Annotated in this window: 100 protein-coding genes (1 of these 100 running past the window's edge); 63 read left to right on the top strand and 37 right to left on the bottom strand. The window is 35.4% G+C overall.

Annotated features, from left to right (window positions below; genetic code table 11):
* Positions 1-850 precede the first annotated feature (850 nt).
* The 3 genes from IE155_RS09810 to IE155_RS09820 form a co-directional block, all read right to left on the bottom strand.
* Positions 851-1246 (bottom strand): ExbD/TolR family protein, encoded by a 396-nt coding sequence (locus IE155_RS09810; RefSeq protein WP_189378083.1) that lies wholly within the window; start codon positions 1244-1246, stop codon positions 851-853.
* A gap of 295 nt (positions 1247-1541) precedes the next feature.
* The gene (speE, locus tag IE155_RS09815; protein ID WP_189378084.1) at positions 1542-2414 is read right to left on the bottom strand and encodes a polyamine aminopropyltransferase; all 873 of its coding nucleotides are present in this window, start codon (positions 2412-2414) and stop codon (positions 1542-1544) included.
* The gene (locus IE155_RS09820; RefSeq protein WP_189378085.1) at positions 2404-3366 is read right to left on the bottom strand and encodes an adenosylmethionine decarboxylase; all 963 of its coding nucleotides are present in this window, start codon (positions 3364-3366) and stop codon (positions 2404-2406) included. Before IE155_RS09820 ends, speE begins: the two co-directional genes overlap by 11 nt.
* A 246-nt stretch (positions 3367-3612) precedes the next feature.
* On the opposite strand from IE155_RS09820, the gene speB reads away from it, so the two are divergent.
* The 4 genes from speB (at position 3613) to IE155_RS09840 (ending at position 8533) form a co-directional block, all read left to right on the top strand.
* On the top strand, positions 3613-4557 hold the full coding sequence (gene speB / locus IE155_RS09825) for an agmatinase (RefSeq protein ID WP_229817199.1): 945 nt from the start codon (positions 3613-3615) through the stop codon (positions 4555-4557).
* Positions 4558-4624: 67 nt separating this feature from the next.
* The gene (speA, locus tag IE155_RS09830) at positions 4625-6550 is read left to right on the top strand and encodes a biosynthetic arginine decarboxylase (protein WP_189378229.1); all 1926 of its coding nucleotides are present in this window, start codon (positions 4625-4627) and stop codon (positions 6548-6550) included.
* A 187-nt stretch (positions 6551-6737) separates the two neighbouring features.
* Positions 6738-7427 carry a LysM peptidoglycan-binding domain-containing protein gene (locus IE155_RS09835; RefSeq protein WP_189378086.1) on the top strand — a complete coding sequence of 230 codons (690 nt, stop codon included), beginning with the start codon at positions 6738-6740 and terminating at the stop codon, positions 7425-7427.
* A gap of 65 nt (positions 7428-7492) precedes the next feature.
* Positions 7493-8533, top strand: a complete 1041-nt coding sequence (locus IE155_RS09840; RefSeq protein ID WP_189378087.1) for a T6SS phospholipase effector Tle1-like catalytic domain-containing protein — start codon at positions 7493-7495, stop codon at positions 8531-8533.
* Positions 8534-8898: 365 nt separating this feature from the next.
* Here IE155_RS09840 and IE155_RS09845 read toward each other — a convergent pair whose 3' ends face one another.
* From IE155_RS09845 to IE155_RS09880, 8 genes are all read right to left on the bottom strand, one after another.
* Entirely contained in the window at positions 8899-9090 is a 192-nt protein-coding gene (locus tag IE155_RS09845) for a nucleoside/nucleotide kinase family protein (protein ID WP_189378088.1), read from the bottom strand.
* 25 nt (positions 9091-9115) lie between these two features.
* Positions 9116-9991: a tetratricopeptide repeat protein gene (locus tag IE155_RS09850; RefSeq protein ID WP_189378089.1), complete on the bottom strand. Its 876-nt coding sequence runs from the start codon at positions 9989-9991 to the stop codon at positions 9116-9118.
* Between the two features lie 44 nt (positions 9992-10035).
* Positions 10036-10230 (bottom strand): hypothetical protein, encoded by a 195-nt coding sequence (locus IE155_RS09855; protein ID WP_189378090.1) that lies wholly within the window; start codon positions 10228-10230, stop codon positions 10036-10038.
* A complete protein-coding gene (locus IE155_RS09860) occupies positions 10223-10951 on the bottom strand; it encodes a M15 family metallopeptidase (protein WP_229817201.1) in 729 nt (242 codons plus the stop codon). The genes IE155_RS09855 and IE155_RS09860 overlap by 8 nt, the downstream gene beginning before the upstream one ends.
* A 19-nt stretch (positions 10952-10970) precedes the next feature.
* Complete coding sequence (gene dapE / locus IE155_RS09865; protein WP_189378091.1) at positions 10971-12119, bottom strand: succinyl-diaminopimelate desuccinylase; 1149 nt, start codon at positions 12117-12119, stop codon at positions 10971-10973.
* Positions 12119-12463: an ArsC family reductase gene (locus tag IE155_RS09870; RefSeq protein WP_189378092.1), complete on the bottom strand. Its 345-nt coding sequence runs from the start codon at positions 12461-12463 to the stop codon at positions 12119-12121. The genes dapE and IE155_RS09870 overlap by 1 nt, the downstream gene beginning before the upstream one ends.
* A gap of 575 nt (positions 12464-13038) precedes the next feature.
* Positions 13039-15150: a phosphate acetyltransferase gene (pta, locus tag IE155_RS09875; protein ID WP_189378093.1), complete on the bottom strand. Its 2112-nt coding sequence runs from the start codon at positions 15148-15150 to the stop codon at positions 13039-13041.
* Position 15151: 1 nt separating this feature from the next.
* Positions 15152-16354: an acetate kinase gene (locus IE155_RS09880; protein ID WP_189378094.1), complete on the bottom strand. Its 1203-nt coding sequence runs from the start codon at positions 16352-16354 to the stop codon at positions 15152-15154.
* Between the two features lie 176 nt (positions 16355-16530).
* On the opposite strand from IE155_RS09880, the gene yfbV reads away from it, so the two are divergent.
* The gene (gene yfbV / locus IE155_RS09885; RefSeq protein WP_268245250.1) at positions 16531-16956 is read left to right on the top strand and encodes a terminus macrodomain insulation protein YfbV; all 426 of its coding nucleotides are present in this window, start codon (positions 16531-16533) and stop codon (positions 16954-16956) included.
* Between the two features lie 56 nt (positions 16957-17012).
* On the opposite strand, the gene rlmA is transcribed toward yfbV, so the two are convergent.
* The 3 genes from rlmA to IE155_RS09900 form a co-directional block, all read right to left on the bottom strand.
* Positions 17013-17825: a 23S rRNA (guanine(745)-N(1))-methyltransferase gene (gene rlmA / locus IE155_RS09890; RefSeq protein ID WP_189378096.1), complete on the bottom strand. Its 813-nt coding sequence runs from the start codon at positions 17823-17825 to the stop codon at positions 17013-17015.
* Positions 17825-18631, bottom strand: coding sequence for an exodeoxyribonuclease III (xthA, locus tag IE155_RS09895; RefSeq protein ID WP_189378097.1), 807 nt, complete (start codon positions 18629-18631; stop codon positions 17825-17827). The genes rlmA and xthA overlap by 1 nt, the downstream gene beginning before the upstream one ends.
* 100 nt (positions 18632-18731) lie before the next feature.
* Positions 18732-21212: a CHASE domain-containing protein gene (locus tag IE155_RS09900; RefSeq protein WP_229817205.1), complete on the bottom strand. Its 2481-nt coding sequence runs from the start codon at positions 21210-21212 to the stop codon at positions 18732-18734.
* Positions 21213-21711: 499 nt separating this feature from the next.
* Between IE155_RS09900 and IE155_RS09905 the strand changes: the two genes are divergently transcribed.
* From IE155_RS09905 to IE155_RS09945, 9 genes are all read left to right on the top strand, one after another.
* Positions 21712-23340, top strand: coding sequence for a metallopeptidase TldD-related protein (locus IE155_RS09905; protein ID WP_189378099.1), 1629 nt, complete (start codon positions 21712-21714; stop codon positions 23338-23340).
* Between the two features lie 40 nt (positions 23341-23380).
* The gene (locus tag IE155_RS09910) at positions 23381-24715 is read left to right on the top strand and encodes a TldD/PmbA family protein (RefSeq protein WP_189378100.1); all 1335 of its coding nucleotides are present in this window, start codon (positions 23381-23383) and stop codon (positions 24713-24715) included.
* Positions 24716-24781: 66 nt separating this feature from the next.
* Entirely contained in the window at positions 24782-25483 is a 702-nt protein-coding gene (locus tag IE155_RS09915) for a DUF4159 domain-containing protein (protein ID WP_189378101.1), read from the top strand.
* Between the two features lie 124 nt (positions 25484-25607).
* Positions 25608-26615: an AAA family ATPase gene (locus IE155_RS09920; RefSeq protein WP_189378102.1), complete on the top strand. Its 1008-nt coding sequence runs from the start codon at positions 25608-25610 to the stop codon at positions 26613-26615.
* Between the two features lie 19 nt (positions 26616-26634).
* Positions 26635-27546 carry a DUF58 domain-containing protein gene (locus IE155_RS09925; RefSeq protein ID WP_189378103.1) on the top strand — a complete coding sequence of 304 codons (912 nt, stop codon included), beginning with the start codon at positions 26635-26637 and terminating at the stop codon, positions 27544-27546.
* Positions 27543-29066 carry a BatA domain-containing protein gene (locus IE155_RS09930; protein ID WP_189378104.1) on the top strand — a complete coding sequence of 508 codons (1524 nt, stop codon included), beginning with the start codon at positions 27543-27545 and terminating at the stop codon, positions 29064-29066. The genes IE155_RS09925 and IE155_RS09930 overlap by 4 nt, the downstream gene beginning before the upstream one ends.
* Positions 29059-31440: a hypothetical protein gene (locus IE155_RS09935; RefSeq protein ID WP_189378105.1), complete on the top strand. Its 2382-nt coding sequence runs from the start codon at positions 29059-29061 to the stop codon at positions 31438-31440. Before IE155_RS09930 ends, IE155_RS09935 begins: the two co-directional genes overlap by 8 nt.
* Complete coding sequence (locus IE155_RS09940; RefSeq protein ID WP_189378106.1) at positions 31437-33524, top strand: hypothetical protein; 2088 nt, start codon at positions 31437-31439, stop codon at positions 33522-33524. The genes IE155_RS09935 and IE155_RS09940 overlap by 4 nt, the downstream gene beginning before the upstream one ends.
* Before the next feature lie 122 nt (positions 33525-33646).
* The gene (locus IE155_RS09945; protein WP_229817206.1) at positions 33647-34159 is read left to right on the top strand and encodes a VC2046/SO_2500 family protein; all 513 of its coding nucleotides are present in this window, start codon (positions 33647-33649) and stop codon (positions 34157-34159) included.
* Here the strand turns inward: IE155_RS09945 and IE155_RS09950 are convergent.
* Positions 34095-34646: a YchJ family protein gene (locus IE155_RS09950; RefSeq protein ID WP_189378108.1), complete on the bottom strand. Its 552-nt coding sequence runs from the start codon at positions 34644-34646 to the stop codon at positions 34095-34097. The genes IE155_RS09945 and IE155_RS09950 overlap by 65 nt on opposite strands.
* A 172-nt stretch (positions 34647-34818) precedes the next feature.
* On the opposite strand from IE155_RS09950, the gene IE155_RS09955 reads away from it, so the two are divergent.
* Complete coding sequence (locus IE155_RS09955; RefSeq protein ID WP_189378109.1) at positions 34819-35493, top strand: substrate-binding periplasmic protein; 675 nt, start codon at positions 34819-34821, stop codon at positions 35491-35493.
* A 24-nt stretch (positions 35494-35517) separates the two neighbouring features.
* Here the strand turns inward: IE155_RS09955 and IE155_RS09960 are convergent, their stop codons facing one another.
* The 5 genes from IE155_RS09960 to IE155_RS09980 all read right to left on the bottom strand — a co-directional run bounded on the left by IE155_RS09960 (position 35518) and on the right by IE155_RS09980 (position 38998).
* Complete coding sequence (locus IE155_RS09960) at positions 35518-35979, bottom strand: hypothetical protein (protein WP_189378110.1); 462 nt, start codon at positions 35977-35979, stop codon at positions 35518-35520.
* 360 nt (positions 35980-36339) lie between these two features.
* Positions 36340-36759, bottom strand: coding sequence for a lysozyme inhibitor LprI family protein (locus tag IE155_RS09965; protein WP_189378111.1), 420 nt, complete (start codon positions 36757-36759; stop codon positions 36340-36342).
* Entirely contained in the window at positions 36756-37058 is a 303-nt protein-coding gene (locus IE155_RS09970) for a YciI family protein (RefSeq protein WP_189378112.1), read from the bottom strand. Before IE155_RS09970 ends, IE155_RS09965 begins: the two co-directional genes overlap by 4 nt.
* Before the next feature lie 10 nt (positions 37059-37068).
* A complete protein-coding gene (locus tag IE155_RS09975; protein WP_189378113.1) occupies positions 37069-37644 on the bottom strand; it encodes a septation protein A in 576 nt (191 codons plus the stop codon).
* Positions 37645-37777: 133 nt separating this feature from the next.
* Positions 37778-38998, bottom strand: a complete 1221-nt coding sequence (locus tag IE155_RS09980) for a M24 family metallopeptidase (RefSeq protein WP_189378114.1) — start codon at positions 38996-38998, stop codon at positions 37778-37780.
* A gap of 307 nt (positions 38999-39305) precedes the next feature.
* On the opposite strand from IE155_RS09980, the gene IE155_RS09985 reads away from it, so the two are divergent.
* A complete protein-coding gene (locus IE155_RS09985) occupies positions 39306-40640 on the top strand; it encodes a diguanylate cyclase (RefSeq protein WP_189378115.1) in 1335 nt (444 codons plus the stop codon).
* A gap of 55 nt (positions 40641-40695) precedes the next feature.
* Here the strand turns inward: IE155_RS09985 and yfaE are convergent, their stop codons facing one another.
* From yfaE to ubiG, 5 genes are all read right to left on the bottom strand, one after another.
* Positions 40696-41016, bottom strand: coding sequence for a class I ribonucleotide reductase maintenance protein YfaE (gene yfaE, locus IE155_RS09990; protein WP_229817207.1), 321 nt, complete (start codon positions 41014-41016; stop codon positions 40696-40698).
* A 33-nt stretch (positions 41017-41049) separates the two neighbouring features.
* Complete coding sequence (gene nrdB, locus IE155_RS09995; protein WP_189378116.1) at positions 41050-42180, bottom strand: class Ia ribonucleoside-diphosphate reductase subunit beta; 1131 nt, start codon at positions 42178-42180, stop codon at positions 41050-41052.
* Positions 42181-42290: 110 nt separating this feature from the next.
* Entirely contained in the window at positions 42291-44564 is a 2274-nt protein-coding gene (gene nrdA / locus IE155_RS10000) for a class 1a ribonucleoside-diphosphate reductase subunit alpha (protein ID WP_189378117.1), read from the bottom strand.
* A 406-nt stretch (positions 44565-44970) separates the two neighbouring features.
* Complete coding sequence (locus IE155_RS10005; protein WP_229817209.1) at positions 44971-45657, bottom strand: HAD family hydrolase; 687 nt, start codon at positions 45655-45657, stop codon at positions 44971-44973.
* Positions 45639-46346 carry a bifunctional 2-polyprenyl-6-hydroxyphenol methylase/3-demethylubiquinol 3-O-methyltransferase UbiG gene (gene ubiG / locus IE155_RS10010; RefSeq protein WP_189378118.1) on the bottom strand — a complete coding sequence of 236 codons (708 nt, stop codon included), beginning with the start codon at positions 46344-46346 and terminating at the stop codon, positions 45639-45641. Before ubiG ends, IE155_RS10005 begins: the two co-directional genes overlap by 19 nt.
* 471 nt (positions 46347-46817) lie before the next feature.
* Here ubiG and gyrA point away from each other — a divergent pair, with 471 nt between their 5' ends.
* The 10 genes from gyrA to IE155_RS10060 all read left to right on the top strand — a co-directional run bounded on the left by gyrA (position 46818) and on the right by IE155_RS10060 (position 57650).
* Entirely contained in the window at positions 46818-49541 is a 2724-nt protein-coding gene (gene gyrA / locus IE155_RS10015) for a DNA topoisomerase (ATP-hydrolyzing) subunit A (protein WP_189378119.1), read from the top strand.
* Between the two features lie 93 nt (positions 49542-49634).
* Complete coding sequence (serC, locus tag IE155_RS10020; protein ID WP_189378120.1) at positions 49635-50720, top strand: 3-phosphoserine/phosphohydroxythreonine transaminase; 1086 nt, start codon at positions 49635-49637, stop codon at positions 50718-50720.
* A gap of 1 nt (position 50721) precedes the next feature.
* Positions 50722-52002: a 3-phosphoshikimate 1-carboxyvinyltransferase gene (gene aroA, locus IE155_RS10025; protein WP_189378121.1), complete on the top strand. Its 1281-nt coding sequence runs from the start codon at positions 50722-50724 to the stop codon at positions 52000-52002.
* A gap of 83 nt (positions 52003-52085) precedes the next feature.
* On the top strand, positions 52086-52781 hold the full coding sequence (gene cmk, locus IE155_RS10030; RefSeq protein WP_189378122.1) for a (d)CMP kinase: 696 nt from the start codon (positions 52086-52088) through the stop codon (positions 52779-52781).
* 114 nt (positions 52782-52895) lie between these two features.
* Positions 52896-54557, top strand: a complete 1662-nt coding sequence (rpsA, locus tag IE155_RS10035; protein WP_189378123.1) for a 30S ribosomal protein S1 — start codon at positions 52896-52898, stop codon at positions 54555-54557.
* 91 nt (positions 54558-54648) lie between these two features.
* Positions 54649-54936, top strand: a complete 288-nt coding sequence (gene ihfB, locus IE155_RS10040) for an integration host factor subunit beta (RefSeq protein WP_189378124.1) — start codon at positions 54649-54651, stop codon at positions 54934-54936.
* A gap of 72 nt (positions 54937-55008) precedes the next feature.
* Entirely contained in the window at positions 55009-55245 is a 237-nt protein-coding gene (locus IE155_RS10045) for a lipopolysaccharide assembly protein LapA domain-containing protein (RefSeq protein ID WP_189378125.1), read from the top strand.
* A 15-nt stretch (positions 55246-55260) separates the two neighbouring features.
* Positions 55261-56430, top strand: coding sequence for a lipopolysaccharide assembly protein LapB (lapB, locus tag IE155_RS10050; protein WP_189378126.1), 1170 nt, complete (start codon positions 55261-55263; stop codon positions 56428-56430).
* 87 nt (positions 56431-56517) lie between these two features.
* Positions 56518-57222, top strand: coding sequence for an orotidine-5'-phosphate decarboxylase (gene pyrF / locus IE155_RS10055; RefSeq protein WP_189378127.1), 705 nt, complete (start codon positions 56518-56520; stop codon positions 57220-57222).
* A 113-nt stretch (positions 57223-57335) separates the two neighbouring features.
* Positions 57336-57650, top strand: coding sequence for a ComEA family DNA-binding protein (locus IE155_RS10060; RefSeq protein WP_189378128.1), 315 nt, complete (start codon positions 57336-57338; stop codon positions 57648-57650).
* 91 nt (positions 57651-57741) lie between these two features.
* Here IE155_RS10060 and rne read toward each other — a convergent pair whose 3' ends face one another.
* Entirely contained in the window at positions 57742-60747 is a 3006-nt protein-coding gene (gene rne, locus IE155_RS10065; RefSeq protein ID WP_189378129.1) for a ribonuclease E, read from the bottom strand.
* Positions 60748-61356: 609 nt separating this feature from the next.
* On the opposite strand from rne, the gene rluC reads away from it, so the two are divergent.
* From rluC to IE155_RS10080, 3 genes are all read left to right on the top strand, one after another.
* Positions 61357-62313, top strand: coding sequence for a 23S rRNA pseudouridine(955/2504/2580) synthase RluC (gene rluC / locus IE155_RS10070; RefSeq protein ID WP_189378130.1), 957 nt, complete (start codon positions 61357-61359; stop codon positions 62311-62313).
* Positions 62314-62328: 15 nt separating this feature from the next.
* Positions 62329-62979: an HAD-IA family hydrolase gene (locus tag IE155_RS10075; RefSeq protein ID WP_189378131.1), complete on the top strand. Its 651-nt coding sequence runs from the start codon at positions 62329-62331 to the stop codon at positions 62977-62979.
* Between the two features lie 76 nt (positions 62980-63055).
* The gene (locus IE155_RS10080; protein ID WP_189378132.1) at positions 63056-63658 is read left to right on the top strand and encodes a DNA-J related domain-containing protein; all 603 of its coding nucleotides are present in this window, start codon (positions 63056-63058) and stop codon (positions 63656-63658) included.
* A 17-nt stretch (positions 63659-63675) separates the two neighbouring features.
* Here the strand turns inward: IE155_RS10080 and IE155_RS10085 are convergent, their stop codons facing one another.
* Positions 63676-64272, bottom strand: a complete 597-nt coding sequence (locus tag IE155_RS10085; protein WP_189378133.1) for a Maf family protein — start codon at positions 64270-64272, stop codon at positions 63676-63678.
* A 119-nt stretch (positions 64273-64391) separates the two neighbouring features.
* Here IE155_RS10085 and yceD point away from each other — a divergent pair, with 119 nt between their 5' ends.
* The 9 genes from yceD to mltG all read left to right on the top strand — a co-directional run bounded on the left by yceD (position 64392) and on the right by mltG (position 71572).
* On the top strand, positions 64392-64904 hold the full coding sequence (gene yceD / locus IE155_RS10090) for a 23S rRNA accumulation protein YceD (protein WP_189378134.1): 513 nt from the start codon (positions 64392-64394) through the stop codon (positions 64902-64904).
* Between the two features lie 24 nt (positions 64905-64928).
* Positions 64929-65099: a 50S ribosomal protein L32 gene (gene rpmF / locus IE155_RS10095; RefSeq protein ID WP_189378135.1), complete on the top strand. Its 171-nt coding sequence runs from the start codon at positions 64929-64931 to the stop codon at positions 65097-65099.
* A 41-nt stretch (positions 65100-65140) separates the two neighbouring features.
* A complete protein-coding gene (plsX, locus tag IE155_RS10100) occupies positions 65141-66148 on the top strand; it encodes a phosphate acyltransferase PlsX (protein ID WP_229817218.1) in 1008 nt (335 codons plus the stop codon).
* A gap of 77 nt (positions 66149-66225) precedes the next feature.
* Entirely contained in the window at positions 66226-67164 is a 939-nt protein-coding gene (gene fabD, locus IE155_RS10105) for an ACP S-malonyltransferase (RefSeq protein WP_189378137.1), read from the top strand.
* A gap of 2 nt (positions 67165-67166) precedes the next feature.
* The gene (gene fabG, locus IE155_RS10110) at positions 67167-67901 is read left to right on the top strand and encodes a 3-oxoacyl-ACP reductase FabG (protein WP_189378138.1); all 735 of its coding nucleotides are present in this window, start codon (positions 67167-67169) and stop codon (positions 67899-67901) included.
* A 165-nt stretch (positions 67902-68066) separates the two neighbouring features.
* The gene (gene acpP / locus IE155_RS10115; RefSeq protein ID WP_189378139.1) at positions 68067-68300 is read left to right on the top strand and encodes an acyl carrier protein; all 234 of its coding nucleotides are present in this window, start codon (positions 68067-68069) and stop codon (positions 68298-68300) included.
* Positions 68301-68408: 108 nt separating this feature from the next.
* Positions 68409-69641: a beta-ketoacyl-ACP synthase II gene (fabF, locus tag IE155_RS10120; protein ID WP_189378140.1), complete on the top strand. Its 1233-nt coding sequence runs from the start codon at positions 68409-68411 to the stop codon at positions 69639-69641.
* 126 nt (positions 69642-69767) lie between these two features.
* Positions 69768-70565, top strand: coding sequence for an aminodeoxychorismate lyase (gene pabC, locus IE155_RS10125; RefSeq protein ID WP_189378141.1), 798 nt, complete (start codon positions 69768-69770; stop codon positions 70563-70565).
* Entirely contained in the window at positions 70562-71572 is a 1011-nt protein-coding gene (mltG, locus tag IE155_RS10130; protein ID WP_189378142.1) for an endolytic transglycosylase MltG, read from the top strand. The genes pabC and mltG overlap by 4 nt, the downstream gene beginning before the upstream one ends.
* On the opposite strand, the gene IE155_RS10135 is transcribed toward mltG, so the two are convergent.
* Positions 71573-72265, bottom strand: coding sequence for a substrate-binding periplasmic protein (locus IE155_RS10135; protein WP_189378143.1), 693 nt, complete (start codon positions 72263-72265; stop codon positions 71573-71575).
* 394 nt (positions 72266-72659) lie between these two features.
* On the opposite strand from IE155_RS10135, the gene tmk reads away from it, so the two are divergent.
* The 14 genes from tmk (at position 72660) to prc (ending at position 87253) form a co-directional block, all read left to right on the top strand.
* Positions 72660-73310 carry a dTMP kinase gene (tmk, locus tag IE155_RS10140; RefSeq protein ID WP_189378144.1) on the top strand — a complete coding sequence of 217 codons (651 nt, stop codon included), beginning with the start codon at positions 72660-72662 and terminating at the stop codon, positions 73308-73310.
* Between the two features lie 17 nt (positions 73311-73327).
* On the top strand, positions 73328-74299 hold the full coding sequence (locus IE155_RS10145; RefSeq protein ID WP_189378145.1) for a DNA polymerase III delta subunit-related protein: 972 nt from the start codon (positions 73328-73330) through the stop codon (positions 74297-74299).
* A 3-nt stretch (positions 74300-74302) separates the two neighbouring features.
* Positions 74303-74629 carry a PilZ domain-containing protein gene (locus IE155_RS10150; RefSeq protein WP_189378146.1) on the top strand — a complete coding sequence of 109 codons (327 nt, stop codon included), beginning with the start codon at positions 74303-74305 and terminating at the stop codon, positions 74627-74629.
* A 74-nt stretch (positions 74630-74703) separates the two neighbouring features.
* Positions 74704-75474, top strand: coding sequence for a TatD family hydrolase (locus tag IE155_RS10155; protein WP_189378147.1), 771 nt, complete (start codon positions 74704-74706; stop codon positions 75472-75474).
* Between the two features lie 501 nt (positions 75475-75975).
* Complete coding sequence (locus IE155_RS10160; RefSeq protein ID WP_189378148.1) at positions 75976-76668, top strand: GntR family transcriptional regulator; 693 nt, start codon at positions 75976-75978, stop codon at positions 76666-76668.
* 48 nt (positions 76669-76716) lie between these two features.
* On the top strand, positions 76717-77595 hold the full coding sequence (gene prpB / locus IE155_RS10165) for a methylisocitrate lyase (protein ID WP_189378233.1): 879 nt from the start codon (positions 76717-76719) through the stop codon (positions 77593-77595).
* Between the two features lie 87 nt (positions 77596-77682).
* Complete coding sequence (gene prpC, locus IE155_RS10170) at positions 77683-78807, top strand: bifunctional 2-methylcitrate synthase/citrate synthase (protein WP_189378149.1); 1125 nt, start codon at positions 77683-77685, stop codon at positions 78805-78807.
* A 132-nt stretch (positions 78808-78939) separates the two neighbouring features.
* Entirely contained in the window at positions 78940-81528 is a 2589-nt protein-coding gene (gene acnD / locus IE155_RS10175) for a Fe/S-dependent 2-methylisocitrate dehydratase AcnD (protein WP_189378150.1), read from the top strand.
* Between the two features lie 104 nt (positions 81529-81632).
* Positions 81633-82811 (top strand): 2-methylaconitate cis-trans isomerase PrpF, encoded by a 1179-nt coding sequence (gene prpF / locus IE155_RS10180; RefSeq protein ID WP_189378151.1) that lies wholly within the window; start codon positions 81633-81635, stop codon positions 82809-82811.
* A gap of 95 nt (positions 82812-82906) precedes the next feature.
* On the top strand, positions 82907-83671 hold the full coding sequence (locus IE155_RS10185; protein ID WP_189378152.1) for an SIMPL domain-containing protein: 765 nt from the start codon (positions 82907-82909) through the stop codon (positions 83669-83671).
* An 83-nt stretch (positions 83672-83754) separates the two neighbouring features.
* Entirely contained in the window at positions 83755-84228 is a 474-nt protein-coding gene (gene msrC / locus IE155_RS10190) for a free L-methionine (R)-S-oxide reductase MsrC (protein WP_189378153.1), read from the top strand.
* Positions 84229-84230: 2 nt separating this feature from the next.
* The gene (locus IE155_RS10195) at positions 84231-84512 is read left to right on the top strand and encodes a hypothetical protein (protein WP_189378154.1); all 282 of its coding nucleotides are present in this window, start codon (positions 84231-84233) and stop codon (positions 84510-84512) included.
* A gap of 23 nt (positions 84513-84535) precedes the next feature.
* Positions 84536-85192 (top strand): RNA chaperone ProQ, encoded by a 657-nt coding sequence (gene proQ, locus IE155_RS10200; RefSeq protein ID WP_189378155.1) that lies wholly within the window; start codon positions 84536-84538, stop codon positions 85190-85192.
* Positions 85193-85207: 15 nt separating this feature from the next.
* Positions 85208-87253 (top strand): carboxy terminal-processing peptidase, encoded by a 2046-nt coding sequence (gene prc, locus IE155_RS10205; protein ID WP_189378156.1) that lies wholly within the window; start codon positions 85208-85210, stop codon positions 87251-87253.
* Between the two features lie 62 nt (positions 87254-87315).
* Here the strand turns inward: prc and sbcB are convergent, their stop codons facing one another.
* From sbcB to IE155_RS10245, 8 genes are all read right to left on the bottom strand, one after another.
* Positions 87316-88758, bottom strand: a complete 1443-nt coding sequence (gene sbcB, locus IE155_RS10210) for an exodeoxyribonuclease I (protein ID WP_189378157.1) — start codon at positions 88756-88758, stop codon at positions 87316-87318.
* A gap of 490 nt (positions 88759-89248) precedes the next feature.
* Entirely contained in the window at positions 89249-89704 is a 456-nt protein-coding gene (locus IE155_RS10215) for a PaaI family thioesterase (RefSeq protein WP_189378158.1), read from the bottom strand.
* A gap of 146 nt (positions 89705-89850) precedes the next feature.
* Positions 89851-91086 (bottom strand): acetyl-CoA acetyltransferase, encoded by a 1236-nt coding sequence (locus tag IE155_RS10220; protein ID WP_189378159.1) that lies wholly within the window; start codon positions 91084-91086, stop codon positions 89851-89853.
* Positions 91087-91140: 54 nt separating this feature from the next.
* The gene (locus tag IE155_RS10225) at positions 91141-91740 is read right to left on the bottom strand and encodes a 2-hydroxychromene-2-carboxylate isomerase (protein ID WP_189378160.1); all 600 of its coding nucleotides are present in this window, start codon (positions 91738-91740) and stop codon (positions 91141-91143) included.
* Between the two features lies 1 nt (position 91741).
* A complete protein-coding gene (locus IE155_RS10230; RefSeq protein WP_189378161.1) occupies positions 91742-93436 on the bottom strand; it encodes a class I adenylate-forming enzyme family protein in 1695 nt (564 codons plus the stop codon).
* A 114-nt stretch (positions 93437-93550) separates the two neighbouring features.
* The gene (locus tag IE155_RS10235) at positions 93551-94357 is read right to left on the bottom strand and encodes an SDR family NAD(P)-dependent oxidoreductase (protein ID WP_189378162.1); all 807 of its coding nucleotides are present in this window, start codon (positions 94355-94357) and stop codon (positions 93551-93553) included.
* Positions 94358-94377: 20 nt separating this feature from the next.
* Complete coding sequence (locus IE155_RS10240) at positions 94378-95403, bottom strand: phosphotransferase (RefSeq protein WP_189378163.1); 1026 nt, start codon at positions 95401-95403, stop codon at positions 94378-94380.
* A gap of 4 nt (positions 95404-95407) precedes the next feature.
* Positions 95408-96640 (bottom strand): acyl-CoA dehydrogenase family protein, encoded by a 1233-nt coding sequence (locus tag IE155_RS10245; RefSeq protein WP_189378164.1) that lies wholly within the window; start codon positions 96638-96640, stop codon positions 95408-95410.
* Between the two features lie 116 nt (positions 96641-96756).
* Here IE155_RS10245 and IE155_RS10250 point away from each other — a divergent pair, with 116 nt between their 5' ends.
* From IE155_RS10250 to IE155_RS10295, 10 genes are all read left to right on the top strand, one after another.
* Positions 96757-97665: a LysR family transcriptional regulator gene (locus IE155_RS10250; protein WP_189378165.1), complete on the top strand. Its 909-nt coding sequence runs from the start codon at positions 96757-96759 to the stop codon at positions 97663-97665.
* Between the two features lie 266 nt (positions 97666-97931).
* Complete coding sequence (locus IE155_RS10255) at positions 97932-99077, top strand: acetyl-CoA C-acyltransferase (protein ID WP_189378166.1); 1146 nt, start codon at positions 97932-97934, stop codon at positions 99075-99077.
* A 3-nt stretch (positions 99078-99080) separates the two neighbouring features.
* A complete protein-coding gene (gene paaN, locus IE155_RS10260; RefSeq protein WP_189378167.1) occupies positions 99081-100784 on the top strand; it encodes a phenylacetic acid degradation protein PaaN in 1704 nt (567 codons plus the stop codon).
* A gap of 2 nt (positions 100785-100786) precedes the next feature.
* On the top strand, positions 100787-102007 hold the full coding sequence (locus IE155_RS10265; RefSeq protein ID WP_189378168.1) for a thiolase family protein: 1221 nt from the start codon (positions 100787-100789) through the stop codon (positions 102005-102007).
* A gap of 41 nt (positions 102008-102048) precedes the next feature.
* Positions 102049-103599, top strand: a complete 1551-nt coding sequence (locus IE155_RS10270) for a tannase/feruloyl esterase family alpha/beta hydrolase (protein ID WP_189378169.1) — start codon at positions 102049-102051, stop codon at positions 103597-103599.
* A gap of 131 nt (positions 103600-103730) precedes the next feature.
* Positions 103731-104663, top strand: coding sequence for an NAD(P)H-dependent flavin oxidoreductase (locus tag IE155_RS10275; protein WP_229817210.1), 933 nt, complete (start codon positions 103731-103733; stop codon positions 104661-104663).
* Between the two features lie 33 nt (positions 104664-104696).
* Positions 104697-105881, top strand: a complete 1185-nt coding sequence (locus IE155_RS10280) for a CaiB/BaiF CoA transferase family protein (protein WP_189378170.1) — start codon at positions 104697-104699, stop codon at positions 105879-105881.
* A 259-nt stretch (positions 105882-106140) separates the two neighbouring features.
* Positions 106141-107775: a class I adenylate-forming enzyme family protein gene (locus IE155_RS10285; protein ID WP_189378171.1), complete on the top strand. Its 1635-nt coding sequence runs from the start codon at positions 106141-106143 to the stop codon at positions 107773-107775.
* A gap of 306 nt (positions 107776-108081) precedes the next feature.
* Positions 108082-110304, top strand: coding sequence for a TonB-dependent receptor (locus IE155_RS10290; RefSeq protein ID WP_189378172.1), 2223 nt, complete (start codon positions 108082-108084; stop codon positions 110302-110304).
* Between the two features lie 97 nt (positions 110305-110401).
* A complete protein-coding gene (locus tag IE155_RS10295) occupies positions 110402-111853 on the top strand; it encodes a carotenoid oxygenase family protein (RefSeq protein WP_189378173.1) in 1452 nt (483 codons plus the stop codon).
* A gap of 91 nt (positions 111854-111944) precedes the next feature.
* Here IE155_RS10295 and IE155_RS10300 read toward each other — a convergent pair whose 3' ends face one another.
* Positions 111945-112892, bottom strand: coding sequence for a winged helix-turn-helix transcriptional regulator (locus IE155_RS10300; RefSeq protein ID WP_189378235.1), 948 nt, complete (start codon positions 112890-112892; stop codon positions 111945-111947).
* Between the two features lie 1221 nt (positions 112893-114113).
* On the opposite strand from IE155_RS10300, the gene IE155_RS10305 reads away from it, so the two are divergent.
* Positions 114114-115343, top strand: partial view of a polysaccharide lyase family 7 protein gene (locus tag IE155_RS10305; RefSeq protein ID WP_189378174.1) — the 5' portion only. 216 nt of this gene lie beyond the right edge of the window; 1230 of the gene's 1446 nt are visible here — the first part of the coding sequence; its start codon is at positions 114114-114116; the stop codon falls past the right edge of the window.

Here is a 115343-nt window from a genome sequence, read left to right on the forward strand (position 1 = left end):
CTAACTGATACTAATTGCCCGTGAGGCTTAACCATACAACACCCAAGTAGTTTTGCTACATAGTGGTTGTATGTTGTTTGACAGTCACGTACTCATTACTGAATTAGATTTAAAAGCGTATTTATATTGAAGGTCGATGAAAGCATTCATCCATGAATAACATCGACATTAGTGCATCCGTGCACGTCATGCTTTCCAAGTTGTAATTTTTTTGTCTAGCGACAATAGCACTGTGGTAAGTTCCCATGTGAGAGTAGGACANTAATAAAAAAAATAATAGCTGGCCGTTCATAGGCATCCATGCCTTCACGACATTAGCGCATCCTTGTACGTCATGGTAGTGTGACTTATGTTGCAGAAAAGCCCATGTGAGAGTAGGACATTGCTAGATTTCTATTATAAAAGCCCCCTAGTAATTAAGACTTATCTTTTTACGTTTAATAAGCATGCAATCGGTTAAGGCGATAAGTTTTTTCTAACGTGCTCAGGTATATGGACAACATTAAAGCTTTGCGAGGAGCTTAACGGTGAAAGTAGAGAGATAAGAAAGCTATACTGTAACTTTATTATAAGTAGCTTCAACTACCTCTGTTTTGAATTAATAATGATATCAAGTAATAAACCAACTGGATAATAGTTTACTTATATTGTTATATATAGAGTGTATTAAACAGTTATTGACTGAGTCGTTACGCTCAACTTTGTTGTTTTAAATTATATTAATTTGAATTTAGAGGTCTATAGATTCTTTAAAAAAGGGCGTTAAGAGCTTTGCTACAAAAAACTCGATAATAAATATCGAGTTTTTAATTGGGTATCGAAACTTTGGTTCAATACTTAATTTGAATTTTTATTTTCCAATCGATACAGTCAATTGTGGAAATTGCTTGATCTGATCGATAACAGTAACAACATTATTGTGAGCGGTTTTATCATCAGCAATCACTACGGCACTAGTTGTTTGGTTTTCAGCTAGGAAACTTTCGATACGTGCAGGTAAACGTTCAATATCAACAGTTTTATTATTGAAGCTGATCATTCCTGAATCTGAAATTTTAACAAGTATTGTTGGGTTATCATTACTCGGTGATTTGTTTGGTTTAGGCTTATTAACTAATAAACCTTCTTCTTTTACGAATGATGTGGTAACAATGAAAAATATTAATAAGATAAATACAATATCCAGCATAGGAGTCATATCTACATCAGCATCATTATTTTCTTGTAACTTTCTTTTTCTACTCATGATGTTTCCTTTATAGTTTTCGTTACTATGTACGAAAAGTTACGTAATAACAAAGAATAAATCTAAAAATTTTAAAATATAATAAAAAAGTAATTTTTAGCTCATTAAGGTTATAAGCTGGAATACTAAAATACTAGTATTTATTTTACTCAATAATATTATCTGCCAATATAATATCAAACATTACATTGCGAATAAATAATTCTTAGTTGTCAATTTAGTTAAAATTAACATTATTTATCACCTTTTTTAGATTTTTACTTAATACTTCTAGAAAAATTAGAAGCGATTTAAATTACATCTTTGAATTATTATTTTCGATTAAGCTTTTTAACTCATTTATAACAAATGAAGGTAAAGCAAATGATGAGGTATGCAAAGCCGCATTATAGTAATTAAAACTTAATTCACTAGCTTTTACTCTTTGTTTATCAAAGTCATCGATTGGATGATATTTTTTTGATGCCAAAGTGAAACACCATAAGCCACCTGGATAAGTTAAATTACTAAAGTTATATAAAAAGCACTTTGGAAAAATTCGATTAAGGACTTCAAGTAAAGATTTTTGAATATCTATTGCATACCATGATGATTCTCCTTGAGATACAACAATGCCATCATCACTTAAACAGTTATAGACATCTTGGTAAAATTCCTCCCCGAATAATGGCTGTGCAGGGCCAATAGGATCCGTGCTATCAACTATGATGACATCAAATTTCTCTGAAGTTTCTTTGACGAACTTTACTCCATCGCCAATAATTAAATTCACTTTTTTATCATTAAGAGCTAATGATGTTTGTGGTATGTATTGCTTGCAGGCATTAACTACCATTGCGTCTATTTCAACCATAGTGCACTTTTCTACGTTTGAGTGCCTTATTACTTCACGAGCTGTTCCGCCATCACCACCGCCTATAATTAAGACATTTTTAGGAGCCGGGTGTGTGAATAATGGAAGGTGTGTGATCATATCGTGATAAGCAAATTCATCGCGTTCTGTCACCATAATTAAACCATCATTGAGTAGCATTTTACCGTGACCTTTAGTTTCAACTATATCAACAGTTTGAAATTCGCTTTGCCCTGAGAATAAAATTTTTTCTACTTTGAAACGAAGACCTAAAAAATCTTTAAATTTTTCTTCTACCCATAAATCAGAGTGCATTATTTTCTCCTTCGATATGTACTTGTATAGGTTGAGTAAATTCTAATTGAGGCAAAATAAAATTCGCAAAGTTCACATGATAGCCATTAGGTAATGTTTGTTGTACTAATGATTTACTTAAGTAATTTGCTTCTTTAAATAATGTAGTTTTATTGGAAAAACTATGTTCATTAAAGCTTAATATATCGAATGACAAGGGTTTTAATATCTCTATAAAAAGTGGCGCTATTGCCATTAAGTCCATATTTGATTCAAAACTTATATAACTACTGTCTGCTTGTGGAGTGATGTGAATCGTTAAATATCTATCTGCTTTAATTGCATTCAGTGAGTAGCCGTATGGTTGAAAAACATAATCATCTATGATGAAATCAGGTAGAATCTTATTAATCGATAAAAAGTCTCTAATCGCTAATGCAGTTATACCTTTGCTGGTTAATAAATTAGAAGCTTGTTCATTTATTTGATAAGCAAGGAATTCATAAGTTTTATCTTCAGGATCAGCAATAAAGTTGTTTTCATAATGGAATAGAAAATTGTGATGTCCGTCAAGCTCACCAAATCGATAAGCATTGCCTTTAATGTACTGTGACAGTAACTTTATATCATCCCCAAAGCAGCTGGGTTGAGCATGTGAAAAGTATTCGTTTTTACGTTGATAGGTAAGTTGTTTAATTTTATCTTTACCAATTTTCTTGATAAAATATTCAATAGCATTAACAAGTTGGGTTTCACCACAGGTTAAAATTAACAGTCTATCATTCCAGACAAATAAACTTGATTCAGAGAGTAAGAAAGCTTTGCAATTTTCATTGTTTATCGATGAAATAATTTGCGCATTACAAGATGTCACCATGGCTTGCCAAAAAGTATCTTTTATATCTTTTAGTAAAGATATTTGGCCAATATTTATTTGTATTTCTGCTTTTTTTTCAGCACCTTCAAAAAACAATGGTTCGCCCCTTTAAACGATAAAAACAATGGTTATTTATATTTGATCTATAAAATTTATATGTATTAAATTTTAGTTTATTTTTCAATGGTTAACAAACTTATTCAATTATGCATTTTATTGTGATTTTTATGACATAAATAAAGTCATAAAAAAAACATCAATAATTGAAAATATTTCTATACTTTGGTGAAAAAAGTAGCATAATTGCCGCGAAATTTTTCGCGTATATATAGGTTAACTAACGTGACAATAATAAAACAACTAACAATTGAATTAGACAGTGTTGATATTCCTTTTCAACTCTCCAAAAATGCCGAAGGTATTTATGCTAATTCTATACATATTATTGGTTTTGAATATGATGGAACTGCGTGTTTTCGAAAAGGCACTAAAGCAGGTCCTAATGCATTAAGAGCGGTTGCTGACGGCATTGAAACATATTCACCATATTTTAACGCTGATCTAGGTGATGTTACGTTTTATGATTTAGGAAATTTAAAAATTCGTCCTTCACTTACTGCGCAAAGTGAAAATGATGAAGCAGAAAAGCACAGTATACTTGAGCAACAATGGCAATATGCAAGTGATGACTTTACCGATTTGTTTGCAGATATTGATTTAGTTCAAGACCAAGTGAAAATACTGACAATAGGTGGCGAGCATTCTATTTCTTATGCACCGATTAAAACTTATTTAGAACAATACCCTGATTTAGTATTGATTCATTTAGACGCTCATGCTGATTTAAGAGATGGTTATCAAGGTTTTCATTATTCACATGCGTCCATTATTCGAAGAGTGTTAGATCATTTTGGTGAGCAACATGAGTTAATACAATATGGTATTCGTTCAGGAACAAAAGAAGAATATCAATGGATGAAAGAAAATAAGACAATTAAAACGTCAAGAAAAGAATTTTTGGACGCAGTAAATAACATTGCAAATGATCGACCTATTTATTTAACGTTAGATCTTGATTATTTTGATCCAAGCTTTTTCCCTGGTACTGGTACGCCAGAGCCTGGTGGAGAAGATTTTCATTCTTTTATTAGCCTTTGTAAAATGTTGAAAGAGAAGAATTTTGTTGGGTGTGATGTCGTAGAATTAGCACCAGAGATTGATAGCACGGGTAACAGCGATGTTTTTGCTGCTAAAGTTGTTCGTGAACTTATATTTTGTTTAGCATAGTTGAGATAAAGATTTGAACAAATTGAATAACCCAAGTAGCGGTAATAAAGAATTTTCAAGCAATGAGCTGGCTTCAACAGCCCTTAATTCATCTTGGACTATTGATGATGCTGAAAAAGCATATCGCGTAAAACGTTGGGGTAATGGCTATTTTGATATTAGCGAGTGTGGTAACATTCATGTTAGCCCTCGTTATGATCAACCTGATCTTAAAATAAACTTACGTGAAGTAATAAATGAAATGGCGGAAGAGGGGATCGAATTTCCTGCTGTTATTCGTTTTCATGATATTTTACGTTCACAAGTTGAACAGCTGAATAAAACCTTTAGAGCAAAAATTGAGGAAGCTGATTACGAAGGGAAGTACTTAGGTGTATTTCCAGTAAAAGTGAATCAAATGCGTGAAGTTATTGAAGAAATTGTTGACGCAGGTAGTCGTTTTAATTACGGCTTAGAAGCTGGATCTAAACCAGAGTTAATTGCAGCACTTGCCTATAATACTAATAAAGACTCTTTAACCGTGTTGAATGGTTATAAGGATGAAGAGTACTTACGTCTAGCGTTATTGGGCTTAAAAATAAACAGAAATATTATTATTGTTATTGAAAAGTTTAGTGAATTAACAAAGCTTATCTCTTTAGCGAAAGAGCTTAATATTGCACCTGTTATTGGTCTTCGAGTTAAAATGATGGTGAAAGGACGAGGTAAATGGGAAAGCTCGAGTGGTGAACGTGCCAAGTTTGGATTAAGTATTGCTGAAATTCTTAATGCAGTAACGTTATTAGAAAATGAAGGTATGAAGGACAGTATTAAATTATTGCACTTTCATATTGGTAGCCAGCTTACTGATATTCGCGCAGTTAAAGAGGCAGTACAAGAATCATCATTGGTTTATTCAAAGCTAGTACAGTTAGGCGTACCTTTAGAATATGTTGATGTAGGTGGTGGTTTAGCAATTGATTATGATGGCTCTCAATCCACTAATGACTCATCTTGTAATTATGGTTTAGAAGAGTATGTCTCAGACATCGTTTATGGCTTTAAACAAAACTGTGATCTTGAATCTGTTCCTCATCCTAATATTGTGAGTGAAAGTGGTCGTGCAATGACGGCTCATCATTCTTGTGTGATAACAAAAGTCATCGGTGAAATTCACCCAAGTGGAACACAATATGCGACAAAAAAATCGACTAGTGAGCATATTATTGTTACCAATATGCGAGATATTGAAAATGAAATGGAGCAAGAAAACTCTCAGGAAGTTTACAATGATATTTGCCAATTAAAAGAGCAAGCTTTTCAAGCGTTTAAACTTGGTATTTTTACGTTAGATGAGCTGGCAAAAGTTGAAACTATGTATTGGCGTATTCTAAATCGTATTGAAACACAAATAAAAAATGAAGAGTTTATTCCTGAAGAATTGCGTGAAATATCAGCAATGTTGTCATCACAGTATTTAGCGAATTTTTCAGTATTTCAATCAGCAGCTGACTCATGGGCGATTGATCAGGTATTACCAATTGTACCTATTTCTCGTTTGAATGAACAACCAACAAAGCTGTGTAGTTTAGTTGATATTACCTGTGATAGTGACGGTAAAATAGATAAATTTATTGGCGAAGATACGGTCGCTAGTAATATACCATTACACCAATTGATACCAGGTGAAGATTACTTTTTAGGGATCTTTTTAACTGGTGCATATCAGGATGTTATGGGTGATATGCATAATTTATTTGGTCGATTAAATGAAGTTCATGTGTTTAGTTATGACGACGATCCCAAGGATTTTTATATTGAAGAAACTGTGAAAGGCTCTTCTGTGGAAAATGTATTATCAACGATGCAATATACACCTGTACTTATGGCTCAAGTGATTAAAAAAGACATTGATAAAGAAGTTCAACGAGGAAAGATTAAACCCCGTGAAGGTGTTAATTTAATTGACTTTTATGAAGAATGTTTAGCTGGCTACACTTATTTAAAAAGTTAGCTAGTAAGAAAATATTGCTCCACATTATTATATAGTGATGGAGCAATATTATCAGTAAAGTTTTTCTTAATTATAAAGATAAATTAATAAACACTTGATTATATCTTGTTGAAATATCATTCTATATTACTTGCTGCGCTCATTTAATAAGTGCTATTTGAATTTTATTGAAAGGTAAACCATGTTGATGCGAGTTTTATACTTACTTTTACTCATTCAAATAAATATATTTATCAATATAGCGTACGCAAAATTGAATTATGTCAGCCTTAATACCATAGAATCAGAGCTACGTGAACCTCTCTTTTTAAAGTTAAATATTGTTGGAAGTGGAAATAACTTACCGTTAAGGTTTACCCTAGTTTCGCAAAAAAATGAGACAGAAATGGCAGCTCATCGGCTTAATGCTTTCATGGTTCGTTTAGCGAGTATACGCCCAGCGATAGGTGAAAGTTTCATTCAAGTATATGAGTTTGATGGTCAAGCTTGGCAAAAAGTACAACAAGTCGATATATCGAATAAATTAGAAAGTTTTGATCCATCTTTGGCTAATAGACCAGCCCAAAAAAATATCACGTCGCCAGTAGCACCGCAGGTGACTTCAAAAGAGCCAGATACCGAATGTCAGCTAACACGTGAATCTAAAGAAACGCTGTGGAGCATTGCCAGTCGTTATAAAGATAATTGGCGAGTAGATGTATTTAGTGCAATGCTTGCTATTTTTCAGACAAATAAAAATAAATTCTCTCATCAACATATTGGTTATCTAATTGATAATGCATCATTAGCTTGTCCTTCTCGAAAAACTATTGCGATGATGGGCGAAAAAGAGGCAATGAAAGCTGAATTCTTTCGTTTGAATAAACTTCCAATCTGATTAGAAAATCAGCTATATTGTTAACTATATATCAATAATAATTATCATCAAATGGAGTTGATAACATGGTTAAACGTATAGTGATTTGTGCTGATGGTACATGGAACCGTCCTGAAAAAGATCTCGAGAAAGACTTTCCTACTAATGTGTTAAAGCTCGCTCGCGCGATTATGCCAATGGGGGACGATGGTATTCCTCAACAAGTGTTTTATGATTGGGGCGTAGGCTCTTATTATAATTCAGTCGTAGGTGGTGCCACAGGTGCAGGTATTCAAAAAAATATTAAAGATGACTACCGATATATCGTTCAGAATTATAATGAAGGAGATGAACTTTATTTCTTCGGCTTTAGCCGTGGCGCTTATACTATACGCTCGTTATGTGGGTTAATTAATAACTGCGGTATTTTAAAGCGAGATAAAGCCCATTTAATTGAACAGGCTTTTGAGCACTATAAAAATGATGGTGTTGATTACAAGCCGCGAAGTGCAATGTCTGAAATGTTTATTGCTGAGAATAGTCATCCCGATAAAGTAATAAAATTTGTTGGGGTATGGGACACTGTTGGCGCAATGGGCATACCTATTTCATTTTTGGGGTTATTCGAAGATGAAGATGAATTTTATGACACTAAAATGGGTTCAAATATTCAGGTTGCGAGACATGCCTTAGCGATAGATGAACACCGTAAGGATTTTATCCCCACAATATGGCAACGACGTACGAGTGTTGATATTAAACAAGTTTGGTTTTGTGGTGCTCATAGTAATATTGGCGGTAGTTATGCGCCTGACGAAGATAGCGGGCTATTATCAGATATCACGTTACAATGGATGATAAAAGAAGCGAAAAGCCATGCATTAAGCGTTGAATCTCATTTAACGGAACAACTAAACCCTAAAGTTACGGCCACGATTACCGAATCACGAAAGTCTTTTTATCGTGTTAAACGTAAAATGTATCGAAAACTACAACTGACCGATGAGACGTATCAATTAAAATTACACAAATCGGTGAAAGCGCGTTATTTAGCAGATAAAAGCTATCGACCTAGTAATTTAGTAAGTGAAATAAAAGCTAATGGTTGGCCTGCTCTCGAGGATTAAATTCATTATTAATTTTTTAAAGCGATTAAAAAATTAATAATGTCATTGGTTGTATTTTGAATTTAAGATGTCTCTTTAATTACGAAGTCACAATTATTTCTAACTTGGTTTGCTGTTGATTTATTAATATCTCTGCAGTGCTTTATATATCTAAATAACTCGATAGGGAATATATTGAATTGGTACTGTGGAAGTTGATATGCCTTTTTATTATACGTGCTAAACATAACTCCAAGGGAGGATCGAGTAAAATAATATGATCAATTCATAAAGATATAACATCTCTTTCTTTGCTAAACAGTTCTTCAATAAAAATCAACTGGCTATTACTCCCTATAATTAAAGACTTTAATGAATTGGCAAATTTAGGGGGGAATAAGTGATTGGTTGGCTCCATTTTTTAACCAAGCTTCCATGTTTACAGGATAAGTGTTTTCATCAATATGATCATCAAAAAGTAAAAATGGGCAATCGAATTTACTCGCTAACCTTTTTACAATTGTCGTTTTACCTGAGCCTGATACACCACTGATCGCAATTACGATGTTTTTTTTCATTTAATTTTACTTTTAGTAAAAATTGTTATTTAGTGAGTTCAAAATCTAATTTTCTCACTTTAACATTTACACCTGCATTGGTTAATTCTTTAAAGAAGTTGTAAATATTACACTCAGGGACTTGTTTACAAATAATTTCATATTTTAAAATTGCAGCTTTACTGCTTTGTAAAGACGCTTGTTTCAGCCAAAATAACGCTTTATTTAAATTTTTTGGGGTGTATAAGGCATTTATATACATTTCTGCAAGGTTGATTTGGCCCTCGACATAACCAAGCTCAGACGATTGCTGGAATAGTTCAAATGCCGTTTTAAAATTGATTTCGCTATGTTGCTCTATTAAGAATGCTTCCCCTTTGATATTTTCAGATCTACCGTAAATAAATGGACTTGCCGCAGGTTTCATTATCTCTGGACTTACTAGGTTTCCATATAACTTTTTGCGAGTAGGCCTTTTTGCTAAGTAAATAATTTCACCTTGATGCATATTTCTAATTTTTGTAAGCGGTAAATTATAGCGTTTGGTTTCAAAGTAATCTTTGTAACTTAACTGACCGTATTTGATACTGTTAATAGCTGAATGTTTTCGTTGATAATACAAACTACCATAGACTAATGTAATAATGTCTCCGGTAATATCGACAACTTTAGCAATTCTATACTTTTCAGTAGGTCTTAATTTATTGCTCAATAATCTAAAATCTAAAAAATATATATCATCTATTTTAGGTGCTGAGATGATAGCCAATGTTTGATGATTTTCTAATTGATAAGCACTATATTTTAGGTAGCCTAAATATAACCCAAGAACAAAAAGTAGTAGCGTAGGTATTTTTAATGGTATAGATAATTTAGGGAAACTTAAAATTTTTATCTGCTTCATTGCTGCTTTAACATACACTTTACTTTGTCCTTTTACTGTAAAATTAAAATTTGTTGTTAAAGTTATTTTTCCTGTTTAACACCTGAATTTGGTGGCATTTTGTGATCCGTTTTATGCGTTCGTGGGAGTGTTTCTTTTAGATCATTTAAGTTTTTTTTACGCATTGGAAGCTTAGCACTTTTATGAAAAGTATTTAAATTCCCCACAAAATACAAAGCTACAATAATTAAAATGATCCAAGCAAGCCAATTATCCATGATCTTCCTTATTTATAGCATTATTGTCGAGAAGGTGTGTATGACAAATATTCGTAATATATTGCGTAAAAATACTGGTTAAGTTAGCTAAAATAGCTTTTTTACCGGAAATTTTACTCGTTCCAATTAAATTAGCCAGTAATGGAAGGGTTAACTTATTTTCATATTGTTGCGCAAGTGGTTGAAAAGACATGTGCCATGGTTCTATTGCGATACCACCTCGATCTTGAGAGTAAGGAAAGAAAAAACCAAATTCATTAGCGTGTTGATCTAACCATTGGCTTAAAGGAAAGAAATAGCCTTGTTCTTGGTATTCCCATGGCTCAAGCTGTAGAGATTTACCATTAGGTAATAAGTTAGTGGCGTAAACATCAATATCTGTCCCCCAGTGATGTCTGCTTGCCCCTGGTAAAGCAGAATAAGTCAAAATAGCCATCACTTTATCTGTTTCGTTTAAGTGGTCTAGCTCAATAATATTATTGTGCTTATCTCTAACGGCTAGCTCGCCATTAAATTTTTTATTCCAAATGCTAAGTTGGCGATCAAAGCTACGATATCCGCTGGCGATGGATAATTCAAAGCCAGATTGTTTAGCATGACTTACCAAATCTTTCCAAGCAGATAACATATCATTATGAATAGCTAACTTTGGAGATAACCAGCTTAAGTGGTACTCATCTTGGCCAACGACTTGTGCGTTACGTATTAAGAGTTTGTTCACACGTTTATCATCCAACAACTTAAGTTTTAGGTGTTAATACGTTAACGAGTGTTTGATAATAAATATCAGCTAACAAGTTAAGGTCTTCGCAGGCGACACATTCATTCACTTGATGTATAGTTTTATTACAAGGCCCTAATTCAATAACTTGAGCTCCTGTTGGTGCAATAAAGCGTCCGTCTGAAGTACCTCCTGATGTTGAAAGTTCAGTTGTGATCCCAGTAATTGACAAGATGGCTTCTTCTACCGCGCTAACAAATAAACCTGGTTCAGTAATAAAGGGCTTACCGTTATAGGTCCATTTTATTTCATAATCAAGTTGGTGTTCGGTCATTACCGCATTAACTTTATCCACAATAGTTTGATCATCTAATTCTGTACTATAGCGAAGATTAAACCACGCGGTAAGGTGTCCAGGGACTACATTTGTTGCACCAGTGCCAGATTGGATATTCGATATTTGAAAACTGGTTTCTGGAAAATAATCATTGCCTGTATCCCAATGGCTTTGACTTAATTGAGCGAGTGCTGGCATGGCTAAATGAATAGGGTTTTTTACATGATCTGGGTATGCTACATGGCCTTGTTTTCCATGAATGTCTATTTCACCTGAAATAGAGCCACGACGACCATTTTTAATAATATCACCAACTTTATAAGTACTTGATGGCTCTCCTACAATACAATAATCTATTTTCTCGTTACGAGCTTCTAATGTATCGATTACGCGGGTAGTACCATTAATAAATGGGCCTTCTTCATCGCTCGTAATTAGAAAGGCGATAGAGCCTAGGTGATCGGGGTGATCATTAACAAATTTTTCTGTGGCGATAACCATGGCTGCTAAGCTACCTTTCATATCGGCGGCACCACGACCATAAAGCATCCCATCAATAATAGTAGGCTCAAAAGGCGGTGTCTGCCACAACTCAAGATTACCCGCAGGCACAACATCGGTATGTCCAGCGAAACAAAATACTGGTGACGTTGAACCTTTACGAGCCCATAAATTGGTCGTGTCTTCAAATACCATTGTTTCGTTATTAAAGCCTAACGGTTCAAGGATATTTAGCATTAATGCTTGGCAACCTGCGTCTTCTGGAGTTACAGAAGGGCGAGAAATTAATGCTTTGGCAAGAGATATTACGTTAGTTTCAATTGTGGCCATTAGTTAAATAACTCTTGATATTGTTGCTCCTTGAAGCCGACATGTAATGTGTTGTTGATTAATAATACGGGGCGCTTAATTAATGTGGGTTGTTCAAGCACAATATTCTTAAAGGTATTTTCGTCTAAATTTTTCTTAATGCTCTCATCTAAAGCACGAAAAGTCGTACTACGTTTGTTTAATAATAACTCCCAATCTATCAGTTGAGTAAATTTGTTAATTAATGTGGTGTTTATGCCATTGACTCTAAAATCATGAAATTCATAGTTAATGTTGTTGTTATCTAACCATTTCAGTGTTTTTTTAACGGTATCACAATTTTTAATACCATAAATTACAGTCATAAAATTCCTTTGAATTTATCTATTTAACAAGATAGTGAATTAGCCTATTTAGCAGATGTTGCTAGTGCTATTACCGACCGAAATAATTATTAATTACGGGACAACATTTGATGCTGGGTAAAGCGGTAAAAAAAGCCATTTAATTAAAGAATAACTATACCTATTTCTCAGGGTAACCACTAGAGCAAGACTGATATTTTATATATTTGGTCAATAAGTATGAAGCTTTATTACGATAATATTGTGTAAATACGTGTTTGTTTATTTATTTTTAGTAAAAGGTAGATAAAAATAAGTTTAATGATGGTTTAATTGCCTAAAAACAAAGATGATTATTTATTATTTTTAATAATACTATCCACAAAAGCTGTGGATATCATTGTGAGCAACCTTTGTTTATCTGTGTATCTTATTGTTATAGTTTAATTAATTTGGTCGTTTGTTTTTTGGCTAGCTAAAAAATAAACGACCAATGATTGAGAGTTTATAAAAACACCAACTTAAGTCAAATAAGTGATTTTTATATCAAATATGCCACTAATGTCTGTATTTTAAGCATTAAATTTACGTATTATTTAAAATTTAGCTTGAATTGCTGTTAATGCAATGGTGTAAACAATATCATCAACAAGAGCACCTCTTGATAAGTCATTTACGGGTTTACCCATTCCTTGAAGCATTGGTCCAATACTGACCAAGTCAGCAGATCGTTGTACTGCTTTATAAGTCGTATTACCGGTATTTAAATCTGGAAATATGAACACATTGGCTTTGCCTGCAACAGGACTATTTGGGGCTTTAGTTTTTGCTACGTTTTCCATAATAGCGGCATCATATTGTAATGGACCATCTATTATTAAGTCAGGTCGTTTCTCTTGGGCCAGTTTAGTTGCGAGCTTAACTTTTTCCACATCGGCGCCGTGACCAGATGTTCCTGTGCTATAGCTAATCATTGCTACTTTAGGCTCTATCCCAAATTGTATTGCTGAATCAGCAGATTGAATAGCTATATCAGCAAGTTGTTCTGCATTCGGCTCAGGGTTTATTGCACAATCCCCATATATCAATACTTGTTCGGGTAATAGCATGAAAAATATTGAAGAAACTAGAGAGCTGTTAGGAGCTGTTTTAATTAATTGTAGTGCTGGGCGAATTGTATTTGCTGTGGTGTTTACGGCACCAGAGACTAATCCATCTACTTGCCCTAGCTTTAACATTAAAGTGGCAAGCACTACATTGTCTTTTAATTCTTGCTGGGCAACCACTTCAGTCATGCCTTTATGTTTTCTTAGCTCAACTAAAGGATTAATGTAATTATCTCTAATTAATTCGGGGTCGGTAATAATTAAACCAGAGGGTAAATTAATACCTTGTTGCTCAGCTATTTTGAGAATTTGTTCTTTATTTCCTAGTAATTGGCAACGGGCAATGCCTCGTTCTGCACATATAGCCGCAGCTTTTATTGTTCTTACATCGGTACCTTCAGGTAATATAATTAATTTATTTGCTTGTTTTGCTAACTCCGTTAATTTATGCCTGAACGCTGGCGGTGACATAGGATTTAGATGAGGTGCAATTTTAGATAATTGATCAACCCATACTGGAGACAAGTTATCTGCTATATATTGTTTTACTCTTTCTTGACGTTGTATATCATCTTGAGGTAATTCTGGCGTAAAGTTCATTAGGTGACGAGATGTTTGCCAAGTATCAGATGGTACAGATAGTACAGGTAAACCAGCGGCTAAGGCGTGATCGCATAGTTCCATAATGCTTTTATTCGGTAGATAGCCATTAGTTAGTAATAAAGCGCCGACTTTTGTTCCATTTAAAGCTGATAAGCAAGTGGCAATAATTATATCGGTTCGGTCACCTGGCGTCACCACTAAACGTCCTGGTTGTATATGACTTACTAAGTTGCTTACACTTCTCGCACAAAAGCTAATACTACGAATGCGGCGATGCTCCATGTCTCCAGCATTTATCACTGTAGCGTCTAAATAATTGGCGATATCTATGACTCTTGGTGCAATTAAATCAATTTCCCAAGCGATAGTCCCTAATAAGCTAAAGTGATTATGTTTAAAAATAGATAAATTAAGCCAAGGGGTTAAATCTGGATTAACCTCAAATTCATGTTCACGAGGGAGTAAGCCAAACTCATCTTTATCAGGAGAATTTATTTTGTTGATAATGCAACCGAGTAACTTTGGGTTTTTTAAACCACCAAAAGTAGCTGCGCTGACTTCAATTCTGTCTTCAAACTCTTCTTCATTATCGCTGTCTGGAGATGCGACTAGTACTATATTACTTGAAAGTGCTTGTGCTACTTCTTTATTGATTCTTCCTGCATACGGCTGGCGTGTCGTTGGAATTAAACCTTCAATTATGACTAAATCGTATTCTTTACTAAAATTATTATAGTTGGCAACTATTTGCTCTAATACCACATCATGCTGTCCGTCACCCATTTTTTCTTCTACATAACTTAAGGTGATTGACAAGTCGTTACCAGACCAACTAATGGTTTGGTTCTTATTTGAAAGTGAGTTTCTAGAAGGTTGGCTAATCGGTTTAAAATGACCAACTTTAATGCCTTTTTGCTGACAGGCATGCATTAGCCCAAGGGTTACACTTGTAAGTCCAACACCAAAACCTACGGGTATTAACATTAAACGATTTGACATTTTACATTCCTTTATTGATAAGCAAGTGTTGTGTTTGTTCTGCGATTACCCATTCTTCATTCGTGGGTATTACCCAGCAAGGTCTACTGGTTGTATCATTTATATTTCCCTGTTTTCCAAAGCGAATTTCTTCATTTAATTGTTCATTTGCTTTAAAACCAAGGAGGGATAACTGATTAAGAATAAGACTTCTGATTGTGTTTGAGTTTTCACCAATGCCACCAGTAAAAATTAACCCATCGAGATTGTCTAAACTAGCACTAAAGCTGGCAATTTTTTTGGCAATACGATAACAGAATACATCTATGGCAAGTTTAGCGCGTTTGTTTCCGGCTAATAATTGTTCTTCAATGGTGCGGCAATCATTACTGATCCCAGAAATGCCAAGTAGCCCACTTTCTTTATTTAGCAGGGTATTGACTTGGTCTAACGAATAGCCTAATTGTTCTACAAGGTAAAAAATAATGCTGGGATCGATGTCACCACTTCGAGTTCCCATTACCACTCCTTCAAGTGGAGTAAAGCCTAAACTAGTATCAACACTCTTCCCATTAACGATAGCACTGATACTACAACCATTCCCTAAATGTGCGCTAATAAAATTGCACTGCTCTAGTGGCTTTTGTAGTAATGAGCTGGCTCGTTGTGTGACAAAGTAATGGCTGGTGCCATGAAAGCCATAGCGTCGTATGCCATGTTCTTGATATAAATTGTAAGGTAGACCATAAATATAAGCTTTTTCAGGCATAGTTTGATGAAAAGCAGTATCAAAAATAGCCACTTGCAATAAATGTGAAAATACTTTCTCGGTTGCTTCAATGCCGACTAAGTTAGCAGGATTATGCAATGGTGCTAATTTAGCTAATTTAGCTATTTCATTTTTTACTTGAGGAGTAATTAATGTTGGTTGATGATACTTTTCTCCCCCATGCACGACGCGATGACCAATAGCTGTAATTTGTTCAAATAGATTATTCTTAGTTATAAAATTAACTAGCTCAACAATAGCAGTGTTATGATCAAAAGGGGGTAGAAGTGCTAATACTTGTTTTTCTCCATTTACTTTGAAGCTAATGTTTGCATTATCTGATAAAAGGCATTGGGCGATACCATTTAAACTTTCTTCACCTGTTTTAGGGTCCATTAAAGAAAATTTTAAAGATGAACTGCCACAATTTATCACTAAAATTAAAGGTTTTTTCATAAAATGATTAACTATCTCAACATGTTGATAGTTAATCATAGCTTTTTTAAATTTAAATGTTTTGATATCACGCAATTTTATTAAATTTTTAGACAAAATTTTCATCATTTCTCTAATTTTTACTGAGAATATGCTATCTTTTTAGCAAGAGTTACGATATTTTGTTGCCTATGAATATGAGTGTAATAGAAATTTTTAAATTAGGCCGGAAGTATATGGAGTTATGGCCTAAAAAAGCAGAGCTTAACCATTATTTTGATGAGTATCGTGCGGTACAAATAGGTCGATTAGTTTATCGATATTTGCCGGCCATGGCGTTATTTGTTTTAATTATGCAGTTATATTTTGGTGGGGCTGATATTCTTGCTCAGGCGTTAGTATATTTCTTGTTTTTATTAAGTATTCCTCTACAGGCTGTTGTTATGTTAGGTGTCAAAGCTGACAAATTTTTACCGCCTGCTTTAGCTGATTGGTATAGAAGAGGGGTTGCTAAAGTTAATGAGCAAGATGGTGATATTAAACTTTCTATTAGAAGACCTCGTTATTTAGATTTAGCAACATTATTAAATGTTAGTTACGCTAATTCTCGATACCGGTTATAGTTATAGCCTTCTTTAGTTCATTTGACTAAATTATAAAGTGCTTATTTTATTAAATTTTATATCTTTTGATATAAGCGAATGATGAAGTCAGCTTGGCAATTGAAATTTCGTTGTTGCGACAAAGCACTTAAGGCCTCTTTTGAAGCTTTAAACGCAAATGGGGTCATAGATAATAAATTTAAAGCATCATCTGGTGTGTTTAATGTCATTTGGTAAGCTATTCGTTGTTCATCAATTAATTTTAACGATTGAATTACTTCCTTTTCATCATCATGCTCCTTTGCTGACTGATAGATTATTTCCTTTAATTCAAATAAGTGGCGCTTACCAGGCGTGACTGTAACTAAATAACCTTGTTCAGCTAAAACACGGGTAAATTCTTGTTCTAAAATGGGAGCATAGACTGAAATCATCCAATTAAAATAGTGATCTGCAAACGGAAGGTGAGAGAGAGTTGCCACGCTAAAATAAACCTCTTTATATTTTTTCGAGGCTTTTTTAATCGCTTCTTTTGCAATATCAACACCGTATACTTGATTAGTGGTATTAATATGTTGATGAGTATAATAACCTTCCCCACATCCTGCATCTAATATCTTAGCCTTACATAATGCGTATTCTTGTTGTAAAGCGAGGAGTTTATTGACCAAAGGTTGATAATAACCTTGTGATAAAAAGTCGCGTCTAGCATTAACCATGGCTTTGTTATCGCCTGGCTGTTTTGAATGTTTAAGTTGAACCGGCAATAGGTTCACATAGCCTTCTTTAGCTTGATCAAAACAATGATTATTGATGCAAGCATAAGTCGGCTGTTGGTAGGTTAATTCAGCTTTACATATAGGGCAAAGATACTCTGCAAGTCTTTTCATTAACTAAACGTCGACCATATTGGGGCATGATCAGAAGGTTTCTCTATTCCTCTAAGCTCATAATCAACGTCAGATTCAATACATTTTTCAGCAAGTTTTGTTGTTGCTAAAACAACATCAATTCTAAGGCCTCTATTATCATCAAAGCCTTTTGAGCGATAATCAAACCAAGAATATCGTTCTTCTCTTGTAGGATGTAGTTCTCTGTAAGTATCTTTAAATCCCCAATTTAGTAGTGTCGCTAACCATTCACGTTCTTCGGGTTGAAAACTACATTTTCCTGTTTTTAACCAACGTTTGCGATTGACTTCACCTATGCCAATATCAAGATCTGTTGGGGAAATATTAATATCACCCATTATTACAATATTTTCATCTGGGGTATGGTGTAAGTTTAAGTAATTCATCAAGTCTTTATAAAATTGGCGCTTATATGGATATTTAGTTTCATGAGCAATATTATCGCCTTGTGGGAAGTAGCCGTTTAATATTGTAACTTTTTCGTTATTTTCATTAGTTGTTTGAACCATTATCATACGTTTTTGTGATTCATCAGTATCTGTAGGAAAGCCTTTAATAACAACATCCGCTTCTTTTTTACAAAGCATAGCTACGCCATAATGCGCTTTTTGACCATGAAAATATACGTGATATCCCATGGCTTCTACATCTGCAAGTGGAAACATTTCATCATGTACTTTAATCTCTTGAAGGCCAATTATATCTGGTTGATGTTTATCAATAACTGCTTGCAATTGGTGAAGGCGGGCACGTAAGCCATTTATATTAAAAGAAATGATTTTCATTTGTTGAAGATACCTATTGATAATTAATTTTTAAGCAAGTCAATTATTATATTGGAATGTGGCACTTAATAAAATCTAAAGCGTTAAATAAACTTCATGCTTATGACTTTAATAATTGGTGCAACATTCTTATTAATTCCAGTTTTTCAATGGGCTTAGCTAGGTAACCATCAAATAATTTGTTATAAATTTCTTTTTGCTCGGCTAATACATTGGCGGTTAATGCGATAATAATTTGTTTACTATTGAATTCCTTTATAATGCTACATGCTTCAAGTCCATCCATTTTAGGCATTTGAATGTCCATAAAAATAAGATCGGGTGATAATTCTTTGCATAAATCTACTGCTTCAAGTCCGTTATTTGCAATAACAATATTCGCTTTTGTTGGCGCTAACATTGCCTTTGCAACGACTTGATTAATTTGGTTGTCTTCAGCTAATAAGATTGTGCGATCATTTAAATCTGGATAGTTGTTAATTTCTATATCAATAGTATCTGGTTTTATCTGTGATGCTTCAAGTGGCAAGGTTATAACAAATTTACTACCGAGTTCTAATTCGCTTTCAACATCAATTTTACCGCCCATTAAGCGAATTAATGATTTGGTAATTGGCAAGCCAAGCCCTGTGCCTCCGTATTCTCGGGTAGTTGATTGATCTGCTTGTTCAAAGCGTTCAAATAATCGAGGTAAGACTTCGGGTGAAATGCCAATACCAGTATCAGTAATAATAAAAGATAAGTGTTTATTCTCAGTGAGTGTTACATAAAGAGTAATGCCGCCTTTATGAGTAAACTTAATGGCGTTGGAGATAATATTTAAAAATATTTGCCTAAGTCTGACAGCATCACCAATCCAATAATTATGCTTAACAGTAGAATTGAAGGTTAAGTAAATCCCTTTTTCTTTTGCTGGAATAATCAGGTCTGAATGTAAATAATTAAGTAACTCTTGTAGTTCGAATGTTCTATTTTCTAGGGATAATTTGCCTGCCTCTATTTTAGAAAAATCTAAAATATCGTTTATAATGGTAGTGAGAGCTTTGGTTGAGTAGATTGCCTTATTTACATAATCTTTCGCTTTATCAGCAAGGGGTAACTCTTCTAATAATTGTAATGTACCAAATAAGCCATTCATTGGTGTGCGAATTTCATGGCTCATATTTGCAAGAAACTCTGATTTAGCTTGGGATGCTTTTTCGGCTTGCTTTTTAGCATCTGCAAGAGCTTTTTCATGAATGATTTGCTCGGTTAAATCATATGCTATACCTAAATAACCCACAATTTTGTCTTCGTTGTTTAAAAGAGACGTTATATTTAAGTTTACTTGAGTATGTTTTCCATCAGAGCTTACATATGTCCATTGGTTAGTGTCAGGTTGATTGAGTGAGGCTTTCAGTACAAACACATCAAAATTTGCTTTTACTTCGATATTTAGTTCTTTACTTAATTTTTTAGCTTGTTTTATTATTTCTTCTTCTAAATGGAAAATAGCCGGTGTTTTAATGCCAACAACTTGATCTGCTGGATAACCTAATAATTTTTCTGCGGCAGGATTAAATACGGTAATAATGCCTTTAATATCAGTTGCAATTACTGAATAACTTGCGCTATTTAATATACTGCGTTGTAACATGTTTATTTCTGCTAACTGGTATGTTCTAGCTTTTACTTCAGCTTCTAATTTTAAGTTAGCGGCTTCTAATGCTTTTTCATGTTTTTTTGATAATTGAATTTCCAGCTGATCTCTTTGTGCTTTGCGGTATAAGGTAATTTGAACCGATAGAATAATTAACATAATTAAGACTGTTAATATTAGGCCATTAAAAAACTCTTCAAATTTGTTTGGTAAGTTCAAACTATTAATATGAGCGTTTGTTCCATGAAGTGTAATCACCCAGGTGCGCCCCATGATAGTAATGTTATTTGTAACGGAGTAAGAGGTTATATCATTCTTATTTCCGTAGGTAAAAAATGTGATTGATGACTCTTTAGTTTCGTCGATAAGGCTTAAATAATTAGCATCAAATTTAGATAATGATTTTAATACTTCATCGATTAATAGAGGTGAATAAGTCCAACCAACCAAGTCGTCCATTCGTTGTGTTTGACTTTTGGGAGGAATTATCGAGTTATAAACGGGTAATAAAATTAAAAAGCCTTGTTGTGTTTTTTGATTTGCTTGTACTAATGTTATTGGTCCAGTTAATTGCACTTGATTGTTCTTTGCTGCATTTAGTGCCGCACTTCTTCTCATTGTTTCAGAGCCAATATCTAAACCAATTGCCTGATTATTCTTATTTTCAGGAAAAATATACTGAATTATAAATTGGTTTTTTGTATGAGGATTTAATGACTTTATATTAAATTGATTATCGTCTCTTTCTTTACGCGCGCTTTCTACAAATGTATTTAAGTTTTTAGGTTCTACATTTTTTATATAGCCAATACCATTGGCGCCGGGCAATTCTAATTGATAGTTATGGCTTTTAGAGTAGTTTGCTATTGCTTGATAATTAAGATTGCTTACCTCAAGGCTATGAATAGTGCCACGCATTGCATTGAGTGCACGATGGTACATTTCTAACCTATCGTTTATTTCTGTAATTATAACGTCAACTCTTTTATTCAATGAATCTATTATTTGTTTGTCTAAGGCGTTTAGATTTTGATGATGATTAAATAAAGTAAGTGACAGTCCAATGATAAATAATACAAATTGAACGGATACGTGCCACGATATTTTTTTTATTGTTCTACATTTTTTATTCACTTATCAGTCCTTTAAGGCATTAATAAACACTTGATGAAAGTGTTATCCACTAGTATAGCAAAATAAAATAATTCCACTTTTATATTCTATATTTATTAAAAACGTTTATTTTTTAAGAAATAGTTTGTAACTTTTTTCACGTTGAAGTGTAACTTTTTCACGTTCAGGGCAATTGAGTTTTATTGGTAATTTGATATAGACTGGTTGCATAAGTTATAACCAAAATAGTGCTAACTCTCAAAGTTAACGTTAAAGCTAAATAACTTACATCACATACAAACTACAATAATCGAACAAGGGAAAAATGATGGATAGACGTAATTTTATTAAGCTATCTGGCGTTGGTGCTGGAGCGATTGCATTACCTATGTCAGGTATTGCTGTATCAGCAGAGCAATTACTTGATAAGCCAATGGATATTAGCTACAAAAAGAAATTGGCTGATATTGCTTTAAATGCCGCTAAAGCAAAAGGTGCAACTTATGCTGATGCTCGTATTGGCCGTTATTTGAATCAATTTGTTACCACTCGGGAAGTACGTGTAGATAACATTGTTAACACTGAATCAGCAGGTATTGGTGTACGTGTTATAGCCAATGGTACATGGGGCTTTGCATCAACATCTAACATGACCCCCGATAGTGTAGCAAAAACTGCTGAAAAAGCGGTTGCTGTAGCCAAAGCAAATGCTAAATTTCAAACATCTCCTGTTGTATTAGCGCCAGTGAAAGGTGTTGGCGAAGTAAGTTGGAATACGCCGATTAAAAAAAATGCGATGGAAATCCCAGTTAAAGATAAAGTAGATTTATTGTTATCTGTTAATGATGCCGCGCTTAAAAATGGGGCTTCTTATATCACATCCGTTTTATTCCTTGTTAATGAACAAAAATACTTTGCTTCAACTGACGGTTCTTATATAGATCAAGATATACATAGATTATGGGCACCTTTCTTTGCTACTGCTGTTGGCTCAGCTGGTTTTAAACAACGTAATGGTTTAGGTAACCCTGTTGGTATGGGCTTTGAATACTTAGATGGCAGAGAAGAAGATAAAATTAGAATTTCTGGTGCAAGTGTTGGTTATAAAAATTCATACGATATGGTTGAAGATGCAGCTGCAGCAGGTAAACAACTTCAAGCAAAATTAAAAGCCAAATCGGTAGAGCCAGGAAAATATGATCTAGTATTAGACCCTGCACATTTAATGCTGACTATTCATGAGTCAGTAGGGCATCCATTAGAGCTTGACCGTGTTCTAGGCTACGAAGCAAATTATGCCGGTACCAGCTTTGCTACTTTAGATAAGTGGAAAAGTGGTAAGTTTAACTATGGTTCAGAAATTGTTAATTTGTTTGCAGATAAGACCCAACCGTATTCATTAGGTAATGTTGGTTACGATGATGAAGGTGTTCCAACAAAAGAATGGGATTTAGTTAAAGACGGAACATTAGTTAACTATCAAGCGATTCGTGATCAAGTACATATGATCGACCAGAAGGAATCTCATGGATGTTGTTACGCGCAAAGCTGGCGTGATGTTCAATTTCAACGTATGCCTAATGTATCTCTTCGCCCTAATGAAAAAGATATTTCTGCTGACGATGTTATTAAAGACGTTGAAAATGGCATTTATATTGCGGGTCGTGGTTCTTACTCTATTGATCAACAACGTTATAACTTTCAATTTGGTGGTCAATTATTTTATCAAATTAAAGACGGTAAAATTACTGAGCAAATTGAAGATGTTGCTTATCAATCAAACACACAGCAGTTTTGGAATAGCTGTACTCAATTAGCGGGTAAGTCTGATTATCGACTTGGAGGCTCTTTCTTTGATGGTAAAGGTCAACCATCACAAGTAAGTGCAGTGTCGCATGGTTGCCCAACTACGCGATTTAACAATATTAATGTTATTAACACCGCACGAAAAGTGTGATTTTGACAAGAATAATAACAAAGAAAGGAATAAATTTATCATGACTATATTTACAGAAAAACATGCTAAAGAACTGTTAACTAAAGTAATAGCTTATTCAAAAGCTGATGAAATAGAGTGTAATTTAGAAGGTGAAGTGTCGGGTAATATTCGTTACGCGAGAAACACAGTATCAACTGCTGGAGAGCAGAGTGATTTAACTCTAACTGTGCAGTCAACGTTTGGAAAACGTATCGGGACTGCTGTTATTAATGAATTTGATGATACATCACTTCAAAAAGTCGTTCGTCGTTCTGAAGAATTAGCAAAATTAGCGCCTGAAAACTCAGAGTATATGCCTAATTTTGGTAAGCAAAAATACCTTAAAGCCAATAACTTTTTTGAAAGTACGGCTAATGTTACTCCTGATGATCGTGCGCAAGCCGCTGAAAATAGTATTAAGCCTTCAAAAGCTAATGATTTAGTTTCATCAGGCTTTTTAGAAGAAAGCGTAAGAGCAATAGCTATAATGAATAGTTCAGGGGTGTTTGCATACAACAAATCAAGTAATGTTGATTTCTCTGTTACCATTCGTACTAAAGACGGCAAAGGCTCTGGCTGGGTGTCGCGTGATTATAGTGACGTTGCTTTACTTGATACTAAAAAAGCGTCACAAGTGGCTATCGATAAATCAAAAGGATCTGTTGATGCTAAAGAAATGGAACCGGGAAAGTACACAGTTATCCTTGAGCCAGCAGCAAGTGTTGGTTTATTAAATAACTTAGTACGCTCAATGGGACAGCGCGAAGCGGATGAAGGAAGAAGCTTTTTAAGTAATAAACTTAAAGAAGGAGAGAAAGGCCCTAAAAATAAACTTGGTCAAAAAATGTTTGATGAGCGAGTTCATATTTATTCAGATCCTAATGATCCCATTGTACCTGTCGCGCCTTTTGCTGGTAATGGTTATCCTAGAAAAAAAATTGATTGGGTTAAAGATGGCATCATTACTAATATGCCAAATACTCCATTTTGGGCAAAAGATACCGGCACTGAATATGTTCCTGATGGCGGACATTTTATTATGGCTGGCGGTGATGAATCGTTAGAAGATATGATTAAAAACACGCGTCGAGGAGTGTTAGTTACACGTCTTTGGTATATTAGAGGGCTAGATCCGCAAACATTACTTTATACTGGCTTAACTCGTGACGGTACTTTCTATATAGAGAACGGCAAGATTAAATATCCTATTAAAAACTTCCGTTTTAATGAAAGCCCAATTGTTATGTTAAACAATATTGAAGCTTTAGGTAAGCCTGAACGCATTGATGGTAACTTAGTACCACCAATGAAAATACGTGATTTTACCTTTAGTAGTTTGTCTGACGCCGTATAACGAGTCTTAACACCAAGTAAATAAAAGGAGGTTGAGTACTACCTATCTAGTACTCAACCTAATTTAATGAATAAACGAAAATTTTTAAAATCGCTTGCCGCATTGTCCGCTTCAGGTTGTCTGCCATTGTCTTTTACGACGAATGCAAGTGGAGATTTTGATTTTTATTTTACACGATTAAGTTATGAGTCGGGTGATTGGGAAGTCGATGAACGTATGCCGGCAAATCTTTTAAATTCTTTAATTGAATACACAAGTTTACGTGTAGATATAAAAGAGCGAATTATTCCTTTATCAGATCCTAGCATGTTAATAGCCCCTTTTTGTTATTTGTCAGGGCATCGTTTAGTGCAATTTACGCCAGAAGAAACTCAAAATTTCAAGCAATATATTGAAAATGGAGGGTTTGTTTTTGTTGATGATTGTAATCATGACATAGATGGAATGTTTGCTCGATCATTTGAGTTACAAATGAGCACTATTTTTGGTGAAGAAGCTTTACAAAAGATCCCGAATGATCATGCACTTTATTCGTCTTTTTTCGAATTTGATGGACCACCTCGTACTTCAATAGAGCTTAATGGATGGGGAGATGATTTAGTCCATGATTATCTTAAAGCCATTGAAGTAAATGGTCGAATAGGTGTGCTTTATAGTAATAAAGATTTAGGTTGTGAGTGGGATTTCGACTTTCGTAATAAACGTTTTATGAAAACAGATAATACACGTTTTGCCGTTAATATTGTGATGTATGCAATGACAGCCTAAACATAAATAGGTTATTGATCTTAGGCGTTAATAAAATGCATTAACTTGCCACGGTTTAGCGAGTTAAATATCACCAACGCTTAATTCTTAATATTTTAAATTTCTCGTAGTATTAGGTATACACATGAATGAACAAGAAGTAGAACAAACATTAGCAAAGCTTAATCAAGCCATTAATGAAGTCGGTAAAGTTATTGTCGGTCAATCTAAGGTAATTGAAGAATTGTTAATTAGCATTATGGCGGGTGGACATTGTTTATTAGAAGGTGTGCCTGGGTTGGCAAAAACTTTGATGGTGAGTTCATTATCTAAAACATTAGCGATGGATTTTAATCGTGTTCAATTTACCCCTGATTTAATGCCGAGTGACATTATTGGTACTGAAATTTTAGAAACAGATCATGACAGTGGAGATCGCTTTTTTAAATTTCAACAAGGCCCTGTATTTACCAATATTTTATTAGCCGACGAAATCAATAGAACACCACCAAAAACACAAGCGGCATTACTTGAAGCTATGCAAGAAAAGTCGGTAAGTTATGCGGGTCAAAATTATCAATTACCTCAACCATTTTTTGTTTTAGCGACTCAAAATCCTGTTGAGCAAGCCGGAACTTATTCGTTACCTGAGGCACAATTGGATCGATTTTTAATGTTTATTCGTGTGGGATACCCTAGTGCTGATGAAGAAATTGAAATTTTAAAACGCACTACGAGTAATGTTACAAGTACTTTATCTAAAGTGTTATCAGCACAAGAAATGCTAAATCTTCAATCGTTAACTCGTGATGTTGAAATATCAGATGCTCTAGTGACTTATATCACTCAATTGGTTAGAAATACTCGCCCGTCAAAAGACGGTGAACATTCATTATGTGAATCTGTTAATAAATATATTCGCTGGGGAGCCGGACCAAGAGCGGGTCAAGCCTTGGTTTTATGCGCTAAAGCAAAGGCACTTATGTCAGGTCGATACGCGGTAACCATTACCGATATTGAATTTGTCGCACCTGCTATATTACGTCATCGCATATTACTTAACTTTCAAGCAGAAGCTGAACAAATTTCAACTGATGATGTTATCACTGCATTGTTAGTGGATACTCCAAAGCCTGTTAGTCGTTTAAACTAATCGAGACTAGTAATCTACTGTGAATAATTTACTAGACGTTAAAGCTTTATCACGCAGTAAAGACTTGCCTTTTGTAGCTAAAACCTTAGCACAAGGTTTTTTGCATGGCAGCCATGCTAGTGTTCAACGTGGTGTTGGTATTGAGTTTAGTCAATATCGTGCATATGAACCTGGTGATGAATTAGCCAAGGTTGACTGGAAGTTGTTTGGCAGAACCGATAAATATTTTGTTCGTGAAGCTGAAAGGGAAAGTGATACTAATCTTTGGTTTGCCATTGATAGCAGCGCATCAATGGCACATGTTAATCAAGCATATAAAAACGAAGTTGGTGCATTAAGTAAGTTATATTTTGCTAAAATTTTATCGGCAACAATGGGATATATTGCTCAACAACAAGGTGATAATGTTGGCTGCTTGGCATTATCTTCTGTTCAACCAGTATTTCTGCCTCTTATGAGTGGCTATAAACATTGGCAAAGATTGTTATTATCATTGAATAAGATAAAAGCAGGCGAACATTTTCCTCATTATCAGCATGTATACGCCCAATTACAAACTATGCGCAGTTCAGGTATTGTTTTTCTGTTTAGTGATTTTTATCAAACTCATGATGAAATTTATCAATTAATTAAACAGCTTAATCATAAAGATCTTGAAGTTATCGCAGTACAACTTGAAGCGAATGATGAAGTTGAATTTGATTTTGATGATGTCGTACGTTTTCAAGATCTTGAAAGCCAAGATGAGTATTTACTTTCTCCTAAAGTCGCTAAGAAGTCTTATATGGAAAATAGAGGGTTGTTTAATCAACAACTACAAGTGTTTTTACAAAAGAATGGACTAACCCATTGGCGAATTAATATTGATCTACCAATCGACGAAATTCTTCACCAATTTATACAAGAACGGCAACGAGTAATAATGAAATGATGTCGTCTTTTTCTGCTTTTTCATTTATACAACCTTTGGCTTGGTTTGGCTTAGCTGCAGTCACTATCCCTATTATTATTCATTTATTGAGTAAAAGCAGAGGACGTTTAGTTAAATGGGGAACTACGAGGTTTTTACCTCAAGCTAAACCGATAAAAATGACAAAGTTTAAGTTAACTCAACGCCTACTGCTATTGTTGCGATGTTTAATCGTATTATTTTCACTAGCAATTTTAGCAAAACTATATATGACCGATGATAGTCGTACAGGTGAAACGGTGGTTTTAGTCAATAAAACATGGTTTAGCGATACCAGTGAACAGGATCGTATGCTACTTGAAGGGTATATAGAATCAAGTGAGCATCAGGTGGTTTGGTTAGATAATTTAGAAAGTGTAACGAAAGAAGATGTTATTAATTTTACAAATAATGAGAGTAATTATAACACCTTAGTATTAAATAGTTGGTATCAGTTAAGCTTAGCTGACACTCAGTTTATCAATGCAAAACAATTTATTGTTTTTAGCTCTGCAAATACTTTACAGTTTGTTGGAGAAAAAACGTTAATCTCTCGACCAATACAATGGAATATAAGGACAATTAAGCTTGAGAAAAAGATAAATGACCTTATTCAAGAGCCATTTAATGTCGTTCTCTTTGCTGATGATGGACATCAAATAGCGCTTGATTATTTAATTCCTGCACTAAATGTTATTAAACAATTTAATATTAAGCAGTTAACTTTACAGGTGATCACACAGGAAAAAGACTTAAATTTAATTAAACGACCAGACTGGTTATTTTATTTAACCAATAAACCGATAACAGAGCAATTTAATGAATGGTTGGTATTAGGTACAAATATTTTTATTGATGGCAAAAATAATGAGTCAGTTATCAAACAGGATGGTTTAATATCTAAAGGTTATGGCTTAATAAAACCAGTCAAAATTTATCAATATAATGAAAAAAATACTGGTGAAATAAAAAATACTGAACATCAAATTCTTTGGGCCGTAACTAACCATCAAGCAAGTAAAAATTTAACTATTAATAGTAAAACTAATGAAATTACACCGGTTTTAACTGTCTTTAAAAATTATAATTTAGATACAGGTATACCAAACGAAACAGCCGGTAGCTTATACCAGTATTATTCTTTACTTACACCGCAATGGTCTGAACTAGTCACTCAACCACAATTCCCGTTAGTGCTACAAACCTTACTTTTTGGAGAATTAATTACTTCACAGCAACAAGCGATTAACCAAATTTCGCCAGATAATCTTGATCAGTTAATCACGCGGTTATACGAGCAAGCCCTAACTATGCAGCAGCAAAAGGAAATGGCTAATACCTTTGATAATATCGCAAGTAGTTACAATGCTGAGGCTTATGAAAGCTATCACCAGCAAGTATTGGTGTGGTTAGGCTTTATATTAATGACTTTATTTATATTAGAACGATTACTAAGTGAATACTCAACGAGAACATCTGTAGTGGTAAGTAAAGATGACTAATAAAATCGATATTCACATTTGGTTATCACAATTTAGCTACCAGATTAAACGTAAAGTTTTGTTAGAGTTTATGATGCTCACGAGTCCAATTTGGGTATTGTTTTCTTATGTTATTTTGCATGTCTTTAACTTTTCTATTATCAGTATTGTTGGACTATTGGGCATATATTGTGTGTTTGTTTTATTACTGACACGAACACATTTTTATAGAGAAGTTAATGAAAGAAATATTTTAGAGCATTTGAATAGACAATTTCCTCAATTTGAAGAAAGTGCGCAACTATTAATTGTAGATAAGACAAAAAGCTCTCTCTTAACGAAATTACAGCAACAGAAAGTTGAGGCTTTATTTTCTCAGTTATTGAAAGATAAAGAATATAAACAAAAAGCGTTAGGTCATTATAGCTATAAATCTTATTTTATTGTTGCTCTAGTAATATTAACTAGCTTTTTTATATTAAAACCATTTACTCAATTTCATCACTGGGTTGATACAAGTGACTTTACCACGGCTAATATAGACCATGAAGATAATGTTACTCCTGTGACCTTGATGTCACAAAAAATTATGATCACGCCTCCTCAATATACCAATTTAACAAATGTTGACACAGATACTATGGATATTAACGCTATTAGTGGTAGTCAAGTTACATGGAAATTGGGTTTTTCTCAGCCAGAGTTAACTTATTCGTTAGTGTTTTCAAATGGAGATGAAATCGATCTTATACGAGAGAATAATACTTTTACTGCAAGTAAAAATATTGCTTATACCGGCTTGTATCAAATTAGAGCCGGGGATGAATTTTTGTCACAAATCTACACGATTGAAGTGATCAATGATCAACGACCTGTTATTAGGATTTTAACACCTAAACTTACGATTACGGAATTGTTAACCAATGCCCAACCTATTATTGAGACTCAAGTACAAGTGTCTGATGACTTTGGTTTATCTAAAGTAGATATTCTTGCTTCAATTGCTAAAGGCTCAGGTGAATCTGTTAAGTTTCGTGATCAAGTGTTTGAGTTTGACCGAGTAAAGAAGATACCGAGTGTTACGCAACAAAAAGCGGCATTAATTAATCTTAATGAATACCATAAAAGTTGGAATTTAGCTGATTTAGGTATGGAACCAGGGGATGAATTATATTTTACCGTTAGAGCATGGGATAACCAAAGCCCTGAAGCCCAGCAGACAAAGTCTATTACTAAAATTATACGTTGGTTGGAAGATAGTGAACAAGCGGCAATGGCGGACGGTGTATTGATTAATTTCATGCCAGAATATTTCAAAAGCCAACGACAAATTATTATTGAAACAAAGCAATTGATTGCAGATAGCGAATTACTTACTAAAGCAGAGTTTAGTGAAACGTCTGAATTATTAGGTATTGCACAAAGTGAATTGAAGCAAAAGTATGGGCAATATCTAGGTGATGAATTTGAAGGTTTCCCTAATGCAAATGCTAGTGAAGAGCCTGCTCATGAAGAAGAACACAGTGAAGGAGACGATCATGATACTCACGAAGCAGGTTCCGGTGAGGATTCCCATGAGAGTGAACATAACCACGAACATGCCCATCAAGCAGAAACTAATAATACTAATGAAGGGGTGCAGTCAGCTTATGATGCTGTGATTGCTGAATATGCACATACTCATGAAGATAGTGATATTGGCTTGATGGGAAAACAAGATCCTGTTGCGCTAATGAAACGTTCAGTCGCTAATATGTGGGAAGCAGAGCTTTATTTAATGTTATCTAAGCCAGAGCAAGCATTACCCTATGAAGAGCAAGCGTTAAAATTTTTAAAGATGGCGAAAAAAGCAGAGCGAATTTATGTTAAGCGACTAGGATTTGAGCCGCCGCCAGTTAGTGAACAACGACGTTATCAAGGTGAACTTGATGAGATTAGTTCGTTATCTCAGTCGCAATTTATTCATATTTCAACAAGCGATTATCAAAAATTAAGTCGCGCATTTATTTTTCTTAATCAAAATAGTTTAGGAAATCATGTGTCAATTGAAAGTGAACTTACAACAAATCAACGATCCTTATTGATTGATGTTAAGGAACTATTGGAGCAGCAAATAGAAGGCCGACCAGCACTCATTGAGTTTATTGCGACGATAGAAAGAATTTTGCTTGCTAATCATTTAATACTTGAAAACTGTGAAGGTTGTGTTGTTAATTTACGTAATAAAATTTGGCAAATTATGCCTATTCCTAAAGCGATTTCTTCACCTTCAATGTCACATGGCGATCCGCGTGAAACTTTAACATTAGAATATATTAATCAAATAAAGTTAAATGCTGAGCAAGCTATAAAAGTAAAGAATATACAAGGTGATGAAACCAAGGAGAAAAAATGATGTTGTTCGGCTCTAATTGGCTTTTTGCCTCTTTTAGTACGTTACACTATGTTATTTTTGCATTCAGTGTTGTTTTTCTTGTGATAACTTGCGTAAAAGTTTGGCAGCGTTACCAAGGTAAGTCAGCCTTTATTTCTAGTTTACTCTGTCTTGTTAATACATGTGCAGTTATCACTATGTTACTATTAATTTTGCCTATCTATCAGCAGAATCAAGTCAGTCAACAAGCAATTGTTATCACTAATAATTGCGATGAACAATTACTACAACAAGCAGTAGAACGTTATCGACTTGGAGATATTGAAACTTTTTTTGTTTTGGTTGATGCGCCTGAACAACGTGAGCGTTTACAGGGTTATTTTAAACAAGAAAAAATGTTACCGGATCTTGTTTGGTTAACTTCTAGTTATCAATTACAAAATTATCACCTTGGTAAAAGTCTAAGTAATCGTCAGCATTTAGAAAACAAACTTAAATTTAAAGCATTATATGTTTACGGTGATGGCTTTACCAAAGAACAATTAACACATCTTGATAGTGCAACTTCTAGTCTACGTCTTTATTATTTTCCATCTAAGCCTATGTTAGGTGTGGTTGACGTAAAATGGTCCCAAGAAGTGCTTTTAGGAGCGAATACATCGGTTTCAGGTACGCTACAATCTAGTAATATGAATAGTCTTTATCTTGTTGAATTGGTCGATGTTAATAATGATATATTAGTACAAGCCTCTCTTAGAGCAAATGAGCGTTTTTATTTTGAGTTTGTTCCTAAGGCAACTGGAATTAACAAGTACTGGTTAAACATACGTGAAAAGAGTAGTGATAAACTTTTAGTGCAAGAGACTATTCAGCTGAATGTTATACTTGGGGATAAGTTAAATATTTTGGTTCAAACGGCATCACCATCATTTGAAATTCGGCATTTAAAAAATTGGTTAGCTGAACAGGGCAGTCAACTAACACTGATCAGCCAAACAAGTAAAAATGCACATTTAACTCAAACGATAAATACCGAGCAGCAAGCGAAAACTACTATTGATTATTTATCGCTCGAAAATTTAGCTAATGTAGATCTACTTATACTTGATAGTCGTTCAGTTGTCGCTTTTTCTCAAATTCAACAGCAAGAGGTGATGTCAGCAATAAAGAAAGGACTCGCTGTATTTGTTTTTATTGATGATGCTTTGATAAAACCGCATCAACCTAATGCATTGATAAACTTTTTTCAAACATTTACCTCATTTCAAAGCGAAACCGATATAAATATTAACAAACCTACTGGTATTTATCTTCAACATAACACTGGTTCAAGTGCCAATGAGCGCGTACTTATTCCAAGTAATATTCGTTTGAACAATAAACATGGGGATAATTTAGTTATAAACGCCGAAAAACAGCCATTAGTTCTCTCTCAGGCATATGGGTTTGGTAGTGTGACTCTAAGTGCAATAAATAGTAGTTACCAATGGAAATTAAGTGGCTTAGATAATGATTATGGACAATATTGGCAATATTTATTAGGTCTACTTATTCACTCACAAGACAGCTTGAGTTGGATGTCAAAGGCGCATAAACCGATTTTATTTCCACTAGAAAGTACACGCCTCTGTTACCGCAATGAAGGTGAATCTATACGTGTCGAACAGCGTGCAGTTTTCAACTCGAATATCAATAGTGATAAAGCCTCAAATAACGCGACAACACCCGCAACACCTTTAGTTGCTAATAAACTCATTGAACGTGAGCACCATTATTGTATTGACTGGCTAATTACCACGAGTGGTTGGCATAAACTCAGCTTGATAGCTAGTGATATTACCAAAACTATGGATGCAGATATCGCCAATAGCGTTGAAACTTTTATTTATGTCAGCGAGGCTAACCAATGGCTTGCATTACAGCAAATATCAAAGCGCAGAGCTACAAAACTCAAAGCATTACCCAATCAAAGTAATGAACATACTAATGAAGATCCAACAATAAATACGTTAAATTATATTAAAGTTCCATTTAATAAATGGCCAATATGGATAGTGTTTATTAGTTGTTGTACCTTGTTATGGATCGAGAGAAAAATAGCTTAGTACGTATTGCTAAAACCATCTTTGGTTAAATAATCAACAAACAGTGCTATCAATTACATTTATTGCTAAATAAATCATGGTATTCGTCGATAACAAGATAATGTGATTTATTGAGTATTATTGTGCAAATAGAAGAATTGGATTCTCGTTTATTGATTGAAGAGCTGCAGTTAGGCGTCAAGCTTAATGAATGTGTTCATAGTCAACGACGATATGATTTTTCATTAATGTTATCAATGCTTGTTGATGATGTTTGCGTACATAGTCAATTTTCACTTCCTTTGACCGATAAAAAAGTTAATAAGGTTGATGAGGAATCATTAAGAAAAACGTTTAATGTTGGGCCGTCTACACCGTTAGCCTTAAATTCGTTAGATGAAATTAACCAGTTTCAACAAGGGCAATTAGTCGTTGATGCTCAATTAGCATCTATTCGCTTGGCTGATGCGCTTAACCCTAAAGCATTAGCATTTAGAAATGATGTTAAACATATTCCTCGTTCAGTTATGGATAACACTTCTTTATATTGCCAGCAACATAGATCAGAGCCAGCAAAGCAACGGTTACCGTTTAATGTCGATGCATGGTTGAATTCGGTACAAGAGACTGTTGTAAAAGCACCATTAATGGCTTAATAGTTTTGGCACAACACTTTTTAAATTTTTTACCGCTTGAGCAAAAACAAGTGTCATTTCGTTTTGGGTGGTTTAATTTGATATGTTCAAAAATATTACCGTCTAAATATCGCCATTGATTTTGTTCTATAACAAAGCGAGAGCATTCACTCATTTTGTATAATTGTTGTTGATGAAGATAATATGCATCAAAGATAACCGTAGGTAAAACTTGTGGATTAAAATTATCTATAGCAGTATGACTCGAATCATTAATATTAAGTTTTAACCAGTGCGTTTGTTCTGCCCATTGTAATATATCAATAATAGTGTTTTCTTTTTGTTTATAGTTGGCATAAGTTTTATATATATACTCAGCGTTTTTTACAGCATATGCACTGTAACGAGATCTCATTAGCTGTTCAGGTGTTTCAGGAATGAGTATTCCCGTGTGAAAAGGGTGGCAACAATGTGTAAAGTTTATAGTTGAACCACAATAACAAGACATAACTTAGCTATAAATAAATATTTTTAGTAATTTTAGCATATTTTATTGAATGAATCGTTTAAAATTAACGACTTAAAAGAAAAAGTAATGCTAAACTTTTAAAAGTACTACTGCAGAGCGAATAGGTGAGGAATAATTTTTCAAAATGTATTACAGAAAGCTACTTTTTTTTATGACTTTTTTTTCAGTAAGTACTTGTTTTTCTAGTGAATCGATTAAGCTTGCGGTTGAAAATAGCTGGCCGCCTTATTCAGATATCAATGGAAATGGAATTTCTAAAGACATAATTCAAAAGGCGTTTGCATCAGTTAATATAAATGTTGAGTTTATTGTTGTGCCCTACAAAAGAGCATTATTCTTGGCTGAAGTTGGAGAAGTAGTAGGTGCATTTAATGTGACTAAACAAGAAAGCACTACAAAAGTCTTCAGTTTTGGTGAAGAGGCTATATTGCAGGCTGAGGCTTCATTTTATTATGAAAACTCCAATAAATTGAATGTTAAATCAGCAAATGAAATACCTACTGGGGCCAGTATTGCCTTAATAATTGGATACGAGTATGGTAATGACTATGAAAAAAATAAACACCGATTTAATGAAATTAGAGTGTCAAATCAAAAACAAATAATACAACTTATTCGTAATAAACGTGTTGATTTAGCGATTATGTTTGATGAAGTAGCTAAGTATACATTGCGTGAAATGGGCTTAGAAAGGAATGATATCAAACAAGGGGGTATTAATCATAAAAGTGATATTTATGTCGCTTTTAATAAAAATCAAGAAACAACCCCGCTGATAAAACTCCTAGATCAAGGTCTTCGAAATATCAAAGCGGCCGAGAAGTAATTACAATTAAGTTCACACTTTACATTAATGTATTCGTCTGTTGTTTCTGATCACTATACATGACGTTTTGCTTAATTGAGCGCACTCACTTAGTTGCTCTATTTCTTTATCACTTAATAAAGGATTGCATAAAACAACGGCAGAACAGTTACCTTTACATAATGCACTTTCAATATTAGCTAGTACTATAGTTACTTTATTTGCATAGACTTTTAATATTTTTGATGTATCAATTGCTATATTTTTATTTAACTGATCAAGTGGCTGCGTGTCTGGGTTAATCATTAAAACCCATTTATTTTCTACAAAGTATTGTTGGCATATCTCTGCATATTGCTGCGATATATTAAAATCATTCTCCACATCAATAATACGCAAGTGTCCATGTTTAAACCCCTTGTTTTGATCTTTATTATTTAGGTTCTCTAAATATGATGAATTTAAGTTGTTGTTTAATATTGTATTATTTGAATTTGAGTTGAACATTATTAAATACCTATAAATTACTGTATAAACATACAGTACAGTGTATTTTTAATACGATCAACTCTTTTTTAATATTATTTTTATTAACTCTAAATGAGTACATGCGAATATCTAATGAATAATAATAGTGGACATTAAACTTAAGTGTTTAATGTCATCAACAGTGTTTTCTGCTTAACGTGATAAAAGATATGATGAGCTATTTTTAGTTTTAATTAAAATTAAATTAATAAATTAGGAGTGGTAGTTTTATTAAATAAAAATGGGATATTAAGAAAGTTAGGGATAGCTAAGCTTAATTAACTTTTAGTCACTTTTTTCAAAAAGTCATATAAAATAGTTAATTGAAAAAATGCTAGGTTAGTTATTTATTTGGCTCAATTCGTCAATACGATGCTGAGTTGTATTTATATAACATTTTTTATAAGCAGGGGCCGCTGATATATCAGGTGATAAATGTAGATATTGCCAACGACAGTTATTTTCACGGAAGGTAATGAAGTTATTTTGCGAGCGCTTGAACATATCTAAAGGTTGTTTTCTTCCCGTTTTCAATGAAAACTCTTCTAAGATAAATGTTTGATTATTTATCCAAGTTTGTAGTTCTCGATCAACAGATTCTTTTACTCTATCAAAACACATTGATAACTCTTTCGGTTCTTCGTGTTTATTCTCACAAGCTTCAACCGTTTTGACAAACCTTGACGATTGAGCCAATACATCAAAAATAGGCACAATAACAAGCAAAAAGAGTAATATTAATGGGAGAGGTTTTATCATGCAGGAAGTACTTTTTTATATGGCTTAACAATTACCTGAGAATAAACACCTGCGGCAATATACGGGTCTTCATCTGCCCATAATTGAGCATCAGTTAATGAATTAAATTCAGCAATTATTACTGAGCCTGTAAAACCAGCATTACCAGGATTTTCACTATCAATTGCAGGGCAAGGGCCCGCAACCAGCAATCGTCCTTGTGATTGTAATTCGGCTAAACGTGCGAGATGTTTATCTCTTACTGAAAGTCTTTTATCTAAGCTATTTTCTACATCTTGACTAAAAATTACATAATACATTAATGATCACTTATTCTGATTTATTGTCTGCTTTAGTAATAGACTCATTATTTTCTTCTTCTTTAGGTAAGTACTGATATATTGCCATAATTGATCCGATAGCAAAAACAAATGTTAAGCCCATTAAACCGAATACTTTGAAATTTACCCAAGTTTCTAATGAGAAATTATAAGCGATATAAATGTTGAGTACAGCACATACTAAAAAGAATAGTGCCCAAGCGTTATTAAGTCTAGCCCAAATGTTATCAGGTAAGGTTAAACCTTCTGACATCATCTCTTTTATCAGATTTTTTTTAAAAAATACTTGGCTAATAATAAGAACAGCAGCAAATAAGGCATTGATTATGGTAACTTTCCATTTTAAGAAAGCATCATCATGAAAAAATATTGTTAATCCACCGAAAACAAGAATTAAAGCAAAAAAGACTAAGTTACGTTTAGGAATTGCCTGTTTTTTATATAGGTAATAGCCAATTTGAAGTGCTGAGGTGACAATTAAAGAGCCGGTAGCCCAATAAATATCAGCAAATTTATAAAAGATAAAAAATATTACTAGCGGTAAGTATTCAAAAATGGCGTGCATAGATACTTCAAAATAGTCAGAAAATAGAGATTAATTCTATCTAAACCTTAAGAGAGATCCAAACTTTTATATAGAATAAAGTCGATTTCTTGTAAGAAAAGTCGACTTTATTCTAGTTTTTGGCTGAAAGCTGTTAGGTCTTACTGTAACCAAAGGGGTCATCAATCGAGTATGATGGTTCAGTAAACCATTTAGGGCCATTGTCAGTCATATAAAAGTGGTCTTCAAGTCGAACCCCAAACTCGTCAGGAATAACTAACATAGGTTCGTTTGAAAAACACATGCCTTTCGTAAGTATCGTGTCGTCACTCTTAACTAAATATGGCCATTCGTGGATATCTAAGCCAATTCCATGGCCTGTGCGGTGAGGGCATCCAGGTGTTTCGTATTCTGGCCCCATACCTTGTGTAGCTATATATTCTCTAGCGGCAATATCTACATTTCCGCATCTTTGGCCGAGTTGTGCTGCATTAAAGGCTGCAATTTGTGCTGCTTTTTCAACCTCCCACATAGTGCGTTGACGTTCACTTGCTTCACCAAAAACATAAGTACGGGTAATGTCTGAGTTATAGCCTTCAACTTGGCACCCTGTATCAATTAGTACAATATCATTTTCGGCTAAATTTTTAGGGTTTTTAACGCCATGTGGAAATGATGAATCTTTGCCGAAAAGGACAATACAGAAGTATGAACCGGCAGGAGCTCCTACTTTTATATGTGCTTGGTTAATAAACTGGGTAACCTCTGCTGTTGATATTCCAGCATGTAAAATTTTGGCAACGGATTTATGAACTTCTAAAGTCATGTTTTTTGCTGTTTGTAGTAAAGCAATTTCATGTTCAGATTTCTCACTTCGACAACCCGCGGTAATATTTTTAGCATTGACTAATTCTATATTTGTTGTTGCTTGTTGAATGCCATTACTAATGAAAAAAGCAGTAGCTTCATCTATTGCTAATTTACCTGATGTGATGCCCATTGTTTTTAGAACATTTGCACACAAATCATAAGGGCATTCATGTTCTTGCCAACCGTGTATTTTACCTTTAACAGTCATATATTGATTTAATGTGTTTATTTCAAAGTAAGGTGAAATGTACTCTATATCTCCTTCGGCAGGTAAGATAGCCCCAACCAAGCGCTCACTTGCGTACCAGCGAGTACCAGTAAAATAGTAAAGATTAGTGCCAGCATTTAAGTAAGTTGCAGAAATACCTTGTGCCTTCATTAGGTTCTGTGCTTTTTCTATGCGCTGTTTATATTCTTGTTCACTAATAGCGGTAACTTCACCAGTCATATTTTCTAGTTTTGCTAATTCAATTTCAGCGGTTGAACCGCCAACGCCAATAGTCATATCAACCTCGTTGTTATTCTTTATAATAAGATAATTTTAAAATAATACTTACATATTGTATACAATTTAGTGTTATTTAATGTTAATTACCTAAATTCTGTTTAATTTATGGGCATTTAATAAAATTATATGAAAAATAAGGTATGCTAATTTCATATTGAGAATATAAAAAATAGTAAGTATAAAAATACAATTACCGAGTAGGTGCTTTTAAATTGCATTCCTGTAATTGCTAATGTAAACATTATTGAATATTGACTATAATTAAAACGTTAATATTCAATTTCAGAAGATATTAAGGATAGTGGTGAGTAATAATAGTACAATTTTAGTGATTGATGATGCCAAAGATACGTTAATGTTGCTTGAGTTTGATCTCATTCAAGCGGGTTATAAAGTGATAGCTGCTAATGGAGGAGCTCAAGCACTTGAAATATTAAATAAACAGGCTGTTGATCTGGTGTTGTTAGATCTACATATGCCAAATGTTTCTGGAACCGAAGTATTAACCCATATAACTCGTACGGAGTTTTCACCACCAGTTATAATGCTATCTTCATCTGCTGATGAAAATGATGTGGTAAAAATGTTAGATATTGGCGCTGAAGATTATGTTACTAAGCCTTATATTGCGAAAGTATTGCTTGCGCGTATCCGCAATGCGTTACGTTTAAAAGAAAAAACTCAAAAATTAGAATCATTACTGAGAACTGATAGTTTAACGCATGTTAATAATCGTGTCGGGTATGAGGAATTAGCTAATAAAGCCATCAGCCATGCCAAAAGGAATAAGCATCAAACTGCTGTGGCTATGTTAGATATTGATCACTTTAAAAAAGTTAATGATACCTATGGTCATGAAGCCGGTGATCGCGTACTGGTTGAGTTTGCAGACTTACTTACTTCTTGTTTTCGCGATTATGATGTCGTGGGACGAATAGGTGGTGAGGAATTCGCTGTTTGTATGCCTAATATTAGCATTACCCATGCATTTGATGCATGTGAAAGATTTCGTAAAAGCTTATCGGAATTAGTGATTACGTTGGATGATAAATCAAATACGGAAATAACAATTACTGTCAGTATTGGATTGACGGTATCGAAAGAATCTGAATTTAGCCTTGATGATTTGATGCGTGATTCAGATAAGTTGATGTACCAGGCTAAATCGGCAGGGCGCAATAGAACCATCACTGAGTCTAACTCACCTAGTAGTGAAAAAGCTGGAGTGACTAAAAGCACAAAGGAGCATCAAAAAATGGAATATCGGCAGTTAAACAATGATGTAGAAGTCAAGTATCCAGGTATTGATATTGATATTGGGATAAATAATGTGCTTGGTGATGAGAGTTTATTTGAGGAGATTTTAGTCATGTTTTATCAAGATCATGGTCAGGATAAAGCTAAAATTGCTCAAGCAATAAGTGATAATGATATTTTAACACTTAAGTCACTCACTCATACGCTAAAGGGTGTTTCATGCTCTATAGGCGCAATGGAATTATTTAATCATACTAAAGCACTTGATTTGGCAACGAATGAGCAAAATAACCAAGAGTTTGAATACTTATATAAGCCAGTAGCCTTAGCTTTAGATAAAGTACTTACAGGGCTAGAAGCGAAACTGTCATCTAAGCTTTGAGTGAGTTGTCTCTAAGTTGAAGTGATAAATACTATCTCAAGATATTTCTTTAATACTATTCGAGTGTTATTTTAATATCTGAGGTTGGAATACAGCAGCAGGTTAGGATTTCGTTATCGCCAACGAATGCTAATGGCTCTCCGTTAGGATAGCACACTTGCCCTTTATTGAGTGTGACTCGGCACGCACCACAAAAACCATCTCGACAATGGTAATGTACATCGATATTATTTTTTTCTAAACAATTTAATAGTGTTTTATCATCAACAGAGAAAGATACTTTGTCATTATTAACCGTGACAACATGCTCAACTATAGGTATTTGATCTGTTAATTTATTATTAGCTTGCCCCATAACTAATACGGCTAAGTGCAAGGACAAACTAATAAGATAAGAAAGGACATAATGTTATAAGTCAAAACCGTCGAAGTCGTCACTTGATACTGATGAGTCTACTTGCCCAACTAAATAACTCGATATTTCTGACTCTTGTGGAGCTACTTGAACATTATCACTGACTAAATAAGCATTCATCCATGGGAGAGGGTTACTCTTTATATCAAACGGAGCATCATAACCAATAGCCGATAAGCGTTGGTTACAAATATATTCAATGTATTGATTTAAAATTTCTGCGTTTAAACCAATCATTGAACCGTCTTTAAATAGGTATTGAGCCCATTCTTTTTCTTGTTCAACCACATCAAGAAATATTTGCAATCCTTCATTACGTAATTGTAATGCGATTTCTTTCATTTCAGGATCATCTTTACCCGATAACCAATTATTTAAAATATGCTGAGTTCCGGTTAAATGTAAGGCTTCATCACGCGCAATTAATTTGATAATTTTAGCATTACCTTCAAGTAACTCACGTTCAGCGAAAGCAAATGAACATGCAAAACTTACATAAAAACGGATAGCTTCTAATGCATTGACTGAACATATAGCAAGGTATAAGCGCTCTTTTAATTTACGCTCATTTACCTCTAAAGTTTCGCCATCAACTTCATAGGTGCCTTCACCTTGTGATTGTAATAATTGAGTTGTAATAATTACCGAATCAAAATATTTTGCAATGCTAGTAGCACGTTTTAAAATAGCGGGATTAACAACAATATCATCAAAAACAGCACTAGGATCTGAGAATAAATTTCTTAAAATATGTGTATATGAACGTGAATGTATAGTTTCACTAAATGCCCATGTCTCAACCCAAGTTTCCACTTCTGGTAAAGATACTAATGGTAGTAATACTGCATTAACTGAACGAGCAGCCATACTGTCTAAGAGTGTTTGGTATTTTAAATTTGAAATGAATATATGTTGTTCAGAAGGAGTTAAGCTTTGCCAGTCAGCACGATCTTTTGATACATCAATTTCTTCAGGACGCCAGAAAAAAGAAAGTTGCTTTTCAATAAGCTTCTCAAATGCAACAAACCTCTGCTGGTCATAACGGGCAACATTAACACTATTTCCCATAAACATTGGTTCTAGCAATGCATTATTTGGGTTTTGGTTAAATGTAGTATAGGTCATTTATTACTCCTTGATTCGCCATATTTACCAATTTTTGACGAATCATAAACAGATTATTATTATTTTAAGGGAAATATCGCAAGTAGTGATACTTGCGATAATTACTATTATTAAATTTTACAAGCGCCGCCTTCGCAATCAGCATCTTCTTGCTCGATATGACTATCTGCAGCACCGTCTCGGGTGTTGTGGTAATACAAGGTTTTAATACCCAGTTTATAAGCGGTTAAAATATCTTGTAAAATTTGTTTTACAGGTACTTTACCACCATCATATTTGGCAGGGTCGTAATTGGTATTTGCTGAAATAGTTTGATCAACAAACTTTTGCATAATGCCTACAAGCTCTAAGTAACCTTCATTGCTTGGTATATTCCACAATAATTCGTAGTTACCTTTTAAGGTTTCATACTCTGGTACTACTTGTTTTAATGTTCCATCTTTACTAGCTTTTACACTAATAAGTCCTCGAGGAGGCTCTATACCGTTGGTGGCGTTTGATATTTGTGAGGATGTCTCAGAAGGCATTAATGCAGAAACTGTTGAGTTTCTTACCCCATGCTCCTTAATACTAGCTCTTAATGCTTCCCAATCAAGGTGTAAAGGCTCAGCTGTTATTTTATCTATTTCACGTTTATAGGTATCAATAGGTAAAATACCTTGTGAAAGGCGTGTTTCATTAAATTTAGGACAAGCGCCTTGTTCCTTCGCTAGCTCGTTCGACGCTTTTAGTAAATAGTATTGAATAGCTTCAAAGGTTCTATGTGTTAAGTTATTTGCACTACCATTAGAATAGAATACGCCATTTTTAGCTAAATAATAAGCGTAGTTTATAACCCCTATACCTAGAGTTCTTCGTCCCATCGTTGCATTTCGGGCTGCTGGAACTGGATAGTCTTGATAATCTAGTAAGCTGTCTAGTGCACGTATAGCAAGGTCTGCAAGTCCTTCTAATTCATCTAGGCTCTTAATTGCCCCTAAGTTGAATGCCGATAAAGTACATAACGCAATTTCACCGTTAGGATCATTTACATCATTCATTGGCTTTGTAGGTAGTGCAATTTCTAAACATAAGTTACTTTGACGAATCGGAGCCATAGTCGGAATGAACGGACTATGAGTATTACAGTGGTCAACGTTTTGTAAATAAATACGACCAGTGCTTGCTCGCTCTTGAGCAAACAATGTGAATAGTTCTATCGCTTTTATACGTTTTTTGCGAATACTATCATCAGCTTCATATTGAAGGTAAAGTTGTTCAAACTTATCTTGATCTTCAAAAAACGCATCATATAAGCCAGGTACATCGCTTGGGCTAAATAAAGTAATTGATTCACCTTTTATCAAACGCTGATACATAACTTTATTAAACTGCACGCCGTAATCTAAGTGTCGAACCCGGTTTTCTTCAACTCCTCGGTTGTTTTTCAAAACTAGCAAGCTCTCCACTTCTAAATGCCATAAAGGGTAGAAAAGGGTAGCAGCACCACCTCTAACGCCACCTTGAGAGCAACTTTTAACTGCAGTTTGAAAATGCTTGTAAAAAGGAATACAACCTGTGTGAAATGCTTCACCATTTCTAATAGTGCTTCCTAGTGCACGAATACGTCCAGCATTAATTCCAATGCCTGCACGTTGTGAAACATATTTTACAATAGAACTTGAAGTGGCGTTAATTGAATCTAAACTATCGCCACATTCAATTAATACACATGATGAAAATTGTCTTGTTGGTGTACGAACACCAGCCATTATAGGAGTTGGTAGTGATATTTTATATGTTGAAATAGCATTATAAAAACCTTCAACATAAGTTAAACGTGTTTCAGCAGAATATTTAGCGAATAGGCAGGCTGCAACTAATAAATAGAGAAATTGTGCACTTTCATAAATTTCACCAGTTACTCGATTCTGTACTAAGTATTTACCTTCTAGTTGTTTTACTGCAGCATAGCTAAATGTGAGATCACGACTATGATCTAAGAAGCACTCCATTTTTTCAAATTCAGCTTGGCTATAATCTTCTAGTAAGTGTTGATCATATTTACCTGTATTAACCATCTTTACGACATGAGAATAAAGAGTAGGCGGTTCAAATTGGCCGTAGGCTTTTTTACGTAAATGAAATATAGCTAAACGAGCAGATAAAAATTGATAATCTGGTGTGTCCTCTGAGATAAGATCAGCGGCAGACTTGATGATAGTTTCATGAATATCTTCAGTTTTAATGCCATCATAAAATTGAATGTGTGATTTTAATTCTACCTGAGACACAGATACGTTATTTAAGCCTTGAGCAGCCCATGCAATAACTTTATGAATTTTTTCTAAATCGATGAGTTCTTTTTTGCCGTTGCGCTTGGTTACAAAAAGATTGTTATTCATGAAGATCCTGTAAATCTAGTTATTATTTTAGTTATCCCGATGGATTGCTAGCACTTTGAAATACCGCATGGTTATATGAAAATCCCCAAAAACGATAAAACACTATATCTAGGGTTTTATGCAAAGTGTTATCACAAGATAATGAGGTTTAGGTTTGATTGCAAGGGGTAAAACAGTTTAAATTTTTATCAACTTTATATATCTAAAAGCGGGGTTAGTAATGACTAACTGAGTACCGCTTTTTAATTTTGATTTTATAAAAAGGCAATGCTTTTTTGATATTATTTTTAGTGAATAAAAAGCTTTAATCAATTTGGTTATAAACATATCTCAAATAAGAATATAAAATATTTTTAATTTTAAAATCAGTTGTTTATATATTTTGCTCAATAAAGGTACAGCTTGCTTATTTAATCAACGCTTTAATTTCTAATGGGGATTCACAGCTAAAATCACTCGCCCACTGAGCACATTCCTCGGGGTTTAGTATATAGCCCCATTGTGCAATTATTGTTGTCATGTTGGCCGCATTCCCTGCTTCTATATCTCGAGGAGCATCTCCAACATAGAGAGTGTGTTTAGGATCAACGTTTATTTGCTGACATGCGTGCAGTAAAGGTTCCGGATCTGGCTTTCTTTTCGATAGAGTATCACCACCAACAATAACTTGGCATTGATTAAATTCAGGAAAGCTTGGTAGTAATTTTAATGTTAAATTTTCAGGTTTATTGGTAACTATTCCCCATGCTATGTCATTAGCTTCTAAATATTGGATAAGTTCAATTACCCCAGAATAAATCTCAGTATTTTCAGCAATGTTTTGTTCGTAGTAAGTCAAAAATTCGTGACGTAGTTGGTCAAAATTATATGAGCTAAGTTTATCTTTAAAACCTAATTCTAGTAAGCCTTTAGCACCATCAGAAGCTATAGGTCTATATGATGCGCGTTTAATTATGGGTAAGTCATATTGTGTTAAAACATAGTTTAAACTTTCACCTAAATCGTTAGCTGTATCAAGTAATGTACCGTCTAAATCGAATAAAACAGCTTGTGTAGTTAGTGAACTTGGCATCATTAAACCTTTTGACAGCATAAAATATAATTAACATCCAAATCATTATTAAGCTTATGATTTTCAGTGATCGGGTTGTAATGAATACCTGCTGCATCAATACATTTTAGTCCATATTTTTCTGCCCAGTTTATGAGTTGAGAAGGGCGAATAAATTTGTCATGTTCATGCGTACCATCAGGTACAATTTTTAATATTTTTTCAGCTGCAACTATAGCCAGTAAATATGATTTAAGTGTTTTATTTAGTGTTGAAAAGAATACATAGCCACCAGGTTTAACCATGTCGGCACAAGCCTTAATAACAGAAGACGGATTGGGTACATGTTCTAACATTTCCATGCAGGTTACAGCGTCTAAACATTCAGGGTGCTCTAATGCAAATTGCTCAGCTGGAATTTGTTGATAATCAACCTTAACCCCCGTTTCAAGTGCATGTAATTTAGCTATATTAAGAGGCTCTTCCCCCATATCAATGCCCGTTACATTCGCTCCTAATTTAGCTAAGCTCTCTGCTAAAATTCCTCCACCACAACCAACATCCACAATGCTTTTATCAAAGATATCACCGAGATGTTGAATAATAAATTGCTGGCGAATTGGATTAATTTGATGGAGAGGTTTGAAATCACCGGCTAAGTCCCACCATTGGTGAGCTACTTTCTCAAACTTAGCTATCTCTTCTGGGTTTACATTAATTGTCTGTGACATAGGTTTAGGTCGTTAGTGATAAACTAAAATTGAGCAAGATTCTAAACGATTATATCTTCCCCGCAAGTTATAAAGTTGATTTTTATATGTCATTAATAAAGTGAAATGAGTAATTAATATATAAAATAAGCTGTTTGATGATTGTTTTAAGATGAGAAATAAAGTGTGTTAAATAGCAAGAAATATTAAGGGAAAGCAAACGGCAAAAATTAAATATTAAATAAAGATGATTAATTAATGTTCAATTACTGTTTTGGTATAGATTCTGATTTATTCATAACAATTAATTATCAATAAAAACAATTAATTAGTGGTAATAGATAGTCAAAGTAATTTTCACTTGAAAAGATGACGTAACCAGCGCAAAATGTCAGGTCATAAAGAGTAGGGTATGATGATGACTTTGTGTTAGCATACAGGCCTTATTAACAATAATAATGTCAAAATTTATTTTAGGGATACCGCCGTTTTATGACTGATCTGGCTAAAGAAATTCTTCCTGTCAATATTGAGGATGAGCTGAAAAGTTCCTACTTAGATTATGCAATGAGTGTAATTGTAGGACGAGCATTACCTGATGTTCGCGATGGATTAAAGCCTGTACATCGTCGTGTTTTATTTGCGATGAACGTATTGGGTAATGATTATAATAAACCTTATAAAAAGTCAGCCCGTGTGGTTGGTGATGTAATAGGTAAGTATCACCCACATGGTGACATCGCAGTTTACGACACGATTGTTCGTATGGCTCAGCCTTTCTCACTTCGTTATATGTTAGTTGACGGACAAGGTAACTTCGGTTCTGTTGATGGTGACTCAGCTGCAGCAATGCGTTATACCGAAATTCGCATGGCGAAGATATCGCACTCAATTCTCGCAGACCTTGATAAAGAAACGGTAGACTTTGTACCTAACTATGATGGGACTGAGCATATACCCGCTGTAATGCCAACACGTATTCCTAACTTACTAGTTAATGGTACGTCGGGGATTGCTGTAGGTATGGCAACGAATATACCACCGCATAACTTAACTGAAGTGATCAATGGTTGTTTAGCTTATATCGAAAATAACGATATCACTATTGATGAACTAATTGATTACATACCTGGCCCTGACTTTCCAACTGCAGGTATTATCAGTGGTAGAGCAGGCATTGAAGAGGCCTATAAAACAGGCCGTGGTAAAATAAAAATTCGTGCACTTGCTGACATCGAAGTTGATGATAAGTCGGGCAAAGAAACCATTATTGTTCATGAACTTCCATACCAAGTAAACAAAGCTCGCTTAATAGAAAAAATGGCTGAGCTTGTTAAAGAAAAACGTCTTGAAGGTATTTCTGCTTTACGTGATGAATCTGATAAAGATGGTATGCGTATGGTGATAGAAATTAAACGTGGAGAAGTAGGTGAAGTTGTTTTAAATAACTTATATAAACTTACTCAAATGCAAGTCTCGTTTGGTTTAAATATGGTTGCGTTAACCAATGGTCAACCTAAGTTATTTAACCTTAAAGAAATGCTTGAAGCGTTTGTTCTTCATCGTCGTGAAGTTGTTACACGTCGAACCATATTTGAATTACGTAAAGCTCGTGAGCGTGCCCATATTCTTGAAGGTCTTTCTATTGCATTAGCCAATATTGATCCGATAATCAAACTGATTAAAGAATCAAGTAATAGAAAAGAAGCCGAAGAAAAGCTAATCGCACAAGGTTGGGAATTAGGTAATGTAAGTGGAATGCTTGCTAGTGCAGGTACCGATGCCGCCCGCCCTGAATGGTTAGAACCTCAATATGGTATTCGTGACGGTTTATATTATCTAACTGCTGAACAAGCCAAAGCAATTGTTGACCTACAGTTATATAAATTGTCAGGCATGGAACATGAAAAAATTCTAAGTGAGTACAAAGCGTTATTAGACCTTATTGGCGAATTGATGCATATTTTAGCGAGCCCTGAACGATTAATGGAAGTTATTCGAGAAGAGTTAGAAGCTATTCGTGATGAATTTGGTGATGAACGCCGCACTGAAATAACTAATGCTTCACATGATTTATCTTTAGAAGATTTAATATGTGAAGAAGATGTTGTTGTGACCTTATCAAATGAAGGTTATGTAAAATATCAAGTACTTTCAGATTATCAAGCACAGCGTCGAGGTGGTAAAGGCAAAGCTGCAACGAAAATGAAAGAAGAAGATTTCATTGAAAGGTTACTTGTTGCAAATACCCATGATACGATTTTATGTTTTTCTAACCGTGGAAAACTATATTGGTTAAAAGTGTATCAATTACCATTGGCAAGCCGTACGGCTCGTGGCCGACCTATTGTCAACTTATTGCCTTTAGATAGTGATGAAAAGATCACTGCGATTCTTCCGGTTCGTGAATATGAAGATGATAAATTTATTATCATGGCAACTGCTTCTGGCACAGTGAAGAAAACGCCATTAACCGCGTACTCTAACCAAAGAGCCAATGGTATTATTGCCCTTAACTTACGTGATGACGACACATTAATTGGTGTTGATATTACTAACGGTGAAAATGACATTATGTTGTTCTCAGATGCTGGTAAAGTTGTTCGTTTTAACGAAAAAGCTCGTGATAGTGAAACTGGTGAAGTGAAGCTTGATCCTGAAACAGGTGAAGAGGTTCATGCCTTAAGGGCAATGGGACGTACAGCAACTGGTGTTCGTGGAATTAGACTTGAAGGTGATCAAAAAGTTGTTTCATTAATTGTGCCTAAAAACGATGGTGCTATCTTAACTATTACACAGAATGGCTATGGTAAACGTACTGATTTAGCAGAGTATCCAGCAAAAAGTCGTGCGACAAAAGGTGTTGTATCAATCAAAGTTAGTGATCGTAATGGACCTGTTGTAGGTGCAGTACAAGTGGAAGAGCTTGATGAAATAATGCTGATCACAGATAACGGTACACTTGTTCGTACACGTGTTAATGAAGTCAGTGTTATTGGCCGTAATACTCAAGGTGTTCGTATTATTCGTACTGCAGAAGAAGAACACGTTGTTGCTTTACAGCGTATTGATGAAATTGAAGAAGACGAATCACTTATTTATGAAGGTGAAGATGGTGAAAATGTATCTACAGAAGAAGTGGTAACATCATCATCAAATGAAACACCTGAGCCTGAAGAAAGTAATGAACTCAACGAAGGCGATAACCATGAGTAGTTACCGCTGAGTAAACACTAAATAGGCGGTTAAACCGCCTATTTTTTTGACTAAAATAAATTATTTTAAATATAGAGAAGGAAGTTAAAACGTATGTCTGCTGTCTATAATTTCTGTGCTGGACCTGCTATGTTGCCAGCGCCAGTGATGGTTAAAGCGCAATCTGAGTTTATTAATTGGAACAACACAGGTTGTTCCGTAATGGAACTTAGCCATCGTAGTAAAGAGTTTATGGCTGTAGCATCGAAGGCGGAATCGGATTTACGTCAATTAATGTGTATTCCTGATAATTATAAGGTTTTATTTTGTCATGGTGGCGGACGTGGACAGTTTTCAGCCGTCCCTCTTAACCTTTTACCTAAAAATAAAAGTGCTGACTACGTGGTGACAGGGGCATGGTCGAAAGCAGCAGCTCTAGAAGCTGCTAATTTTGGACAAATAAATACGATTAATGTTGTAGAAGAATTAAATGGTAAGCGACAAATACAAGATCCAGCACAATGGTCATTAAGCCCTGAGGCTGCTTATGTACATTATTGCCCTAATGAAACCGTAGACGGACTTGAGCTGTTTGAAATACCTGAAAGCCATGGCGTACCTTTGGTTGCTGATCTGTCTTCTACTATTTTATCGAGAGAAATAGATGTTTCAAAGTTTGGTTTAATTTATGCCGGTGCCCAAAAAAATATTGGCCCTTCAGGTTTAACTATTGTTATTGTCAGAGACGATCTTCTAGGTAATGCTCATATTAGTACACCATGTATATTAAATTATCAAACAGAAGCTGATAATGGCTCTATGTACAATACTCCCCCAACATATGCTTGGTATTTAGCAGGGTTAGTGTTTGAGTGGTTACATTCTGTAGGTGGTGTTAAGGCTATTCAAAAAATAAATAAAGAAAAGGCTGAATTAATTTATCGTTATGTGGATAGCAGTAGTTTTTATCGTAACGATATTGTGCCGCAACATCGTAGTTTAATGAATGTACCTTTTTGGTTGAATGATGAGTCACTCAATAACGCTTTTCTTAGCCAAGCTGAAGACGCAGGGTTATTAGCACTTGCAGGACACAGAATGGTGGGAGGTATGCGCGCGAGTATTTATAATGCGATGCCGATTGAAGGTGTACAGAAATTAGTAGAATTTATGCACGAATTTGAAAAGGAAAATAGCTAGTATGGAACAGTTAACATTAAATCCAATTGGCAGAATCAACGGCGAAGTATTTTTACCAGGTTCAAAAAGTTTATCTAATCGTGCGTTATTAATTGCCGCGTTAGCTAAAGGTACAACCAAAATTACCAATTTATTGGTAAGCGATGACATTAAACATATGTTAAACGCATTAACTAGCCTTGGTATTAAATATACGTTGAGTGATTGCGGAACCGAATGCATAGTTACCGGTAATAATGGTTTTTTTAAAGTAGATGAGCCTACTGAATTATATTTAGGTAATGCAGGTACTGCTATGCGTCCTTTGTGCGCAGCACTCGCTGCGAGCGAAGGTGAGTTTGTCTTAACGGGCGAACCAAGAATGAAAGAAAGACCTATTGGGCATTTAGTTGATGCATTACAACAACTAAATGCTGATATTGAATATTTAGAAAATACCGATTATCCGCCAGTAAGAATAAAAGGTAAAAACTTATCTGCTAAAACCGTAACAATTGATGGTTCAATATCTAGCCAATTTTTAACGGCTATTTTGATGATTACTCCTTTACTTGATTGCGATACCCAAATAGAAATTGAAGGAGAATTAGTCTCAAAGCCTTATATTGATATTACTCTTAATATTATGCAGCGATTTGGTGTTAATGTTGAAAATAACGACTATCAGTCATTTCATGTTAAAGGTAACCAATCTTATCAATCTGTTGAAAGTTATATGGTTGAAGGCGATGCTTCTTCAGCATCATATTTTTTGGCAGCCGGTGCTATTAAAGGTGGAGAAATAACTGTTCACGGTGTTGGTAAGCTAAGTGTTCAAGGTGATAAGCACTTTGCGGATGTTTTAGAAAAAATGGGGGCTGATGTTATTTGGAATGATGAATCAATCACTGTTATTGGCAAACCATTGAATGCAATTGATATGGATATGAATCATATTCCTGATGCAGCTATGACTATTGCCACTACCGCGCTTTTTGCTAAAGGTACAACATCAATTAGAAATATATATAACTGGCGAGTAAAAGAAACAGATCGCTTATTTGCCATGGCAACAGAGTTGCGTAAAGTTGGCGCAGAAGTGATAGAAGGTGAAGACTTTATTTCAATTACACCACCAGAAACCATTAAACATGCAGAAATTGATACTTATGACGATCATAGAGTTGCAATGTGTTTTTCATTGGTTGCGTTAAGTGATACACCTGTCACAATTAATGATCCTAAGTGTACGGCAAAAACTTTTCCAGATTACTTTACTAAATTAGCTGAAGTTTCGTGCTAATTTGTAACAGTTTAATTTTTTCGCGATTTTGAAATCTAATTGCCGTATAATCTCGCCGATTTGCAACATTAGGAGATAAATGTATGCAGGAAAATATTCCAGTAATCACGATAGATGGCCCAAGTGGCGCGGGTAAGGGGACAGCAGCACGCTTAGTTGCAGAAAAACTTGGTTGGCATTTACTTGATAGTGGTGCTATTTATCGAGTACTTGCTGTTGCTAGCCAGCATCATCATTTAGGTGTTGAAGAAGAAGAGCCACTTATCCCTATTGCTGCCCATTTAGATGTGCAATTTGAAATTAGCTCTTCAGGCGAAAGTAAAGTGATACTTGAAGGTGAGAATGTTACTGAGATCATTCGTACCGAAGAAATTGGAGAGCTTGCATCAAAAGTAGCTGCATTTCCAAGAGTTCGAGAAGCGTTACTTCGTCGCCAAAGAGCTTTCAAAAGTGCCCCTGGTTTAGTTGCTGATGGTCGAGATATGGGGACAGTGGTATTTACCACAGCACCAGTAAAGGTCTTTTTGACTGCGAGCGCGGAAGAGCGAGCGCAGAGAAGATTTAATCAGTTGAAAGCAAAAGGCTTTGATGTTAAAATCGGGCGCCTTTTGGATGACATACGTCAACGGGATGAGCGAGATCAAAACCGTAAGGTGGCTCCGCTTATACCTGCAGAAGGTGCGTTAATGCTTGATTCTACTGACCTTTCTATAGATGAAGTGGTTGATAAAATTTTGTCATTTACTAATGAAAAATTAACACAAACGGCTAATTCTTAATTCTGAGCATTAGTTTTTTACAAACAACCTAGCGTATGGATGCAATAGGTTTTATTAATAACCCCATGATACATGTAAGTAGATTGGATTAAACACTGAGTTCATATACACATTATGACTGAAAATTTTGCACAACTTTTTGAAGAAAGTTTAAAAGAAATCGAAACACGTCCAGGTTCTATTATTAAAGGAACTGTGGTAGCCATCAACAAAGACAACGTTTTAGTTGACGCCGGCTTAAAATCTGAAAGCGTAATTTCTATCGATCAGTTTAAAAATACTGCCGGTGAAGTAGAAATTAATGTTGGTGACGAAATTGATGTTGCATTAGATGCAACTGATGATGGTTTCGGTGAAACAATTCTTTCTCGTGAAAAAGCAAAACGTCATGAAGCATGGCAAGTGCTTGAAAAAGCATACGAAGAAAAAGAAACTGTTATCGGTGTTATCAACGGTAAAGTTAAAGGTGGTTTCACGGTTGAAGTTAGCAACATTCGTGCTTTCTTACCAGGATCATTAGTTGATGTTCGTCCAATTCGTGACACAGCTCACCTTGAAGGAAAAGATTTAGAATTTAAAGTTATTAAGCTTGATCAAAAGCGTAATAACGTTGTTGTTTCTCGTCGCGCAGTTATCGAATCAGAAAGCAGTGTAGAACGTGATCAATTATTAGAGTCATTAGCAGAAGGCATGGAAGTTAAAGGTATCGTTAAGAACCTTACTGACTACGGTGCATTCGTTGATTTAGGTGGCATTGACGGTTTATTACACATTACAGATATGGCTTGGAAGCGTGTTAAACACCCAAGTGAAATCGTAAATGTTGGTGATGAAATTCAAGTTAAAGTATTGAAATTTGACCGTGACCGCACACGTGTTTCATTAGGTATGAAGCAGTTAGGCGAAGATCCATGGGTTGCTATCGCTAAGCGTTACCCTGAAGGTGCTAAACTTTCTGGTCGTGTAACTAACTTAACTGACTATGGTTGTTTCGTTGAGATTCAAGAAGGCGTTGAAGGTTTAGTTCACGTTTCTGAAATGGATTGGACTAACAAAAACATCCACCCATCTAAAGTTGTTAACTTAGGTGATACTGTTGAAGTTATGGTACTTGAAATTGACGAAGAACGTCGTCGTATTTCATTAGGCCTTAAACAATGTATCCCGAACCCTTGGGAAGAGTTTGCTAAGAACTTCAACAAAGGTGATAAAGTTTCTGGTAAGATCAAATCAATTACTGATTTTGGTATCTTTATCGGTCTTGATGGTGGCATTGACGGTCTTGTTCACTTATCTGATATTTCATGGGCTGGCGGTGAAGAAGCTGTTCGTGAATACAAGAAAGGTGATGAAATCTCAGCAGTTGTATTACAAGTTGATCCAGAACGTGAGCGTATTTCATTAGGCGTTAAGCAAACTGAAGATGATCCGTTTAATCAATACCTTGCAGATACTAAAAAAGGTGCTATTGTTACAGGTAAGATAGTTGAAGTTGACGCTAAAGGCGCTAAAATTGAATTAGCTGAAGGTGTTGAAGGCTACTTACGTGTATCTGACATCTCTCGTGATCGTATTGAAGATGCTACAACTGAATTATCAGTTGGTGATAGCGTTGAAACTAAGTTTATGGGTGTTGACCGTAAGAACCGTTCAATTAGCTTATCTATTAAAGCGAAAGATCAAGCAGATGAGCGCGATGCTATGGAAAACTTAAACCAACCTGAAGATTCTGGTTTAAGTGCAATGGCTGAAGCGTTTAAAAACGCTAAAAGTTAATTTTAGCCAGGAACCGGAGAAGAGCTTTAAGTAAAAGCTCTTCTTTAATTTAAAACCATTGGCGTGATGCTAAATGACACTGGGAGGTCTAATGACCAAGTCAGAACTCATTGAAAGATTAGCGGATAAATTAAGTCATTTGTCTGCGAAAGATGTAGAACAAGCGATAAAAGAAATTCTTGAAATGATGGTACAAACCTTGTCTAAAGGTGATCGTATTGAAATTCGTGGATTTGGTAGTTTTTCCTTACATTATCGTGCTCCACGCATTGGGCGTAACCCTAAAACAGGTGAGTCAGTTAGCTTATCTGGTAAGTATGTTCCGCATTTTAAACCTGGTAAAGAATTACGGGAAAGAGTTAACCTCTCGTTATCGTAATTGAAAAGTTTACTATTAAACGGCATGCTATCGCATGCCGTTTTTTTTCACTTGGCTTAAAGGGATAGTACCGTGAGACTTTATCTTACGTTAATTGTTATTATTTTATTATTAGTTGTTGCATTCATTTTTGGTAGTCAAAATGAACAGACATTAACTTTAAATTATCTAATTGCTCGCACAGAATTAACAGTTGCGGCAGCGGTTAGTTTGTTTACTGTTATTGGTTTTATATTAGGCTTGCTATTTGCTCTTTTGTGGAAATTAGTAAGGCGTGTTAAACCTAAAAAACCATCCATTGAAAAATAGAATGTTGTACTAGTTATGTTAGGTTTATTATTTTTACTTCTGCCTGTTGCCATGGCCTATGGTTGGTTTATGGGACGGAACAGTGTTAAGCAAAATAGACATAATGCAAAACAAGATCTTTCAATCAAATACTCAACTGGCTTAAATTACTTATTATCAAATCAGCAAGATAAAGCTATTGAATACCTAATAGATGCATTTCAAGTAGAAGATGATACTGTAGAAGCGCACTTTGCGATGGCTAATCTTTTTCGCAAAAGAGGTGAATTAGATCGTGCGCTAAAAATACATGAACATTTAGTTAGGCAAAAACATTTACCTTCAAAAGCAAAACAACAAGCGGCGTTCGAATTAGGAAAAGACTTTCTTAGTGCTGGATTATTTGATCGCGCTGAATCGATGTTCCAGAAATTATTAAAATCTAAAGACTATAGCAATAAATCAATTACTTATTTAATGAAAATATATCAATCTACAAAAGATTGGCCTCAAGGTATTTTACTCGCTAAAGTTATTGTTAAATCCAGAGATAAAAATTTACTCCATAACCTTGCTAATTTTTATTGCGAGTTGGCTGTGTTAGCTTTAGAGCAGGATAAATTTATAGAAGTCATAGAGCTACTAGATAATGCATTAAAATATGATGCTGATTCTTGTCGTGCTAATTGGCTACTTGCCAAAATATATGAAAATCACCAACAATATAATGAAGCATGTTTATGCTATCAAGCAATTTACCAGCAAGATAAAGAATTTTTCCCTGATGTTATTGAGCATATGGAACGCTGCTATAGTAAGTTAGATGCTATTGATGAATTTCAAAAATTTATTCGAAAAGTTTATAATGAGACGGGAAGCTCATCTGCATTAATTAAACATGTTGATTATATTGAACAAAAGCATGGGGTTGCAAAAGCAATCGAATTTACGTTAACAGCTCTTAAGCGTAGACCAACAATTAGAGGCTTTAATCATTTTATTAAAATGCAGATGGCAAGTGATAGCAATCAAACAAATTTAACTAACTTAGATATGATCAATGAGTTGATTTCGACTTACTTAAGTGTGAAACATCGATATAACTGTCGAAATTGTGGCTTCAATAGTAGTACACATTATTGGTCTTGCCCTTCGTGCCATGATTGGGAACAAATGAAACCGATCAGAGGATTGGAAGGTGAGTAATGAGCAATCTAACCTAGTCGAGTTGGCCGATTAACATAATTAGTAGGCTGATGATTGAAATCATATAAATTTACAATAAGGAATCCAATGTTAGATCCAAAAATAGTCGTTGCTTTAGATTTTGATAAAAAAGAAGAAGCGTTCTCTTTTGTTGATAAAATTCAACCAAGTGATTGTCGCCTTAAAGTAGGAAAAGAAATGTTTACCTATTTTGGTCCTGAGTTTGTTAAACAGTTGTCGGCGAAAGGCTTTGATGTATTTTTAGATCTTAAATTCCATGATATTCCTAATACAGTTGCTAAAGCGGTAACTGCCGCCGCAGACTTAGGTGTTTGGATGGTCAATGTACATGCGAGTGGCGGAACACAAATGATGATTAAGTCTAAACAAGCTCTGAAACCCTATGGAGATAATGCACCTTTATTAATTGCTGTTACCGTATTAACAAGCATGGGACAAGATGATTTAAATGGTTTAGGTATTTTGAAAACACCCGCGGAGCAAGTATTAGCGCTTGCGGATTTAACTAAAAATGCAGGTTTAGATGGAGTCGTATGTTCTGCTTGGGAAGCTGAAGCATTAAAAGTAAAATTTGGTCAGGACTTCAAACTGGTTACCCCTGGTATAAGACCGGCAGGAGCTAGTAGTGATGATCAAAAGCGTATTATGACACCAGAGCAAGCGGTTGCAGTTGGTGTTGATTATTTAGTGATAGGGCGACCAATTACTAAATCAGTAGATCCTCATTCAGTTTTACAAAATATCAATGCAAGTTTATTGATGCCTAATTAATATTTTAAAAGTAATTTCTCTCACAACTTGACAGATCTTAACTTCGATTCTAAACCTATAGTGTTGTTAACTGATTAACAACACTCATAGATTATTAACAAGGATCGAAAATTATGAAAAAATCTATACTATTACCCCTATCTATTCTTTTACTTTCTACTAGTTCATTTAATGTCTCTGCGATGGATAAATCGAGTGATGTAAAGACAAAGGTACAACTTGAGCAAGTACAGCAAATGGTTATTGATCTAAATAATGCTGATTTGACTCAGTTAAAGACATTAAAGGGAATAGGTGATAAACGTGCTCAAGCGATAATCGATTATCGAAACCAACATGGAAAATTTACTTCATTAGAGCAGTTACTTGAAGTAAAAGGGGTTGGTAATGCTTTTCTACAAGCTAATCAAGGTTTATTAAAAATCTAATGAGCTAACTTGTTTTTGAGTTATTACTTACAGAAAAACGCCAGTAAAATATACTGGCGTTTTATTTGGTTTTTATAAATCTTGTTTGAACTTACGGTTTAGTTGGACCGCAAGTTGAGCGACTACTAGCGTCTGCTATCATGGCTGCTTTACCTGATAATGCATGTGTTATGCGTTCATTGCTATTAGCAAATGCAGTAGGGAGCTTAGAAATCGTATTGATTGTTTCTGTTTTTACCATACCTGAAGACGCGTGGCTTTGTTTACGAGGAGTAAGCTTTTTACTCGGTAACTTAGCTTTCGTTTTCTTTTTTGTCTCTACTTTAGGTTGCTCAACTGACAGTTCAGGTGTTATTGATGAAGCCGGCTCTGTGGAAACAGTTTCTACTTCTACTTTAACCTTGACCTCATCAATATCAGTGTTCTGCTCTTCACCTTTTTCTATGTTACTTACTGATGGCTCAGCTAATTCAGTGTTGGTTGTAGTAACACTTTCAGCTTTTGAATCCTTTGCTTCCATTTTCTTCGAATCTTTGTCATTAGTATCTATTTTACTCGACTCTGGTTCTTGAATGCTTTTGGGCTTAGATTCAGTAACTTTTGATTTTGGCGCCACTTTTACTTTTACTGTTTCATCATCTTTAGTATTGCTTTGGCTAGCTGATTCAACAGAACTGATATTTTCGACAGACGTCTGTTCAAATAAATCTTGTTGAACTTCTGCTTTTGGCTCAATAGTTGGTGTCTCAGTGTTCGTAGGCGTATTAGGGTAACGTGCTTGAACTGGATCAGAGGTTATTTCATCTATTTGCGCACTAGCTTCAGCCTTTGCTTGGTCAAATTCAGGAGTAATATCCGTTTTGTTTTCACTATTTTGACGACGTCTTTGACCATGATTACGTAAATGACGAGGAGAACGACGACTACGAGGTCGTTGTTCATCTTGTCCTTTAATATCGTTTTTATCTACTGAAGCTGTCTCAACGGTTGCTTCTTGTACAGGCTTAATGCTTTCTGATTCAGTTATTTGAGGTGATTTAACTGGCTTCTTTTCTGCATTAGGGATTGTATCTTTAGTGTCTACTGTTTTTACGTCTTCAGTTCTTCTGATCTTATTACGGTTATTTCTACGTTGGCGGCGTTCAGCAACCTTTTCTTCTTTTGGTTTTTGAACACGGTCATTGTTAGATTTTCGAGTAGCTTTAGGTTGCTGATCTTTATTCTCTACCGATTTATTGTTTGAATTTGGGCGTTTTTCATTTCTATTGTCATTTCTCCCTTCATTTTTACGATTGTTTCTGCGAGGGTTTTGACGGTTACGACCTTGACGATTATCATTTTTTTCTGAGCGAGTATTTGTTTTCTTTTCAGGTTTTACAACAACTTCTTCACTTGCAAACAATCCTTTAATCCAAGAAGTTAAACTTGAGATAAGCCCAGCCTCTTTTTTCTCGGTTACTTTTTCAGTAGGTGCCTTGGCTTTTGCCTGAGGTTTTTGTGGGGCTGACATACCTTGAAGAATAGGCTCGTCCTTTTTAACCGCCTCTTTTGAAAATTTAGGCATTACAGCTTCTTCAGGGGCACTTTCTATTGCTGGAATATGATAACTTGCTTCTGCAATACTTTCATCTTGGCGTACACGTAGAACTTCGTATTGAGGCGTATCCATATTAGGGTTTGGAATAATAAGTACTCTAACACTGTGATGCTTTTCAATATGAAATACAGAACGACGTTTTTCGTTAAGTAAATACGTTGCAACAGGTACTGGTACTTGCGCTTGTACTTGTTGAGTATTATCTTTAATCGCTTCTTCTTCCATTAAACGTAAAATAGATAATGCTAGGGACTCAACACCACGAACATGGCCTGTGCCATTACAGCGAGGACATACCCCTTGGCTTGTTTCGCCAATTGATGGACGTAAACGTTGACGAGACATTTCTAATAAACCGAAACGTGAAATACGGCCTAATTGAATACGTGCACGGTCTTGTTTAACTGCATCGCGCATACGGTTTTCAACTTCACGTTGATGGCGCACAGGAGTCATATCAATAAAATCGATAACAACTAATCCGCCTAAATCTCGTAAACGTAATTGACGTGCAATTTCATCTGCAGCTTCTAAGTTTGTTGTAAAAGCGGTTTCTTCAATATCACCACCCTTAGTAGAGCGGGCGGAGTTGATATCTATTGATGTCATAGCTTCAGTAGGATCAATAACAATTGAGCCTCCAGAAGGTAGTCTTACTTCTCGTTGAAATGCTGATTCTATTTGCGTTTCAATTTGATAATGAGTAAACAGAGGTACATCGTTAGTATAAAGTTTAACTTTGCTAGCAAAGTCTGGACGTACTACTTCAATATGTTTTTTAACACTTTCAAAAGTTTTTGGACGATCAATTAATACTTCACCTATATCACGACGCAAGTAATCTCGAATAGCACGCAATATAACGTTAGTTTCTTGATGTATAAGAAAAGGAGCAGGGCGACTGGCTGCCGCTTCTTCAATTGCCTTCCAATGATGTAATAAAACACTTAAGTCCCATTCTAGTTCATCATAATCTTTGCCAACACCAGCGGTACGAACAATAAGCCCCATACCTTTTGGTAAATCTAATTTACTTAATGAGGTTTTTAAGTCAGTACGCTCATCACCTTCGATTCGGCGAGAAATACCACCTGCACGTGGATTATTAGGCATTAAGACTAAATAACTTCCGGCTAAACTAATAAAAGTAGTTAAGGCTGCACCTTTTTGACCGCGTTCTTCTTTATCTATTTGAACAATAACTTCTTGGCCTTCGGATAACACATCTTTAATGTTAGGGCGGCCTTGAAATGAATAACCTTTAGGAAAGTATTCTCGTGCAATTTCCTTCATTGGCAAGAAGCCATGACGGTCTGCGCCATAATCGACAAATGCCGCTTCTAAAGAAGGTTCAATACGAGTGATTTTTGCCTTGTAAATATTGGCTTTTTTCTGTTCATGACCTGGACTTTCGATATCTAAATCGTAAAGTTGTTGACCATCAACAAGGGCTACACGTAACTCTTCCGACTGTGTAGCATTGATTAACATACGTTTCATAGTTCTTGTGACTCGTTATTTTTAGTCACAACACACTATATGCGTAGAACACAAAGCAATCTGTTGCTATGGTAACAGCATTTTGTCAGCCTCACGGGTGTCAATCTTAATACGCCATATTACGTAATAAGCTGTTAAAAAATCTGATTGTATCGTTTACTTTATTGTTATCACAATAAAGAGAATTTTGTCTTTATGTGCTCAGCCAGTGTGCTGTGCTAACTCGATAAGTTTTCTGATAATACTACTGATGTTATTCAGTATTTGCCTTGTTGGCCTTTTACTTATCGATATTTTTAATAGTAATAAGTTTTATTTAGCTGGGGGAAATGTTTATGTAGTTTGGTTGACAAGATACACACGTCAATTATTACAACAGGCTTTTCTCTAAACAAGTCATTTATATTTTTTGATATATAATGCTTGCAAAGGTAGCCGCATTTTTCCTCTTACGCTTCTTTTAAAACTTGCGTTTTTCGTTACATTTATGTGATAAAAATCGTAACCTACCTATTATCTCACTTTTTATTAGAAAAAGGCAATTAAATAAAGATGTTAATTAGTTAAATTGTCGATGATTTGGTAAAAAGTTATGATAAACTCCACAGCATGAACGATACAACTAAGCCCCAAGTCCGCTTTATTACTGTTGATAATGAAGATGAAGGACAAAGAATAGACAATTACCTTTTAAAAACCTTAAAAGGTGTTCCTAAAAGTATGATTTATCGCTTATTAAGAAAAGGTGAGATCCGTGTTAACAAAAAGCGTACTAAACCTGAATACAAATTGGTAAACGAAGATATTATTCGTGTTGCCCCAATTCGAATTTCTGACAATACTAATGAAGTTTCTACAAAATTGTCTGTGGTCGCCAATCTCGAAAAGCAAATATTATTTGAAGATGACCGTTTAATTGTTATTAATAAACCATCAGGCATGGCTGTACATGGCGGGAGCGGTTTAAGTTTTGGCTTAATTGAAGCATTACGTGCCTTAAGGCCTGATGCGAGAATGTTAGAGCTAGTTCATCGTCTTGATCGTGATACATCAGGTTGCCTTGTTGTTGCTAAGAAACGTTCTGCACTAAGAAATCTGCATGAGCAATTACGTAACAAAACAGTTCAAAAGTTTTATCATGCGTTAGTTAAAGGGCGTTGGTCTGCGAAATTAACTAAAGTGACTGAATCTCTCAAAAAGAATGATCTAAAGTCAGGTGAGCGAGTTGTTATTGTTGATAATATTAATGGTAAAGAATCAGAAACACGATTTAAAGTTTTACAACATTATAAAGATGCAACGTTGGTGAGAGCTTTTCCTGTTACCGGAAGAACTCATCAAATACGTGTTCATTGTCAAGTAAAAGGGCATCCTATCGCTTGTGATACAAAATACGGCCATCCAGATTTTGACGAACACATGAGAAATATTGGGTTAAAACGTTTGTTTTTACATGCGGCAAGTATTGAATTTACACATCCATTTACAGAACAAAGAATAAAAATAGAAGCACCTTTAGAGCCATCATTAGAAAAGTGTTTAAAAACACTTTCTAAAGCGACATAGAAATTAAATGAGAAAATGAAAAATTATAAACTTATTATATTTGATTGGGATGGCACTTTAATGGATTCTATCGATCGCATTGTATCCTCATTACAAGCCGCTGCATTAAGTGTCAATATTGAACCACCATCTGATAAAGCGGCAAAAAGTATAATTGGCATTAGTTTAGATGATGCAATGATCGAATTATTCCCAACCGCTTCTCCAGTTATATGGCAAAAGGCAAAGTTGGCTTACAAAGAACAATATATAAGTTTAAATGAAACACCAACCCAACTATTTGAACATTCAAGACACTTATTAAAAGTATTAAAAACTCATAATAAAGTTTTAGCTGTCGCTACAGGAAAAGCCCGTGATGGACTTGAAAGGGTTTGGCAAGATACAAAAACAAAACATTTTTTTAGCTCATCTCGTTGTGCAGTAGAGTGTCAATCTAAACCTCACCCAAACATGCTGTTAGAATTACTGGAAGAGTTAAATATACATGCAGACGATGCTGTTATGATTGGCGATACAGTTCATGATTTAGCAATGGCTAAAAATGCAGGTGTCGATAGTATTGGTGTAACTTATGGTGTCCATAGCCATGATGAACTATCACAATTTAAACCTAAAGCCATTGTAGATTCCTTAATTGCATTAGAAAACTTGTTAGTCAACTAATTGCTTGATAGGTTGTGCAATTTATTAGTAGGAGGATTTTGTTTCATGACGTTTCTGAGAGTTACTTTGTGATTAAATGACAGCATTAAACCCTTACTTAGTAGCAATACTCGATGAAATTGAGCAGTTTTTAACGTGCTTTCCGCTTTGTAGTGAGCATGAGATAATAAAACATTTACAAAATGAGAAAATCCCGCCGTTTGACGCGTTCTTATTAGCCGACATGAGAGATTTATTTAGCGCACATTTTCTTTGTATGCATGCCCTCTATAAATTAAAAGTCCAATATCAACAAACGAATAAATATAAACTTATTATTGAATCTATTAAAGTTCAACGAATAGCTTTAAATGAAACTCTCGATTGTAATAGTGGACTGAAAACGGCAATTGAAACTATTGATCCCCTTGAAAGCTATTATCTAAACCTTAAACACTTTTTTGATACTCAAGAAGATGAAATTAGTGATTTGCTAAAATCATTTTGGCAAAAGTATCGAGCTCAAGATAGTAAACAAGCAGCATTTAACACACTGAACCTTCCAAATAATGCAGATGCTAAAATGATAAAAGCACAATATCTTCGCCTTGCACAGATACACCACCCAGACAAAGGGGGCAGCACTGAAATGTTTAGCAAAATTAATCAAGCCAAAGACATTTTAGATAAACTTTTTTAAAAGATTTAATAAAAGAATCAAGAGCTTGCTTGAAGAGCTAATACATCAACATCAAACTGAGCAAGTAATTGAGTGAGTTTAATGAGCGGTAAACCTATTAAACTATTAGGATCATCACCTTCTAATCGCTCAAATAAACAAATACCAAGCCCTTCACTTTTGAAGCTACCAGCACAATTGAGTGGCATTTCAGCCAGTACATAGTTTTTTATGACTTCTTTACTTAATGTTTTAAAGTGAACATGAAAAGGTTCAACTATTGACTTAGCGACTTGTTTTTTACTATCGTAAACACATAAACCTGTATAAAAGGTAATACATTTATTACTAAACATTGTTAGTTGTTTAATGGCATTTTCTATCGTATGAGGTTTGCCTAGAATTTCACCCTCACAAACGGCGACTTGATCAGAACCAATGATAAGAGCATTACGATGATCTAAAGCAACGGCTTTCGCTTTTTCTATTGCTAACCTTTCTACTAAAGCAGTGGGTGTTTCGTTGACTAAGGCGGTTTCATCTATATCTGGTTTAGCAGTAATAAAGGGTAAATTTAGTTTTTCTAATAATGATTGTCGAAATGGTGAAGTAGACCCTAAAACAAGTGTTTTCATGTAAATGACTCAATATTTAAACAGATACCTGCTAATATATGGCTTATATTGCATTTTTAAACAAATTTAGCTAATTTTCTTTTGACACTTGCCTTGATGAGCATTATTATGCGCGCCTTATGCAGAATCTTAAACTTCCGATAACGATAAATCCGATTAAAAGCGCACAGCAACGCTCAGTGTGTGACGGAACTTATAAGTTATCAGAAATGAATAGATTGCTTGCAGTATGCGAAAGTTGCTGTGAGCATGTACATGTTAATGTAAAATTTGATGTGGATGAGCTTGGCTTGGTAGTTATATCAGGCAAAGGGTCGGCAACAGTTTCGTTAGCATGTCAGCGGTGTAATGAGGCATTTGAGCATAAATTGGATCTTGATTTTCACTTCAGTCCAGTAAAAAATGTTGAAGCCGCTGAAAACTTGCCGTCATATTATGACGCAATTGAATTAGATGAAAATGGTGAAATTAACTTGCGAGATTTAGTGGAAGAAGAGCTAATGCTTCTTATTCCGTTAATACCTAGGCATGAACTTGAGCAATGTCAATCTCCAGCTGACAGCGTTTGGGGCGAGTTGCCTGAAGAGCTTGATAAGCCGAATCCATTTGATGTATTGAAACAACTTAAGTAATTAACAGATTTTAGGAGTTAGCTAATGGCAGTTCAAAAGAGCAAAAAGTCTCGTTCTAGACGTGGTATGCGCCGTTCACATGACGCATTAACAACAGAAAACTTATCAGTAGATCCAGTATCTGGTGAAAAGCACCTTCGTCATCACATCACAGCTGATGGCTTTTATAAAGGTGTTAAAGTAATCGCTAAATAGGCGAAACTACTTTGAATAGTCTAACCATAGCGTTAGATGTTATGGGGGGCGATAAAGGCCCCCTTGTAACGCTCACTGCTGCAATTTTTGCAGTTAAAAAAGTGCCTAACCTGCATCTACTGCTTTGTGGTGATGAAAAAATCATTACAGAGACACTTCTTGCACATCAAATTTCTCAGCATAACCAACTAACACTTATTCCTACAACAGAAGTTGTTGCTATGGATGAAAAACCGTCTAGTGCTTTACGTACTAAGCGAAATTCCTCTATGCGAAAAGCGATCGATTTGGTTGAGCAAGGCAAGGCGCAAGCTTGTGTAAGTGCTGGTAATACCGGTGCTTTATTTGCTATGGCCCATTGTATTTTAAAAACATTGCCAGGTGTTGAGCGACCAGCACTAATTTCGTCATTACCCACACACGATGAAAACAAACATGTTTTCATGCTTGATCTAGGGGCGAATGTTTTTTGTGAAGCGAATATACTGTATCAATTTGGCTTGATGGGCTCAGTAATGGCAGAGCAAGTTGATGGGATTACTAAGCCAAGAGTGGCTTTATTAAATATGGGTGAAGAAGACATAAAAGGTAGTGATCATATTAAGCTTGCGGCAACAAAGCTCAGTGATAATGATCAAATAAATTATGTAGGCTTTATCGAAGGGAATGACATTTTTACCAATAAAACAGATGTTATAGTCTGTGATGGCTTTGTTGGTAATGTGGCGTTAAAAACCTGTGAAGGTGTTGCCCAACTTGTTTACAGAAAACTACATAAATTCTTATCAGAGCATTTTTTTGCAAGAATAATCGGCAAAATTTTGGCTCCTGCCCTAAAAAAACTCTTTAAATCGATGAACCCCGACCAGTATAACGGTGCAAGTTTGATAGGATTGCGCGGTATAGTGGTTAAAAGTCATGGTAATGCAGGTAGTAAAGCATTTGAAGCAGCGATCTTTGAAGCAATGAAAGAAGTAGAAAACCAAGTACCTGAAAAAATTAAATTAGCCTTAGAACAAGGATTAATTGAACAACCACTTACTGAATAATTAAAACAACGATAAATGCTTTATTAAGACTACGCTTATATAAAGTGATATTTAGTGATCTTCTATTAGGTAAAAAAATGCAAAACAAATTAGCTTTTATATTTCCTGGGCAGGGTTCTCAAGCGGTAGCAATGCTGAGCGACTTTGACAATAACGATATCGTTCAAGATACTTTCAAGGAAGCCTCTGATGCATTAGGTTACGATGTATGGTCTTTAGTTAATCAAGGGCCAGCAGAAAAACTCAATCAAACAAATTTCACTCAACCTGCATTATTAACAGCCAGTGTTGCTTTGTGGCGTCTTTGGCAAGCATCTAGCACTATAACGCCAAGTGTTATTGCAGGTCATAGCTTAGGTGAATACTCAGCTTTAGTTTGCGCTAATGTTATTACTTTATCAGATGCGGTTAAATTAGTTGAAAAGCGCGGTGAATTCATGCAAACGTCTGTACCTGAAGGTGTAGGTGCTATGGCTGCAATTATCGGTTTAGCTGATGATGCTATTATTAAAGCTTGTAAAGAAGCAGAGCAAGATCAAGTTGTTTCTGCTGTTAACTTCAATTCTCCTGGTCAAGTAGTGATTGCAGGGCATACAGATGCTGTCACTAGAGCAGGAGAGCTATGTAAAGCTGCGGGTGCTAAACGTGTACTTCCTTTACCTGTTAGCGTGCCTTCTCACTGCGCTTTAATGAAAGATGCCGCAGATAAGCTAGCATTAGAACTTGAAAAAATTAGATTTAATACGCCTGACATACCTGTCATTAATAATGTAGATGTTATTGCTCAGACTGATATAGCTGAAATAAAAACAGCCTTAGTTAAGCAGTTATATAGTCCGGTAAGATGGACAGAAACAATAGAAAAAATGGCGGCTCAAGGTATTACCAAAGCACTTGAAGTTGGCCCCGGGAAAGTATTGCAGGGCTTAGTTAAAAGAATTGATAAATCAATTGCTTGTGTATCTTTAAATGACGTATCGTCATTAGAAAAGTCACAAGAGTTAGTGAAGGAATAAGTATGTTTTCATTAGAAGGTAAAGTGGCATTAGTGACAGGTGCTAGCCGTGGGATTGGTAAAGCAATCGCAACACAATTACAAACGTTAGGTGCGACAGTTGTTGGTACAGCAACTTCAGAGCATGGCGCTCAAAAAATTAGTGAATATTTGGGTGATAACAATGGCGTGGTGCTAAATGTTACTGATGACGCTTCAATAGAGGCTATGTTTGAAGCGATAAAAGTGCAACACGGTACTATTGATATTCTTATTAATAACGCTGGCATTACTCGTGATAATTTGTTTATGCGTATGAAGGACAGTGAATGGCAGGATATAATTGATACTAATTTATCTTCAGTATTTAAAATTAGTAAAGCTGTCATGCGTCCTATGATGAAAAAACGTCATGGGCGTATTATAAATATTGGCTCTGTCGTTGGTACAATGGGTAATGCTGGGCAAGTAAATTATGCTACAGCGAAAGCTGGATTAATTGGTTTTACAAAATCTTTAGCAAGAGAAGTTGCATCTCGAGGCATAACAGTAAATACTGTTTCACCTGGATTTATAGACACAGATATGACACAAACGCTGACTGATGAGCAAAAAGAAGGTATATTTGCTCAAGTTCCGGCAAATCGTTTAGGTAAGCCTGAAGAGATTGCGAACGCAGTTGCTTTCTTGGCGTCAGATGCTGCTGCCTATATAACTGGCGAAACTTTACATGTAAATGGTGGCATGTATATGGTTTAATCAACAGTGATTAGCGTTGATTAAATTTGAAAAATAAGCATAATAAAAAACGGTCAACAGGTTAGACCAGCAAAAAAAGCAAAGTTAGAAGCTTGCATGGTGACTTGTAGACGAATACACTACACGCAATTTTGAATAATTGTATTTTCTAGTAAAGGAAAAAAAATGAGTACTATCGAAGAACGCGTAAAAAAAATTACTGTAGAGCAATTAGGTGTGAACGAAGACGAAGTAAAAAATGAAGCTTCTTTTGTTGATGACTTAGGTGCTGACTCTTTAGATACAGTAGAATTAGTCATGGCGTTAGAGGAAGAGTTTGATACTGAAATCCCTGATGAAGAAGCAGAAAAAATCACAACTGTGCAAGCAGCTATTGATTACGTTACTGCAAATCAGTAATTTCAATAATCAGGCGGTTTATACCGCCTGATTTATTTTTAACAGACGTATTTTTAAGATACGTACACATCATAATTATTTTCATTTCTATCGGAGGCAACTCATCCTATGCGGCGTGTTGTAGTTACCGGTCTTGGTATGTTAAGCCCTTTAGGTAATTCACCTGAAACTACTTGGCAAAATCTTTTGTTAGGTAAAAGCGGCATTAGTAATATCGAGCATTTTGATACTTCAGAGTACACCACTAAATTTGCAGGTCTAGTCAAAGACTTTTCTGTTGAAGATTATATGGCTAAAAAAGAGGCCAAAAAAATGGATCTTTTTATTCAGTATGGTGTAGCTGCTGGCGTACAAGCAATAAAAGATTCAGGTTTAGAAATTAACGAAGAAAATGCACATCGTATCGGTGCTGCTGTTGGTGCAGGTATTGGCGGATTAGGTTTAATCGAAGAAAACTTTGAGAAAATGTTAAAAACTAGTCCGCGTAAACTTTCACCTTTTTTCGTTCCTTCTACTATCATAAATATGATCGCTGGACATCTTTCCATTATGTTTGGGCTTAAAGGGCCTAACATCTCAATAGTAACCGCATGTACTAGTGGAGTTCACAATATTGGTCATGCCGCGCGTATGATTGCATACGGTGATGCTGATGCTATGGTTGCTGGTGGTGCCGAAAAAGCATCAACACAAATGGGAATGGGAGGTTTTGGTGCTGCACGTGCGTTATCGACGAGAAATGATGCGCCAGAACTTGCTTCTCGTCCTTGGGATAAAGATCGCGATGGTTTCGTATTAGGTGATGGCGCAGGTGTATTAGTGCTTGAAGAGTACGAAATGGCTAAAGCACGAGGCGCTAAAATTTATGCTGAGCTTGCTGGCTTTGGAATGAGTGGTGACGCTTATCATATGACTTCTCCACCAGCAGATGGTGATGGTGCTGCACGATCGATGCAAAATGCAATTAATGACGCTAAAGTTGATATTACTAAAATTGGTTACATTAATGCTCATGGTACATCAACCCCAGCGGGTGATATTGCTGAAACTAATGCTGTTAAAACTGTATTTGGTGATCATGCATTTAATACGCTAGTGGGCTCGACAAAATCGATGACAGGTCACTTATTAGGTGCTGCAGGCTCTGTCGAAGCTATATTTACCATACAAGCTCTTACACATAACCAAGTTCCCCCTACCATTAATTTAGATAATCCTGATGAAGGTTGTGATCTTGATTATATTAAAGGGCAAGCGCGAGACGTCAAACTTGAGTATGGTTTGTGTAACTCATTTGGTTTTGGTGGTACAAATGGTTCTTTATTATTTAAGAAAATATAAACATTAATGCCTATAAAGAAAGCATTTAGTTATTTTTGCCTTTTAAAAATAAAATACTACTTGAATAACAATAAATAAGCTTGAATACTGTGCTCAGTATTCAAGCTTTTTTATGATCTATTACTTATGTTATTTTATTCAATAAATGGTGTTCAAACCAGTCACGTATCAGTTAGTGATCGAGGTTTTGCGTATGGAGATGGTTTTTTCACTACTGCTAAAATTTGTGACGGCGTGATTGAATATCAGAGTAAACATATTGAACGTTTAAAAAAAGCCAGTGAAATTCTAGAAATTGCTCCTGTTGATTTTGGGCAATTAAATGATGAAATTACTGAACTTGCATTATCATATTCTTTAGCTGTTCTTAAAATAGTCATTACTGCTGGTGAAGGGGGACGTGGCTATGCTCGTAGTAATATGCTTAAACCGACTATTGTTATTTCTATTTTTGAGTTTCCATTGCACTATAATCAATGGATAAATGAAGGTATAAGTTTAGGCATTGCAAAAACACAACTTGGACTTAATCCACTATTACAAGGACTTAAGCACTTAAATCGTCTTGAACAGGTTATCTTGAGATCTGAACTTGATAAATTGCCTTTTGACGAATTAGTTGTGACTGATATTAATAACAATGTAATAGAAACAACAAGTGCTAATATTTTTTGGCAAATCGGAAAGATATGGTATACACCAATATTAAAAAATTCTGGTGTTAAAGGGGTCTTAAGACAGCAGATTTTAACATTATTTCCCGAAATAGTAGAAACAGAAGCCCCAGTGAGCGATTTACAAAAAGCAACTTCAATTTTCATTTCTAACTCTGTCATGGGTATAGTGCCAATACATACTTTTAATCAACGTAAATTAAACAACAATAGCCAAGTTTTTATGCAAAAACTTAGGGAGCTAATGTGAGTAGTTTCAATAAGTTAAAAAAAACGTTAATTGCGTTTGTTCTTTTTTTTATTCTTTCTATTGTTGCTGCAATTACGTTTATACATCACCAACTTGAACAACCTTTACAGTTAAAAGAAACACAATTGCTTACCTTAACTACTGGTACGAACTTCGGAGCGTTTACTAAACAACTTGTTTCATTGGGTGCTATAAACTCGAATATTTGGCTTAAAAGCTATGTGAAAATGTTTCCAGAAAAGGGGAAAATCAAAGCGGGAACCTATCAAATAACTCCACAAATGAATTCCATAGATTTGTTAGTATTACTACATTCAGGTAAAGAGCATCAATTTAGTATTACGTTTATTGAAGGCTCTACTCTTAAAGAATGGCTTAATATTTTACAAAACCACCCTGATATAAATCATACCTTAAACTCGTCTGATTATAGCTATATAGCAAAAGAAGTAGGGTTGGATCACACCTACCCGGAAGGTTTATTTTTTCCTGATACATATTTATTTACGGCTAATACGAGTGATCTTGATATTCTTAAGCGTGCTCATTCGAAAATGGATACTTTGCTGAATAATGAATGGGGGCAAAGGGATGAAAATCTACCTTATAAGTCTCCATATGAGGCCTTAATTATGGCCTCTATTATTGAGAAAGAAAGTGGACAGCATTCTGAGCATCAATTAATTTCATCAGTTTTTATCAACCGTTTACACAAAAATATGCGATTACAAACAGATCCTACTGTCATTTATGGTTTAGGTGAGCGCTATAAAGGAGACATAAAGCGGATACATTTAAGAGAAAAAACGCCTTATAACACTTATCGTATTAACGGATTACCGCCAACGCCGATCGCAATGCCTGGTAAGTCAGCAATTTCTGCGGCCTTGCATCCAGAGATGACTGATTATTATTATTTTGTCAGCAAAGGAAATGGTGAGCATGTATTTTCATCTAACTTAGAAGCACATAATCAAGCGGTTGCTAAGTACATTCTAAATAAATAGTTATTTAGTAATGCTCAGTTTTGATAGTGCCAGATTGACTTTATTGACATCAAGTGTGTTTTTGTGAAAAGCTAAATAAACGGGGAGTTGATACTCTTCAATAACGAGTTGTTTCACAGCTAATGCACTATAGTTGTTTTTTAAAATATTTTCGCCTACAACTTTATTTGTAATAACAGCATTCACTCTATTTAAGCTTAACATTTTAAACAAATTTTCGTTTGAACCTGTTCGATGAATTTTTGCTTCACTTATACCGTATTTTTCTGGTATATCTTTATCAATATCAATCCCATTTTGTATCCCAATGATATGATCAGAGAAGTTCATTTTATTGGTTTCATTTGGTTTAGTATAAAAGATGGCTAATTGAGTAATATGAATTGGTATTTCTGTATAAGTAAGATGTAACTCTCGATCGGAAAATTTTGCTAAAGAAAAGTAACAATCAAATTTATTATGTTTAATTTCTTCTTTTAGTCTAGCCCAAGGCAAATTTTTAACTTTGATAGTTAAATTTAAATTTTCAAATAACGGATTAATTATTGCCATGTCTAATCCTGTTAATTCTTTTTCTGACTTTCCAAAAATGGTAAACGGGGGATAGTGAGTTGTTGCACAGGTCAATGTTTGAGCCGCAAGATGTTTGGGGATAGCAAAAAATATCAGTAGGCTGAATGTTACAAGGTTCAAATAAAATTTCGATATAACGTTGTTCATTACTTTAGTGGCTACTGAAATAATGGTTAAGTATAGCAATGTAAAAAATACTTTAATAGTGTTTTAATTGTAGGCGTTTGTAGCCCAATATTTGTGTTGATTCACTTAAGAAAGGACAATATAAAAATTTTGAATTAATTAATTTTTTAGTTACCTATTAATTGATTAATTATAATCAGGATAGCTTTCATTTAAACTTATCTGTTAACATTACAAGATAAATGGCGTTGGCATTAAAATCTAAAGTTACAGCGTTTGACTTTGTCTAATGCTTACATTGGAATTGTCCTTAGAAAGGTATAATGAGTAAATGATACCTCCTCAAGTTAATCAAATATTTTATTAGTGAAAAATAAAGAGAAATTATATGCAAAAAGGCTTTATGGTTGTATTTGATGGCAGTAATGGCGCTGGAAAAACAACAGTTATTAATGAAGTTAAAAAATACCTTATTGCTAAAGGGATTGACGTTACATTAACGAGAGAGCCAGGTGGTACAGTAATTGGTGAAAAAATTCGAGAGGTTATTTTAGATCCGAGAACGCCAGAAATGACAGATATCACTGAGTTAATGTTATTTGGTGCGGGACGTGCACAACATATTCAAGAAAAAATAAAGCCTGCTTTGAAGGCCGGTAAAGTTGTAATTTCCGATCGTTTTGACGCTGCAACTTTTAGTTTTCAGCATTACGCAAGAGGAATTCCATTAGATACCATTACTCAAATTAATGACTTGGCATTAGCTGGCTTTTCACCTGATATGAACATCATTTTAGATTTGGATCCTATAGAGGGGCTTAAGCGAGTAAAAAGTCGTGGAGAAGGCCTTGATCGACTAGAAGATGAAAAACTAGATTTTCTAATAAAAGCACGTAATGGTTATTTGACTCAAGCTAAACTACAACCTAAAAAATTTACAGTTGTCGATGCTTCACAACCTAAAGAAGTTGTATTAAATCATGTAATTACCATTATAGATGCATTATTGAAAACAGTTGAGAATTATGAGTCTTTATAGTGTTAGGGTAGTCATCGATGATGCATAAATGGTTGAATGAGCAACAGCGCTCATTGTCTTCATTACTCAAGCAAAATCGCGTACCTCATGCGTTTATTATTTCAGGTGCAGATGGCACAGGTAAATTGTTATTAGCCCAATGGTTAATAGGTATACTTGCCTGTGAGAAGAATGGTTTTCAAGAAGATAATGTATATCCAAACGAAATTTTACAACAGTGTGGGGAGTGTAAATCATGTCAACTATTGAAAGGGCATGGACACCCTGACCATTTAGTTGTTGATACAAGTGGTAACAGTATTGGCGTCGATCAAATAAGACAGGTGACTACTTTCTTCGAAAAAACGGCCTTGCTCGGTAGAAATCAATCGGCAATAATAGAAGCCGCGGATACTATGACTGAATCAGCAGCTAACGCTTTACTTAAAACCTTAGAAGAGCCTACAGCAAATAGTCATATTATCTTATTAACTACCGAAATTTCACGCTTATTACCAACAATTATTAGTCGTTGCCGTCAAATATCGATAAGAGCAACAGATCAAGAACTTAATAATAATATTGCTATTAATTATGTAACAACTTTTGCTTCATTAAAAACAGAGAATGTAAATGGCGATACGGCTTTATTAAATGAGTTTATGTTGCTATTTTATCAGTTTCTTGCGAACCCTGAAGAACGTAGTAGACTATTGCTTTTTATGCAAACTCATACTCAGTCGTTAAATTGGTGTGAGGGACTTATTGCAGACTTAATGCGTTATAATCAAGGTTGGCTTAATAATAATGAAAATACAGCTATTGACCAACAGATACTTGCACGTTTACAGCATTTAACGCATGATGATATATGGCAAGTGCAACTTTTGATCAGCGCTTGTAAAAAACAAATATTACTTTTGACGCAAGCAAATAGAAATTTTCAAATAGAAAAATTACTTGCTCAAATGACTTTTTATTTAATTCAAGCATATGCAGTAGATAGGTAAAACGTGGAAATTATACAACTAGAGTTTGTGTCTGAAAGAGATTTGTATTTAGCGTATATGCCATTTTTAAAAAATGGTGGCTTATTTATTCGAACTACGGAGCATATTGAATTAGGCACTGAATTTAAACTAATTGTCATCTTGCCTGATTCATTAGAAGAGTCAGAAGTTGAAGGTAAGGTTGTTTGGGTAACACCTATAGGCTCACAAAATGGTACACCTGCGGGCATAGGCATCAGTTTTGTCAAAGACCCTGATAATATTAGACTCCAGATTGAAAAATCGATTACACGATTACTCAATTCATCTGAGCCAAGTTTTACCATGTAAACTGGCGCCATAATGGCTAAATTAACTTCATAAATTTCAATATCTCACGTAATAAATACTCATAAGGAGTCGTTTTGTATATCGATTCACATTGCCACCTTGATCGTTTAAAACTCGAAGAGTTTGATAATAACATTAGCAACGTTATATCCAATGCAGAGAAAGCATCGGTTAATCAAATGTTGTGTGTTAGTGTTACTCTTGCAGATTTTCCTTCGATGGTAGAAAAAACTGCATCTTTTGATAATGTTTTATTGAGTTGTGGCACGCACCCTTTAAATCAGGAAGACGAGGTTGATGAAAAATTGCTGCAAAGCTTATCTCAGCACGAACGTGTCATTGCTATTGGAGAAACAGGGCTTGATTATTTTTACGCCTCAGAAACTAAAAAAGTACAAATAGACTCATTTCGTAAACATATTAAAGTTGCTAAAATACTACAAAAACCATTAATTATTCATACACGTGATGCCCAACAAGATACCTTAGATATTATGAGAGAAGAAGGTGCTGAAAATGTTGGCGGCATATTACATTGTTTTACAGAATCTTGGGAGATGGCTGAGCAAGCCATCGCGATGGGATTTTATATTTCATTTTCAGGTATTTTAACTTTTAAGAGTGCTAATGAATTACGTGAAGTCGCGAAAAAAGTACCTGAAAATAGAATGTTAATCGAAACAGATTCACCATATCTTGCACCTGTACCGCATCGAGGCAAGCAAAATCAGCCAGCATATGTTGTCGAAGTTGCAAAGCACTTAGCTAGTATTCGCGGGCAGTCTGTTGAACAAATAGCAAAGATTACTTCAGAAAACTTCAATACCTTATTCAACCTAAGCTAGTCTAGATTCAATATACCCAATAAAAATAGCCCGAAACTTAAGTCTCGGGCTTAGGGGTATGGCTCAAAAGAGCTGAGCCGTGCGCTAACTAATTTATAATACTGCCAAAAATAATTAACTTGATGTTGCGAGCATTGGTTAATAAATAACCTGTTATATAATTGTAGCTCAAAGTTATCCAAAAGCTAATAAATAATCAAAAATTTGCAAGTAATTAAAAATAAAAGTTTATTTTATGGTTTTTATTAAAAAATCATCTGTGTTTAAAAAATAACAGCAAACTTAACCACCGTTAGCGCACAAGTTATTCACAGGGTGTAAAGACGTATTTATTTACAGTGCTGAACCTTAATTGTCGACATGTTGTAGGAAAAAAATTTAATATTTGTATTTTTATCTACTACTTAAGTTGTAATTGTCGACAATTATCGCTTGTTAGACTTGACTAAGGATTTTTTTAGGTTACCCTTTGACCTAACTTATATCTTTTGATCATTAATTATGGCGTCAAATAATCCTACTCAGCAAGAAGCTATTACTACTGCGGATAAAATCTTTCAAAAAATGCAAATAGCAATAGTTGAGGGTGATATCCCTTCTGGCAGTAAAATTAGTGAGCCTGAACTGGCTAAACAGTTTCAAATAAGTCGTTCTACGTTAAGAGAAGCATTAAATCGATTAGAAAAATGTCATTTGATAGAACGTAAGGCTAATGTTGGTTCTAGAGTTATAGAATGTACGGTTAAAGGTTTGCTTGATATTTATGTTGTTCGAGAGGCGCTTGAAGGAATGGCATGTAGACAAGCCGCATTAAATATGACTGATGAAGAAATTGTCGACATGAAAAGCATGCTAGCTCAGCATGCGACTTCAAAAGATTTACAAGATGGCGTTTCATATTACCAAGAACAAGGTGATTTAGATTTTCACTATCGCGTCATTTTAGGTAGCCATAATCAAGAGCTTATCAATATTTTGTGCGGGCAGTTATATCACCTTGTGCGTATGTATCGTTGTCAGTTTGGTATGAATAGCCCAAGGGCAAGTAAGGCATTTACTGAACACTCTCGGATTGTTGAAGCTATTGCTGAAAGAGACGGAGAGTTAGCCGAAATTTTAATGCGACGCCATATTGCGGCATCACGTAAAAACATTGAAAACAAAATAGCACTGAAAGATTCTTCAAGTGTATAAATTCGTTAAAAATAAGGACAAGCTATGTCTACGTTAGATTCTAAAAATATGTCACCTGGCGCTAAATTTCGCCAAGCATTAGCTAATAATAAGCCTTTACAGGTGGTAGGCACTATTAATGCTTATTGCGCGATGATGGCGGAGCAACTGGGGCATCAAGCTATTTATTTATCAGGTGGCGGTGTTGCCAATGCTTCCTATGGTTTACCTGATTTAGGCATGACCTCATTAAATGATGTTATCGCTGATGTTCAGCGAATTACGTCGGCTTCAAGCTTACCATTATTAGTTGATATTGATACAGGTTGGGGGGGAGCATTTAACATAGCAAAAACTATACGAGATATGGAAAAGGCAGGCGCAGCGGCTGTTCATATTGAAGATCAGGTTGCACAAAAACGCTGTGGTCACCGACCTAACAAAGAGATTGTTTCCCTTGACGAAATGGTTGATCGAATAAAAGCGGCTGTCGATGCAAGAACAGATAAAGACTTTTTTATTATGGCACGCACCGATGCTTTTGCTCAAGAAGGTTTAGAAGCTGCACTTAAAAGAGCTAAAGCTTATGTCGCAGCAGGCGCCGATGGTATTTTTGCCGAAGCAGTAAAAACGGAAGAACACTATAGAGCATTTACAGAAGCACTAGATGTACCTGTTCTGGCAAATATTACTGAATTTGGTCAAACCGAATTATGGAATAAAGAGCAACTAGCTGAATGGGGATGTGCGATGGTGCTATACCCACTATCAGCTTTTAGAGCCATGAATAAAGCAGCTGAATTAGTCTATAAAACGCTTTTAAAGGACGGAGATCAAAAAGCTGTCATTGATAATATGCAAACGAGAATGGAGCTTTATGATTATTTAGGTTACCACGATTATGAACAAAAACTGGATGCGTTATTTTCTGAAGGCAAAAATAAATAATGCTTGAATAAGTATCGCGTAACCGATTGTTTATTATAATAAAACTATAAATATAATTAAAATATTAAAGAATATGAGGAAGTTAGCATGGTTGACAAAAAATTAAGTGGCGCAGGTCTTCGAGGCCAAAGTGCAGGTGAAACTGCTTTATGTACAGTAGGTAAATCAGGTAGTGGTTTAACCTATTGTGGTTATGATGTGTCAGATTTAGCTGATAATGCAACCTTTGAAGAGGTTGCTTATTTACTTTTTAATGGTGAGTTACCTAGCCAAATTCAATTAACAGCTTATAAAAATGAATTAATGGCGATGCGAGATTTGCCCCAAGCATTAAAAGAAGTATTACAACGTATTCCTGCAAGTGCACACCCAATGGATGTTATGCGTACAGGCGCGTCATTTTTAGGTAACTTAGAACCAGAGGAAGATTTTAGCCAACAAAATAAGGCAGCTAATCGCTTATTAGCCGCTTTTCCTGCAATTATGACTTATTGGTACCGTTTTTCTCATGAGAATGTTGAAATTGATTGTGTAACAGATGAAGACACAATTGGTGGGCATTTTTTAAAATTATTAACAGGGAAAGCTCCTTCAGAATTACATCGTAAAGTCATGAATGTGTCATTAATTTTATATGCAGAGCACGAATTTAATGCCTCTACTTTTACTGCTCGTGTCTGTGCGTCCACATTATCAGATATGTACTCCTGTATTACAGGAGCTATTGGCTCTTTACGAGGCCCATTACACGGTGGTGCTAATGAAGCGGCAATGGATATGATTCAAAAATTTGAATCTCCTGAAGATGCTAAAATTCAAATGGCAGCGATGCTTGAACGCAAAGAAAAAATAATGGGCTTTGGACATGCCGTATATCGTACGTCTGATCCACGTAATGTTATTATTAAAAAATGGTCAGAAAAATTAGGCCAAGAATTTGGTGATAGCTCGTTATACGATATATCTGTAGCATGTGAAGAGTTTATGTGGGATACCAAAAAGCTTTTTTGTAATGCTGACTTCTTCCATGCATCAGCTTACCATTTTATGGGAATCCCCACTAAGCTATTTACACCAATCTTTGTATGCTCTCGTTTAACAGGTTGGGCAGCTCATGTGATGGAACAGCGTTCAAATAACCGAATTATTCGTCCGTCAGCTGATTATATTGGTGCGGAGCCTCGTTCAGTCAAACCAATTTCACAAAGATAAGAAACCAAATTATATAGTTAAACCTTGGTTACAATTGATTAATTAAATGATCAATTGTAACCATCGATAAAAGCGTTTTATACAATGTGATTGTAAAAAGCTTTATCTTTAAAAAAAATTGTAGGCAACATTATGAATTATGATTATCGCAAGCCACTTCCAGGCACTAATATTGACTTTTTTGATACACGAGAAGCTGTAGATGCTATTGAAAATGGCGCCTATGCAAAATTACCTTATACCTCTCGTGTGCTTGCAGAGCAATTAGTGCGAAAATGTGATCCTGCAATGCTAACTGAATCATTAAAGCAATTAATTGAACGTAAACAAGATTTAGACTTTCCTTGGTATCCTGCACGTGTGGTGTGTCATGATATTTTAGGTCAAACCGCATTGGTTGATTTAGCTGGCTTACGTGATGCCATTGCAGATCAAGGTGGAGACCCTGCTAAAGTAAACCCGGTTGTGCCAACACAGCTGATTGTTGATCACTCTTTAGCGGTTGAACATGCAGGGTTTGACTCCGATGCTTTTGATAAAAACCGAGCGATTGAAGATAGACGAAATGAAGATAGATTTCATTTTATTGAATGGACGAAAACTGCATTTAAAAATGTTGATGTCATACCTGCTGGTAACGGTATTATGCATCAAATTAACTTAGAAAAAATGTCGCCTGTTATACAATCTCGTGATGGAGTTGCTTTTCCTGATACTTGTGTCGGCACAGACAGTCATACTCCGCATGTTGATGCTTTAGGAGTTATTGCATTAGGTGTAGGAGGGTTAGAGGCTGAAACAGTAATGCTAGGCAGACCATCGATGATGCGTTTACCTGACATTATTGGTGTAAAATTAACGGGTCAACGTCAAGAAGGTATTACCGCTACTGATATTGTACTAGCAATCACTGAGTTTTTACGAAATGAAAAAGTGGTTTCAAGCTATTTAGAGTTTTTCGGAGAAGGTACAGTTAATTTAACGATTGGGGATAGAGCAACTATTTCCAATATGACACCTGAATATGGTGCGTCAGCTGCGATGTTTTATATTGACCAACAAACCATAGATTATCTGAAATTAACGGGCAGAGAGCCTGAGCAAGTAGCATTGGTAGAAAATTACGCAAAACAGACTGGCCTTTGGGCTGATGATTTAGCTGAAGTCGAATATGAACGAGTATTAGAGTTTGATTTATCGACCGTATGCCGCAATATGGCTGGTCCTTCAAACCCTCATCGCCGATTACCTACCACAGAGTTATCTAAGCGTGGTGTGGCTGGTGAGTGGAATAAAGAATCTGAATTCATGCCTGATGGGGCGGTTATTATTGCGGCGATCACAAGTTGCACCAATACCTCTAACCCTCGTAATGTTGTTGCTGCAGGGCTAATCGCTAAAAAAGCTAACGAACTTGGCTTAATTCGCAAACCTTGGGTTAAGTCATCTTTTGCTCCAGGATCAAAAGTTGCAAAATTATACCTTGAAGAGTCTGGCTTATTACCTGAAATGGAAAAGTTAGGATTTGGAATTGTAGGCTATGCGTGTACCACATGTAATGGTATGTCTGGAGCATTAGATCCAGAAATACAACAAGAAATAATAGATCATGATTTATATACAACAGCGGTGTTATCAGGTAATCGTAATTTTGATGGTCGTATACACCCTTATGCTAAACAAGCATTTTTAGCGTCACCACCATTAGTTGTAGCTTATGCGATAGCCGGAACCATAAGGTTTGATATTGAACAAGATGTGCTTGGTTATGATGAAAATGGCGAGCCATTAACGTTAAAAGACATTTGGCCATCAGACGAAGATATTGACGCTATTGTTAACAAATTTGTAAAACCTGATCAATTTAAAAAAGTATATACACCAATGTTTGATTTAGGTGCTTTTGAACCTGCTGAAAGTCCTTTATATGATTGGCGAGAACAAAGCACTTATATCCGTCGTCCGCCTTATTGGGAAGGAGCCTTAGCTGGAGAAAGAACAATGAAGGGTATGCGACCTTTGGCAGTATTAGGCGACAATATTACTACCGATCATTTATCACCTTCAAATGCAATAATGCTTGATAGTGCTGCGGGAGCTTATCTTGATAAAATGGGACTACCAGAAGAAGATTTTAACTCTTATGCTACCCACCGAGGTGATCATCTAACCGCGCAACGGGCTACATTTGCTAACCCTAAGTTATTCAATGAAATGTGTCGTGACGACAACGGTGAAATTAAGCAAGGATCTCTAGCACGTATTGAGCCTGAAGGCGTAGAAAGCCGAATGTGGGAAGCAATAGAAACTTATATGCAGAGAAAACAACCGTTAATAATTATTGCAGGGGCTGACTATGGACAAGGCTCTTCTCGAGATTGGGCTGCTAAAGGTGTTCGGTTAGCGGGTGTAGAAGTGATTGTTGCAGAAGGTTTTGAGCGTATTCACAGAACTAACCTAGTTGGAATGGGGATATTACCTTTAGAGTTCACCAATGATGAAACGCGCCACACTTATGAAATTGACGGCAGTGAAACCTATGATGTTGTTGGTGATCATGCACCAGGTGCTATGTTAAACGTTATAATGACACGGAAAAATGGTGATAGCGTTGAAATACCGGTTAAGTGCCGTTTAGATACGGCTGAAGAGCTTTCTGTATATGAAGCTGGAGGCGTATTACAGCGCTTTGCGCAAGACTTTTTAGCGGCTAATAAATAACGTATTTTAGTTTCCTAGGTATATTCTTAATTGGCGTTGTGTTTGCTCTTAACAATCACAATGCTGATTTTTTAAATTAAAAATTTTCTTAAGGAAGAATCGGCGTGACTTATTTACCTCAATTAAAAATACTAGCAACGTACATGCGTGGTGGAACATCAAAAGGGGTTTTCTTTAAACTCACTGATTTACCCAAAGCAGCGCAAGTTGCTGGTCAAGCGCGTGATAATTTATTGTTGCGCGTTATAGGTAGCCCTGATCCCTACGGTAAGCAAACTGATGGTATGGGCGGTGCTACATCAAGTACTAGTAAAACAGTGATTCTATCTAAAAGCACGAAAGCTGAACATGATGTTGATTACTTATTTGGACAGGTTTCAATAGATAAACCCTTTGTAGATTGGAGTGGTAATTGTGGCAATTTAACTGCTGCTGTAGGCTCATTTGCTATTAGTAATGGATTAGTCGATGCAAAACGGCTGCCAGAAAACGGAGTTGCTGTGGTGAGAATTTGGCAAGCGAATATTGAAAAAACTATTATAGCACATGTGCCAATGACAAACGGTGAGGTGCAAGAAACAGGTGACTTTGAGCTTGATGGTGTTACGTTTCCTGCTGCAGAAGTACAAGTAGACTTTGTTTCTCCTGTTGATGCCAGTGAAGCTATGTTCCCTACAGGGAATATTGTTGATGATATAGAGGTTGCCGGTATTGGCAGGTTTAAAGCAACGATGATTAATGCAGGAATTCCAACTATTTTTTTAAATGCTAAAGATATTGGTTATCAAGGTACAGAGTTACAAGAAGCGATAAATAGTGATGAAGAAGCGCTTGCTAAATTTGAATGTATTCGTGCTCATGGTGCCGTTAAAATGGGATTGATTAACAGCATTGAAGAAGCTTCTGGTCGTCAACACACTCCTAAAGTCGCCTTTGTCAGTCATGCGCAAAGTTATGTAACTTCGAGTAACAAGCACGTCAATGCAGAACAAATAGATTTGCACGTGCGCGCACTTTCTATGGGTAAGCTCCATCATGCCATGATGGGTACTGCCGCTGTGGCTATTGGCACTGCGGCTGCAATCCCTGGTACTCTTGTGAATATTGCTGCTGGAGGAGGAGAACGTAATTCAGTGGTGTTTGGACATCCTTCAGGAACTTTAAAAGTAGGGGCTCAAACTTTACAATTAGATGATAAGTGGCAAGTGAATAAAGTTTCTATGAGCCGAAGTGCACGCGTTTTAATGGAAGGTTGGGTACGAATTCCACAAGATAAATTGTAATTTATTTTATAGTGTTCATCTTCAGTTCATGGATAAACGGTATAGTGACAATTATTCACATTAAGCGATAGAGTCTGACTCGTAAGGAAAAGGTTATGTACTTTCGAAACATTAGTTTAGTTTTATTGATAAGTTTTATATCAACGTCAGTTTTGGCTAACGATAAAGGGATAGAAGTTGTTGGTAAAGCTGCTATCAAAGCTGTTCCTGATGAATTTTCAATTACACTTGAAATAAAACAACGCGGAGTAGTTGCAAGCAAAGCAAAAGGAGTTGTTGATCACAAAAGTAAGTTGTTAATGAGGGAGTTAAATAAAATTGGCTTTGATAATAAAGCCGTAGATTCGTCAAATATCGTGATGTATCCCGTTTATGAAAAGCCTTCTATTGTTATCGATAATTCTGTCGCTAAAAGTCGACTGTCTGAAAATCAGCGAATCGACACAACATTAGGGAATATTGTCGCTGAAAAAAATAGCATGGTATTGAGTTATTTTGATGTGACACGTACCTTTGTTATTGCATTTGATGATTTAGCCAAATATGACCAATTACTTGATGTGGTAACTAAAGTAGGTGTTAGTCACATTTCTTCTTTAACCATGTCGTATAAAGACAGTGAAGCTATTTATCAACAAGCGTTAACTAAAGCCTTAGAAAACGCAAAAGCTAAAGCACAAACTATTGCTAAGCAAATGAATGTTGAATTAGCAGGATTAACTTCATTAAAAGAGACTGGCTATCATGCACCTAAAGCCTATGCAATGATGAGTGAAGCTAGAGGAAGTTTTAACTCAAATGTTTCAGAAAAAGACGTTAATGCTCAAGTAATCGCCATTTTTTCAATCCAATCTAAGTAAATCATGTCTTTTCGGTGATAATGCTTTAATTTAAAGCATTATCACGGTATCTTATGCCCAATTTTAATCGTTAGTAAAATAGCATGAATAAATCTGAATTTTATCAGCAGCTGATTGCTCAAGCAGAAGTGTTAATTGCAGGTGAAAAAGATATTATCGCTAATATGGCTAATTTAAGTGCCTTATTATTTGAATCTTTAGAACACGTAAATTGGGCTGGCTTTTATCGAATAATCGATCAAGAGTTGGTATTAGGGCCTTTTCAGGGTAAGGTAGCATGTATACGTATACCTATTGGTAAAGGCGTCTGTGGTACCGCAGTCTCAGAAGTTAAAACCCAGCGTATTGCAGACGTGCATCAATTTATTGGCCACATTGCCTGTGATGCGATGAGTAACTCTGAAATTGTAATTCCAGTTAAATATCAAGATAAAGTAATAGCTGTATTAGATATTGATAGCGTTGTATTTTCTCGATTTGATGAAGAAGATCAACAAGGATTAGAAACTCTTGTTCATTGCTTAGAACAAAATATCGCGACTTATGGTATTAAATAAACATGAAAGAATTTATTGTTATTCATGATTATTTAGTTTCGGAAGAAGTTGTTGGCGATTGGGATGGCGATGAAGAGCAAGTTTGCGAGAAAATAAATGAAATTTATCATACTCTCTATGACTATGCAGAAGAAGATATCGCACCAGACGAATTAACGCAGTTATTAGAACTGGTGTGGGAACATTGGATTGGGCAGGATGTTTTGCCTGAATTAGAAAGCGAAGATATTAGTGATTGGTGTCATAATTTGTTAACCAACCGTGATCAGTATCTTACCGATTAAGAAATAGAAGTTAAGTTGTTTTTATGGAAACTAAGCGTACTAGTACAAAAGAAATTATTGCCTATTTAGTTGAAAAATTTCCTGGATGTTTTTCATTAGAAGGCCCTGTTAAACCTTTAAAAGTAGGTATATTCCAAGAGTTAGCTGAACAACTTGCGGAAGATGAAACAGTAAGCAAAACTCGTTTACGTCAAGCATTAAGACATTATACGAGTAGTTGGCGCTACCTTAAATCTATTAAATTAGGTGCTTATCGCGTTGATATTACTGGCGCTGAAGTAGCTGAAATAGATCAAGAACAAGCTGATTATGCAAGCAAAACGTTAAAAGAAAGCCAAGAAAAATTTGGTAACAAAATCAATAAAGACAAAGCCGCTAAAAAGCCTTATAAAGGTAATAGTAAAGGTGAAAACTCTGCGGGTAAAGTTTCAAATAAACCATCTAAAGACGATTCAAAATTCAAAACGGTTAAGTCTAAAAAGCAATCACCAGTAAAACCAGCAATTAAACTTAAGCCGATAGAAGATAGTGCGTTAACAGTAGGCGGTAAAGTGAAGGTTCAACTTGGTAATTCACCTTTAGATGCCATAATTACGGAAGTAATGGGTAAAGACGTCAGTGTACAACTTAATTCTGGCATGGTAGTTAAAACGCAAGCAAAAAATATTTTTACTGAATAATCTGGAGTAACAGGCATGCAAAAAATCTGTCGTATCGCTGTAGCCGTATCATTATCATTAGCTAGCGTAAATCTATTTGCGCTAGCTAAAGACGCAGATATAACGACGTTACCTATATTGGAACCAGAAACCCAGCATGCCACTTCAAGTAAGCGTATCAGCACTCAGTTTACCAGAGCGCACTATAAACCTGTTAAAATTGATGATGAGTTGTCTGCTCAAATTTTTGATCGTTATATTGAGCAGCTTGATTATAATAAAAATGTGTTTTTAGCATCAGATATAGAGTCATTCAAAAAGTATCGTTCAGAGTTTGATACTATTGTTTCTCGCGGAAAATTAGATGCTGCATATGAAATTTTTAATCTAAATATGCAACGACGCATGGAACGTTATCAGTTTGCCATTAGTTTATTAGACGAACCTTTTGATTTCACCGTAGATGAATCTTATTCATTTGACCGTGATGATGCTAAAAGACCAGAAACAGTTGATGAGCTTAATTCTCTTTGGCGTTCGAGGGTTAAGTATGATGCATTGAACTTAACGTTGGCGGGTAAAGAGTGGCCAAAAGTTAAAGAAATACTAACCAAACGCTACAACTATGCTATTAAACGTTTAAAGCAAAGTGAAAGTGAAGATGTCTTTCAAATTGTAATGAACAGTTTTGCTCGAGTAGTTGAGCCTCATACATCATACTTATCACCAAGAAATGCAGAACGCTTTCAAATGGATATGAACTTATCTTTAGAAGGAATTGGTGCAGTATTAAGAGCAGAAGAAGACTTTACCGTTATTCAAAGTGTCGTAAAAGGTGGGCCTGCTGATAAATCTAAACAGCTCAAGCCTAAAGATCGTATTGTTGGAGTTTCTCAAGACGAAGAAGATTTTGTTGATGTTGTTGGCTGGCGCCTAGACGACGTTGTTGACCTTATTAAAGGGCCTAAGGGCAGTAAAGTAAGGCTACAAGTTCAGGGTGATATTGAAAACAATGACGACACGATTAAAGTTGTCTCGATTGTCCGCGATAAAATTATATTAGAAGATCGTGCAGCCAAATCAGAAGTTTATTTTGAAAAAGAGGGTGATGAAACCAGTAAAAAGCTTGGTGTTATTACTATTCCTAGCTTTTACAACAACTTGTCACGAGATGTTAAGAAAGAAATTGATAAATTAAAACTGGAAAACGTTGAAGGGATAATCATTGACTTAAGAGGCAATGGCGGTGGTTCATTACCAGAATCTACATTATTGACAGGCTTATTTATTGATAAAGGCCCCGTTGTTCAGGTACGTGATGGCGCTAACCGAATTTCAGTACAACGCGATAAAGATGGTATTACATACTACGACGGACCATTAACGGTAATGGTTGATCGTTACAGTGCATCAGCATCTGAAATATTCTCAGCTGCGATTCAAGATTATGGTCGAGGTATAATTGTTGGAGAACATACTTTTGGTAAGGGCACCGTTCAACAACACCGTCCTTTAGGTAAGGTCTACGATCTTTTTGAGAAACCTTTTGGTAGTATTCAATATACTATCGCTAAATTTTATCGAATAAATGGTGGTAGTACCCAACACCGTGGTGTACTTCCTGATATTGCATTCCCAACGGCTATTGACCCTGAAGAATGGGGGGAGAGCAAAGAGGAGAACGCGCTACCATGGGATCAGATAAAGCAAGCACGTTATAGTAAACTTGACAACCTTGAAGCAAGTATTGCGAATTTAAATGAAAATTATAAAACGCGTATTAAAACTAATCGAGAATTTAATTATTTGTTGAGTGATATTGAAGAATATAAAATAGAGAAAGAAGACAAAACGATTTCTTTAAATTTAGCCAAGCGTAAAGCAAAAAAAGAAGCGCTAAAAGCTAAACAACTTCAACGAGCCAATGAAAGACTTGCTGTTTTAGGTAAAGAAAAGGTTACTTCGCTAGATGATTTACCAGAAGAGCTAGAAGAATTAGACCCGTTTTTAGATGAGACAGCCCGTATTACCTTTGATTTAATTACTTTGGGACAATTAGCTAAAAACAACCCTGTTCAATAGATTACTAAATTAAAGCAGATAAACGGTCCATTTATGGACCGTTTTTTTATTATTAAACCTTATTATTGAACATATTGATATAAAGCTTTTAATATCGCTATTTTATTAGCATCACTTTCATGTTCATGGGCTAAGTTTTCAAGTTTAAGCATATATTCATCCATACTAAGCAGGCCTTTACCACCAGAGTGGATTTTATCTTGACAATATTGTTGCCATTTTACTTGTTCTTCACTTGTTAAAGTGTATGGATAATTTCGTGCGCGGAAGCGGAATAATAAAGTAGCTAAACGTTCGTCTTGAAAATGAAAAGGGTGAGTAGCAAGTTGCTCAGGCGATAACTGATGCAATATTTCCATTTGGGCTTTATCAGCATGAGAAAAGAAATTCCCCCCATATAAACTATATTCAGCATCTTGTTCTTCAAACTCATTATTATCAATAGCGTAAACATCAACTAATTTATCACGTATTTCAATGTGCTGTTTAAGTTTGGCTAAGTTTGATAAACATGTTTCTCGTGGAATCGCTAAGCGTTCAGCATTTTCAGGTAATAATGTTTTAGCCGGAGAAATAGCAGGGCACTTATTCGTATGAATAAGTTTAACTGGAATTGGCAATTCGTCAGGGGCTAGATCGTCTCTGCGGGTATACAAACGGGTTTTAATTTCAGCAGGGCTTAAATCAATTAAAGGCTGTGGATCTTGTGCTAAGTCAACAGCAATTACCGCATTCTTATTGGTTGGATGATACGAAATAGGGGCAAACCAACTTGTACAACCATGTTGTGATGAAATACGACTCGAAGTGTGAACAACGGGGGTCATGTTATAAACATCAAGTAATTCAGCAACTTGTTTTTTATTGCGTAAGTTAAATAGGTAATGATAAAGCTTAGGCTGCTTTTCTTTAATTAACTTCGCCATTGCAATAGTTGCATAGACATCACTCATGGCATCATGTGCTGCTTCATGATTAATGCCATTGGCTTTTGTCAGTAACTCTAGGCGAAAACTAACGACTTCTTCACCATCGCGTTCAATTGTGGGCCAATTAATACCCTCAGGGCGCAGAGCATAACAAGCTCTGACCATATCAATGATATCCCAACGACTATTACCATTTTGCCATTCTCGAGCATAAGGATCATAAAAATTACGATAAAACAAATAGCGTGAAACTTCATCATCAAAACGAATGCTGTTATATCCGGCAACACAAGTATTGGGAACGGTAAATAATTTTTGAATACGTGCAGCAAACTCAGCTTCTGTTAATCCTTCCTTTAATGCTTTTTGCGGTGTAATGCCAGTGATTAACGCTGCTTCGGGATTTGGCAGGTAATCTTGTGGAGGTTGGCAATAAAACATTTGTGGTTCGCCAATAATATTTAGATCATGATCCGTTCTTATACCTGCAAATTGAGAAGGCTTGTCATATTTTGGTGAAACACCCCATGTTTCATAATCGTGCCAAAGTATAGTTGGTTGTTTATTAACGTCCATTAGTATGCGATGCTCCACCCTAAGTCCATATTTTATCTTTTATATTAGTATGTTTTACTGAGTTTATTGCCAATAATGTCTACTGCTATTTTTGTTCAAATTGTATAGTATTCATCATTTAACGGTTGGCTTCGCTTAGAGATAAATCGTTTTATATTTAGGTAATAATCGTCATAAGCTACAGTTACCACAGAAAATGTATAAGCTATTACATTAGCATAAATGAAACCGACTAAGACGGGTTAGTCGTATAAATTATAGATAATGCAACAATTAGACTCGATTATCGCTTTAGATAGTGAGCTAATCAACAATGAATTAAAATAAGTCATTACCCAGATGTATGAGTCTCAATTCAATTTGAGGAAGTGGATTTACTTAACGACAATGTGCCTTGTGAAACTTTGGAGTTTAAATTACTAACACGCCTCATTTTCTTATAAATAATAAGTATTTCCAATCTATTTTTTAAATGAAAATTAACAATTTTTCATTTTTTAATTCGTATAGCATTAGCTATAGCTCGGCCTAAAATTCTTCCTTGGCTATCAGTTATCACACCTTGAGTGGAAAACATACGTTTTCCTGCATGATCTACGGTTGCCTCTATTGTTAACATTTCATCTAAAGTTGATGCTGCACGGATAAATTTTATAGATAGATCCGTCATTGTAATCCATTCATTTGGGGGGAGTGTACTTAAGGCGGCCGCCGCCATTGCTGAATCGACTAAAGATGCTGCAATACCTCCATGTAGGGAGCCAATATGATTAATATGGCGGGGTAAAAGTTTATAATGGTAGACTACTCTTCCTACTTCAATAGAGGCAATTGTACACGCTAAATTTTCAGCCATTCCATGTTGAGGTTTCTGCGATTCTAACTGTTTTAGCCTTTCTATCCCGTTGAGGTGCATTAACGTATCAGGATTTTCTTTTTTACTCATAATATCCTTTAATATTTTCTATATCGTTAGGAAAATTTGGTTGGAGTATATTGGATAGCGTTTATTTTTTCAGCAAAAAATATAATAAGCTGTTTAAAATTGATACTTTATTTAAAATTGTACCATTTTTCAACGTGAATCTTTTCTTATAACCCAATTATAAAACTTGCACATGTTGTGGCACTACCACCTACATTAAATGTAGCCATGTTAGTAATATTGTTAATTTGACATGAGCCAGCTTGGCCAGTAACTTGTTTAAAACAATCTAGCATCATGCGAATTCCTGTTGCTCCAACAGGATGGCCTAAACCAATTAGTCCCCCACTTGGGTTAATTGGAAAGTCACCACCTTTTGTTATTCTACCTTCTTCAATAGCTTGCCAACTTTTGCCAGGGGGAGTTAACCCCCAGTGATCTATCGCCATATATTCAGTAACTGTAAAACAATCGTGAGTTTCTAAGCCATCTATTTCTGATATGCTTTTCATATTAGCTCTATTCAATGCATCGTTTACCATTTGGTTAGCATGAGGGAATATAAGAGGTTGCTCTTTACTTATACGTAATTTCTCAGTAAATAATAAAGGAGCAGAACGGTGGCCCCAACCTTTAATGTATGGAATGTCATTAATAGATATCCCTTTCTTTTTTGCATATGCTGTTGCTATTTTTTTGTTAGCAAGAAAAATGCAAGCAGCACCATCTGTAATTTGGCCGCAATCCATTTTTCTTATTTTTCCTTCAATTACAGGGTTATATTCATTATTGTTTGTGTAATTTTTTTCATTAAATTTCCAGTTTTTTGATTGAGCAAATGGATTAACACTGGCATTGTCGTAATTTATTTTAGCAATGGTTTTTAAGCTATCGTAATTCATACCGTAGCGACGATCATATTCTATTGCTAATTGGTCAAACATATGAGGCCAAGGATATGTACATTCTTGTGCTTCGCGGCCATACCAAGTCGCGGCTCCAAGATATTCTGCACCTGTCTGACCAGGGACATTACGCATTAATTCTAAACCAATTACACACGCTAAGCCGTAGTTACCTGCATTAATATCAGTCATAGCTGCCAAAGCTGCCATGGAACCTGATGCACACGCAGCCTCATGTCGAGAAGTTGGTATATTATTAAGTTCAGGATAAACATGTCCGAAAAATCCACCAATCAAGCCCTGATTAGCAAAAAGTTCGCCAACAAAATTTCCCACATGTCCAACTTCTATTTGTTCTGGTTCAATGCCTACAGTGTTGACTGCTTCTGTTAATACTTCTTGAAACATATCATATAAACCCAGGTTTTCTCTTGCCCAATTACGTGAAAAATCGGTTTGTGCCCCACCTAGTATATAAACTCTATCTTGCTGTTGCATGTGGTATCCTATTATTAAATATTATTTGAGAATTATTCTTTTTCTTAACTTTGATCAAATCGATATATGTTTAATTAAATTGTTAATACGATCTGCTCCCCAAAATAACTCATTTTTATAGACAAAGGTTGGTGCACCGAATAGTTGTAAATCAGTTGCAACCTTGGTTTGTTCTTTTAGCATGTTTTTAGCTTCTTCATATGCTGGTGAATTAACTATTGATGAATAGTCAAGACCAGCTTCGTTAACAATTTTAGCTAATGATTTTGATTCACTCACATCAATATTCTGAGTGTAAGCAGCTTTAAAAACTTTTTTAGCGAATTGTTGTGCATCATGGTTATCTTTATTATTTATAAAATAAAATATACGCATAGCTTCAATAGCATTAAATGGAAATACTGTTGGTGTTTCATATTTAATACCTAACTCTTTTGCACACCTTTTAATATCGTGAAAAAGATATTTCATTTTAGCTGAATTACTATCGGGCATAACATGTTCGTGTTGCTTAAAAATTAAGCCTAAAAGTATAGGCCTCCATACAATGTTCTTACCGGTTTTCTTCTCTATAGTATTTATTTGTGATTGTGCTAAATACGAATAACTAGATGAAAAATCGAAATAAAAATAAATGTTTTTATCATCAATCATATTAACTACTCACTTTATCTCGTAATTGATAACGTAATACTTTGCCCATTGCATTTCGGGGCAGAGCATCAAATATTTCTAGTTTTTCCGGTAATTTGAATTTTGCTATTCCAGCTTTATTTAGATGTTCAATAACGTTCTCTAATGATGGTGGAGGGGTGTCGTTGTTTGGTACTAGACAAACACATATTTTTTCACCTAACCTTTCATCTGGATATGCACAAACTGCGACTTCTTTAATGTTATTCATAGACTCTAAAAGTAGATCTATTTCCACAGGGGATATCTTCATTCCACCGCGATTAATTACGTCTTTACAACGACCAATTATCTTGTAAAAAAACGCTTGTTCGCCACATATTTCTACGATATCACCAGTGCGAAAGTATCCGTCTTCTGTGAATGATTCTGGCTCGACAGGTGGCTGACCAATGCCTGAAAAATAATGATCAAAGATGGTAGGGCCAGCAATTAGTAATTCACCATGCTCTCCTGAATTATTGACTTCTTTTCCTGTTTCCAGGTCAATTACTTTAGTCTTAGTTGAGTCAAAAGCTCCACCACTCCATGGTGTTTTATCGCAACCTAAACGAGGGAACATTGATGCACGTTGATTTGCTTCAGGTGAAGTTTCTGCTGTTGCTAATAAACAAATTCCTTCATTTGAACCATAAAAATTAATAATTTCCACACCATATTTTTTTGAAAATACATCAACCATCCATGGAGCTAATGGAGCAGAGCCTGAGCCAATTCGACGAAGTGCACTAAAATCAAATTGATTCCACATATCTTCCGACTTAGCTAATTGATTTAATAGAGGCGGTGGGGCAATGGTAAAAGTGATTTTCTCTTCCTGTAATTGTTGTAGATAAACTTTTGGATCCAGAGGATGATGTAAAAATAATGAACTCGCTGTTAATATAGAAGGAAATAAAAATCCCCCGATTGCAGCCATATTTACTAAAGGGAATGGGTTCAATAAATTATCACCTCGTTGATAATCGCAGGCTTCGATTTCAACATGGGTTGTAGCTAGCCACATATTATGGGAGCGAGGAACCCCTTTGGGTTTTCCTGTGGTACCTGAAGTCCAACATATCGTAATAATATTATTGGCATCATTAATTTGGCTATCGTTTAGTTTTTGATATTTTCTTAAATTTGAACAATCTACATTGTCGCTAATTGACAGCTGCTTAGCTCCCTCTGGCACATTATGGCCAAAACTAAAAACATTTACATCAAGTGTTAAGGCTTCGGCAGCTAACTGATATTCTCTAAACGTACTTGTAGTTATAAATAGATTTGAATCAAGAATCTCACCTATAGCGGCAAGTTCATGGTGAGCAAATTGTATTGGAACAGGTGAAATTATAACGCCAATCTTACTCGCGGCATAATAGGTAACCACAAGTTCTGCTATATTAGGTAATTGAACTATAACAATATCATTTATTTTTACACCTTCATTGAGCAATTGTTGAGCAACAATATCTGATGCTTTATCTAAACCAACGTAATCAAGACGAATAGGTTCTACACCCATTAACTCTTGTCTATTGGGTTGATCAGCGACCGCAATTACATTTGGAGAAGTATCAACTGCTTTAGCTAATAAACCGTGTAAAGTATCTGACCCCCACCAGCCTTTAGATGTTAGATTTTCTATCCGTTCTTGACTTGATGTTTTCATAATATAATCTTCTTTTTATGTAATAAAGTTAATGTAAATAAGTGATTATGTTTCTAGGCATAATACTTTTTAGTTGTCATTTTTAGAAAAATGATTCTTATTTTTAATGATTTTTTAAAGTGAGCTCACCATATGCCCGCCATCTACGGGTAATGCAACACCATTGATGAATGAGCCTGCATCACTACAGAGAAGCATCAATGGGCCTGTTAATTCATCTAATTGGCCAATACGTTTTGCTGGTGTTTGTTCGATGTATGATTTTCCTTTTTCGCTTTTGAAATAGTCTTCATTCATTTCTGTTTTAAAATAACCAGGACATAACGCATTTACCCTAATTTGCTTACTTGCAAACTCTAAGGCCATTGCTTTAGTCATTTGAACAACACCAGCTTTCGATATCGCATAACAGCTATCACCAAATCCCACTCTTAAACCAAGAATTGAAGCAATATTAACGACGTTTCCTTTGATGTTGTATTCAAGCATTTGAGAGGTTACAGCTTTAGCCACCCGCCATGCCCCTGTTAGATTTGTATTTAATATATACTGCCAGTCATCTTCTGTTAGATTCACAAAACGTTTCGATTCTGCAACGCCCGCATTGTTAATCAAGCAATCAATAGGACCATAAATACGTAAAGCTGATGTCATCGCATGACTCACACTGTTTGGCTGTGTAACATCAAGTTCAATGGCAGTAGCTTGACCGCCATCATTATTTATAGCGTCAACTATGTTTTGTAATTTTTCAATTCTACGTGCACCAACAATGACTTTTGCCCCAGATTTAGCTAAAACTGTGGCGAAATGAGCCCCCAAACCACTGGATGCACCTGTAACTAAAACGACTTTATTTAACATCGAATCGCTATTAATACCTGAAGTATTTATTTTTGTTGAATCATTTTTATGCGTCATTAAGTTTGCTCCTAGATGCTCTATTCTATTAATTTTATTGCTAATTTAACGAGAGGCTTGATTTGTTCTGCCATTTGTTGAGCATTTTTATTTGATGAATTTCCAATCAAAGATCTCTTTTTTACGCCTTGTAAGATAGAGGCAAGACGGAAAAAACTGAATGCCAAGTAGAAATTCCAATGAGGGATATTGTCGATACCCATACGTTGACAATATTTTGCTACGTACTCTTCTTCTGTAGGTATACCAAGTTCAATTCTATTTATTCCTCCTAAACCAGATAATAGGCCCCCATGTTGCATTCTTAGTTGCATACACTGATAAGCTAAATCTGCAAAAGGGTGACCTAAGGTTGAAAGTTCCCAATCTACCAATGCAAGTACCTTTTCAGAGTCTTTTGCAAATAGCATATTATCAAGACGAAAGTCACCATGGCTAATGGTGACTCTACCATCATCTACAGGTAAGTTTTTAGGTAACCATGAGATTAATGCATCCATTTCAGGTATGGTCTCTGTTTCTGAGTCTCTATATTGTTTACTCCAACGGCTTACTTGTCGTTGAAAATAGTTACCTGGACGACCGTAATCACTTAAACCAACAGAATCAATATCGACACTATGTAATGCTGTTAAGACACGATTCATCTCATCATAAACAGCGTTTCTTTGTAAGTTGTTTAATTTGGGCAGTGTTGGATCCCAAAATATTCGAGCATCAACAAATTCCATAATATAAAACATACTGCCTATTACAGATTCATCTTCACATAAGTGGTAGGCTTTAGCGACAGGCACATTTGTTTTGTATAGCGCAGAAATTACTTTAAATTCTCGATCGACGGCATGAGCCGATTTTAATAAGTCTCCAGGTGGTTTTCGACGTAATACATATTTACCACTTGCTGCAGTTATCAGATAAGTAGGGTTTGACTGACCATCAGAAAACTTATTAGAAGTTAAAGGACCTTTAAACCCTAAAATTTGTTTTTCTAAATAATTAGCTAATGAAACGTCATCTAGCTTTAGATTTTGTTGTAATGTCATACAATTAACCTTGTTGAATTGATGAATATTTATCAATTATTTTTTTCCCAAGTGACATTTGATGTACTTGATCGGGCCCATCAGCTATACGGCAATAACGTGCGTAGTTAAATGCTTCCGCAAGGCAATAATCTTCAGTTAAACCGCCTGCACCATGAATCTGTATACATTTATCTATAACATTTTGAACTAAAGCTGGGATAGTTGTTTTTGTTGCGGTAATGTGGTTGATAGATTCCTTTATTCCATAGTTATCAATGCTATAACAAGTTTTTAATACTAATAAACGAGCCATTTCTATCTCTGAAAAGCTTTTGGAAATATCTTCCCTAACGGATTGGTGCTTACTTAATGGGCGGCCAAATGTAGCCCGCGTTGAAGCTCTTTGGCACGTTATTTCTAATGATCTTTGAGCTGCACCAACTAATCTCATACAATGGTGCATTCTCCCCGGGGCTAATCTACCTTGAGCTATTTCAAACCCTCTACCTTCACCCAATAAAACATTTTCTAGTGGTACTCTTACATTCTCAAATAATACTTCTGCATGACCTAATGGAGCATCGTCATATCCGAGTGTAGTTAATGAGCGCATTATTTTTAATCCAGGGGTATCTTTTGGAACAAGTATTTGTGTTTGTTGCTTATGACGATTCGGATTATTTGCATCTGATTTTCCCATCACAATAAATATTTTACAGTCTTCGTGTTGAGCGCCAGTTATAAACCATTTATGGCCATTAAGGACCCATTCATCAGCATCTTTTTCTATACTTAACTCAATATTGGTTGCATCACTTGAAGCAACGTTAGGTTCTGTCATTGCGTATGATGAATGGATCTCACCATTTAACAGAGGATTTAACCATTTTTCTTGTTGCTTTTTAGTGGCAAAATTCATGAATACTTCCATATTGCCAGTATCTGGAGCATTACAATTAAATACTTCTGAACACCATATTACTCGACCCATAATTTCAGCTAGTGGAGCATAATCTGTAAACGTCAATCCGCCATGTGGAGAATATGCCGAGTGTTCTTCAGGTATAAATAAATTCCAAAGGCCAGTATTTTTAGCTTTTTGCTTTAGTTCCTTGATTAAAGGCGTAGTGGCAAAAGGGTTTTTAGCTGCATTTAATTGAGCCTTGTAAATAGTCTCATTTGGATAAATATATTCATCCATAAACTGAAGTAATTTATTTTGTAATTTTTGAGACTTTTCACTGAATTCGAACATATTTTTGCCTTAATAATTAAGATAATAAGACTATAACTAGAAAATTAAATCATTCAAATTTATTTTGTTTATAGTACTATATTGATTAAATCAATATTTATGAAAGGTAAAAATATATGAGATTAAACCGTGTAGATCTGAATTTATTTATTATTTTTGAAGCTATATACCGTGAAAAAAACATTTCTAAAGTAGCCGCTTTATTGAACTTAACTCAACCGGCAGTTAGCAATGCTCTAAGTCGTTTACGCCAAACATTTAATGACAAACTTTTTATTCGATCACCTAAAGGAATGATACCAACGCCTATTGCAGATAATATTATCGCTGATGTAAGAAAAGCTTTAACTTTACTAGGAGACAGTGTTGGCTCAAGCACGGAATTTGAGGCTATATCATCGAATAAAACGTTTAAATTAGGTATGAATGATTTAACTGAATCATTAACACTACCTAGTTTGATGAAAATTATTCAATGCGAAGCTCCTAATACTTTTTTAACTTGTTATTACCTTGATCGAAAAAAAGCGACTCAAGACTTAAAGTCAGGAGCGCTTGATTTGTTAATTGATGCTGCAAGTTATAATGTTGAAGAATTGCACCAATTGTCACTAGGTAAGCTCACATATGTTTTAGCTATGCGATCAAATCATCCATTAGTATCTAAGCAAATAACTTTTGAAGATTACTTAAGGGCTGAACATCTTCATGTATCGAGCCGTCGAGGTGGAAAAGGTCAAATGGACATTGCCTTACAAGCACTTGGATATTTACGTAATATAAAAATGAGAGTTCAAAACTATCAAGTCGCAGCACAAATCATTCATGGAACCGATTTAGTTTGGACGGTCCCTAAAATTTTTGCGGAAGCTAAAGGTCTAACATTTTTCGAATTGCCATTTAAGGTAGAGCCCATGCCTTGGAATTTATATTGGCATCGAAGTGCTACTGAAGATCCTGCTAATATTTGGATGAGAGAGAAAATCAAAAATGTTATAAATGATATCTTTATTTCAAATTATTAGCATTTAATTATATAAAATTTAAATAACTTAAACTGTTTCTTATATTTGTATCTCTACTACTAAGTTATATTCTAGTATTCAACTCAGTAGCTTGCCTAATAATACCTATGCTTTTCTATGCTTTTCTATGATTTTTGTTGTAAGTTTAATTATTTAAAAAGCTAAAGCAAATAAGCTTGCATAACCATACCTATATGTGTAATCATATTTTCTAGCCTAATTAGGTAATAGTAATTCCTAAAACTTTGGGGGAACAGGAGAATAATATGTCATATATCTATGATGCGGTGCGAACACCGCGTGGGAAAGGAAAGGAAGGTGGTGCTTTAGCTACTATGAAGCCAGATGAATTGATTTCGAGTCTTGTTGAAGCTTTAAAGAAACGTAATAACATTAATTTAAACCCAGAGGCGTTGATTTTAGGTGTTGTGGGGCAAGTAGGGGCACAAGGCGGCAATATTGCTTTAGTTTCTAAATTTCGCTCAGAACTACCCGATTCAACAGCTGCTTTTACTATTAATAACCTTTGCGTATCTGGTTTAACTGCTATTTCTCAAGCGGCAGGCATGATTGCTTCAGGTCAAGCAAAATCAGTATTAGCTGGTGGTGTTGAAATGATGTCAAGAGTCCCATTTATGGAAGATAAAGCTGATTTTTACACAGATACAACATTTCCTTTACGTAGTCGATATTTACTTGTAGCGCTTGCTGCAGATCGTTTAGCCGAAAATAAAGGTATTTCCCGAGAAGAATTAGATCAGTTAGCCCTCAAATCGCAACAACTTACTCAAGCCGCTGAAGGCACAAAATTATTAGCATCTCGTATTTCAGTAAATGGTCTTGACCATGAAGAATGTCTTCGTGTGGGCACTGAGGAGTCACTAGCTGCGCTTGAACCAGCTTTTGCTGGAGCTGCTAAATATTATAGTGAAATTCTCGGCCGAGATATTGATCATCGTCATACTATTGCACACGCTCCAGGTATGTCTGATGGGGCTGGGTTGGCACTAATTGGTACTAAAGATGCCTTTAATTATGAACCTAGAGCTCGAATTATTGCTTCTGTAGAAGTAGGAGGTGATCCTACAGAATCACTAACTGCAAGTTTTGCCGCAATGGAGCGTGTTTTTGAGCTGTCAGGATTATCACTAGATGATATGGATCGTATTGAATTTATGGAAGCATTTGCAGTAAGCATTGCTTTATTTATGAAAAATTACGATGTATCCCCTGAGAAAGTTAATGTTGCAGGGGGACATTTGGCAAAGGGACACCCGTTAGGGGCTTCAGGAGCCATTTTATTATCTACATTGTTAGATACTTTGGATGTAGCAAAGGGCCGATATGGTTTAGTAGTTTCCGCTGGAGCTTCGGGAACTGGTAGTGCAATGATCGTTGAACGAATAGGATAAAATATGATTATAGATAATAAACATACAGCTCTTATTGTTAAACACAAGTCTACACTTGAGGAAGCAATTGATGCAGTAAAAACACGTAAAAATTGGAGCCCATATAAAGATTCCCCATCAACAAAAATCCATGGGCCGGAAAAACCTGTTGCGGGTAAATCAGCATTTGAAGCTCATTTAAACAAACCATTTAATATGGATTTGCCAGGTATCATTGAATGGGTAGGTGAAGAGATTTCTCCCTTTACTCAAAAACCTATAGGTATTACTTATCCATTATGTGACCCTGAAAGTATTGTTTTTTCGGCTAAAAAAAATATGAAAGAGTGGGCTAAAGCTTCACCTGAATTAAGGACCTCACTTTGTTTAGAAATAGCTGATCGTATGTATGAAAGAAATTTTGAAATGGCGCATTCAGTGATGCATGTCACTGGACAAAGTTATACACAGGCATTTAGCGGATCAGGGCCTAATGCACTTGATAGGGGTATCGAAGCTCTCGCTTATGCCGCTATTGCAATGGATAATGTTACCCCAGAAGCTCAATATCAAAGAAGTTTTGGTCGAGAGCAAGTTAATTTAGAAAAGACATATACACTGGTGCCTCGTGGCGTTGCTTTAGTTATTTGTTGTGCATCTTTTCCTACCTGGAATGCTTATCCAGCTATTTTTGCAAGTTTATCTACGGGTAACTCTGTTGTAATTAAGCCCCATCCGATTGCAATTTTACCAATGGCTATTGTAGTTGATACTTGTAGAACAATATTAACTGAGTACGGCTTCGATCCAAATCTTGTCACATTATCTGTTGATACTTTAGCTGAACCTATTGCTGGGAAATACATTGAACACCCTGACGTACAGATTATTGATTTTACAGGTAGTCCACGATATGGGAGTTATCTAGAAAGCACTATTACGAAAAAATTACTATATACAGAAACTGCTGGTGTTAATAGTGTAGTTGTTGAGTCTGTGGATAATTTAACTGATTCCATGCGTGCTATAGCACGGGCCACATGTCTGTTTTCTGCTCAAATGTGTACAAGTCCTCAAGTGGTTTATGTACCCAAAGAGGGAATTAATACTGCGGAGGGGCACGTAAGTTTTGATGAGGTTGCCGAAACTATTGTAAGTGAAATAGACGCTATTGCTGAAGATCCTAAAATAGCTTCAGGAGTTATGGGGGCAATTCAAGGTAAAGTAAGTTTAGATGTTGTTGCAGCTGCGACTGATATGGCAATATGTGAAGGTTTATCTATTTTAAGAAAATCATCTCCTTACAAGCATCCTGACTTTCCTAATGCACGAACACTTACACCTTTAGTTATCGCTGTAAACCATGAGCATAAAGAAATGTATTCAGAGGAACGATTTGGCCCTGTGTTGTTTATTGTTGCTGCTGAAAGTGGTGATTCCGCAGCTGAGGATGCGACAGAGTTGGCAAAAACCAAGGGTACCATTTCATGTTATATGTACTCAACGAATGAATATTTTATTGAACGATGGGTCGATGTTTATGCTCAAGTTGGCGCTAATTTAACCATTAATCTCACAGGTGCTATGTGGATAAATTTCGCAGCAGCTTATAGTGATTATCATGTTACAGGATTAAATCCAGCAGGTAATGCGTGCTTAGCTGATTTATCTTTTGTCGCATCGCGGTTTCGTATTGCACAACGACGTCGACCGATTAAGGAGTCCTAACTATGAGCAACAATGTATATATAGTGGGCGCATCAATGACACCTTTTGGTAAGAGATTGAACGATACTGTCAAAACTCTTACTACACAATCTGTTAACTCTGCATTGAAAGATGCAAGAATAGAAAAAGAAGCGGTGCAAGCTGCATGGTTTTCTAATACTAGACAACAGATGTTAGAAGGACAAAATACAATACGAGGTCAAATTGCATTAAAAGCTGCCGGCATTGAAGGTATTCCTATAATAAATGTTGAAAATGCTTGTGCATCGGGTTCTACCGCAGTACATCAAGCTATGACCGCAATAAAAGCAGGAATGGTCGATATTGCTTTAGTTGTTGGTTCAGAAAAAATGGTCTACAAAGACCGACCTGAAAAAGTTGCAGCAGCTTTTGCTGGTGGTACTGACATTCATGATCAAGAAAGTGTACTTGATTATATTGTGTCTATTGGTGGTGAAAAACCTGGCCCTAATCGAAGTTTATTCATGGATTTATATGCGGCACAAGCACGAGTTCATATGGACCGTTTTGGTACCACCCAAGAAGATTTTGCTCGAATTGCAGCCAATACCCATACTCATGGGCAACATAATCCTAACGCTCAATATAGAACCCCATTTAATGTAGAAGAAGTGCTTGCTGATAAATTGATCGTTTCTCCCTTTACTCGTGCAATGTGTGCTCCTGTAAGTGACGGTTCTGCCTCTTTAATACTTTGTAGTGAAAATGCGCTTAAACGTATTGGAAAATCCAGAGCAGTTCGAATTTGTTCGATAGCATTGTTGAGCACGATTACCCGAGATAAGTTTGATTTTCAAAACCATATTAGTCGAAGAGCTGCATCAGTAGCTTACGAAGAATCTGGTATTAATTCGACAGATATTGATGTAGTAGAAGTTCATGATGCCACTGCATTTTCCACAATAGTACAAATTGAAAACTTAGGGTTATGTAAACAAGGCGAAGTAGGCGAAAGTCTACGAAATGGAGATTTTAGAATTGGTGGTCGCTCGCCTGTTAACCCTTCAGGTGGACTACTTTCTAAAGGACATCCAGTAGGAGCAACTGGTATTGCACAGATGTATGAGTTAACAACGCAGCTAAGAGGCGAAGCTGGAACAAGGCAAGTTGATGGTGCTCGTATTGGAATAGCAGAAAACGGCGGTGGATTTTTAGGAGTAGAAGAAGGGGTGACTACGGTTGCAATATTAGAAAAAGTTTAATCATAAAAATAAAATTATAAAAATGAGATAGGGGATTTTAGATGATTATCGATCATAAGATATTATTTGTTAGCGTTATATTTTCGCTGATAATAGGGACATATAGCGCAACTGCAATTTCAGAGGGATATTCAAAAAACAATGTAAATGTAGGAGATCATTGTAATCACATTTCAGCGCCTAACAATGTTACATTTGAGGAGACTCCGTCCTGGCAGGATACAAAAGAATTACCTCGTTATTGCAAAGTAAAAGGCTTAATTGATAAACGTATCCGATTTGAAATGCGTTTACCAAAGGATTGGAATGGTCGTTTTATGATGGCTGGATGTGGAGGCTTTTGTGGGGGCCTTTTACCTGATAAACCTGGTTATTCAAACACCATCAATGAAGCTCTAAAGCGTGGCTATGCTGCTATTAGTCATGACTCTGGCCACCAAGCTAAAAGTTGGGAAACGGAATGGGCATATCAAGATCCAGAAGCTTTTGAACTTTGGGCACATAAGGTGTTACCAGTAGTAAGTAAAGTCGGTAATACACTCGTTAAATCTATGTATAAAAAACAAGCCAATTATAAATATTTTTCTGGTTGTTCTAATGGTGGAAGACTAGGTTTAATTGCAGCTCAGCGATATCCTGATTTATTTGATGGTATTGCTGCTGGCGGTGCTATTTTAGACCTTCGCAGTACCGCCGGCTTATGGGGAAACTGGATGATAAGTCAAACAGGAGCAGAGGAAACTCCAATTCTCCCAAAAAATAAAGTGGTCTTGATAAAAAAAGAAGTTATGGCCAAGTGTGATGCTATTGATGGTTTGAAAGACGGTATAATAGATGATCCTCGACAATGTAATGTGAATTTCAGTCAATTTCAATGTGGTCCTGATGAGAATCCAGAAACTTGCTTAACAAAAGTGCAATCTGAAATGTTAAATTCATTGTATGACGGTGTACGTGATGATTCTGGTGAAATAGTTTCCCCATCACTTAGTTTAGGGTCTGAACACTACTCTGATATTTGGCTTTTTGGTACTAGTAAAATGCCAGGTTGGGGGGTACGTGCATCTCAAGGTTATCGACAGTTATTATCAAATGACCTTTTCGGTAAAGAAACTCCATACTCAATTAGTACTAATACAATGCTTGATTGGATAAAACGTTCATCAATCCCTGCGTTGAGTGATGCTTTAGATACCAACTTATCAGGATTAAAAAATTCCAATGCAAAATTAATGATATATCAAGGTTGGTCTGATCCATTAGTTATCCCAACCCCAGTAATTAACTACTATGATAAGGCTGTTGAACACGCTGGAGGCTTGGAAAAGTTAAAAGAAAATGCACGTTTATTTATGTTACCTGGTTGGGGGCATTGTTGGGAACGCCCATCTGAGGCACCTGATCAATTTGACCCTTTAAAAATTTTGGAACGTTGGGTTGAAAAAAACGAATCACCTGAGTCTTTTGTTGCTGAACAACATGATGACGAAGGTAATGTAATCCGTTCAAGACCTATATGTGCTTATCCTCAAGTTGCTGAATATAAAAGTGGAGAAGATCCCGATAAAGCTGAAAGTTACATGTGTAAGTGAAATAACCAAATATTCAATTATTAAGCATAAATTCAGTGAATTAGAGTTTTATTTATCGTAATCGGCTTAACGCTAAATTCTTTACGAGATATTTTTAAAGATAAATAGAAATTAACAAAAGGCATATAATTATGAAAGAAATTAATCCATTAAAACTAAGATTACCCGTATTTTGCGCACCAATGTTTTTAGTATCCGGCCCTGAGCTTGTCATTGCTGCATGCAAATCTGGAATTTCTGGATCTTTTCCTGCGACTAATGCTCGAACAATTGAAGAACTTGAGCAATGGATGCAACAAATATCATCATCATTAGCACCAGATGATGCGCCATGGATTATGAATTTAATCACTCATTCTACGTATACAAGGTTAGAGGAGGATTTAAAACTTGTCGCTAAATATAAACCAGCTGTTGTTATAACAGCACTAGGATCGCCTAAACCGGTTATGGAAACAGTTAAAGCGTATGGTGGGTTAGTATTTGCTGATGTTGTTGATCTTAAACTTGCTAAAAAAGCAGCTGAAGCAGGTGTTGACGGCCTAGCGTGTATTAGTTCAGGTGCAGGAGGTCATACAGGTCAACTTTCGCCATTTGCATTTATTTCTGCGGTACGCGAATTCTTTGATGGCTATATTGCTGTTGGTGGTGGTATTTCAGATGGAGCGGCTGTTGCGGGGGCTATAGCCGCAGGTGCTGATTATATCTACATGGGCACACGTTTTTTACCTGCAAAAGAAAGTATGGCTGAACAAGAATATAAAGAAATGGTTGTAGCATCTAATTCTGAAGACTTGCTTATCTCAGATGCAATAACCGGTACAAAAGCTTCATGGTTGAAGCCGAGTTTAATAAAGGCTGGATTAGATCCTGAGAATTTAAATAAATCAGGCGACAGAAATTATTCAAGCACTTCTAGTAATAAACGATGGAAGGATATTTGGGCTGCGGGACAAGGTTTAGGACGAAGTAAAAAAATTGAATCCGTAGCCAATATCGTCGATGAGTTAGAACAGGAATACTTTACAGCGATAGATCGCTTTAAAAAGGTGACGACTAAATGATTTACGTTTCTTAAAAAAACTAGGTGATGATGTATGAATAAAATTCTAGAGGGTATTCGTGTTTTAGATTTTGGGCGATACATTGCGGGCCCTTTTTGCGCAACGCTTCTTGCTGATTTAGGAGCAGATGTTATTCGTATAGAAAAGCCTACAGGAGGCGAAGATCGTTATACCGTCCCCATTAATGATGAAGGCGAAGGTGCTTATTATATGCAATTGGGGCGTAACAAGAGAGGTATAACACTCAACCCTGCTAGTGATGAAGGCAAAAAAGTTGTTAGGCGCCTTGTAGAAACTGCTGACGTTGTCATTGCAAACCTACCATTTCCTGCACTTAAAAAACTAGGATTGGATTATGAAACGTTAGTGAGTATTAAACCTGACATTATTCTTACTACTGGATCAGCATTTGGCTCAACAGGTCCTTATTCTACTAAAGGAGGCTTTGATACAGTTGCCCAAGCCATGTCAGGTGCTATGTATTTAAGTGGAACGCCAGGTGAACCAGCAAAATCTTTTGTTCCATATAGTGATTTTGGTACAGCTTCACTTAGTGCATTCGGCACTCTAGCTGCAATCTTACATCGAAACAAAACGGGCGAAGGTCAGATTGTGGAAGGATCGTTATTAGGAACAGCTATGACATTTAATAATGCTGCACTTATTGAAGAATCAGTATTAAGTTTAGGACGTGAAGGTACTGCAACAATGGGTCAATACAATGCCCCTACAGATACATATAAAACAAAAAATGGGTTTGTAACTGTTCAAGTCGTTGGTGGAGGAATATTTAAGCGTTGGGCTAAATTGTTAGGAGAGCCTGAATGGTTAAATGACGAACGATTTAGTTCGGATCAATTGAGGGGTGATAATGGTCAAATTATTGGAAAAAGAATGTCTCAATGGTGTGAAGAAAAAACTAACGAAGAAGTACTAATTGAGTTAGCTCAAGCAGGCATTCCTTGTGGGGAAATGTTGAGTCCAAAAGAGCTGTTAAATAATGAACATGTAATAAAAGCTGGAGTGTTTAAATTTGTAGAATATCCGGGGCTTGAGAAATCTACCCCCATAGTTGAACATCCTGTTCGATATTCTAAGACTTGTGTTTCAGATTTTAAACGTGCGCCTACATTAGGCGAACATACTGAGGAAGTATTGAAAGAATTAGGATTTGAGGACGAAAAAATTTTAGATCTTAGAAACCAAGGCGTGATTTAACAAGTTGGTAAATTTTAATTTACCATTATCGGTTATTCGACTATTAATGCGATTTAAGGCTAATAGAAAATAATGAATATATTTAAATAATACAACAAATAATAAAAGGGGGTATCAGTATTAAAATTTAAAATATAGAAATAATTTAAAGTTCAAAATTTAGGTTTTATATATAGTACGTCAATAAAAATCAATAAAATAAAGGTATTGTTATGAAATCTATGTTGTTTTCACATATCAAGAGTATATAGGAAATATTGTGATTTTTTCAAATGAAAAACAAATAGAAAAATTTACTACATTAGGTCATTGGGGGGGCGATACAATTCACCAAATTTTGGCAACTAATTCGTGTAATAAGCCTACAAGTTTAGCGCTTAAAGATCAGCCTAACAGGTTTGAACTTACTGGAGATAATCCGATTTCTCTGAATTGGATAGAATTGGAACAAGCGAGTGAAAATTTAGCTATACAATTACAAAAGGAAGGTGTAAGTGTTGGTGATAAAGTCATTATTCAACTTCCCAATATTGTTGAATTAGTAATAAGTTATTTTGCTTTAAGTAAAATAGGAGCGATTGCCTCACCTATACCTGTTCAATATGGAAAGCAAGAATTGCAATATATCTCTAAGACTCTTGGAGGAAAAGTTATATTAACTATTGCTCATTTTAAAAATATAGAATTAGCAGACCAGATTAAGAATGCATTACCTACTATTAAAGTTTTGGTTTTTGGTGATGATTTATGCCTCGATTCTACAAGTCATCAAAAGTTAGAGTTTACGCCAGAAAGTAATGCGAACAGAGTCTTAACAATTTGTTGGACTTCAGGAACTACCGGCACTCCTAAGGGAGTACCGAGAACCCATAATATGTGGTTGGCAACGGCTAAAGCTTCAGCTGAATCTTCTAAATTACATGTAGACGATAACGTACTTTGTCCATTTCCTATCGTAAACATGGCAGCCTTAGGTGGGATCCTCATTCCTGCATTATTACATGGTTGTAGCTTAACTCTCCATCATCCATTAGATGCAAAGTTATTATTAAAGCAAATACAAGATGACGGTATTACATTTACGGTTGCACCGCCTGCTTTGCTTAATCAACTCGCTAAATCAAAGGATATGTGGAATCTATATGATTTAAGTAGTCTTCGCCGTATAGGTTCTGGTTCTGCACCTTTATCTCCTTGGATGATTGAAATATTTGATACCGACTTTAGTATTGATGTCGTAAACATGTATGGTTCTAATGAAGGAATCGTTTTATATTCAACACCAGAAAATACCCCAAGCTCTACGGTTAGAGCTACTGATTTCCCACGACCCAATAACGGTATATTTTTTGAAACGAAAGTTGCTGATCCATTAACGGGAAAAGAGTTTACTTCATCAGGGGAAAAAGGGGAGTTATTGGTTAAAGGAGCAACTATTTTCGAAGGATATTTTGAAAATAGTGAAGAAGTATTCACCAAAGATGGTTTTTTTAAAACAGGTGATTTAGTTGAAATATGTGGTGATGATGGAAACTATTATCGAATTGTAGGTCGATGTAAAGATATTATTAACCGAGGAGGGATTAAAATTTCGCCTGTGGAAATTGATATTTTTCTTGAAGGCTTTGATGGGGCTATTGAAGCAGCTGTTTGTGCTTATCCTGATGAAATATTATCAGAAAAAATATGTGCTTGCCTTGTTTTATCTGAGGGGAACGAACCTCCAAGTCTCTCTAAATTGCAAAGTTGGTTGTTAACTAAAGGACTTTCAAAATTTAAGTTACCAGAAAGAATTGAAATATTTAATCAATTACCACGTAATCCTATTGGAAAGGTTCAACGTTTCAAATTAGCTGAAGATGTATTATCTAGAGCTTCGTTAACATCAAAGTAAACATATTTTATTTAATTAGCAGATAATGTTTTTAATCAACAGAGTGGCAAATTATTTAATTCAGTTTGTTACTCTCATTTTACTATTACTTCCAATCTAAATATTAACTTACCTATCAGTAAATCATAGCTAATTAATCTTTTGTTATTTAGTGCGTACGAGTTGTTGACATAATATATTTATATAAGGTATGGTTAAGCAAGTTAGTTTTATTTATTTGATGGATGAAATTAATTCATCCGTTTTATTTATATAACAATTGAAAATAAGAAAAATAAGAAAAATACAATAAATCGAGGGGAAACTATGAAATATACAAGTATTTATAAAAGTGTGATGTGCGGTTTGTTTTTAGCATCTTATTCTCAGCTAGCTTTAGCTGAAGAAAAAGTTAAAGAGTCTATAGAGGTAAAAGGGACATCACTTGAAGTGATTATGGTTACTTCTGAGCGTCGTTCAGAGTCTATCCAAGAGACTCCTATGTCGGTTACTGCTTTTAGTGGAGATATGATTGAGGAAGGGGGTATAACCTCTATTGAAGATGTCGGTCTGAAAACTCCTAACTTGACCATAAATACATTTAATATTTCTGAACCTCAATTTTTTATGCGTGGGATAGGTAACACTAATGACTCAGCTGCTTCTGATCCCGCAGTTGCTGTATTTATCGATGATGTCTATATTGGCCGCCCAAGTGGTTCATCCATGGACCTATATGATTTAGAACGTATTGAAGTTCTTAGAGGACCACAAGGTACTTTGTATGGCCGAAATTCTGCTGGTGGTGCTTTAAATTTTTATACTAAAAAACCACAAGAACACTTCGAAGCTAAAATGGGAATGACCCTTGGTAATGAAGGGCTATGGAATGTTCGTGGTTATGTTAATGGGGCACTCTCTGACAATGTTTATGGGAAATTAACCGCTAATGTACGTAAAAGAGATGGATTTGCAAAAAATATTACTACGGGACAAGAATTAGAAGACGATGATACTAAAAGTCTTAGAGGTCAGTTGTTAATTAATCCAAGTAGCGATATTAAAATATTACTTGGTTTTGACTATTCCAAAACATCAGGTAATGGAAGTAACCGATTTTTAACACGTTTCGATGTAGAACCTATTTTCCCTATTCAAGCATTTATTGATGCTCAGCTTGCATCAAATGCTACTTTTAATAATGATCCTCGTAAAAATAATAGCAGCTTAGTTCAGTCAACTCATAAAGAAATATTTGGTTTACAAGCCAGAGTAGATGTAGATCTTGATTGGGCTACTTTTACCTCGATTTCAGCTTACAGAGAAAGCGAATCTTCGTGGCTGCAACCGTTAGTTCCGACACTACTTAATTTAGAGGGTGGTACAGGTTTATATGAAATTAATAATGGTGCAGATCAACAAGCAGATCAAGTTTCTCAAGAATTTAGATTATCTTCAGAAAGTGATAATTTCAAATGGGTTACTGGTATTTTTTATTTTAATGAAAATGTAGATAGAAATGAGCGATTTGAAACTTATTTTACTGCCGGTATTTTACCGCCTGCTATTTCATCTGGCGATGTTAGTTTTATACAAGACGCAAATACTGAAAGTCTCGCTGCATTTGGTCAATTAACTTGGGATATGACAGACGTTCTAGCGTTAACATTAGGTGGTCGATATACCCATGATAAGAAAACAATAAACAGTGTCGCTATTAATAATTTAGATACTGCCATCGGTGGTATCCCTTTAACGGGGCCTGGTTATGATGTAGATGCAAGTGAGTCATGGGGAGACAGTACATTTAGAGCGACAGTCGATTGGAATGTTACTAGCGACCATTTGTTATATGTTACTTATTCAGAAGGTTTTAAAAGTGGTTCTTTTACAGGCCAGCAAAGTAGTCCTATCATTGCTGCGACACCGATAAAACCCGAAACATCAACAAATTATGAAATAGGTGCAAAAACAGAGTGGTTTGATAATCGCTTACGCTTCAACATCACTTATTTTGAACTTGACTACCAAGATCTTCAAACGTTTACACTTGTTAATGGCACAAATTTAATCGCGGATAATGCTAATGCAGAAGTATCAGGTATAGAAACGGACTTTTCTATTCTATTTACTGAATACTTTATCCTGAATGGTACTTATTCTTCACTAGATGGCGAATTTGTGGATGGTTTGAATGCAGGCAATGTTACCCCGCGTAGCCCCGAAAATAGTTGGTCATTATCTCCTAGTTTATCAATACCTTTAAGTAACGATGCTTGGATCGATATGGCAGTTAGTATTAATTATACTGATGAGTATCATATGGAGATTTCTAATGATCTTCGAGGATTTCAAGGGGATGTTACTTTACTTGATGCCTCCATTAAATATACATCAGCATCAGAGCTTTGGGATGTAACTTTGTGGGGGAAAAACCTTCAAGATAAATTGTATGCTGTTCATAGCATTAACGGAAACTTGGGTGGAGCGACTGAAGTTTATGCTCCTCCAAGAACTTTTGGCTTAACCTTTAATTACTATTGGGAATAATTCATACATTTTAAGTGATATACCTAAATCAGGGGGGGCTCTCCCTGATGTGTTTTAACATGATTAACTTAAAGAAACATTTCCAAAGGAGAAATAAATGAGTACTAATTTAAAAGAGGACAATGCACCGTTTGGACATAATCATGGCCCCCATATAACAGGGGAGTATGCGCCAATATCTGATGAACTAGTATTATCTAATTTGCCTATAGAAGGCAAAATCCCTACTGATCTTAATGGCGTTTATCTTCGAAATGGTCCAAACCCTATGTTTGAGCCAAAAACATCATACCATTTGTTTGATGGTGATGGCATGATTCACGGAGGCATGTTTCGAAATGGAAAATTTACCTATAGAAATAAATATATTCGAACTGATGATTGGCAAAAGAAAAAAGAAGCAGGCGAGGAGATTTATTGGAGTGTAACAAACTCCGTAAAGGATAGTAAAGACAAGCCAATGGCTGACGCCGCCAATACCGATGTAATCGGTCATGGTGGTAATGCCGTAGCGACATGGTATCTTGCAGGAATTCCACATATCATAGATCCTATCACCCTTGAAACTATTAAAGCAGCCCCAGAATATGTGAGTGGTCTAGGTAATGCTATGTCTGCTCATTGTAAAGTTGATGAATTCACAGGTGATTTATTATATTTTGATTATTACACCGAAAAACCTCACATGAGCTATGGGGTTGTTAATTCTGAAGGAAAACTTGTTCATCATGTGCCTATTGAGTTACCAGGTGATCGTTTAATGCATGATATGGCTATCACAGAGAACTACTCAATTTTACATGATGTCCCACTTTATCACAGCGAAGAAGCATTAGAGGCAGGTCGACATAAGATAGTGTTTAACGCGTCACTACCTATTAGATTTGGTGTAATACCTAGATTTGGCGATTCAAATAGTATTAAGTGGTTTAATTTTTCCCCATGCTTTATGTATCACGTTGTAAATGCTTGGGAAGAAGGTGACGTAGTTGTCATGATTGCATGCCGTTATATGCCAGCAAAAAATGAAGACGGCAGTATTGATGAAGAAAGAACTGCTAAAATGATTGGTTCACTTGAGATGGACTCTCGATTGTGGAGCTATCGTATGAATTTGAAAACCGGCGAAACCAAAGAAGAATGTTTGAATGAAACTTATAATGTTGAATTTCCTGGATATAATAGTTTATTCACAGGAAGAAAATCTAAATGGGCATATTTAGTTGATCATCATCCAAAAGTCTTACGTTGGACTGGTATTCGTAAAATGAATACAGATACGGGTGAAAGTATGGGAGAATGGTCAGATGACTATGATCATTGCTGGTATAGTGAACCATGGTTTGCTCCACGTGAAAACTCTACTATTGAAGATGATGGTTACGTGGTTGTTTTTTGCTGGAATGATAAAACTGAAGTGCAAGAAGTTCAAGTCTTTGATGCGCAAAATATTAGTACTGGTCCAGTATCTCGTATTAAATTGCCCCGTCGTATCCCACCAGGATTCCATGGTTGCTGGATGAAACCTAACCAAATTAAAAATTGGTAGGCATAAATTTTAAATGAACTTGTAACAATAATACTCTACAAGATAGTATTAGATTTTTAGAGTATTATTTAAGTCTTTTTAAATTTAATATTTACTTTCGACTATGACTTATCACTATGCTATAGCTTGTTTCATCTGGGGTAACCTCTTTTTCACATTCTGAACAGATCATTTGGAGTTGTAGTGGATTTCCGCATAGTTTATGTGTAAGTAAAAGAGGGGCCCCTTTTGGCGAGGGCAACCATTTATCTCCCCAATGAAGTAATGAAAGGATAATCGGGTATATACTCATGCCTTTTTTAGTTAATTTGTATTCAATGCGTCTTGAATCATTTGGTACTTCTTTGGTAACAAGAATTCCTTCATCAATTAATTCAGAAAGTCTATTTGACAATATATTACTAGCAATAGCCGTAACTTTTAAAATTTCTTGAAATTGATTTATACCTGTAAAAATGGAACGAAGTATTAACATTGCCCAACGATCACCAATAATCTGAATTATTTCATCGTGTAAATTTGTTTGACTGTCAGTTTTGTTATTTTGTCTTCGACGAGGGCTATACTTTGCTTCCATTACACCAACACCGGGTCCCGTTTTCCAACTAACATCAAGAGGTGTGATTGTTTCTTTACAGGATTTGCATGCAGGAAAAGGTTCTGTCTGTTGTCCACATGATTTATGAGTAAGAATAATTTGTAGCTTTCCTGGCTTTTGGCTCCATTGACGCTCCCAATATAGCATGGCTAATGCCATAGGGAAAAAATCAATAAATTTTTCAGTACCTCTGTACTCAAACCGTTTCGGTTTTTCTTGGTATACGACTTTCTCGAAACATCCATTGTCAATTAACTTTTTTAATCGGTCACTAACAACAGGTTTTAATAATTTAGTTTGACGACAAAATTCATCAAAGCGACGCACGCCTAACCAATAGCTTTCAAGTATCAATAGAGTGGGGATATCCCCGACTATATCTAGGGCTCTCCATATTGAGCAAGTTTGTATAAGTTTGATGTTATTTGTAGCAATATTCAAGCGAGATGTTTCCAATTTTGTCTATTTTAACTTAACTTTCCTAAAAGTAATATAATAAATATAGGCATTAGAAATGTTTTATTATTATCTGGAAAATAGCTAAAAAAAGCAAGAAAATAGGGGGTTATTATGAGTTTAAATTCAATCTATGGGAGTCTGTTAAAGTCCTTAAAACTTAAAGGGAGTATTAATAATAATGATACTTTAATTTTAGCGTCTCATTTATTAATTATTAACTAATAAAAATTGAAAATATTTTTGGTTGACTTTTTCAAATAAAGTGTAGATTTTTGATGAAAAGCTTAATAATTTTTTGATTCTTTTATTTTGTGTACATTGTTACGTACAAATTTTAATGCATGAGTCTAAATACATATCTTTTTTTTGGGGGGGACCAATACATGTTCCTCACAGTATTGTCATTAGGCATGGTTCATTTTAACTCTTTTAAATTGATTTTGACTATGCTGCCTTCTAATACGGCATATTAACAATGTCAAAAATTTAAATCATTGAAAACATAAACTGATTTAGCCTAGACACTCTATTTTTTGTTATACAAATTTTAGCTACATAAATTATTACATGGAGGATGAAATTTCGGGTGTCAATAACCTAAACTTAGCGAGCACTAAACCGAAAGATAAACTTTAACAAATAAACAAAAAGAACAATTTATGTCGGTAACTATGGCACTAGCTATGGAGCTTTTTGTAACACGCTAACCTTGTAGCCACATTAGAGTGCGTTTTAGAAGAGAAAATCAGGGCTATAGCGAAGTGAATTTTATGTCTATAAAACTGATGCCGATGAAACTGGCTCGTAGAAGTACAGAAAGGCAAGATTTGGCTACAATTTTACCTAATTTTAAAAAGGCAGCGAACAGCAAACGGCTTAAAATAACGGTAGTATTGAAGAGGTACAAAATAAATAGACCCTTAAATATAAAAGTTAAGAGTCAACCTTAATCTTTTAGTGGTAAAAGAAAAATCGGTAATTAAATAACGGGGAGATATTGTTACCTTTTGTTATTAATGATTAATATGGCTTATATCTACTGTAGGTTTGTTTTTTCAATGTAGTTTATATTCAAGTACCCTAAAAAAATGGTCAACCATTTGTTATTACCGAATAGGTGTATTGGTATTAATATTTTGTTGTGCGATTTGCTTTTTATCCATATAATCAACTTCACTCTTCCCATAAAAGTTGGTCGTTGGCATGTTTAATATAAAAATTATACACCTTAAGAAATTGTCACTTACTTTATTAATAACAATTTCATTATTAGCGTTAAATGCTTGCGGTGGTGGCAGTGGCAGCCAATCTACAGTTGAGGGAATTCAACCCGATCCGCCACCTGTGGTTGAACAGCCTGAAGAATGTGTAAATGAAATTTACCACATTATTTCAGCAAGCGATGATGGTACTTTTGAGACTAGCTATGCTCCAACAAATGCAATTGATAATGACACATCACTAGCATCTAGGTGGTCCAGTGATGGTATTGATAAAGCGCTTACCATTGACTTAGGCAGTAGTAAGCCTGTTAATGCCTTAACCATTAAGTGGTACAAAGGCGCTGAACGAGTAGCTAACTTTTCCATTGAGACATCTATTGACAATTATACTTGGGCAACGGTCCTTACTAATGCTGAATCTAGTGGAAAACATAGTGGTTTTGAATTGGTTAATGTTGATGAGTCTGATGCTCGCTACATAAAAATTATCGGCCTTGGTAATAATGACAATACTAACAACAGCATTATTGAAGTACAGGCTCATAGCTGTGAAGGTGCCACAGGTGAATACGCGAATATATTACCTAATGAAGTTGGCATAGAGTTGATTGACTGGTATTTGAGTATTCCTAGTGATGATGATAACAGTGGCACGTCGGATTCTATATCTGAAACTGAGCTTGCCAATGGTTATACTAATTCTGAATACTTTTACGCATCAAACGATAATGGCATTGTGATGCGTTCGCCGAGTTACGGTTTCAAAACCTCAAGCAATACGAGCTATGTACGCGTTGAATTAAGAGAAATGCTACGCCGAGGTAATCGTGCTATTAGTACTCAAGGCGTGAATAAAAACAATTGGGTATTTGGCAGTGCATCAGCACAAGGGCAGGCAAATGCGGGAGGGGTGGATGGAGATTTACGTGTTACTTTGGCTGTGAACAAGGTGACAACCACAGGTGATAACTATCAAATTGGTCGTGTTGTTATTGGTCAAATACATGCTAACAATGATGAACCTATTCGTTTGTATTATCGTAAGCTGCCGGGTAATAGTCACGGTTCTATTTACTTTGCTCATGAAAGCCGAGTTGATAATGTTGATGAAGCGTATGTTGAGATGATTGGCTCAAGAAGTAATTCAGCGGCTAATCCCACTGATGGCATTGCCTTAGATGAAAAGTTTAGCTATCACATTAATGTTGAT

Origin of the sequence: Thalassotalea profundi (assembly GCF_014653195.1) — a bacterium.
GTDB lineage: Bacteria > Pseudomonadota > Gammaproteobacteria > Enterobacterales > Alteromonadaceae > Thalassotalea_B > Thalassotalea_B profundi.

Excerpts from the sequence above, each read along its gene's own strand:
- IE155_RS09920 (WP_189378102.1), top strand. The coding sequence starts at position 25,608 with ATGAATGAACAAGAAGTAGAACAAACATTAGCAAAGCTTAATCAAGCC.
- ubiG (WP_189378118.1), bottom strand. The coding sequence starts at position 46,346 with ATGTCACAGACAATTAATGTAAACCCAGAAGAGATAGCTAAGTTTGAG.
- IE155_RS09840 (WP_189378087.1), top strand. The coding sequence starts at position 7,493 with ATGGTTAAACGTATAGTGATTTGTGCTGATGGTACATGGAACCGTCCT.
- IE155_RS09855 (WP_189378090.1), bottom strand. The coding sequence starts at position 10,230 with ATGGATAATTGGCTTGCTTGGATCATTTTAATTATTGTAGCTTTGTAT.
- IE155_RS09980 (WP_189378114.1), bottom strand. The coding sequence starts at position 38,998 with ATGACTATTGGCGTTGGCGGTTCAACCGCTGAAATTGAATTAGCAAAA.
- fabF (WP_189378140.1), top strand. The coding sequence starts at position 68,409 with ATGCGGCGTGTTGTAGTTACCGGTCTTGGTATGTTAAGCCCTTTAGGT.
- IE155_RS09975 (WP_189378113.1), bottom strand. The coding sequence starts at position 37,644 with ATGCACGCCATTTTTGAATACTTACCGCTAGTAATATTTTTTATCTTT.
- IE155_RS09950 (WP_189378108.1), bottom strand. The coding sequence starts at position 34,646 with ATGTCTTGTTATTGTGGTTCAACTATAAACTTTACACATTGTTGCCAC.
- IE155_RS10160 (WP_189378148.1), top strand. The coding sequence starts at position 75,976 with ATGGCGTCAAATAATCCTACTCAGCAAGAAGCTATTACTACTGCGGAT.
- pabC (WP_189378141.1), top strand. The coding sequence starts at position 69,768 with ATGTTATTTTATTCAATAAATGGTGTTCAAACCAGTCACGTATCAGTT.
- ihfB (WP_189378124.1), top strand. The coding sequence starts at position 54,649 with ATGACCAAGTCAGAACTCATTGAAAGATTAGCGGATAAATTAAGTCAT.
- IE155_RS10235 (WP_189378162.1), bottom strand. The coding sequence starts at position 94,357 with ATGACGCATAAAAATGATTCAACAAAAATAAATACTTCAGGTATTAAT.
- rluC (WP_189378130.1), top strand. The coding sequence starts at position 61,357 with ATGAACGATACAACTAAGCCCCAAGTCCGCTTTATTACTGTTGATAAT.
- IE155_RS10225 (WP_189378160.1), bottom strand. The coding sequence starts at position 91,740 with ATGATTGATGATAAAAACATTTATTTTTATTTCGATTTTTCATCTAGT.
- lapB (WP_189378126.1), top strand. The coding sequence starts at position 55,261 with ATGTTAGGTTTATTATTTTTACTTCTGCCTGTTGCCATGGCCTATGGT.
- pyrF (WP_189378127.1), top strand. The coding sequence starts at position 56,518 with ATGTTAGATCCAAAAATAGTCGTTGCTTTAGATTTTGATAAAAAAGAA.
- rlmA (WP_189378096.1), bottom strand. The coding sequence starts at position 17,825 with ATGAAAAGACTTGCAGAGTATCTTTGCCCTATATGTAAAGCTGAATTA.
- IE155_RS10255 (WP_189378166.1), top strand. The coding sequence starts at position 97,932 with ATGTCATATATCTATGATGCGGTGCGAACACCGCGTGGGAAAGGAAAG.
- IE155_RS09880 (WP_189378094.1), bottom strand. The coding sequence starts at position 16,354 with ATGAAAAAACCTTTAATTTTAGTGATAAATTGTGGCAGTTCATCTTTA.
- gyrA (WP_189378119.1), top strand. The coding sequence starts at position 46,818 with ATGACTGATCTGGCTAAAGAAATTCTTCCTGTCAATATTGAGGATGAG.
- IE155_RS09810 (WP_189378083.1), bottom strand. The coding sequence starts at position 1,246 with ATGAGTAGAAAAAGAAAGTTACAAGAAAATAATGATGCTGATGTAGAT.
- IE155_RS10280 (WP_189378170.1), top strand. The coding sequence starts at position 104,697 with ATGAATAAAATTCTAGAGGGTATTCGTGTTTTAGATTTTGGGCGATAC.
- IE155_RS10245 (WP_189378164.1), bottom strand. The coding sequence starts at position 96,640 with ATGTTCGAATTCAGTGAAAAGTCTCAAAAATTACAAAATAAATTACTT.
- cmk (WP_189378122.1), top strand. The coding sequence starts at position 52,086 with ATGCAGGAAAATATTCCAGTAATCACGATAGATGGCCCAAGTGGCGCG.
- sbcB (WP_189378157.1), bottom strand. The coding sequence starts at position 88,758 with ATGGACGTTAATAAACAACCAACTATACTTTGGCACGATTATGAAACA.
- IE155_RS10265 (WP_189378168.1), top strand. The coding sequence starts at position 100,787 with ATGAGCAACAATGTATATATAGTGGGCGCATCAATGACACCTTTTGGT.
- IE155_RS09965 (WP_189378111.1), bottom strand. The coding sequence starts at position 36,759 with ATGATAAAACCTCTCCCATTAATATTACTCTTTTTGCTTGTTATTGTG.
- yceD (WP_189378134.1), top strand. The coding sequence starts at position 64,392 with ATGCAGAATCTTAAACTTCCGATAACGATAAATCCGATTAAAAGCGCA.
- IE155_RS10195 (WP_189378154.1), top strand. The coding sequence starts at position 84,231 with ATGAAAGAATTTATTGTTATTCATGATTATTTAGTTTCGGAAGAAGTT.
- IE155_RS09900 (WP_229817205.1), bottom strand. The coding sequence starts at position 21,212 with ATGTACCATCGTGCACTCAATGCAATGCGTGGCACTATTCATAGCCTT.
- IE155_RS10085 (WP_189378133.1), bottom strand. The coding sequence starts at position 64,272 with ATGAAAACACTTGTTTTAGGGTCTACTTCACCATTTCGACAATCATTA.
- rpmF (WP_189378135.1), top strand. The coding sequence starts at position 64,929 with ATGGCAGTTCAAAAGAGCAAAAAGTCTCGTTCTAGACGTGGTATGCGC.
- pta (WP_189378093.1), bottom strand. The coding sequence starts at position 15,150 with ATGTCAAATCGTTTAATGTTAATACCCGTAGGTTTTGGTGTTGGACTT.
- IE155_RS09845 (WP_189378088.1), bottom strand. The coding sequence starts at position 9,090 with ATGAAAAAAAACATCGTAATTGCGATCAGTGGTGTATCAGGCTCAGGT.
- IE155_RS10220 (WP_189378159.1), bottom strand. The coding sequence starts at position 91,086 with ATGCAACAGCAAGATAGAGTTTATATACTAGGTGGGGCACAAACCGAT.
- nrdA (WP_189378117.1), bottom strand. The coding sequence starts at position 44,564 with ATGAATAACAATCTTTTTGTAACCAAGCGCAACGGCAAAAAAGAACTC.
- acnD (WP_189378150.1), top strand. The coding sequence starts at position 78,940 with ATGAATTATGATTATCGCAAGCCACTTCCAGGCACTAATATTGACTTT.
- plsX (WP_229817218.1), top strand. The coding sequence starts at position 65,141 with ATGGGGGGCGATAAAGGCCCCCTTGTAACGCTCACTGCTGCAATTTTT.
- aroA (WP_189378121.1), top strand. The coding sequence starts at position 50,722 with ATGGAACAGTTAACATTAAATCCAATTGGCAGAATCAACGGCGAAGTA.
- IE155_RS10075 (WP_189378131.1), top strand. The coding sequence starts at position 62,329 with ATGAAAAATTATAAACTTATTATATTTGATTGGGATGGCACTTTAATG.
- IE155_RS09910 (WP_189378100.1), top strand. The coding sequence starts at position 23,381 with ATGACTATATTTACAGAAAAACATGCTAAAGAACTGTTAACTAAAGTA.
- speE (WP_189378084.1), bottom strand. The coding sequence starts at position 2,414 with ATGCACTCTGATTTATGGGTAGAAGAAAAATTTAAAGATTTTTTAGGT.
- msrC (WP_189378153.1), top strand. The coding sequence starts at position 83,755 with ATGAATAAATCTGAATTTTATCAGCAGCTGATTGCTCAAGCAGAAGTG.
- acpP (WP_189378139.1), top strand. The coding sequence starts at position 68,067 with ATGAGTACTATCGAAGAACGCGTAAAAAAAATTACTGTAGAGCAATTA.
- fabG (WP_189378138.1), top strand. The coding sequence starts at position 67,167 with ATGTTTTCATTAGAAGGTAAAGTGGCATTAGTGACAGGTGCTAGCCGT.
- IE155_RS10215 (WP_189378158.1), bottom strand. The coding sequence starts at position 89,704 with ATGAGTAAAAAAGAAAATCCTGATACGTTAATGCACCTCAACGGGATA.
- IE155_RS10145 (WP_189378145.1), top strand. The coding sequence starts at position 73,328 with ATGATGCATAAATGGTTGAATGAGCAACAGCGCTCATTGTCTTCATTA.
- proQ (WP_189378155.1), top strand. The coding sequence starts at position 84,536 with ATGGAAACTAAGCGTACTAGTACAAAAGAAATTATTGCCTATTTAGTT.
- IE155_RS10185 (WP_189378152.1), top strand. The coding sequence starts at position 82,907 with ATGTACTTTCGAAACATTAGTTTAGTTTTATTGATAAGTTTTATATCA.
- rne (WP_189378129.1), bottom strand. The coding sequence starts at position 60,747 with ATGAAACGTATGTTAATCAATGCTACACAGTCGGAAGAGTTACGTGTA.
- fabD (WP_189378137.1), top strand. The coding sequence starts at position 66,226 with ATGCAAAACAAATTAGCTTTTATATTTCCTGGGCAGGGTTCTCAAGCG.
- IE155_RS09835 (WP_189378086.1), top strand. The coding sequence starts at position 6,738 with ATGCGAGTTTTATACTTACTTTTACTCATTCAAATAAATATATTTATC.
- IE155_RS09915 (WP_189378101.1), top strand. The coding sequence starts at position 24,782 with ATGAATAAACGAAAATTTTTAAAATCGCTTGCCGCATTGTCCGCTTCA.
- IE155_RS10005 (WP_229817209.1), bottom strand. The coding sequence starts at position 45,657 with ATGCTGTCAAAAGGTTTAATGATGCCAAGTTCACTAACTACACAAGCT.
- IE155_RS10080 (WP_189378132.1), top strand. The coding sequence starts at position 63,056 with ATGACAGCATTAAACCCTTACTTAGTAGCAATACTCGATGAAATTGAG.
- IE155_RS09970 (WP_189378112.1), bottom strand. The coding sequence starts at position 37,058 with ATGTATTATGTAATTTTTAGTCAAGATGTAGAAAATAGCTTAGATAAA.
- IE155_RS09960 (WP_189378110.1), bottom strand. The coding sequence starts at position 35,979 with ATGTTCAACTCAAATTCAAATAATACAATATTAAACAACAACTTAAAT.
- tmk (WP_189378144.1), top strand. The coding sequence starts at position 72,660 with ATGCAAAAAGGCTTTATGGTTGTATTTGATGGCAGTAATGGCGCTGGA.
- prpB (WP_189378233.1), top strand. The coding sequence starts at position 76,717 with ATGTCACCTGGCGCTAAATTTCGCCAAGCATTAGCTAATAATAAGCCT.
- IE155_RS09930 (WP_189378104.1), top strand. The coding sequence starts at position 27,543 with ATGATGTCGTCTTTTTCTGCTTTTTCATTTATACAACCTTTGGCTTGG.
- prc (WP_189378156.1), top strand. The coding sequence starts at position 85,208 with ATGCAAAAAATCTGTCGTATCGCTGTAGCCGTATCATTATCATTAGCT.
- IE155_RS09935 (WP_189378105.1), top strand. The coding sequence starts at position 29,059 with ATGACTAATAAAATCGATATTCACATTTGGTTATCACAATTTAGCTAC.
- IE155_RS09955 (WP_189378109.1), top strand. The coding sequence starts at position 34,819 with ATGACTTTTTTTTCAGTAAGTACTTGTTTTTCTAGTGAATCGATTAAG.
- paaN (WP_189378167.1), top strand. The coding sequence starts at position 99,081 with ATGATTATAGATAATAAACATACAGCTCTTATTGTTAAACACAAGTCT.
- IE155_RS10275 (WP_229817210.1), top strand. The coding sequence starts at position 103,731 with ATGAAAGAAATTAATCCATTAAAACTAAGATTACCCGTATTTTGCGCA.
- IE155_RS10250 (WP_189378165.1), top strand. The coding sequence starts at position 96,757 with ATGAGATTAAACCGTGTAGATCTGAATTTATTTATTATTTTTGAAGCT.
- serC (WP_189378120.1), top strand. The coding sequence starts at position 49,635 with ATGTCTGCTGTCTATAATTTCTGTGCTGGACCTGCTATGTTGCCAGCG.
- IE155_RS10060 (WP_189378128.1), top strand. The coding sequence starts at position 57,336 with ATGAAAAAATCTATACTATTACCCCTATCTATTCTTTTACTTTCTACT.
- IE155_RS09905 (WP_189378099.1), top strand. The coding sequence starts at position 21,712 with ATGGATAGACGTAATTTTATTAAGCTATCTGGCGTTGGTGCTGGAGCG.
- IE155_RS10290 (WP_189378172.1), top strand. The coding sequence starts at position 108,082 with ATGAAATATACAAGTATTTATAAAAGTGTGATGTGCGGTTTGTTTTTA.
- yfbV (WP_268245250.1), top strand. The coding sequence starts at position 16,531 with ATGAGTGTAATAGAAATTTTTAAATTAGGCCGGAAGTATATGGAGTTA.
- xthA (WP_189378097.1), bottom strand. The coding sequence starts at position 18,631 with ATGAAAATCATTTCTTTTAATATAAATGGCTTACGTGCCCGCCTTCAC.
- IE155_RS09870 (WP_189378092.1), bottom strand. The coding sequence starts at position 12,463 with ATGACTGTAATTTATGGTATTAAAAATTGTGATACCGTTAAAAAAACA.
- IE155_RS10270 (WP_189378169.1), top strand. The coding sequence starts at position 102,049 with ATGATTATCGATCATAAGATATTATTTGTTAGCGTTATATTTTCGCTG.
- nrdB (WP_189378116.1), bottom strand. The coding sequence starts at position 42,180 with ATGACCTATACTACATTTAACCAAAACCCAAATAATGCATTGCTAGAA.
- rpsA (WP_189378123.1), top strand. The coding sequence starts at position 52,896 with ATGACTGAAAATTTTGCACAACTTTTTGAAGAAAGTTTAAAAGAAATC.
- IE155_RS10295 (WP_189378173.1), top strand. The coding sequence starts at position 110,402 with ATGAGTACTAATTTAAAAGAGGACAATGCACCGTTTGGACATAATCAT.
- prpC (WP_189378149.1), top strand. The coding sequence starts at position 77,683 with ATGGTTGACAAAAAATTAAGTGGCGCAGGTCTTCGAGGCCAAAGTGCA.
- IE155_RS10240 (WP_189378163.1), bottom strand. The coding sequence starts at position 95,403 with ATGACATTACAACAAAATCTAAAGCTAGATGACGTTTCATTAGCTAAT.
- IE155_RS10230 (WP_189378161.1), bottom strand. The coding sequence starts at position 93,436 with ATGAAAACATCAAGTCAAGAACGGATAGAAAATCTAACATCTAAAGGC.
- dapE (WP_189378091.1), bottom strand. The coding sequence starts at position 12,119 with ATGGCCACAATTGAAACTAACGTAATATCTCTTGCCAAAGCATTAATT.
- IE155_RS09940 (WP_189378106.1), top strand. The coding sequence starts at position 31,437 with ATGATGTTGTTCGGCTCTAATTGGCTTTTTGCCTCTTTTAGTACGTTA.